This is a genomic window from Mycoplasma sp. E35C (genome assembly GCF_019873825.1).
In the GTDB taxonomy this organism is placed as follows: Bacteria; Bacillota_I; Bacilli_A; order Mycoplasmatales; family Mycoplasmoidaceae; genus Mycoplasmoides.
Genome location: NZ_CP068418.1, coordinates 807,401 through 922,743 on the forward strand (window position 1 = coordinate 807,401; position 115,343 = coordinate 922,743).

The window sequence follows — 115,343 nt, forward strand, 5'->3', positions numbered from 1 at the left end:
AAAAACCTTTTTTGTGGGCGTAATCGTCAATGAAAGCAAAGAAGTCTTCTGGCAATTGTGTTTGTTGATAGCAATTCAATAATTCATCCTGGTAGTGTTGATATAAATATTGATAGCCAAATTGCAGCACTTCTTGCATCGGAATTACTTCTAGATTGATTAAGTTTAATAAACTTAATTTAGCTCCTAGTTCAAATTCATCAATCTTTTTATACAACACTCCAGGGGTATCATATAAAGTAAAGTTTTTATTAAGTTTAACAAAGCTTTGGCGTTTGGTTACCCCTGCTTTGTTTTCAACTTTATGATGGTTTTTCTTAATTAAAGCGTTAATCAATGAAGATTTACCAATATTAGGCAAACCAATCACCATAATACTAAAATGAGGGGTAACTAACCCCTTATTTTGTAATTTTTTAATCTTGTCACTAACAATTTGATAAATACGGTTGATTACGACATTATTAAAGTTTTTATCTTTAATACTGGTGATAATCGTGTTTTTATCATACTCATAATTTAAATCAGCCCAATCTGATTTAAGAGCAATGTTAATGATTGTTTTGTTATTAAAAATCTGTAATAATTCAGGGTTAGATGTTAAATTAATGGCTCTAGCATCAAGCACTTGAATGACTAGATCAATCTGTTTTTTAACCTTATTGATGTCATCCAAGGTTTTTTTCATGTGCCCTGGAAACCAGTTAATTTTGGAATGGTTCATAAATTATTATTGAGTAATATTAATTATTCTTCAGTAATATACATCCAACCATCAATACCACGGATTTGCGTAATTGAGATTAAACAATCCTTATCAACTTCACGGATTAAACGGATGATTCTTGGAATTTCAACGAATAGTGTTGTTGTTGAAATCATCTCACGTTCTTCTTTTGAAAAACCACCAACAATTTTTGATATTGACATCGTATGTGGGTGATGGTCTGAAAGTAAAGTTTGGCGAATGCGTTCAGAATTGTTTGAATAAATTTCAATCTTAGCCATCTTATATCTTGGGAATAAAGCATCCAAGAACATTGAAACAACTAATGCTGCTAATATTGAACCAATAAAGTTTGGTGAGAATAATAATGATGGTGCTCAAGATAATGATTTGAAATAGTTTTCGCTATTCGGAATCTTTAAGCCATCTAGTTGTTGTAAAACATGAGAAGCAGGAACGTATGAACCAATAATTACAGCTATTAATAAGGTTGTAAAGTTGGTATAGAATAAGATCCCAGCAATTGATTTACGTTTAATTTTTGCAACATACTGAGAAACAAAATCCATTCCTCCAGTAGAAGCACCAATTACGAATAAAATTGTGTATAAAACTGATGAAATTGATCCAGCAATAAACGCATATAAGAACATTGATAAGATCTTATTTACTTCATTATTGTTTTCTCAAATCAACGGAATATATCCTAGTTGTTTACCTAGATCAGTTAATACAAAAGTGTTGGTTTGTGGATTGTAAGATTCAACCAATTTATTATAAAGTTCAGTTAATTGGTTATTGTTATGAGCCACATGAACTTCGTGAATGATTGAACTATTTCCTGCAGTATTAATCGTAAAAATCCCAACATCAGAAATCCCTGGAATAAATCCAAAAGTTAGCCCTACTAAGTTTGCCAAAACAACATAAATTGTTGTTAGGATCGTAAAGCGTTTACCAACTTTAAAATAAGAAAAGATGATGAGCGGGATATTAATAAGAATATATAAAACCCAGAAGGTTAAATTGAAAATTAAGTCCTTCGGTAAGTTTGCAGGCAAGAAAACAAAAAGTGTTCTTGCTAACCCTTGGGTTAATGAAGAAACACCTAAATTATATAAACCTGAGTTGCGAATGAAAAATAAACTAACTAAACCTTGGATTACTGAAATTACAACAATTAAGATAATTCTTGTTCATAATTTCTTTGGTCCATACAAACCAGCAAAATTTAATAAAGAAGATCGTAGTCTTGTACGACTGACCGTAACTTTATTTAGCGAATCAGCAAAATTAGCCAGTTTATCTTTTGAGCTCTTTAGAGACATAGAATCACTCTAAGGTTTTAACACCAATTATTTTTTAGTAACAACTTTTTCTTTAATACGAGCAGATTTACCAGAACGATCTCTCATGTATGAAATGTAAGCTCTTCTAACTTTACCTTTACGTTTTAATTCGATTTCAATGTTTGGGTTGTGAACATGGAAGTTTTTTTCCACACCAACACCACTAGATTCTTTACGAACGATGAAAGTTTCAGATAAACCTGAACCTTTTCTTCTTAAAACTAAACCATCGAATTTTTGAATTCTGGTTTTCTTTTCATCAGCAATCTTAATTGATACTGAAACCATATCACCTACTTGGAAGTTTGGAACGTTTTTCTTTAATTGTAGGTTATTAACGTAATTGATAATTGTGTGTTTGTTAATTTTGTTTGACATAGTAATTACTTCTTATTTGATATGTATTTTAGATACAGATCTGGTCGTTTTTTCATTGTATTACGAACGGCTTGAATTTGATTATACTTATTAATCAATTCATGATTGCCACTCATTAATACTTCAGGAACTTGATGACCTTCAAAGTTTGAAGGTTTGGTGTACATCGGATAGTCTAAGAGGTAATTATTAAATGATTCGTTGATTAAACTATCTTTATTAATTACATTAGGCAACAACCTGACGATGCTATCAATAATGATGAGTGCTCCCAATTCCCCGCCTGTTAAGACGAAGTCACCCACGGATAACGCTCCATCTACATAATGATATATGCGTTCGTCAAATCCTTCGTATCTTCCTGAAATTAAGATTAAATCATGATCAGATTGACTTAAAGCAACTGCTTTTTTTTGATCATATACTTCTCCTTGTGGTGAAAGTAAATATGATTTAATCTTTTCTGGGTTTTTGAATTTAGTTTTTTTAATATCTCGTAAGCAATTAACCAACGGTTCTAGTTTTAACAACATTCCAGCTGATCCACCATAAATCGTATCATCTACGGTTTTATGCTTGTCTGTTGCATAATCACGAAAGTTAATTACTTCAAGCTCTACAGCATTCTTGTTTAAGGCATTTTTGATAATTGAGTAATCAAAATAAGATCTTACAAATTGATCAAAAAGCGTTAAAACAACAATCTTCATAACCTAAGCTTTTTTAAGTTTAGCTTCTGTATATTGTTTTCAAATTCCTTCTTTTGAAAGAATTGATTTTGCTGTATCAGTAGGTTGTGCACCTTTTTTAAGTCATTCGATAGCTAATTGACCATTTAGTTTGTTAGTACCGTTAATTGGATCAACGTGACCAATTAATTCAATATAACTACCATCGCGTTTTACTCTAGAATCAACCACAACCATACGATATGATGGTAATTTGTGGCGTCCCAGACGCATTAATCTAATTTTTACCAAGTTTATATATCCTTAATTTTATTAACCAAAATATTATAACATATCGTTAAGTAAAATTACTTAACTGGTTGTTCAGCTTTTGCTTCAGTTGTTGGTTTAACTTCAACTTTTTTTACAGCTGCAGCTGGTTTTTTGGTTGCTTTTTTCTTTTTAGCACTATACTTAGGAACTTTATCAACGAATTGTAAAATTGCCATTTCAGTAGCATCACCCATTCTAGCACCTAATTTAAGCACACGAGTATAACCACCTGGACGGTCTTTGAATACTGGAGCTACTTTTTTAAACAAGTGATCAACTAGTTCATCTGCTGAACAAACTTGAGTGTTTAATAAAATTGCTTTTGCTTTTCTTCTGTTTGCGATTGTATCTTGTTTAGCAACCGTAATCAGTTTTTCTAAATGCTTTTGAGTTTCTTTTGCTTTAGTTAAAGTTGTTTGAATTTCGTTATAACTTAAGCAATCACTAACTTGTTGACGAATAATCATCAAACGAGTTGATGTAGTTTTACCTTTTTTATTAATGTATGACATAGCTAATTATTAGTTATTCTTAAGTTTTAAATCGTACAGTTCACTTAATTTCTTATTAATTTCACGAACTGATTTTTTACCTAAATTACGGATATTTTCAATTTCAGATTTAGAACGTGTTACTAATTCTTCAACTGTTTGAATCCCGTGACGTTTTAGACAATTGTATGAACGAACAGTTAAATCTAATTGTTCAATTGGAATTGAAAGTTTTTTGTTCTTTTCTTCAACATTCTTTTCGTTTAAAACTTGAATATCATGTAATGATTTATTGATATCAATTAATGGTTTTAAATGGTCAGAAAGAATTTTTGAAGCCATTCCGATTGCATCACCAGATTTAATTAAACCGTTAGTAGCAACTTCAATAATTAATTCATCAGTTAGTACATCTGAAGTTTTTTCTTCAACTTGGTAACCAACTTTAATAATTGGACTGAAGTTTGAGTCTACTGGAATGATCGATAATGAACCGATTTCAGCACGGTTATCAGCAGCAGGTTTAAAACCACGACCTCTAGTTGCGTAGATGTCAATGTTTAATTCTGCATCTTCTGATAAAGTACAGATTTCTAATTCTTTGTTAATAATTTCAAATCCAGGAGGACATTCAATGTCACCAGCTTTAATAATTCCAGCTTTTTTAGCACGGATTGTCATTACTGGTCATTTTTCAATTGGAGTATCGATTAAGTCTTGATCGCTAATCACGTTGTCGTTAATTCAAACAACTAAGTTTTTAACATTCAAAACGATTTCAGTAACGTCTTCTTTAACGCCTGGAATAAATCCAAATTCATGTGAAGCACCCTCAATTTTAAGAGCAAACACAGATGAACCTGGTAAATGGCTTAGCATTACTCTTCTTAAAGCGTTACCAATAGTTACACCAAAACCTCTTTCTAAAGGTTTGATGATGTATTTACCATAGTTTTTGTCGTTATCTTCTTTAATAACGTTGATGTTATATCGCAGAAATTGTTGCATGTTATTCCCTTTAATAATTAACGAGGTTTTTTAGGAGGACGGCAACCGTTGTGAGGAATTGGTGTTACATCGTGGATTTCAGTAATTGTTAATCCACAAGCAGCCAATGAACGAATTGCAGTTTCTTTACCTCTACCAACACCATTTACATAAACTTTAACAGTAGCTAGACCCATTGCCATAGCTTCTTTAGCAGCTTTTTCAGCAGCTACACCAGCTGAGTAAGGTGTTTTTTTCTTAGCACCTTTATACCCAATTGCACCTGAAGATGATCAAGTTAAAGCGTTACCATTAATGTCAGTGATGGTAATAATTGAGTTGTTTGAAGTTGCGTGAATGTGAGCAATCCCATTGCTGGCAACTGTTTTTTTCTTCTTAGCCATAATTTCTTATTACTTACTTTCAATTTTCTTGTTAGCAACGGTTTTTCTTGGACCTTTACGTGTTCTTGCGTTTGATTTAGTTCTTTGACCTCTTACAGGTAAACCTCTTCTGTGACGAAGTCCTGTATAAGAACCAATTTCCATTAAACGTTTAATGTTTAATGCTACTTCACGACGTAAATCACCTTCTAGCATGTAAGTGCTAGCAACAGAACGAATTAGAGCTAACTCTTCGTCAGTTAGGTCTTTAACTCTTTTGTTTGCGTCGATTTTTGCTTTTCTTAAGATTTCTTGAGCACGAGGTTTTCCAATTCCATAAATATAAGTTAATGAAATTTCCACGCGCTTATTGTTGGGAATATCGATTCCTAAAATACGTGCCATATTCTATCCTTGTCTTTGTTTGTGTTTAGGGGTTTTGCAGATAACTCTTACAACCCTTTGACGTCTAATAACTTTGCAATCCTTGCAAATTGGTTTTACTGATGATCTTACTTTCATAGTTATTGTTTTGATTAATGACGATAAGTAATTCGCCCTTTAGTTAGATCATAAGGGCTAAATTCAACTTCCACACTGTCACCAGGTAAAATACGAATTTTGTGCATTCTAATTTTGCCTGAAACATGTGCTTCAATTAAAAGATTATTTTCTAGTAATACTTTAAATTTGTCACCTTTAATAATCTCTTTCACAACACCTTTTATACTGAGGTTTGATTCTTTCATTATGCTATTTAGCTAAATTGTTCCTTTTATAAGGCTGCTTAAATAAGATGGTTTGGTTTATTTGGATATGATTAAGCAATCATTAGATTGACTAAACATTTTCAAATACATCATGTATATATAAAAAATACAATATTGATGAAGGTAATCAATATTTAAACAACCGTTATATATTTTACCACGAAATGTAGCTTTTTTAAGAGCTAAACCAAGAGCTAAGTTTATTTATTTTTTATTATTCTGGTTGGGTTAACATATATTTTTTAATTAACAATATTTATTGAAAATTTAATTACCTTTTTTGTTAATCAAAAGACAACCTATTTTTTTATAAATCAATAAAGTGTTTGAAGGTTATTATTAAAATAAACTATCCTTAGAAAAATTCAAATTTAATTAGATAAATAAGGATAAATTATGAAGGATGAAATGATTAAAATTGTTTGCTTACTTAAAGCAATACTTTAATATTTTCATTCCAACTAAGATTTTGATGTTTCATTTGAAAAACAAGGAAAAAGTTATTAAAGACTTTTTGATTTTAATGTTATTGTGAACACTTTTTAAAAGATGAATATGAATCCACAATTAACAAATAAGACTGTTCTTTTTAAAACTAAACAATTCTTGTTGCTAGTAATCACATATTTGATAGCAATAACTATTGGTACACTTGGTTTATTCTTTTATTGAAAACAGCATAGAACAGAATACTTATACACTTTTTATCGTCTTTTTCCTTGAGCTGTTATTTTAGCTTTTTCAATAGTTATTGGTTTAATTTTCTTTTTAACTAAAACTAAACATAAAATTTCATTGAAATTAATTGAAAGAAAAAAGAACTTTTATTTAGCATTTTCTGTTGTTGAAATAATTCATTTTTTATTATCATTTTTAGTCATTTTAACCGTTGTTTTATTAGAAAAATGAAAAAATAAATACGTTATTTACTGAACAGAAACAATACCAGCTGCATTAAGATATAGAGGACTTGATTCTGATATTCCCACAACAAATGATTGGTTTTTAACCATTCAATGATGAAGTTTTTATAACTATGGATGGTTAAGTGCTTATGGTTGAAATATTATCTGATTTTTTGTTGGTTTAATTTGGTTTTTTATTTATTTAAAATTGCCAATTCATACAAAACATAAATACTTATCAATATTTAGTTTTTTATCTTTAATAATAATTCATCTTGATTATGAAAATTTTTTAGAAAAAACAAAAGAAAGTTTTAGATTGTTTAATAAAAGTTATTAATTAAAAATTGTTGTTTTTTTCGTAAATAATTAATGAAAACACCTAAAAATATTTTTATAACAAAACAATTTTTGTTATTTGTACTAGTTTATTTTTTATCTATATTAATTGGTTCATTGGGAATATATTTTTATTGAGATAAACACAAAAGAGAATTCTTATTTGATTTCTACTGATTCTTTCCATTAGCTATTATGCTAGTCTTTTCTTTATTTTGTTTTGGAATTTTTTTCTTTACAAAAACCAAACATACATTACCTTTACACTTAATTGTTAATAAAGGTTTGTTGAATACCATATTGTTTATTTTTGAATTAATCCATTTAACAATAACTATTGTTATTTGTTTATTATTGTTATTATTAGCAAACCAAACTAAAACTTTTCCTTTTTGAAATTTATATATAAACGAAAATAATATTGATCAAGCTAATGATTGGTTCCAAGAAATTAATTTTAGATTGTTTCGCCTTTATGGTTTTTTAAGTGCTAAAGGATGAAATATAGTTTGATTTTTATTAGCTTTAATGTGAATATCGATTTATTTAAAACTTTTAGTTTATAAAAAGAAAAAAGCCTTATCACTAATTTGGTTTTCAAGCATTATTGTTGCTAATTATTCTTATGAAGAATTATTAAATATAAAAATTTAATTAATTAAATTCATTAAATATTTTTTATATTACAAATTAAAAAAAATTAAAAATACACGGTAATTTTGATATAAATTGAAATTAATAATTTATTTTTATTAATCAACTAAAATAAAAAAATTCATAAAAAATCCGCACTAATGAGTGCGGCTTTTTTTATTAAAATTTTAGTTTTGATAAATCTTTTTGTTTATAACTCAGGGAAACAAAATTAGTGGTATTGCTGATTTTTTATTTTTTAAATTTAATTTATCAACAATATTTTTAATCCTTACCAAATCATAAATAAAGATTATCATCTTGATAAGAATTGATAAGAGAAAAATAGCCAACATTATATAAGCAACCGCATTATATTCAGTTGTTAAATAATTTTTATAAAAAGAATCTTCATAAGTAGATAATATTAAAAATGAACCTAATAAAATTAATGTTCCAAATATTGTTTTTGTTAAATTTATTGAAAATAAAAAATGGAATTTTTGTTTGTTTCAATTTAAATCTCGATCCTTATTAAGATTATTAATTCTTTTGAAGATTAGACCATCGATAATTATTGATAACAACGGAATGAATGAAATAAAAGTTCAAAAAACATTAATTCTTGCTAGTTCATTAATGTTTTTACTTAATACAACTTTGTTTATTCAATAAACAAAGTTAGCACCAATAACAAAGGATAAAGTGAAATAGTTTACTAATCCAAATAAAAATAATCCTTTGATTAAATCTTCTTTATTGTTTAAATAAATTTGATCACTATTATTCATTAAATATCTAAACAATAATATTGATGTTAAAAATAAAATTAAAGTAGCAGCAAGAATACAATTAAGAATTAAACTGCGATAACTCATAAAGGTTAATGCACTTTTAATTGACTTCATTAATATTAACCTCTTTATTTGAGTTGTTTTCTTCTATATTCACAAAGAAACAATCATTTTCATACATTGATTTAGTTAAAATTCATGGAAAGAAAACAATTTTATAAAATTGATGCTTATTGTTGTTAAATTGATTTAAGAATGATTTTTGTTTGTTTGCAAAATCATCTGAAAAAAGAACTATTCCAATAATTAAACATAAAACTATTATTAACAAAGAACAGCTAATTATAAAAAGAAAAAGATTATATAAATCTTGATGAAAAGCAAATAATTCTTGTTGTCCTGATCAAAAAGCAAAAGACAATAAGATTGTTAAAATTGCTCCAAATATTGTGCTTGTAATATCTATTGATATCTTAAAATGAAAGTTTAAATCATTCTGATTAATTTTTCGATTTATCCTACTTTGTTCAAGAATTTTTAAAATTCTTATGAATTCATTTGATATAGTAACCGTAAACAATCAGTGTTCTTCACGTTTTGATAACTCATCGTTTTTAACAGAATTTTCAATAGAACGGTTGTAAATAAAACAATCGATTATAAATCCTATTAATGGAATAAATGATAATAAAACCCATGCAAAATTAATTCTTGTATGTTGCTTAATTAAGCTTCTTAAACTAATTTTATTGATATAAAAAACAAAAGCCATTCCATAAGAATAACTAGATGCAACAAAGAAAACAAAACCAACACTGGAAGTAAGATAACTAAAAACAATTGATGATAAATCGTTTGTATCATCTTTGGTTAGTTTTGCATCACCATTAAAGTAATTCAAATAAAACAACAAGAATATCAAAATGAATAATAATGCTAAAAACTGGCAAACACAACTTCGATAACTAATAAATCTTAATATTCTTCTTGTTCTAAATTCCATTATTAACCATATTTAATTTGACAACTTAAAATTAATGCTTAATTTTAAGGATTAAATCAATTTTATTAAGGGTTATTTACTTTGTCAATTTTTTAATCTGAAATTAATTAAAATTTGGTGAACATAAAAAAACGCAGGACATGTGTCCTACGCAAATTTTAAAGGGATAAATTATGAAATATTATTTTTATTTGAATGCCCCTTGATAACTGAATAGAATCTGACCAACAATGTTTAAGTTAATAAATTTGCTTTAATGGGTTTAACTATTTTGTTGGATTTTAATTTCACCGTTATTTTAGTAACAGGTGTATATCGTGTTTGTGTATTAATATACTCCATAGAAAGGAGGTAATCCACCCCCACGTTCTCGTAGGGGTACCTTGTTACGACTTAACTCCAATCACCGGCCCTACCCTAGACATGCGCTTCCTTGCGGTTAGCAACACGGTTTTAGATATTACCAGCTCTCATAGTTTGACGGGCGGTGTGTACAAGACCCGAGAACGTATTCACCGCGACATGGCTGATTCGCGATTACTAGTGATTCCGACTTCATGAGGGCGAATTGCAGCCCTCAATCCGAACTGAGACCAACTTTACAGATTAGCTCCACCTTACGGTTTGGCGACTGTTTGTATTGGCCATTGTAGCACGTTTGCAGCCCTAGACATAAGGGGCATGATGATTTGACGTCATCCCCACCTTCCTCCAACTTACGTTGGCAGTCTCGTTAGACAAAGTAACTAACGATAAGGGTTGCGCTCGTTGCGGGACTTAACCCAACATCTCACGACACGAGCTGACGACAACCATGCACCACCTGTCACTGGGTTAACCTCCATTATATTTCTATAACTTCGCCCAAGATGTCAAGTCTAGGTAAGGTTTTTCGTGTACCGTCGAATTAAGCAACATGCTCCACCACTTGTGCGGGTCCCCGTCAATTCCGTTTGAGTTTCATTCTTGCGAATGTACTACTCAGGCAGGATGTTTAATGTGTTAACTGCAGCACCGAAGTATTCGCTCCGACACTTAACATCCATCGTTTACAGTGTGGACTACTAGGGTATCTAATCCTATTTGCTCCCCACACTTTCAAGCCTAAGCGTCAGTATTGGCCCAAGTCCTCGCCTTCGCCTCTGGTGTTCTTCCATATATCTACGCATTTCACCGCTCCACATGGAGTTCCAGGACTCTCTACCAAACTCTAGACTAGAAGTTTCCAATGCATACAATCGTTAAGCAATTGCTTTTAACACCAGACTTTCTAATCCGCCTGCGCTTGTTTTACGCCCAATAAATCCGGATAACGCTTGCAACCTATGTATTACCGCGACTGCTGGCACATAGTTAGTCGTTACTTATTCAAATGGTACCGTCAGATCGTTAGCTTTCCACTCTAACGATTATTCTTCCCAAATAAAAGAACTTTACAATCTAAAAAGACCTTCATCGTTCACGCGGCATTGCTCCATCAGGCTTTCGCCCATTGTGAAAAATTCCCTACTGCTGCCTCCCGTAGGAGTATGGGCCGTGTCTCAGTCCCATTGTGGTTATTCTACCTCTCAGCATAACTACACGTCATCGCCTTGGTGGGCCATTACCCTCACCAACTAGCTGATATGCCGCACCCTCATCTTATAGCGAAGCAGTTGCTTCTTTAAAGTTATTCTCATGCGATAGTTAACTTGTTATGCGGTATTAGCTAATCTTTCGACTAGTTATCCCCCACTATAAGGCAGATTGGATACGTGTTACTCACCCGTTCGCCTCTAATGTATTGCTACATCCGATCGACTTGCATGTATTAGGCATGCCGCCAGCGTTAATCCTGAGCCAGGATCAAACTCTCAGAAAATGACAGATTCTATTCAGTTTTCAAGGAACATTCAGCTGCCAACAACTATTAAATTGACAACCTCATAAATAATAACATATTTTTTTAAAAATAACAACAATATTTTTATTATTGTCGTTTTTTAAACAATTAATTATCTAATTAATCTAATAAAGTTAATAAAACTTCTTTAGGAATAAATCCAATTTTTTTATTTTCTATTTCACCATTTTTAAAGGTGTATAGAGTTGGAATACTTGCTACTTGGTATTTAATTGATAATTCTTCTGCTTCATCAACATTTACTTTAATAAATGTTCAATCAGTTTTTTCTTTTGAAACTTGTTCAAAAACAGGACCAAACATCTTACAAGGTCCACATCAATCAGCATAAAAATCAACAACTACTTTTTTGTTATCTTTAATTAATTGTTCAAATTCAGCTTTACTTGTTACGTGTTTCATATTGAATATATTTAATTTTTAATTTGAACGAACAGTTCTATATTTACTGTAAATTAAAAATTAAATATTTGTTAAATCACTAAATAATCGATGAATCACGAATTGATTCGTCATCTTCTTCAGATTTTGGTTCTAAGCTCTTGGTAAATTTACAAGTTGGAAAGTTTGAACAGCCCAAGAATTCTGTGTTTTTGCTCTTGCGTTTAGATACTCTTCGCACTAATTTTGAATGACATAAATCACACTCAACACCATCTTCATAAATGATGATTTTAGGTTCTTTGTTAGGCTTGTCTATGTATTTACATTTTGGAAAATTCGAACAACCAACAAAAGCACCATATCGGCCTTGGCGTTGAACTAATCTAGAATCACAATTCGGGCAATTTCTACCTTCAATGTATTCAACTTTTTTAACAATTTTACTTTTTGCTTCTTCTAGATCATCTGAGAATTTAGTTCAAAAATCTTTTAGATAAATCACATCATTAGTTTGACCATGAGCAATTTCATCTAAGGTTGTTTCCATGTTTCTAGTGAAGGCTTTATCCATGATTGCAGGGAAATTTTTATCCAATTCACTAGCCACTTTTTGACCTAATTCAGTCATCTTATAATAACGACTGTTTAATAATTCAGCATAATTTCTTTTTAATACAACATTAAGAATTGTTGAATAAGTTGAAGGACGACCAATACCTTCAGTTTCAAGTGCTTCAATTAATGTTGCTTGAGTATATCTTGGTGGTGGAGTAGTTTGGTGCTCATTGATCATCACATCCTTAGCTTCAAACTCTTTACCAACACTGAATTGTTCTAATTTAATTTTTCTTAAATGATCTTGGTCATCAAAGTGAGAATAAATTTTCTTATAACCATCAAATTTAAGAATATTATTGACAGCATAAAATTTATTTTCGTTATTAATAAAACGAATATTTACTCGTTCATAGATGGCTGGTGCCATGTAGTGAGCAACAGTTCTAATTCAAATTAATTTATATAAACTGTATTGATCATTGCTAACCTTATCACGAATTGATTCTGGAGTAATTGTGATATCAATTGGATGAATCGCTTCGTGAGCATCTTGAACTTTAATCTTTTGTTTTTTCGCAGATTTTGGTTCTTTAGCTAATTGTTCAGCATTAGCTTGGTAATTTTCACCATAAGTTTTAGCAATATAGTTTAAAGTATATTCACCAAATTCTGGACTTAATCTTGTGCTATCAGTTCTTGGGTATGAAATCAATGCGATTTGTTCGTTATTAATTTCAACCCCTTCATATAATTCTTGAGCAACTGATGTGATTTTAGCTGATCTTCATTTTAATTTATTAATCGCATCTTGCTGTAATGTTGAAGTTTTATAAAGTTCTTTTGGATATGAATTTTTTAATTTTGGTGCATCGATTGCATACACCTTATATTTATCAGTTAAATTATCCTTAACAATTTGTGCGTCAGCTTCTGAATTAAAGTCAATACCACTAACTTCTTCTAGTTCTTTGAATGATAGTTTTTTGGCTAAATCATCGTTAATTTTTCTTAACATTAATTCTGTGCCATCTTTAAGCACAACATCTAACGTTCATCAAAATCTTGGAACAAATTTATTAATTAATTCTTCACGTTCAGTAATAAATTTTAATGCGATTGACTGCACTCTTCCAGCTGAATCAGCATTTAATTTTGATTTCATTAAACTTGATAATTTAAAACCAATTAAACGGTCAAGTCTTCTTCTTGTTACTTGTGATGAAACCCAATCATCTTGGATATCACGAGGGTTAGCTATCGCATTTTTAACTGCTTTTTCACTAATTTCATTAAAGACAATACGCTTACATTTTTGAACATCAACACCACGTTGTTTTAAGACATCATAAACGTGTCAAGAGATCGCTTCACCTTCACGGTCAGGGTCGGTAGCTAGATATACTTCATCAGCTTTTTTTGCTTTTTTAACTAAGTCTTCAATTAATTCTTCTTTAGTTAAAGTTTTTGGTTTTTTATCTTTATTAGCTTTTGTAGATTTAGCTGCTGACTTTTTTTCTTTAATAACTTCTCACTTTGGTGTGAAGTCTTCTAAATTAAAACCTAAAGTGTATTTAGGCAAATCACGAATATGACCCACCGTAGCCACAATATCATAATCATCACTCAAATATTTCTTTAAAGTCTTAATCTTATTGGGCGACTCGATTACTAAGATTTTTGAGTTTTCAACAGCCATGGTGTGTGTTCCTTATTTATTAGTGTCTTTGTTGGATTAATTTTATCTAAAAATCCAATGAAATTCTGAACTAAACTGTTTATATATTTATATATATAAATTTGTTAGCAAAAGTATAAAAATGATTAATTATGATCAGCTCTGATTGTTTGTAACATTGCTTGTTTTTGTTGATCATCTAGTTTGTAAAAATACGAACCTGAAACAAAATCAGAAACCAATCCTTTTAGTTCGATTGCTTTGTCAAGCGTGATCCCACCATCAATTTCAATCGGTAAATCTTTGTTGAATTTAATTAGTTTTGCAATATTACGATAAACCAAAGGTTCAAATGATTGTCCACCAGCTCCTGGTTCGACTGACATTAAAGTAACATAATCAACTAATTTAATGTATTCTAAATATTCGTTGATATCCGTATTAAATTTAAATGCCAAACCAACTTTTTTATTATTAGTTTTTAGATAAGCTAAATATTTAGCAATTAATGGTTTGTTGTTAGCTAATGGCTCAACATGAAATGACACAGCATCACATTTAGTTTTAGCGTATGTCAGAATGTTGTTTGCCACTTTATTGACCATTAAATGCACATTAACTTGATAACCAAGTTCATGCAATTTATCAACATAGCGTTCATCAAAAGCTGTGTTGTTTACAAATTCATCCATCACATCATAATGGATTTTATTAAGTCCCAAAGAACGATAATGAATTAGTTTAGCTTCATCAAAATTGTTAAGCATTGGTAAGATTGAAAACAACAAGTCGCTCATTACTTACCTAACATTTTGAACATTCTTTGTTTGTAATCTTCAACCCCAGGCTGGTCGTATGGATCGTGTCCTAGTAATAAACATGAAGCAGAAGTTGCTATACACATTCAGTAATAAACATAACCAAATGCATAAGCATTGTTTTGTTCAACATCAATTTCAATGATTGGAACATCAGCATTAGCATGAGCTAGTTTTGTCGCTTGACATGCAACGTAGTTTAATTCGTTAACTGATTTGTTAGCAATGTAATCTAATTGATCATCGTTATCAAATTGAGATTTAGCTAATTTTAAGCAGTTACTATTACCTTTTTCAAATGAAAATACTGTTTCAAAGAAAATCTTCTTACCTTGTTGGTATAGTTGTCCCATTGAGTGTAAATCAGTTGTATTTACTGAATAAGTTGGGAATAAAGAATTTAAACCTTTACCTTCACTTTCACCAAATAATTGACGATGTTGAAGCATTAAATATTCATGTTGTTCTTCATAAGTTACAGCAATTTCAACATCTTTTTTAAGTTCAGTGTAAAGATAATATCTTAGTGCTGCATAACAAAAAGCAGTGTTTTTGGTTAAATCACCAGTTTTAAATAAATCAGTTCTTGCTTGGTTAGCACCATTAATTAAATCTTTGTAATTAATACCTACTAATCCAGCTACTAACAACCCACTTGGTGTTAATGTTGAATAACGTCCACCAATACTTGAATAAATCGGGAACATTGCATATTTATTCTTAACAGCTAGATCGTGCAATACACCTTTTTCTGGATCAGTAATTGCCACAATTCGTTCTGGTGCTTTATCTTTGTATTGTTTGTATAATTCTTCTCTGAATAATTTAAATCCAACAGATGGTTCTAATGTTGTTCCTGATTTTGAAACAACAACAATACCTCAGTTTTTATCTTTAATTTGTTCAAAAACACTTACTAATGAATTTTCACTTAAACTACGAACAAAGTGAATTTTTCTTTTTTGTTGACTTGGTAGATAAGCAGCCATATCTAAAATAGCTTTAACACCAGTGAATGATCCACCAATACCAATTACAACAACATCAGTAATTTTTAATTCATCCCAAGCTTTAATTTGATCGTCAATTTTTTTGTATAAATCACTAAAATCTTGATTTACATAATCAATTCAACCTAGCATATTAGCACTAGGTGTTTTTTTATTAATTAATTGATCATAAATAACGTCTAATTTCTTTTGATATTTGCTTGTTAATTTAGCATGATCAACATCTTTTATCAGGTCAAATTTTAATTTAATCATTGTTCTCTCCCTTTTAATTGTATTGTTAGCTTTATTTTAAAATATCGTGCTGATTAGACTTAAATATATTTGATAGATTAATGTATTAATCTGTTTTTTAACAGCGCAATCAATGCTGTTTTCTAAATGTTGGCAATCCTTAAATTTACATAAAGTTTGTAAATTCTTAAAATCAATTAAGCCATAACTTAATTGTTCTTTGCTTAGTTCTAATTTAAAAATAGAAAACCCTGGTGAATCAACTAAATAACCATCTAAAAAACGATAAAGTTTTGTTGATGTTGTTGTATTTTTTCCCCGTTTAAGTTTAGTTGATACTTCTTGAGTTCAGATTTGAATCGAATTATCCAGGCGTTTAATTAAGGTTGATTTACCAACTCCACTATGACCACAAAATAATGTTGTTTTATCTTTAATTAAATTTTTTAATTGATCAAAATCTTGATCATTATTAAGTCTAAAAACTTGATAGTTGCTATCAATCAATGCTTGATAAATTTTGTTAAATTCTTCGTAGTTTTTTAACAAATCCAGTTTAGAAAAAGCAATCAGTGGTTTGAAGTTTAATTGCGATTCAAAATAGATCATAAACTTCATTAATTGTTTTAAATTTAATTCTGGATCTTTAAGTGAAAATACCAAAATTACATAGTCCAAATTAGCAACCTTTGGTCTATTTAAATAATTCTTACGATCAATTAATTTAATGATTTCATATGAATCATTAACTTCTAATAAGTCGTTAGCTACCAGTTTAATTTTTTGGTATTTTCACTTACCAGGAGCATGGAGTTTTATGATTTGATTATTGATCTCACAAAACAAATCATTGGCATTGATTTCAATAATCCGAGCAATCATTATTTAGTTCCTGTAAAGTTATAAATTAACAATCCAGTTGTTAATAAAATAATTAAAATTACCAACCCTGTGATTAATCAAAACGTTCAATATTTAAAAATAATTGGTTCAGATTCTACAGTGATTTCAGTTGGTTTGAATAATTCATCTTGTTGTAAAACCCGTTTTTCAATTGGCTTTAATAGTTCTTCGTCTTTATTAGCTTCAATATTATTAAGATCAATTAAAATTTCTTCACACGAATTATATCTAAACTTGCGATCTTCTTTTTTCGATGCCATACAGCGAAAAACAATGTTCTCAACACTGTTGGGAACATCAAAACCCATCGCTTTCATCAAAGGCACATCGTATTGTTTAGGTAAATTAATTACTTCTTGGCCTTTTTTATTTTGTTTGATGAACGGTTTTTGTCCTGTGATCATTTCAAACAAAATTACCCCAAAAGCATAAAAGTCATATTGAACAGTTGGTTTTTTTCTTTGGGTTAGTGGTCCGTTGGTTTTAGGATTGATAACTGGTTTTTTGTGTTCGTCAAAAACAATTTCTTTATCAAGCACATCAGGACACATATAATCTTCTGTTCCAAATAATGCTTGTTCGTTGGTTAAGATTTTTAAAGCAGCATCAGTCGTAATTGATGAAGCAATCCCGAAGTCAATAATCTTTAATTCACGATAGTCCTTTGATAACATTAAGTTTTCAGGCTTAAGGTCACGGTGAATGATTTTATGCGAATAGTTATGTAATTTTTGTATCCCTTCAACCATTCTTCTGAAGTAATACAGCGCTTCTTTAACTGACAGACTACCTTTGGTCGAGATATATTTTCTTAACGTCACACCTTGGACGTATTCCATCACGATAACAACAATATCTTCTAAACGAATAAAACGATTGTTACGTTCAACGATTAGTTCGTTATCTGAAATATCATATGTTGAAATCAAGTTGGGATGACTAATTCTTGAAGAAGTAATTAGTTCTTGGCGTAATTTAGTTCATTTATCTTCGCTGTCTTCTGGATTCTTCTTAACAATCTTAACAACAACAATGCTTTTTTTAGCACCATGAACTTTATTAGGCTCTGCCATGATGTTTCTGGCAGTATAAATGACAGAGTTCATCCCCCCTTCAGCAAGCTGTTTGATAATGACATATTGATTAAATAATTTGTCATTCGGGATTAGATAAACATTCGAACGGTTATTTTTTTTATTGGCTTTATTTGGCTTATTATTAGCCATTCACAACCTCAGTTAATTTAATTGCCACCACACTTAAATTGTCATTTGACATCGCATTCATTCCGTTTTCAATTAAGTTATCCGTAACTTTTTGCATATCGTCTGTAATGCTTAATAAATCGTGGAATTGTTCAGGCATTACGAAGTTATAAAAACCATCAGATGATAATAATAAATATTCATCATGGTCGTTTAGATAATCGATTGAAGTATCAAACTCAAGTTTGCTAGTATCTTTTGAAACGATGTTAGTTAAAGCTAATAATTCTTTTTCATTAGCTTTAAATGTAACTGGTGAAGCTTTGATTTTTTTCAGATAGTTATACAAGTTATGATCGTTGGTAATTTGGTTTACGTCTTTATTTTTAGCAATCAAATAAGCGCGAGAGTCACCAACTCAGAAAGTATAGATTTTTTTATTAGCAATAATTGACAACACGATTGTTGTTGCCATTTGTTTTAATGAAGCATTTTCATGTTCTTTTTTGAACTGTTCATCATTAGCTTGAATGTAGTCATAAATTTGTTGTTTACATCTAAACAATAATTTATGGAATCATTCTTCAACTTGTTCGTCTTTAAGGTTATTAAAATTGGTTGATAAAAAGGTTTCTTGGATTAGATCACGAGTTAATGAACTAGCAATCGCACCACCTTTATATCCACCTAAACCATCACAAACTAAGCCCATAATATTGTGATATTGATTTGTGCCAACAAAGACTGCATCTTGGTTTTCTTCACGCACGATCCCAACATGGGTTGAACTTGCATAAATCTTTTTCATTATTCAATACTTTCTTTAATTAACTTTTTGATTTTATCAATCGTTTTATCTAAATCATCATTAACAATAACATGATCATAGAACTCTTTATGTGCATATTCTTTGATCGCTTGTTCTAAACGCTTATTAATTGTTTCATCACTTTCTGTGCCACGTTTTTTTAAGCGATTAATTAATTCATCTTGTGATGGTGGTGTTATAAAAATACTTAATGTCCTAAAACCTTTATTTAAAACTTGCAACACGCCCTGGTATTCGATTTCTAAGATTAGATTTTCGTTTTTATTAACGATCTCTTTAACGGTTGATAAAGGGGTTCCATAAAAATTATTAACATAATTAGCATATTCTAATAATGCGTTATCATCAATCATTTTTTGAAACTCTTCTTTGGTTTTAAAGTGATAATGAACACCATCAATTTCATTTTCACGAATTTTTCTAGTGGTTGCTGAAATTGAAAGGTTTAATTTTAATTCTTTATCTAATAACAAATGATTAACAATTGTTCCCTTACCCACTCCACTTGGACCTGATATTAATATGATTAGACCTTGCTTGGAACTCATAATGATTGTTAAATTACAGTATAAACTAGCTGTTTAAAATTCAAAATTGCTTTTTAATATTTTAATATTTATATTTGATAAGAACATTATTAAAATGAAAACACCATTAAAGCCATCTAATGATTGACTAGTAACAGACGCTAATGAAAGAATGCGAGAAGTCTGTAAAACAGTAACATTTCCATTAAATCAAGAGGTGCTAGATACTATTGATAAGATGTTAGCTTATATTGATGAAAGCTTTTATGATCGAGCTGACCAATATAAGATTAGACCAGGTATCGGAATTGCAGCTAACCAATTAGGCTTATATCAAAGAATGTTTTATATTCATTTTACTGATTTTTGTAACCAAGAACATAAATATTTATTAATCAATCCAGAATGGATTGAAAAAAGTGCTAACAAGGCTTATTTAAGTGTTGGTGAAGGTTGTTTGTCAGTGCCTAAGGATAAAGACGGATATGTGATTCGTGCTGAAAAAGTTAAATTAAAAGGTTTTGATTATTTACAACAAAAAGAAGTAACAATTGAAGCACATGGATTGTTATCAATGTGCTTACAACATGAAATGGATCATTTAGAAGGTAAATTTTATTATGATTCAATCAACATGATGAAGCCTTATTTCACCAAACCTGAATGGGTTTGTTTAGAACAAAAACCTTGTGGTGATTGTAAAAAATAATTAGGTTATTAGATAAAAAAAGATTAGCGGATTGAACGCTAATCTTTTTTATTTTGTTTTAGTTTCTATTATTTGAAGATGTCACCTTTGTAGAAGTTAAATGACATGAACGGTCATTTATCTGTTAAAGGAGTTCATTCACCATTAATTACACGACCTGATTGAGGTAATTTAAGAGCGAATAATACAAATAAGAATGAAAGAACAACAAATAGAACGAATGCTGAAACGTGAGCAGGGTTTAATTGACCAGCGCTTGCGTCAAAGCTAACATTAGCTAATTCAGCACCTTGTGAAACGATTGATAACACAATGTCATATACTGTGTATAAGATATAACCAACACCTCAGATTACACCGAATTGAGTTCCAACCTTAGCAGGTGATGATCCTTTAAATTCGTGAGGAATTAATAAGATTGTTGATTGAATACCTCATAAGAATGCACCAGCAAAGAATGAACAGATGATTTGTAAAGCTGCTAATGCTGGATTGTTTGTTCTTCCAGAGTAACCAAAAGCAAATGAAGCAACAATGAAGATCATACCTAATGTATACATTGTTATTAAGTATCACTTACGTTGGTATCTGGTTTTGTTAAATGGATTTAATAAGAATAATCCAAGGAATAATCCTAATACAAACGCTGCACTAGTTAGACTGGTGTATGTTGCAGATAGTTGGGTAATTGCTTCATTTTTAGAGGCATCGAAATAATTGTGCGGAGAAGCATTAACAATACCAGCATATGTTCCAGATAAGAATCATACAACAGCTAATAATCAAGAACCAAACATTAAGAATAGTCTAATTACATTCTTATCTTTAATACATTGTTTTAATGTTAGGTTTGTTTCTAGTGTAGTGTGTTTTTCTTTTGGAAGAACTACTTCTTTACCAAAGAAGAAGTAACCTAATCAAGCAGCTACAATGAAACCAATAAAGATTGCACATACGATGTATCAATCTTTTGATGCATCTGCTTTAAATTTAAGACTGAAAGCAAATAATAAGAATGGGAATGCAGCACCCATGTTGAAACCAAATGGATTGATTTGGCTAATTTTAGCTTTCTTGTTAATTGTTGATAATTTAGCAATTACTGGTTGAGTGTAGCTGATTAAAGCTGTTCCACCAACTGCTAATAATGTTCTAAAAATAATAAATAAGCTGTATCCTAAGGCTGTTAAGGTAGTTAGTGAACCTTGTGCTTTAGAACCAATACCGTTGATTAGTGTTCCGTTATTTTCATAAAAAATATTTGATTCAGATAACACTAATGCATTATTACCACCAAATGGATATGCAACAACGATGAATGGGAATGAGAAGGCCATTAAACCAATCATTGTTAAAACGGTTTTTCTGTGTCCTAACTTACCAATGAATCATCCAGCAAAGAATGATCCAACACCACGGAATAGTGTGATTGATCAGTTGGTTGCCGCAGTTGCAATAGCCCCTGGGTTTTTAAAGAAGAAAGATTGTGATCAACCCAACCATTGTTTACCATCTTCATTATTATGGTATTGGTAATTACCAGCAAGATTATCAATTAAGTATCAGTTAACTATGAACAAGAAGTATGCAAATAAAATGATACCTCATGAAACAATTAGTTGACGATCTGTTAATTTGTTAATCTTCTCTAATTTTTGTTCACGACTTAGTCGCGAGGATTTAAAAAGATTTATCATATTGAATTCGTTAACTTAATTAAACTAACAAACTAGTTTATCACTTAAAACACATGGTGTTTGTCTATAAATAAAGCTATTTTGTTTAAAACATTTTGTTTATTATGGTTGCACTTTTAATATTTAATATTATTCGCACAGCTATAATAACCTGAGTTTATTTTATTAAATTGAATAATAAATATCATTATTTTCAATAAAAATTAAAAATTAATTGGTTTATTAAAATTAATATTTATTTATTATTATTCAGATAATAAATATGGCAAAAATAGTAGTAGTTGGAGCAGGACATGCTGGTTTAGAGGCTGCTTTTATCTTGGCAAAACTAAACAATCAGGTCTTGCTATGTGTGCTTGATGAAAATTATTTAGGGAATTGTCCTTGCAACCCTTCAGTAGGTGGTCCTGCTAAAGGGATTGTTACTAGAGAAATTGATGCATTAGGCGGAATGCAAGCGCTTGCTGCTGATAATACAGCTTTGCAAAGAAAGATTTTGAACTCTTCAAAAGGTCCTGGGGTTCAATGTTTAAGATTTCAAATTGACAAGGTTCGATATAAAAAATGATTTTTAAATGAAATTAAGAAAAATAAAAATATTGAGCTAATTCAAGGTGAAGTTACAGATCTAACAATCAACAATAATCAAGTTGTTGGAGTTGTTTTAAATAATGATCAAAAAATTGATTGTGATGCTGCAATAATTACTACTGGAACTTATTTAAAATCTTTAACATTTAACGGTAAAAACGTTAATAATGAAGGTCCTGAAGGTTTTAAAAATGCTAATAAATTATCTGATTGTTTTAAGCGTTTAGGTTTTGAATTAATTAGACTAAAAACAGGCACTCCACCAAGAATAAAAAAAGATTCAATTGATTATTCAAATTTACAACTAGAACCTGGTAATGGAATTGATCTTTATTTTTCACATTGATCAAAAAATCAGTTTATTAACTACGAATTACCATGTTATTTAATTCATACAAACGAAGCCATCCATAAAATTATTAATGAAAATCTAGAACTATCAGCCATGTATTCAGGAAATATTACAGGTGTTGGTCCTAGATATTGTCCAAGCATTGAAGATAAGATTGTTCGTTTTTCAGATAAATCACGTCATCAAGTATTTATTGAACCCGAATCATTAGAATTAGATACAGTTTATTTAAGTGGTTTTTCTAGTTCGTTAGATAGTAAGATTCAAGATCAAATCATTCGTTTATTACCTGGATTAAAAAACGCAGAAGTTATTAAATATGGTTATGCAATTGAATATGATGCAATTAATCCAATTCAGCTTTATCCAACATTAGAATCTAAGAAAATTAATAACTTGTATTTTGCAGGCCAAATTAACGGAACTAGCGGATATGAAGAAGCTGCAGGTCAAGGATTAATGGCTGGAATTAATGCTCATTTAAAATTGAGTAATAAAGAACCTTTGATTTTATCTCGTGATGAATCTTACATTGGTGTAATGATTGATGATATTGTCACCAAAGGCATAACTGATCCTTATCGTTTATTAACATCAAGAGCTGAATATCGTTTATTATTAAGAAACGATAACGCATTGGAACGTTTAATTAAAAAAGGATATGAAATTGGCACAATTTCTGAAGAGCAATATAATTCTTATTTAAATAAACATCAATTAAAAGAAGAATTAATTAATTTTTTAAAGCAAAAGAAAATTGGTATGTATCCAGTTTTAAGAACTGATACTAATAATACAAATTTCTCTTTATATGATTATTTAAAACGACCAGAAATCAAATTAGAACAGTTATTGAAAAATATTGAATTCGATTATTCTAAATACGATTTTGATTTATTAAAAAATATCGAAATTACCGTAAAATATGAAGGATATATCAATAAAGAAATTAGAATTGTTGAGTCTTTAAAGAATTTAGAAAAGATCAAAATTCCAAACGATATTATTTATGAAAAAGTTCAAAATTTATCAATTGAAGCAATTGATAAATTTAACAAAATCAGACCATTAGATTTAGCACAAGCTAAAAGAATTAGTGGTATTAATTTAGCTGATATTATTTCATTAAAAACTCATTTAGAACAAAATGCTTAACGAATTAAATAAACAACTAGAATTGTTAAAAATAGATTTATCTGATGATCAAAAAAACAAAATAAGTATTTTTTTAGAACAGATTGCAGTTAATAATCAATTATTTAACCTAACTGGCTATAAAACTAAGGAATTAATTGTTAGTATGCTTGGAATTAAAAGCATTTTATTGGCTAACAGTTTAAAAGATGAGTTTTTAAATCAGAATTTAAAAGTAATCGATATTGGAACTGGTGCTGGTATCCCTGGAATTATCATTAAAATCCTTTATCCAAATTTAGATATAACTTTATTAGATTCAAATAATAAAAAAATTAATTTTATTAACGAAGTGATTAAGTTATTAGATCTAAAAACAACAGAAGCAATTTCATTTAGAGTAGAAGATAAAGCGTTTTTAAATCAATATCAAAATAAATTCGATTTCGCTTTTTCACAAGCAGTTTCTAACATTGCTGTTTTAAATGAATTATCTGTAAAATTATTAAAAATACACGGTAAAATCATACATTTTAAGTCAAAGAATTTTCAAACAGAAATTGATTTTGCACAACCTTATTTAAATGACTTGGGTTTAACTTATAATAAGTTGGTTGAATTTGTATTTAATGATTATTTTTTAGTTAATGTTTTTTATAATAAAAATACGGAAACTTCAGATAAATATCCAAGAGAATGAAGCAAAATTAAAAAAGAATTAATTAAAGATGCAAAGCACTAAATTCATATCAGTAACATCTACAATTAAAAACTCAGGCAAAACTTCAACTGCTTTAGGTTTAGTTATTTCTTTAGTTACTGATGGATATAAGGTTTTATATTTATCTGTTGATAATAAATTTAACTTTTTACCACGAGAAAAAGAAGATCATAATCTAGTTAGAGACTATATCTTAAAAAAAGTTACATTAAAAAGAGCAACAAGACATTTTTATTCTTTTTATCCTTTTGATATTTTAGATATTGATGTTGAAAATGTTAAATGACTTTTACAATTAACAGAAAAACAACAAGCTACTTTAATATCTAAAACATTAAAAGAAATTGCATATGAGCGTTATCATTATGTAGTAATTGATATTAACTATAAAGACAAGCCGCTTCATAATGCAATTATTAATATGTCTGATCATGTGTTTTACACAATCAATGTTAAACGCTATGAAGAAAAAGTTACACAACACGAAATTAACTCTTTTTTCTCGTTAATTAATAAAAAAGATCATGTTAAATTATTAATTACTCAATTCAATAAATTTATGGTTGATCATCATAAATTCATTGAAAACTTAAAATACATTTATGATGGTTTTTTATTAGACCACCAAATAGAAACATCAAGAGCAATGCGAAATCGCATTGATCATGCATATAACTTTACAAGAGTTGATAAGTTGTGCAAGCCAATTAAGAATTTTTTATTAAAGAGTTAATCTTAACGATATAGACCTAATAAATATTTATTTTCAAAATAAAATTTCGGTTTTCAATAAATATTTAGAAAACTTTATTTTGATTTAATTATTGATATTTATTATTAGGATAATAATAATACTCTTGTTTATTAAGTCCCACTTTTTATTAAAAATATCTCTAAAAAAGTATCACCTACAATCAATGAAATAATATTAGGAAATAACGTTGAATTCATGCAAACACTGAAAGAGGGTTGCATTGATTTAATTTTGCAGACCTTCCTTATAATATGAATTTAGATAAACCTCTCATGAGATATGAAGGCACTAAATTCAGCGGTATGAATGATGAATGAGATAAATACAATTCATTAGAACAGTATGATAATGAAGTTAAAACATGGCTTAAAGAATGTTTAATAATCCTTAAGGATAATGGCTCATTATGTGTAATTGGTTCATTTCAAAACGTTCATAGACTTGGTTATATTCTTTAAGATATGAATGGTTGAATATGAAGCTAAAAAACTTACGCCAAATCAGCTTTGTAGATTAATTTATCAAAAACTAACAAATGCTTGGAGCACTTTAAAAATCAATATTAAAACTTTAGCTGAAATCAGGGACGAACATCATAAATCTAAGTTAAATAAATAATTAAGATAATTCTTGTTTAAGATTAATAGAATTGAAGAAATAATAATAAAAAAATCTAGACAATTCTTGTCTAGATTTCACACTAATTATAACGATAGATCTATTCTTTTTTAGTTGTTTTTTCTTCTTGATGCGGTGGTAGTTTTTCTACTGTTGGTTCTTTGTTATCTGGTTGAGTATCTTCAATTTTTTTGGTATTTTTGCGTTCTTTGATCTCTTTTTTATCTTTGATATTCATATCAATTTTTTCGCTACCAACTTTGATTTCGTCTTTCTTATTAACTAATGTTAATTCAAGTTCAATGTTTTTAACATTAGCTTTTTTTAATATCAATGAATAAGGAATAAAAGATAACAACGGAATGTATAAACCAACATATAATATCTTATTAGCTTTGGTTAAAAAATCACTGTAATGTTCGTGAATTTCTTTGTTTTTATTAATCGCTTTAATTGTTAATAATGCTTTGTTTAAGATTAAACAAATATTAATTAGCACCATGATTACTGCTATTAAAATAACAGTTCATTTATTATCATTTATTTCTAATTGTGGTTTGTGTTCTAAAAGTGATTTTTGATATTGAATAATAAAGATGGCTAATAATGCAGTTAAAACAGCATTTAATAAAATTCAAAATAAACTAAATCCCATTAAAAAGTTGGTTCTTCTTTTTAATGCTTTGATGCGTTTATGAACAACATCAAATTGTGTATCATTAATACTCATAACTAAAAACTATATTTAATCAATTAACTTAATTTGGCTTCTTGTTAATTTAACACTAACAAGTTTACCTAGAATTTGCACATCTACTAAGAATTCATCATTATCTAAAACTTTAGTAATTTGCCCAGTTAAACCTGAGTAATCACCTGAGTTGATGTCAACTGAATGACCAACTTTGAATTCAACTTGTTGTTCGAATGTTTCTCTTTCAGTATTTAAATCACCATACACTGTAGTTTGGTCTGAAACTTTTTTATGACTAATTGTTTTGTTATCAATTGAATCAATAATTAATTCACCGCGTTCGTTGAATAATTCACGACTCATTTCAATAACAGCATTTGGTGTAATTACAATTCTGAAATCAGGATTTTCGGTTTCACCATTTAATAAATCTAATTCTTCTGATGAAGAAATCGGAATTGGTTTAGCACCCTTACCAGATGAACCAACTAAACCTGTAATGTTAGGGGTGTTACGAACAACAAATCAAGCTGCGTCGTTCATTTCCATTTTTACATAAATATATCCTGGGTATTTATTAGAATCTGTGATCTTATATTTCTTATAAACACCATTATCAATCGTTACTCACTTAACATATGTGCTATTGCGCATTGTTGCTGGAACATCATGATTTGGATTGTTGGTATCAAAAATTGTTTCTTCAATACTACGATACTTAATCACCTTACAATCAAGAATTTGTTCTTCAAAGTGAAGCGCTCTAATTCTTGCTTTTAATGATTTGATAACAGAATCTTCATTACCATTTGTTGTGGTCGCAATATATCATTGTGCTGTCGATTTTTTAGCCATACTCTATTTACTTCTCTTAAATTATTTCAAGATTCCTACTGCATAAAAGATTTGATCAATTCCGAATAATAAACCAGTTAAAAAAGCAACTACAACAATAACAATTAAAAAGCTAATAATTAAATTCTTAGGAGTGCATCAAGAAATTCTTCTTGATTCTTTTTCCATCCCGAATCATCAACGCTTTAGTTTGTAAGAAAAAGACACTTTATTGGCTTTTTCTTTGGCTCTTTGTTCTTGATATTCTAATTCTTCTTGTTGTTCTTTTTTCTTTTTTTCTTCTAAAGCTTGTTCTTTAATCTTTTGTTGTTCTTTTTTAATGTCATCATTTTGATAACTTTCAAGAATAACTTTAGGTGCTTTTCTAAGATTAATATTTTTGTTGTTATTATCCATAATAATTAGTGTGATTCTTTATGAACGGTTTTTTGATTACATGTTGAACAATATTTATTAAGAACTAATCTTGTGGTTTCAAGTTTAGATCTTGTTGTTGTGTAGTTGCGATTCAAACATTGTTCACAAATCAAGATAATTTTCTTACGCATTAGGTGAGATATTAAAAAAATGCTTTTTATTCCAAAAGCACTTATATTGATTATATATTAATAATAATTAATGAAGACAAACAACTGATAATAAAATAAAGGTTGTTTATATAAATGTATTCTTATTAAATAAATTTAATACAAATAAAGATTATTTCTAATCTGATATTGCATTAATTTTATATCTTTTGGTTTATTCTTCTTATTTTGTTTTTTTTACATATCTTTAATGATATTAAAATCGTTAAACTTTATTTTATTGCTTTGGCTTTTAAAGATACAATAAAACCGCTAATAAAATTTATGAATAATAAAACTCATTCATTTAATGATTCGTTATTTATTTATCATGGTGATTGTTTAAATATAATGAAGAAATTAAAACAAAAATTTAATGTTGTTTTAACTTCTCCTCCTTACAACACCCAAAGAAATCTTAATGATCGAACATATGATTTATATCAGGACATGATTGATGATAAAGAATATTTAAATTTCAGTTTAAAGGTTTTTAAAGAATACGAAAAACTTTTAGAAAAGAATGGGGTTATTCTTTACAATTTATCTTATGGCAATGAAAATCCTGTTATGATGTTTGAAGTTATTAATACAATAACCAACAAAACTAAATTTATGATTGCAGATATTATTGTTTGAAAAAAGAAAAGTGCTATGCCAAACAATATGAGCCATAATAAATTAACAAGAATTGTGGAATTTATATTTGTTATTTGTCGTAAGAACGAATATAAAACATTTCAATCTAATCGTGAAGTAAGTTCGATAAGAAAAAGTGGTCAGAAAACTTACAAAATTGAATATAATTTTGTAGAAGCTAAAAATAATGATGGGAGTAATAATTTAAATAAATGTACTTATTCAACAGAATTATGCGAAAAACTGCTTAAGATTTATGCAAGACCTAATGACTGAATTTTAGATAATTTCTTAGGAACTGGCACAACTTTGTGTGCATGTTTTAACTTAAAACTAAATGGTGTGGGTATTGAATTAAGCGAACAGCAATATCAATATTCTATTAATCGGATTTCAAAAATTATCAATAACTAAAATTAATAAGAAAAATAAGTAAAAACAATTCAATAAAACTATCAAATGCTTGAAACTTATTAATTATTTTTCTCATTACTTCTTTTTTATAACAATTCTGGCATACTTCTTTTTACCTTTTACATAAGGATAACCAAAGCTATACTCATCAACTGTTGTAGAACTCATGCAGCCAAGGATCTCAAACTGATCAGGATTATATTTATCTAAAAATGTTATGGGTACACCAATAGCACCATCATAATCAATTGGTATATCTTTAACTTTATCAACATTTATTGCATCATAATTGTCATATTTTGGATATTCTTGTTTTGTGTATTTTTTATATAAAACAAGTTCAATATGACGATTGGAATGATCAACATTCGTAAATCAAAGAATGTTGCCAAATTTTTGGGTTTCAATTGGTTGAATATGACCATTTGAAATTTCATATTTAGTAATAAATTCGGTTGGTCTAGTCATTCCGTACCAAACTTTATTGTTTTTTAATAATTTAAATATCTCTTTGTAAGAAGTCGCATTTTGATTGCCAATTATTATGAACTTCTTCTTACTTTTGATTAATATATCAACGAATTCACGAAATAAACTAAACGGCGGGTTTGTTATGACGAAATCACATTTTTTTAACAAATCCAAACATTCTTGACTTCTAAAGTCACCATCGCCTTGCAAGGGTTTTTTTAGGGTTGTTAATTCATTCTTTTCATTCAAGAATGTTTCAAGCATATAAGTACCCCCCCCCCGCATTTTTGACATAATGAGTTGTTATTATTTTTTTGAGTTTAAAGTCAAAAAATTTTAATTCAAAATATTTATAAAAATTACTTCAATTAGGGTCGTCACAATTACAAAATATCACTTTGTCTTTAAGTTTATTTTTGTAATTAATAAGTTCTTTTTCTATATCTTGTAATCTTGTATAAAATTCATCGTTTTTTCTTATACTAGCTTTTATTAAGGAACTATTGCTCATTTTAAAAAACGCTATTTAAATATTAGACTTTGTTCTATTACAGTTTCTACATAATAACTGTAAGTTTGATAATTCAGTTTTCCCTTTTTTTGATCAAGGTTTGATATGATCAGCTTCTGTATCATCAACATCTTTAAATTCATAAGAACATTTAGCACATTTTTTAACCTTGAGTTGACCAAAGGCAATTTCTTTTTGTTTTTTACTAAAAGCTCTGATGTTTAAATGTGATTCTTTGTTAGTAAATAAATAGCTTACAATCCCTGATTTTTTCTCAACATCTTCATCTTCTAATAATCTATTTACTTCAGATTTTAAAAACTCAGGATCATAACTATTTTGATGATATTTGTTATAAAACAAACCTCATTCTTGGTTTAATAAAACTATCTTTTTAACTTTGCTATCAATTGAATCAAATAATTTTCTAGCTCATGTGATTACTTTTAAAAAGTAATCCCATAATTCTTTAGCATTCTCATCACATTGATGTTCGCTCATATATTTTTCAATATTTTCATTAGATATTCATTTAAGAGCGGTTTCTAATAATAATTGGCGATTAACAGTTTTTTCTAAATAACCATCAGCTGCATTTTGAGCTGCACAATTAGTTTTAGAAAAATATTTTTTAGCATCATTAACCCAAGTTCCACTATATACAGCGTTTCTTAATTCTTGATCCGTTAATTTTTCACCAGCAATATTAATAATTCTGAATCAATCTAGTTTTTCTCTTTCAGTCCCTTCACAAACATAAATCATTAATTTGTAATTTAATATTTGGTCTTTTTCTTCATCAGTTAAATTGTGAAAATATTGATAATCAATTGAAAAATCACCAGCAATATATTTACATATACTTAATGTTCTTTGTTGTCCATCTAAAAGTTCATATTCTTCATGATCATTGTTGTTTTTAGCCCAATACATTACATTTAGAGGAAAGTTTTTTCTTATTGTATTGATTACTTCTTGTTGTTGCTTATCTTTATAAATAAATTCACGTTGATATTTAGGGCGGATATTTAATTTACCACCATAACCTCTTACACCTTCTTCGTCATTATCTGTATATTTATCAAACAATTCTTTAACTTTAATTTCTCTTAGTCTGATTTCCATTATTTTCTCTCCTTATTATTGTTTTTTTCTTCTAATTACAATCCTTACATACTTACAAAGACCATTAACTGACCCTTCTTTATCTTTTATTAATCCGTGAGGTTTTTTTCTTAAACCATTTATTGATATATTGTTAGCATCTAATATTTCAAATTGATCTGGATTGTATTTATCTAAAAAAGTAATAGGAACACCCATTGGTTCGTAATAATCCATTGGTATTTCTTTTGTTTTATCGATATTTATCGCATTATAGTTATCAAATTTAGGATATTCTTCTGGATTATAAGGTTTGTAACTAATAAATTCTTCATGGCGTTTTTTATGATCTAGATTAGTAAACCACCTAACACCTTTAACCCTAATATATTTATTGCCTTGACTATCAGTTCTAGTTCCTATAGCATTTAATTCGTATGAATCAGGAACTCTAAATTCTCGATCACCTGAACTGATAGAAACTCCATATCAAACCTTATTTTCTTTAAAGTAATTAAATACTTCTATTGTTGATATTGCATTTTGATTACCAATAATTAAAAACTTCTTATCATGTTCTATTAATTGTGAAATATATTCTCTAAACAAACTAAATGGCGGGTTGGTAATTACAATATCTGCTTGTTTTAATAATTCAATTGATTCATCACTTCTAAAATCTCCATTGCATCTCAATGGAGATTTTTGAATGTTTTTACCATCATATTCCAGTTTATATGTTGGTTTTTTGTAATCAAAGTGAGTTGTTATTAGTTTCTTTAATTGAAAAAAATCGAAATTAAGTTTGAAGTAATTAAAAAAATTACTTCATTCTGGATCATCACAATTACAATAAATTACTTTGTCCTTAAAGAAATTTTTGTAATAAACCATTTCTTTCTCAATATCTGTTAATTGAGTATAGAATTCGTCTTTCTTATTTTTTCTTGCTGTGCTCAATTCTCTACTTTTAGACATATTATTGATGGTTAATATGATTTAGGTTTCAAAATAGAACAAGTAGCAAAGATGTATTAATGAAATTAAATTCAAAAATACTCAATAACGGTTCATAAGAAACCTTTTAGTTTCGTAAAAGAATTAAATCAATTTATTAAACTTAAATTTCCTTTTTAAATGAAAAGAAGTTCATAATTTAATAAATTAAAATTGTTTATTTTTACGCTGTTTTTTAGTAAAAATTGTTTTACAAGAAAGTTATTCGAATAGACAGTCGATTGTAAATCAACATTAATTGATGGAAAATATTATTTTGTGAACTAATGAAATCTTCATCTTTTTTAACAAATAAGAAATAAATTTTTTATCGTTACCAAACCAGTTATTTTCTCTGTCAAAATATTTTTACAGCTTTTTATTAACTGCTTTTTTTCCATCAATATAAATAATAACTTGTTTAAGCCGATTTTTTCATCAAAACCAAGTAAAATCAAGGGTTTTGATGAATAATCACCTAATTTAATCTGGATAAAAAAATGATTTTTTAGAGGCTTTAATCATTCAATTTAGTTAGTATAAATGAGAAATTAAAGGAAATATAAATTTTAAGAAAAAGTTTTATTTAAATTTTATGTATTAATTTATGCGTAAATTTTGATTGAAAAATCTTTTATTTTTTTCGATTTTTTTTAATTAAAAAAACCTGTTAATAATAAATATAATTGTCGTTTTAAACAAAATTTGGTGAATAAAAAAATACGGTTTTTACCGTATTTTTCAAATATTTTTAATATTATTTTTTCTTAGTAAAACTATGACCACCAAATTTATTTCTTAATGAAGCTAACAATTTATTAGCATATAAATCTGGTTGTTTTAATGATGTTTGTCTTGCAAATAATGCTGATGCAATTGCTGGAACTGGTGTACCTTGGTCTAGAGCGGTTTGTACGGTTCATAATCCTTCACCACTAGCATTAACTATTCCAGAGATGTCTTCTAATTCTTTTTTGTTCTTAAATACTTCACCCATTAATTCCATTAATCATGAGCGAATAACGCTTCCATTATTATAAAGTTTTGAAACAGCTAATAGATCAAATTCATATTCACTGTCATATAAAACTTGAAATCCTTCTGCAATTGATTGCATAATTCCATATTCAATACCATTATGAACCATCTTACAAAAATGACCACTACCAACTTCTCCTGTATGTAGATAACCATTTTTAACGCAAAGCTTCTTTAAAATCGGTCCAACAACATTAATTGCTGCTTGTTCAGCACCAACCATCATGCAAGCTCCATTAAGCGCACCGCTAGGACCACCGCTGGTTCCACAATCAACAAAATAAACATCTTTAGCTTTAGCTTTTTTATTATTTTCAAGTGTTTCTTTATAGAATGAGTTTCCAGTATCAACAATAATTGATTTAGGTGGTAACAATTTTAATAAGCTTTTAATAGTATCGTTTGTTGGTTTTCCACAAGGCACTGATACAAAAACAACGTTTTGTTTTTTATTAGATTTATCAATCAGATCTTCTAATTTGTCAGCTAATTTAAAACCTTCTTTTTTTAATGATTCATATTTAGATTTATCTAAATCAAAACCTGTTACTTCATAATTATTTCTTTTAAGGTTTTTAAATAAACCTTCACCCATTTTGCCTAAGCCAATAAGGCTTAAATTAAGTTGTTTTTCTTTCATATTCATTGCTCCTATTTTGTAGTTGTTTCTATTTCAAATTTAATCTCAGTAAATTTATCTAAATTATTATTTTTTGTTAGATTTTCCCGTGGATTTTCATTTTTTTCATCTACTAAATCATCAATTTTAGTTAGTTGTTTTTTAATACCATTACTAATGATTAATAAATAGATTTTAATTAAAATAACTAGCACTAAATAAGCAGATAGAGTTAATCCAATAAATTGATATAAATAATTGCTAGTTGGGTTGTAATACATTCCCTTAACTAATAAAGCAATTGATAATCCAAATGCAGCCAATGAAACTAAAACGATTAATGTTTTTAAGAAATTCTTTTTATTTTTAGAAATAAAGTTTTCATTATACTTATTAGTTTTAAATAAGATAGCTAGATAATAAATATTAAATGCAAGTAAAGCTGCAATAAATATTGTTAAACCAATCTGAGCAAACAAGAAATTTGATAAAGCTCCACTTGTTGATTTAATATCTGCTGTAATATTAATTCCATTTTCAGTAGGTGTGTAACTTAGAATTGTGTTGTATTTTAATGTGTTTCTATCAAATAACACAGCATCAACAATTAAAATGATTGCTCCTAAAATTAACATTACAAACAATCATGTTTGTGTTTTAGTTAAAATTGAAAGATTATTAAATCATTTTTTAGTTTGAGGTTTTAATTCTTTTTTAGTAACTTTAACTTCTTCTTTATTATTGCTTGGCTGATCAATTATTATTTCACTAACAGGTTTATCTTTAAGGTTTGTATATAGTTGATCATAAGCACCTTTATCTAAGAATTTAGCCACAGGATAAACAAAAGCATTAGGAACTTTATCTTTGGCAAATTTCTCAAACACATTTGTTGTTACAACAACATCAGCATCATTCGGTAAATCTTTTAGTGCGCAGTTGGATACTTGAACTTCAACATTGTTGTTTTTAACTCATTTTTTAATAATACCAGCAGCCATCGCACTAGATCCCATACCAGCATCACAAGCAACAACTAATTTTTTAACATTAGCTCAACTAAACTTTTTAGTTGCAGCTGATGAAATATCAGTTTTAGTAGTAAAACTCATACCTTCATCACTAAAGTTAATTTGTTGTTGTTCTACTGAACCCATTTTATTTTTTTGAATTCAATGAATAATTGAAGCAGATAAGAAAGTAACAACAGCACCAGTTAAAACCCCTGCAACATTAATTCCGATCAGTTTTGGTGTTGGTGATGTTGAAATCACTGAAATAATACTTCCAGGAGAAACAATTGTTGAAGCACCACCATCAGCAAAACTAAACACAGCCATACTACTAGCAGCACCTAGAATAGTGCTAATAATAAAGATTGGTCTTTGCACTACATAAACATAATAAACTTCGTGAATTCCACCAACAAATTGAACTAATGAAGCACCAGAAGCATTAGCTCTTTCTGCTCCTTTTTTCCAAATAACAAATGATAGCAACAACCCTAAACCAGGACCACCATTACCTGCATATAAATAATAAATTGAATGCGGATTTTCTATGCCTGCAATTTGTTGTTGAGAAATATCATTTAAACCCAATGGGGCCATTACCCCATAGTTTAAAGCGTTATTTAAGAAGATTGTTCTTAAAGGTTCAGTGAAAATTGTTAAAACTGGATATATGTATTTATTTTGACCAAAACCTTGAATAATTAAGGTAATTAATAAGGTAATTCCATACATAATCCATGGTCATGCATAAAATAATATTAAGCCTAATAAAATTCCGATGATTGCTAATGAAAAATTACGAATTAGCATCTCAAAACCAGGCTTAACACTATCAATATAGTTTTCTTCGATTGTTTTAAAAATCTTAGTTCCTAATGGACCTACAATCATTGCTCCAATAATTTGGTTGGGATCTCTTCCAGCAAAACCATTGAAAACTTCTCTATTAATTAAAGCATTATATGTTGTAGTTCCCATTACTCTGAAACCATTAGTTTGAACAATAAAATATTGTTTAGCATTAGTTCCAGTTATCAATTCTTGACCTTGGTAGAATTTATAATTTTCAGCAGTATATTCATAAACAACATCCCCAGCACCATATTGGTTTCAAATGGTTGTTGTTCCAACAATAATAACGATGGTTAAAAATGCAGATAATGCCGCTCCCCGAATTCCGTATATCATCTTACCTGCATTAATGGCTATTAATAAAGGTAATAACCATTTAATTCCAACACCTACCAATTGACCTAATTCAGGGGCAATAAACCAACCATGACTATTGGCATTGTTATATAAAAAAGCAGAAGCCCATAAACCTCAGGCAATAAAAACACCGATTGTTGGCATAATCATTCCGCCCATGAATGATCCAAATTTTTGGATCTTCTGGCGAACTCCAGAATCAGCTTTTCTTTTAAAAACACGCTGGGAATCATCTTCTTTTTTCTGATAAATTCAACCATGTGTTTTTAAATAATTTATGAATTTAATTTTCAGATTAGACATATATTTCTATAAATTTATTTAGTTAATTGAATTAGGTTATTGCTTAATATAAGCAATAAGTTTATTCATCATGACTTATTAATCAGTCTAAAACTTTTTGAGTTGTTAAATCGTTTTGATAATAAAAATCTTTAACTTCATCTTCATCAGAAAAAGCCACACCAATATTACCAATTACATCCATTGCTTCATCACCAATGAATGCTAATCCCAAGACAACTTTAACCTCATTACCATCTCATTGAATTGGATTCTTTAAAACTAAAAAGCACATGCCATTGTTTTTAATTAAATCTTTGGTTTCAACAGTGCCATGAGCAATAGCAATATAGTTACCAATCGCAACACTAGCATGCTGATCTCTTTGAATCATTGAATCAAGATATTTGTCATCAACACACCCTTGATTTTTTAGTGAATTAAAGACTTCTTGAAACACTTCATTCTTAGATTTAGCATCAACATTGATAAAGATATTTTTGTCGTTTAAGTAATTTTTAATCATATGTTATTTTTAAAATGATAAGCCAAGGCCATCATTCTCATTTTCTCATAGATATTTTTATTTAAAAATAAACCTAGAAAAATAAACTAATAATTGGTTATTAAATTCTTAATCATTTTTATTAATATGGATTGATAAAACATGAATATTAGTTTTGATATTTTTGATGAAAAATAATGAGAAAATTTATAAGATAAAAATTGATTTTTAACGATAAAAGCAAAATAAAAATGCATCATGTGATGCATTTAATTAAATTGATTTTTTTTCAATAAATTTGATTGTAAAATTTTGTATATTTTAAGAATGTTTTAAAAACTTATTATGCGATCTTTGATTAAGATTGTGATGGATTGTTTAATGGTGTTGAATTTTGATTATTAACAAAATTACTTTGCATATATTGAATGTTTAGTAGTTCGTTTTGTTTATCTTTAATTAATTTTTTGAAATTTGAAGAAGCAATACTTAAACCGATGGGTGTTAAAATGATAGTTAATATAAATATTCCTAAGATAATCAGCACTGTTGGAGTAGAACTGATTTGGCCATAAATTCTTCCATATTTCGTTGGAATTATAATACTAAGAATTAAAGCGGCTAATCCTCCTGCCAATATAAATATTAAAGGCAAAATACTAGTCAGTACAATGCTACCAAAGGTAGATGAATTTGAATATGATGTTTTCAACACATCAAGAACTTCTTTAATTATTAAAAAAATAATTCCAAGATGCGCAATTATTATATTACCTATGAGAGCATTACTTTTTTTCTTAAATTTTTTATAAGCTCTTTCTATATCATCAATTTCATTACGTAATTCTAACTGTTTATCCATCATATTAAATTTGTTATTTTGTTTTTTTGTTAATTTTCTTTATTCTTTCAAAAAAAAAAAAAACAAGGACACTGGATTAGTTTGCTAAATTTGTTATTAAATTTAAGTGATAAATCGTTTAAAAGTTTTCTTTAAATCAACAATTTAATAAGTTAAATTTAGCAATAAAACTTATAGAAATAACTACTTATATAAACATCTTCATTTTAGGGTTTTATTATCAAACTGAAATAAATAAAAATCACTTAAAATAAAGCAACGCTTCGTTTTAAGTGATCTTTCATTAAAAATAATCTAATGTTTTTGAAAAATTAAATCCAAGCAATTAACTATTACTGATTTTGTCAGTATTTATTAAATATATCGTTTACTGCTTGAATTTTACAACTACAAGATAACGGTGTTTTCTTGTTTAGTTCAAGATATTTATTCTTTCAATATAAATATCTTTCTTTAAATTCATCTCATGCAACAGGTTCTGATCCTACTAAATCAAATCTATCTTTTATGTCATCCAAACTAGTAGTACGGTTTCAGACCTGGAAGTTTTTGTTTTTATGGTTTTTTAATAAAAAATAATCTTTTCCATCAAATTTATAAATCTTTACATCAATATTGAATTTATTGGATTCATAACCTTGTATATAAAGATTTTTAGCAACCAAACCAACGATTACATCTTCGGTTTTGATTTTTGCTTCTGGCAATTCAGTTGCCAAGATTTCATCAAGAAGTTGTCTAACTAAAGCTTTTAATTCTTGACTATTCCTAGTTTTTTCAACAACTAGTGGCCTAAGGATTTCTATGTGGAAATCATAATCAAATGATTCTTCATTAATTTTATTGGCTAAACGTTCTTTTGTTTCACCAAAAATATGCACCTTAGTATCAATAGAATGTTTTTCTAAACTAGCTTGCAACTGTTTTATAACCTTGTTGGCAAACTCAAAAGCTATGTCTGCCAACTTTGTGTCAGTTAAAAATTTAAACATAAGCTATATTTACAAATGATACATTTTATCTCCGTATTATAAAATATTTTTTTGGTTTTGTCTTGAATTTCTTTAAATTATCTTATGTAATTTAAGAAATTTATATAAAAATAACACCTTGTAATAGCGTTATTCAAATAGAGATAAAATATCTTTTACATTCAACCAACTTAAACTATTATCTGTTTCTTGAATTAATTTGCTGGCTAATTCTTTTTTACGTTCTTGAATTGCAACAATTCGTTCTTCGATTGTATTAGCAGCAATAATTCGATAAACATGAACATGGTTTTTTTGCCCAATTCGGTGAGCACGGTCTGTTGCTTGATTTTGCAATGCCAAGTTTCATCATAAATCATAATGAATCACGATCTCAGCACCTGTTAGGTTTAATCCAACACCACCAGCTTTTAATGAAGCAATAAACACTGCTGGTTTGTTTAAATTATTAAACTCATTAACATATTGCAATCTGACTTCTTTGGGTGTATCACCTGTTAATACGAAGTAATTAATTCCTTTTGCTGATAATTCTTTTTTGAACTGATCAATAACACCTAAATATTGACTAAATAACAAGATTTTCTTGTTATTTTTCATCGCATTATTGACAATATCCATTACAGCATTAAATTTGATATTTTCACAACTAACATTTGGATCAATTAGTCTTGGAGAACAACATATTTGGCGTAATTCATTTAATAATTTTGCCAATAAAATTCCTAGACCTTTTTTAGAATTACCATCTGATTTAATAATCTCTAAAATTTGTTCTTTTATTATCGATTCTCGCTGACGATAAAAATTCATGTGTTCGTCAGATAATTCAACCAATAAATCCGTTTGTGTTTTTGGTGGTAAATCTTTTAATACTTTTTCTTTGGTTCTTCTTAAAATGAACGGACGGATCTTCTTTTTTAATCGATCAATTGCTTCTTGATTCATTCTTTCATCACGTTCAATTGAACTAGTATAGTTCATATTAAAATCTGAAATCGAACCAAAAAAACCAGGTAAAACGAAATCAAAAATTGATCACAATTCAGATAAACGGTTTTCAATAACTGTTCCAGTTAAAGCAATCTTATAAGCACCTTTTAAGCCTTTAATTTCTTTGGATAAAATTGATGAAGCATTTTTAATGCTTTGAGCTTCGTCTAATACGATGAATGCATAATCTTTTTTAACATGGAAAGCTTTATCTCTTCTAAAAGAAGAATAAGTAGTGATCTCAACTAAATGATCGTTAGAATTAATAATTTCTTTACGATTAACACCCTTACCTGTGATGATTGAGATGTTTAAATTAGGAGCAAATTTTTTAAATTCATTCGCTCAATTTAATAATAAAGAAGTTGGAGCAACAATTAAACTTTGTTTGGTTTCTTTAGGATTATCTTGATAATATTGCGAAATAACTGAGATTGTTTGGATCGTTTTACCCAACCCCATATCATCAGCCATAATTGCACCAAAACCAAACTTTTGCATGGTGCGTAATCACTTATGACCTTCTTGTTGATAAGGTCATAAGATTTTATTAAATGGCTCGTTAATTTTAATGTTTTTATTAAAAGTATTATTGAACACACCATCAATTAATTCGATGATGTCTTTGTCTGCAATTTGATGGAAATAAGCATCATAATTTTTAAAAGCATTATACAAATCTAACAAACGATATTTGTTAAATATCAATGTTTTGTTATTGATTTTCTTAATTCCATAAAAATCAAATTTAGATCAAAATTGCAAGAATTCTTGGTTATCTGGATCTTGTAAATTGTAATAACCATTACTACTTACATAAACTTCTTTGGATAATAAATAAGAACTTACAATATCCTTAATAAAAGCAAGATCGTAATTAAAATCTTCTAAACTTAATTTAATAAGATGATCATTGGATTCAATTTTCTTAAAGTTTTTAATGTTAAATATAAGTTTTTGTTCTTTAACAAAACTATCTAACAACTTAATTTGGAAATGATCATTCTTAGAAAACTTATCACTTAAATTCTTTAATTCATTTAAATCATCATAAGAAACTAAATTCTTTTTTAGTCTTGATAAAAGTTTTTTATCAACCACTTTTTTAAAGAAGAAATCATAAATGTTTTCTTCGTATAAAAACATTCTTTGATTATTTAAATTATTCTTTTCACCATAATAAACAATGTGATTTTTCTTATCACGTTTGTAATTAAAAACAAGGTTAATGATGGCTGCATTTTTTTTATTATCAAAACCCAAAAATAAAACAGCTCTAGGTAAATAATTAACCAATTCAACACTTTCTTTTTGGTTATCTAAATAGATTTTTTCAAACCCAAGTTTGGTTAAACTAATATAAAGATCTAAGAATTCTTTAGATGTAATTGATACCTTTTTTAAATCATCATGATTAAGTTGTTTATCATCCAAAACACTATTAAAAGTATTAAGAATTAACTTATGATCTTTTGATAAATAATGACTTAAATAATCAACTCATTTTTTATCAACAAATGTTTGTAAACTTAGTTGATAAACATCACCTTTAATGTTGGTTAAAACAATTTTATTGTCACTTTTTTTCGCAGAATTGATAAAAGTGCATTCATTAAAACAAGATAGTATTTCATCAACTAAATCTTCATCAGGACTATAGTTTGATTGGTCATATCTTAATAAGAATTCTTTAAAACTATCAACATTATTTAACCCATACATATTGGGGTTGCTAATCCTGATGTCACTATTTAAATAAGAACCTTCTTTTAAGAATGGTTCATCATTTAATGAAGTTAAATTGCTTAGATAAATTAAATACCAAAACATGTATAGATCTTGGTATTTAAAAAGATCACTATCCAGTTTTAATTTAATTAATTTAACTGGTGTTTTAACTTTTTCATATGAAACATAAAAACTAACTTCGTTTTTATTCATTCAATCTTGTTTTAATAAGAAATAGTTTTCATTAACAAGTTTGAATTTATAATCATCAACATTTAAAAAGATTGCAAGCCTAGTGCTATTAAAAGATTTTTTTAATGATTCAATACTAAACCAAGCTTTTGTTGCATTATTAATTCTAGTTTCACGAATCTTATTGTTTAATAAGATTTCTTGTTTTTTATTATTCTTTTCTTCTTGATCAAAAGTTTCTTTTAACTTTAAATAAGCAGCAAATAAAGTCCCTGCAATATGGCGACAGTATTCAGCATAATCACACGAACATTGTAAGTCATATAATTTCTCAGTTTTTAAATCTAAACTAACTGATGCTGCTATTTGTTGTTCGTCATCTTGGATCAATGATTTCAAGATTAAATCATTATCTTTTTGCACATACTTTAGATTAACCGTTTTGCGGTTAACTAAGTTTTTACCGCGCACTAATTCACTATCTTGAAAGTAATATTCCAGGATTTTATTGATCATTTAATAACAAAATTAAAAAATGTTAATATCTTAAATTATATCTTATCTATTTCTAAGAATAAAGCAGATAAAGGTTTTGATCATGATTAAAAAAATATATTTAGCTGGTGGTTGTTTTTGGGGAGTTCAAGAATATTTCAGAAGAACACAAAGAATTATTAGTTCATCAGTTGGTTATGCAAATGCTAAACCTGAATGAAAAAATCCTAGCTACAAAGAAGTATGTAGTGGTCTAACTGGTGCTGTTGAAACTGTTGAAATAACTTATGATGATCAAATTATTTCCCTTGAAGAAATTGTTGATTTATTCTTAAAGGTTGTTGATCCAACAACATTAAATTACCAAGCAAACGATGTTGGCACACAATATCGCAGCGGTTTTTATTTTGTTGATAATGACGATGAAACAATCTTAAAATCTAAGTTAGCTCAAGCTCAAGGTCGTTATAAAAAACCAATTGTTACCGAAGTTTTAAGATTGCGAAACTATTTTGTTGCAGAAGAATATCACCAAGATTATTTATTAAAAAATCCATCTGGATATTGTCATATTAAATTTGATTAATTTAATTGTGTTAAAATATATCAGAACTTAATGCAGATGTAGTTCAATGGTAGAACGAGACCTTGCCAAGGTTTAGACGCGAGTTCGATTCTCGTCATCTGCTCCATTAAAACCTCATTTAATAAATATTTCATATTTAATTTACTTAGTTAAGAGTGCGTATTGTTTTAGCACTCTTTTTTTATTTATTAAGCAATAATAAATAACTGAATTGTTATGAACCAAGATAATAAAATTTATGAAACAATTGTTGATTTAGTTAAAAAATTAACTAAATGAGAACATGAATACTATGTATTATCAAACCCAAGTGTCCCTGATGAAGTGTATGATAATGCATACAGAACTTTATTAGAATACGAAAAACAATATCCCCAATATGTTTTAAGTTATTCTCCAACCCAAAGAGTTGGTTCATCGATTAATAATAAGTTTATTAAAGTTAAGCACGATTATTTGATGTTGTCATTAAATAATTGTTTTAATTTAGAAGAACTTCTTAACTTTAATGAAAATATTGCCAAGATTAGCAAAACCCTTGATAATGCTTATGTTTTAGAACCTAAGATTGATGGTTTATCAATTTCATTAATATATGAAAAAGGTTTATTAGTTGATGCATTAACACGAGGTGATGGTGTTGTTGGTGAAAGCGTGATTGCTAACATTAAAACCATTAAAACTATTCCCTTAAAAATTGATTGTGATTTTGATAAGATCGTGATCCGTGGTGAGGTGTTTGTTTCTAACAAAGATTTTGAAGCAATCAACGCTGATCGTGAAGAAGATAAGAAGTTTGCCAACTCTAGAAACTATGCTTCTGGTAGTTTAAGAAATCTGGATGTTTCTGAGGTGGCAAAACGTAAACTTAATGCTTTTTTCTACTATGTTCCTAATGCTTATGAACTTGGTTTTAAAACTCAATATGAAGTAATTGAACAATTAAAAAAATGAGGTTTTAATGTTGCTAATGAAATTAAATTATTTAACAACATTAACAATTTACATGATCAAATTAAATGATTAGAAGCTAATAAAAATAACTTAGATTATCGCATTGACGGTGCTGTTGTTAAATATAATGAGTTTAGCAATTACGAAGCCATTGGTTATACTTCTAAGTTTCCTAAATGAGCAATTGCTTATAAATTTGCAGCCACTCAAGTGCAAACCAAATTAGAAAACATTATTCTTAATGTTGGTAGAACAGGTAAATTAACATTTGTTGCTCAACTATCACCTGTTGAATTAGAAGGTTCAATTATTACTTATGCGACCTTGCATAATTATGATTATATCAACGAACTTGACATCAGAATTAATGACTATGTTTATTTAATTAAAGCTGCTGAAATTATTCCCAAAGTTATTGGTGTTGATTTTAAAAAACGACCAAATAATGCAATTAAATTTAGCTATGATTTCACATGTCCAAGTTGTCAATCACAATTAGTTAAAAAACCAGAAGAGGTTGATTGGTATTGCATCAATGATGATTGTAAGCAAAAACGCTTGCAATACTTAATTTATTATTGTTCTAAATCAATCATGAACATCGAAGGATTAAGTCAACAAACATTAGAATTATTCTTTAATACCAAAGTCAATGATGTGATTAAAGAATACAACGAATTAATTGATCAAGGATATGCTGACAATAACCCTGATAAGTTGGAATTATTAGCTGATGATAACCAAACATTTATTAATAATGTTTTAGATATTTATAAACTTTATCAATATGAAAATTTAATCATTAAACCATGATTAAAAAAAGGATTCCAAAAATCAAATCTGAAATATAATTTCAGATTTCAAAAGAAATCATTTGATAAGTTAATTAATAGTATTAATGATTCTAAAAATCGGGAAGTTTATCGATTATTAGCAGGATTAAACATTAAATTTATTGGTATTGCCACAGCCAAATCAATAACTAATACTTATAATGATATTTATCAATTAAAAACACTAACAATTGATGATTACATAAAATTACCTGATATTAGCAATGTGACAGCTCAATCAATTTATAGTTATTTTTCAAACCCAGATAATTGGCATTTAATCGATCAATTAAAAAACATCGGCATTAATACCAAGGAAGAAATCAATCATGATCTGATTGATACGAACTCAATTTATTATGATAAAAAGTTCGTGATTACTGGTAGTTTTAATATTCCTCGCAATGAAATTATTAAAAAATTATCTTTAAAATATAAAATTAAATTTGTTAGTAGCGTGTCCAAAAATGTTGATTATCTTTTAGTTGGAAGCAAGCCAACAATCAAGAAAGTCAACCAAGCAAAAGAACTAAATATTCTTATTATTAATGAAGAAATTTGAAACGAATAAATACCGTGAAACTTTATGATACTTTAACTAAAACAAACATAAATATTGAAGATGACACAATCAATATTTATGTTTGTGGACCGACTGTTTATGACCACATCCATATTGGTAATTTAAGACCGATTGTTACCTTTGATGTGATTCGTAAATTATTAGAACATTCGAATAAAACCGTTAATTTTGTTCATAATATTACTGATATTGATGACAAAATTATTAACCAATCTTTAAAAGAAAACGTTACTGAAACTGAAATATCTAAACGTTATATGCAAGCTTATTTTGAAATCTTACAAAAGCTTGACATCAAGATGCCAACCATCATTAAAGTAACTGATCATATTGAAGGAATAGCTAAATATATTGATCAATTATATATGCAAGGTTATGCTTATAAATTGGATAATGATATTTATTTCAATACTTCAAAAATTCAAGATTACGGAATTTTATCTAAACGTAAATTAGAAGAACAAATTAGTGGTCATCGCGTTAAGAGCAATGAAAATAAAACTAGTCCAAATGACTTTGTTTTATGAAAACAAACTAATGAAGGCATTAAATGAAATTCAGTATTTGGACTAGGTCGTCCTGGTTGACACACTGAATGTTCTTATATTATTGATCAAGCATTTCATCAAAAAGGCTTTATTATCCACGGTGGAGGGATTGATTTATTATTCCCACACCATGAGAATGAAAATGCTCAAAATTTAGCATTATATAAGAGAAATTTAGCCGATTGTTGAGTTCATGTTGGTCATCTTTTGATTGAAAATCAAAAGATGTCAAAATCTCTTAACAACTTTATTTATGTAAAACATTTAATTGAATCTTATGACTATCGTGCCATTAGATGGGTGTTTTATAATACAGCTCACACACAACCATTAAACTTTGATGGTAATGTGATTAAATCAGCTCAAAAAGATATTGAAAAAATTATTAGCACAGTAAATCGTTTTCGCACTTATATTGTGGTTAATAAGTTAGCAATTCCTACCACAGCATTATTATGTAAAGAATTTAAGGATTCATTGAATGATAATTTAAATTTTGCTAACGCAACAAAAACGATCTGAGATCTAATCAAAACAATGAACGAAGCAATTGCTCATAAAAATGTCACTGAAAACATTTGAGCATACCAACAACTAATGTGATGTCTGGAAATCTATGGCATTGTTCCTGATATGATTCACAACGAACATTTAAATGAACAAATTAATCATTGAGCTGAATTAATGAACAATAAAGATTATGAAAAAGCTGATGAAATCCGTCAGAAACTAATTAATCGCAAATTACTGTAATTTAAAGATAGAAATATATGAAAGAACAATTTAAACCTCAAAACAATAATAAACATAAAACCAAAAAAGAACGCTTATGTTTATTTGGTTATAACACTGTTTATGAAGGTTTAAAAAATGACTTAAAGATTAATAAGATCTTCTTACATAAAGAAGATCCTATAATCCTAAAACTAATTAAACAAAAAAACATTGAGTATCAGCTTCATTCATTAAAATGATTTGATAACCAATACCGTGATCAACTTAACCATCAAGGGTTTGTCGCAGAATTAGATAACAACAGCTTAACTATCTCATTTAACGAACTTTGTCATAAACTTAAAGATAAACAACAAAGCATCATTGTTGTCTTAGATCAGATCCAAGATCCTGGAAATTTCGGGGGAATACTAAGAACTTGTCTAGCTGCTAATGTCGATGGTGTTATCTTTAAAAAAGACAACCAAGCAAGAATCAATAACACCGTCATTAAAACTTCATTAGGTGCTTGTTTTTATCTTAATTTAGTTGAAGTCGCAAACCTATCTTATGCAATCAAAGATCTTCAAGATAAGTATGGTTATTGATCTTATGTATCTAATTTAAGTGACCAAGCTGAGGACTATAATCAAGAATATGCTAATAAAGCAATTTTAGTAATTGGTAACGAACAAAAAGGTGTTTCAGCACAATTAATTAAGAATGCTGATTACCAAGTAAAGATCCCAATGTATACTGATAAAATTCAATCACTTAATGTGTCAGTGGCTACTGGAATCTTATTATTTAACATGAAGAATAAACAATAATTATTGTTTATTTAATAAGTTTAAAAAAATTGATGTCTAAAAATTATTTTAGATAATATATTACTTATAAATATAATAACTATATGAAGGCTTTATTTAAAGATAAGAAGTTTTTAGTTCTATTTTGCAGTTGCATCATTTTTTGTTTAGCAGGAACTGCTGCTAATATTTGATTTCGCAATTTCGGAATGCAAACTTCTTTAAATTTAGTTAATTGGTTTTATTGACCAATTTCATCATTAATATTCATTGCACTTATAATCATTGGTTTTATAACTGTATTTGCTAACAAGAAAGCTAATATTATTTCTAATGATCTATTGATTAAGAAAACAAGACCATTAAATGCTTATATTCATATTGAATCATGACATTTAATTTTGGTGTTAATGATTCTGTTTTTATTTTTTCCTGCAGTGACTTTGCAAAATATGGGAAAAGTTGTAAATGCAAGAGTATATACAAAAGAAGAAGAATGATGAATGGACTTTTTTGATCTTCTTAATTTTGTTCAAATCATAGTTATGTGAAATATTATCTGGATTAATATATCAATTATTTTTATGCTTATTTATTTAAAAATATCGTTAAATATGCCTAAAAAAATTAAAACATTATTCCCTTTTGCATCACTTAAAGAGTTTAAAGTTCTTATTGCTGATTTAGTTCAAGCACCAACATTATTAGATTTAGGAAATAAAGTTATTTAGTGTTTAAAAAATCATCAGTCCAATTTGGATTGATGATTTTTATTTAGTGAATATGTTTATTTGTTTTGTAAGTTTAGATAAAAAATAAGCAGCAAAAAAGCTGCTTATTTTTCTGATTTGATGGTTAATTATTTCTTGTTATAGAATACTTCATTAATGTAATCATTAATGCTTTCATCATCAGCAGCATAAGCAGTTAAAATTGTTTCGCTTCACTTGTTGTGTTTTTTATTAACTGATCGGCTGTCATAGTATGCCAACATGTCAGTGTCGTATTTTTCAATTTCTGCTTTTAATTGTTTTAAATCATATTTACCTTGATAAATGTGATTCACTTTTGGTTTTTTCTCTAATTGAGTATCAATATAACCAACAGTTAATCCAATGATCGGAATAATTTTTCCATCTAAATTTAAGTGTTCTTGGATTTCTTTCATGTGGTGTCTAACAAACCCGATATAACAACAACCTAAACCCATTGATAATGCTGCTGCGTGAGTAAATGTTGCAGCAATAAAAGCATCGCCAGCTGATGTAATTAAATTGTTATGTGTATCAGTAACAATCTTGGCATCATTAAGTTTTGCCATATGTTCCATACGGTTTCAGTCAGCACAGAACAATAAGAACAATGGCGCTTCAATAATGTGACTTTGTTGAGTTAATTTTTGCCCTGCTTTGTTTTGAGTTATCTTTTCACGTAATTCTTTGTCTTCAACAACGATTACTGAAAAGTCTTGAGAGTTTCTAGAAGTGGGTGAATTATTAATTACTTCAAATAACTTTTGAATCTTTTCTTGTTCAATTGGTTTATCTGAATATTTACGTTCTGAACGACGATCTAATAATTTTTCAATCATATATGCATTAAAATTAATGGTTTAATTTTAGAACAATAAAAACATATTTGTTAATTAAATTCCTTTAATTAAACAAAAAATAAAAACCCTAATTAATCAAAGAAAAATTGGTGTAAATTGATTAATAATTTGTTGTTATTAATCTTATATGAAACTTGATTAATTAAGGGTTTTCACAATTTATTTAATTAACATTTTTAAAAAATTTTTATTGGTTATTGCTTCATTATTATCAAATAATGGCTAATGCTTATTTTGCTAAACAAAAGCACATATAGTGAATCATTCAACATTTCTTATTACGCTAATACTAAGGTTTAGAATGTTTTTTTATGAATAAAATCCATGTTTATTCTTTAAATCATTCTAGACAACTTCAAATATATTAATTATGAAATTTGGCACATTAAGCAACAAAGAAATTGATGATGACATCAAGCGTTACAAAGAACTAATTGCTTCAAATGAACTTGTAGAAAAACAAGTTCCTGAAGAATGAGTTGTATCTAAAAATTCTCCCAAGCGTTATAAAGTTAATTTATTGTTAAGTATTTTTGGTTTTTTATTTGCTTTGGATCGTTGGTATTTAAAGAAATGAATATCAGCACCAACTAAAATGTTATTTGTTCTGGTTGGAATCCCCTTATCATTATGGGGAATAATTGATGGTAAGATTGCAGAATTTGATCCAGTAACAGCGTATGTTTTTTTACCAATCATTATCTTAGCAGGCGTTACTTTTATTATTGTTGATATTATTTTAGCCATCATTAATCCACGTGATGCAAAATTCAGGGGATTAAAGCATGGCTAAACAAACAACAATTAATTCTGATAAAAAATCAATTTGAATTAAATTAAAAGAATTTGGTTGAAAGAAAACTTTTGCATTATTTATTTTAGGTGCAATTGATGTGTTGGTAATTGCTGCACCATATTACATTAAGAATTTTGTTCCCAACATTCAATTATATTTAGGCGTTGAAGAAAAACATATTAGTTATATGACTTCAATTGTTGGAGCAGTAACATTAGTCACTCAATTACCTGGTGGATATTTAGCTGATAAAATTAGTTCAAAAAAGTTGTTATTTATCGGTGGAATACTAACTGCTTTAATGACAATTTGATATGGATCATTGGTATTTATAAATAGCAATACAAAACTAGAAATTAATCAATTATTACCGCAATATTACACAATTTTTGCAATCTACGGATTAAGTTCTACGCCATTCTTTTGAACACCATTATGAAAATTAGTATCACAACAAGCTGATAAAAAAGATCAAGGTTTTGCTTATGGATTGCAAGGTTCATTAAACGGATTATTCGGTTTTATTTTTGTCTTTTTAGGCGGCATAGCAATCACAGCAGTTGCTGAAAAATTTCCAATTAAAGCAATGCAAACTTCAAGCGAAGTTGTAAGTCATATTTCAGCAACTGCTTTTGGTTCATATATTATTGCTTTTGCTGTTTTATTAATCTTAGCTTCATTTGGCGTATTGTTTTATGTCAAAGAATATGAAACACATGAAAAGTTCGCTTTATCACCTAGAAAATTATTCACAGCATTAACTGAATGAAAAATATGAGCATTAGCTTTCTTTGTTATGGGAATGTATATGTTCCAATCAGTATTGGCATATTATTTATTCCAAATGATTACTAATGTAACAACAATTAGCACAATCGTAATATCAGTGATTGCTGGTATTCGGTTATACGGAATGCGGTTTTTAGTATCAACATTAATAGGTAAGTTTTCTGATAAGTTAAAATCTTTGATTTTATTCTTATTAATTATGTTGGTTGTTGGCATTATCACATCAATAGTAATCATCTTATTACCTGGTATTTCATTAAGTGCGAGAACTAATCTATTTGATACCATGAGTGATGGATATAAATTAACAGCAACAATCTTAATGGTGTTATTATTCTTATTGACATCTGTGTTTGCGTGGATCATGGTAACTTTAAGATTTGTTATTATCAACGAAGTAGTAGTTCCCAAAAAATCTAGCGGAGCAGCAATCGCAACATTAAGTTTTATTGGATTTAGTTCAGATGCATGGTTTTATGCGATTGCTGGTGCTGTGCAAAATAAATACACAATAACTAATGCTGATAATATTTCATATACTAGTCAAACTGGTTATCAGATTATTGCAATTATGGCGATTGTTACTGCATTAGTTGGATTGGTTGCTGGTATTGCTGTGTATATTTCAAATTACAAATTCTTATCAAAATACAACATTCGTTATATGCGCGTTCGCGCTGAAAAATAAACTATGAAAAAACAATTATTATTAGCCCACAGAGGGTATTGTGCTATTGCTCCTGAAAACACTAAATTAGCATTTGATACAGCCTTACTTTTTGGCTTTGATGGCGTTGAATTTGATGTGCATCAAACTAAGGATTATGAATTAGTTATTATTCATGATGAAAATACAAAAAGAACGGCAAAAATGGATAAAATTATTGCTAATACTAACTATCATGATTTAGTTAATTTAGATTATTCATCATGCTTTAAAATATCAACTCCAGCACAAAAATTATTAACATTAAAAGACTTCTTAGATCTGTATGCAAATCAAGATGGTTTTAAAGTAATTAACATCGAAATCAAAACCGATGTAATCCAATATGAAAACATCGAACAAAGAATTAATGATCTATGTATTCAATATCCTGGTTTAGAACAAAAAGTTATATTTAGTTCATTTAACTTTAATAGTTTAAAAAGATTAAAAGCAATTAATCCAAAATGGAAATTAGGATTCTTATTCTGAACCAAAACGCAATTATTATCTGTATCTAAAAAAGAAGTATTATCAACTGTTGATTACTTACACCCATGAACTAAGATATATTATCAACATAAAGATTTAATTAATAGTTACAATCTTTTATTAAATTTATGAACCATTAAATCCGAAAAAGAATATCGTTCTTTTTTAAATGATCAGAATGTTTATAGTCAAATTAGCAACTATAAATTCAAATAATATCATTATTAAAATACAAAACCCCTAAGAAAATCTTAGGGGTTAATTTTTTATTAATTGCTCTTATTTAGTTACATAAGAAACTAAACACTTAATTGATCCATCAATAATTAGATCTTGGTTATGAGCTACTAAAAATGAATCATATTGTTGGGCTGATAAATCATTAATATAACCAGATCCTTCAATGATTGTGACTTGTAATCACTCAGCATCATTAAATTTATATTTAGTTTTGTTCTTATTATTAATTTCTTTTAAATGAAATAAATCATTAGCCACTAAATAATCACTTTTATTTGATACTTGATGTTGATCAATAATAACATCAGGACATTTAACTAGATTATAAACATGATCTAAATGCAGTTCACGCTTCTTACCTTTATCCAAACGGTCATAGTCATAAACCCGATAAGTAATGTCAGATGATTGTTGTAATTCAAAGATTAAACTACCACCTTTAATTGCGTGAATTTTAGTTGATTCCACATAAATAAAATCATTTTTATTAATTGGTTTTTGTTTTAATAAATCTGATCATTGATTGTTTTCAACCATCTGTTTAAATTCAGCTAACGACTTAGCATTATGACCTAAAACAATACTATTATTTGGCTTGGTATTTAAGATGTATCAACACTCAGTTTTACCTAGTGAATTAAACTGTTTAGCATAAGCATTATCTGGATGAATTTGAACGGATAAATCTGCATTAGCATCAATAATTTTAGATAACAACGGATAAGGATTATTTAAGTTGTAATTATTAAAAAAATAAGCATTATCCTTATTGTTATAAAAATCTAATAAGCTCTGTTTATTAAGATTTTGTATTGTTGAAGATTTATCTTTTAATGCTGAGATAATTCATGCTTCACCAATACTATTTTCTTCTAGATTAAAATGTTGTTTAATCTGATCTCCAGCCCATACACGGTATTCAAAATGTGGAGTGATTTTAAGGGTTTTTAATTTCATAAACTAATTAACTAATTGTTTTGTTGGTTTTGGTATTTTTTGTTAAAGATACTGTTACCAAATAATCAAGTTCCAATACCTGTAATTACACCCATAACTGTTAAGAAAATTCCATAAGCAAACAAAGGAACATCAACTTCTTTTATTAGTTTTTGATCTGTAATAATTTCTTGAATTTTGTTTTCAAATCAAGGTTGTAATTCTTGTTGATTATTTGATGGGTATGAACTTAATTCAGTTTGTCATTTACCAAGATTGACACCATCAGGGTTTCAATTATTTTCTTGAAGTGCAGATTTGATGCTATTGATGTTTAAATAATCTTTTGTGCGACTAACTTGATCAGTGTATTCTTTTGATGAACTAACTAAGAAGGCAATTCCGATTACTAAACAAATAATAGTTAAACAAGCAATAAACACAAATAAGAAACGATTCTTTTGTTTTTTAGTTTTGAAGATTTGTTTTTTCATAACTATCATTACGCTCCTTTAACTTGTGTGTTTGATTTTTCTTTCTTAAAGAAAGAAAATCAATTTTTAGGTAATGTTTTAGTTGTTTCTTTTTGTTCAACTTTTCTTAATAAACCATACATGAAACAAGTTACTAATGTTCCAGCAATGATTGCTACAAAGAAGAATGGTAACCCTCAAGCTAAACCTTGTTCGTGGTTTGAAGATACAGCTAATAAGAAACCAACAATTGGTCCACCATGTGCAGCAGTATTAGTTACACCTAATCCACCAGCAATTGCACCAGCAACTGCAGAACCTACAACGTTTGAAGCTATTGCTTTTTTAGGATCAGATACAGCAAACGGAATTGCACCTTCTGAGATACCAATAATCCCCATAATGAAAGCACTCACACCCATGGTTTTTTCATTTTCATTGAATTTCTTTTTGAAAATCATTGTGCATAATCCCATACCCAGTGGAGCCACAGGAATGGCAGCAGCCATCATCCCCATTGGTTCATACACTTTAGAAGTAATTAATGCTGAACATGTTAAGAATGCAACCTTATTGATTGGACCACCCATATCAAATCCAGCCATAGCACCAATTAGAATTCCTAATCCAATACCTAAACCAACACCAATATTACCATCAGTAAATGCTGTTTTTAAAGCATTTATGAATTTATCCATTAACCAACCAACAGGCGCACCAACTACGAAGATTGCTAATAATCCATAGAACAATCCAACACCTAATGGAATAACAAAGATCGGCATGATAGCTGAAATAGTTTTATTAATATTCCAACTATTAATTCATTTAACTGTATAACCAATTGCTAACCCAAAGAAAATTGATCCAACAAATCCCATGGCAGTTGCTACTTTAATGCCTGCAATCGGGAAAATTGCATCAACTGTATTTGCCAATACCGAAACAATAAATGCGGGAGCGATTGCTGCTCTTCCACCAATCGAATTAGCTATATAAGCACCAAGTGCCCCGATCATTAATGTGAAAGCAACAGCTCCAACTTTTTCTAAGTAATAGAAGAAATCACCAGGCACAGCACTGTATGATTGACCGTAAATCAATTTACCAAGACCAATGGCAATCGCAATACAAATACCACCAAGAATAACAAAAGGAACCATGTATGAAACACCAGCTAAAATATGCTTCATTACTCCAGTTTTTTCACCTAATGTTTTTTGGTTAAAACTAGTAGATTTTATTTCTTCAATTTTAGCTTCATTTAAAGCTTTATTAATTAAATTTTCTGGTTCATGAATTGCAGGTTTGATTGCTGTTTTATATACTTTTTTACCGTTAAATCTGCTTAAATCTAATCCGATGTCAGCAGCAACTAATATAACATCTGCTTTATCAATTTCTTCTTGAGTTAAATCATTTTTTACACCAGCTGAACCATGAGTTTCAACCTTAATTTGATAACCTAATTTTTTAGCAGTTTCATTTAGTTTTTCTGCAGCTAGATATGTATGAGCAACACCAACTGGACAAGCAGTTAGAGCAACAATAAATTTCTCATTTTTTTGATTATTATCATTTGCTTGTGGTTGATCGTTTTTCATCTTATCTTCAAGAGTAACAACAATAAGATTACTAATTTCTACTGGATCATTTAAGCTTTTTAATTTAGCAACTAAAGTTTGATCCATCATCATTACTGCAACTTTAGATAAGATTTCTAAATGCTCATTATTAGCATTATCAGGCACTAAGATAACAAATAAATATTTTGTTGGTTTGTTATCAATTGCTTGTCAATCTACACCTTCTTGTAATCTAACAAATAACAAAGCAGGTTTATCAACTGCCTTAGTTCTTGCATGAGGAATTGCAAATTCATCTTGCAATCCTGTTGATGATTCTTTTTCTCTTTCTAAAAAAGCATGATAAAGATCATCAACATTAGTTGAAAGCTTTAATGCGAATGCCTTTTCAGAAATCTCTTTTAGAATTGAGTCTTTTGTTTTAGCTTGTATATCAAGTAAAACATACTCAGGTTTATTGATTTCCATATTATTTTTTTCCAAATCACAAGAAAAAATCTACTTATTTCTTGCTTATTGTTTATTTCAACAGGATATATTTTAATCCTTAATATGGCAACAAATTATTTTTTCAAGAGTTTAAGTGCGAAAGTTATTACCCAGTTATTGCTTAATGATCTTCAAAAAGCTACCACTTTTTATTAAAAAGAGGTTGGCTTTTAAGCGATAACGTTTATTATTCTTCTTTTTTATGAATTCTAGAATTGCTTTTGCTTTATTTTGTGAATAATTAATATTGTTTTTTGACAATCAATAATAAATTACATGTTGGTTATCATCAAAATCAATTAGGTCTGAATAGTTATAATTTCAGTTATCTAAAAATGTTTGAACTTGTTGGTATTTATGATGATTTTCTTGATTTTTATTAATAAAAAAATTAATTTTATCTAATAATTCATCAGCATTTAATTTACTTAATTCCAAGCGTATTTTATTACGTTCATAAGTTGGTGTAAAATTGCTTTCATCAATCCCATAAGCAATATTATTTTGTTCTAAAAAACTGATAATTTCTTTTTTAGATATACCTAACAAAGGTCGATGAATCTTAAGATTTTTGTAATTAGAAAACTCGTGCAATCCATAGAATAATAAATCTTTATTCCTTGAATATTGCATTATTGCTGATTCTAAAAAATCATCTTGTTGGTGAGCAATTAAGCAATCATTAATTTGGTATTTTTTACTTATTTCTATAAAAAAATCATACCTAAGTTTTCTTGCTTGGGCTTGGAAGTTTTCTGTGTAATTAAAATTCTTATCCAAACTAAGAATTTCTAATTTAATGTTGTGTTTATTGCAATAATTTTTAACAATTATTTCATCCCTTAATGATGATGCTCTTTTGTTGTAATTAACATGACAAACAACAAGAATCTGATCTTTGTATTGATTTAATAAATACATCGAATCAGGACCGCCAGAGACACCAATTAAGTATTTCTTGTTATTACTTGTTGTATTCATTCATTAGTTGGCTAAATGATTTATTATTCTTAATAAATTCATAAGCAATTACACTAGCAGTTGCTATGCTGGTTTGTAATAATGATGCTTCAGTTGGACTAAATTTAGATAAAACAAAATCAGCAATATTTTTCATATACTGATTTTTAATGCCAACCCTGATGCGTTTAAATTCTTGTGTGCCTAGTTGGTTAATGATATTCTTAACGCCGTTCTGGCCGTTAGCTGAACCATTTTGTTTTAATTTAACAGCACCTAGATCAAAAGCAATTTCATCATGAATAATTAAAATATCTTCGATTTTAATTTTGAAAAAATTAACAATCTCACGAACAAAGTTACCAGATAAATTCATGTATGTTAATGGCTTGGCAATAATGAAATTATCTTGCTTAACATAAATACCATTAAACTGGTTTTTGTTTAGTTCTAAATGCAACACATCAAGCAGTTGATCAATTACTTTAAAACCAACATTATGACGGGTATTTTCGTATTCAAAACCAGGGTTGCCCAATCCAACAACAAGTTTCATAACTTATAAAAAAATTAATTAGGTTTTAACCTAATTAATTTTAACTTTAACTCCTGGACCCATTGTTGAAGACACTGAGATGTTTTGGATATATACACCTTTAACAGCACTTGGTCTTCTTGATTTAATTAAATCAATTAAGCTATTAACGTTTTCAACAATTTTGTTAGTATCAGTTGATTGTTTACCAACTGTCATGTGGATGTTACCAAATGAGTCAGTGCGGTATTCTTTTTTACCTTTACGATATTCTGCAATTGCAGTTGCGATGTCTTGAGTAACTGTTCCAGTTTTAGGGTTAGGCATTAAACCTCTTGGACCTAAGATCTTACCTAATTTACCCAATTCGATCATGAATTTAGGGTTAGTAATAATTACATCAAAATCCATTCAACCAGCTTTAATTTCATTGATCTTATCAATTTCACCAACGAAATCAGCACCTGCTTGTTTAGCTTCAGCTTGTTGGTCAGTAATTGCTAAAATTCTTACTGGTTTTGAAACGTTGTGAGGTAATGAAATTGCACCTCTTAATTGTTGATCAGCTTTTGTTGTATCTAAGTTTAATTTGATAGCAACATCAATTGAGCTTTCGAACTTAGTAATTGAAGTCTTTTTAGCAATTTCAACTGCTTGTTCTAAATCATAAATTTGTTTAGGATCAAAAGAAGCTAGAGCAGCTTTAGTTTTTTTAGTTAATTTCTTAGCCATTATTTAGCTCCTTTCTTGTTAGGAGTAGGATCAACACCTTCAATTTCTAATCCCATTTGTTTTGCAGTTCCTGCGATCATTCTTAAAGCAGCTTGAGCATCATAAGCATTTAAGTCTGCCATCTTGTATTCTGCAATTTTTAAAGCAGCTTCTTTTGAAATCTTAGCTACTTTTTCAGTTTTAGGGTTCTTAGCACCTTTTTCAATCTTAGCTGCTTTCTTTAATAAAACAGTTACAGGAGTTGTTTTAAGTTCGAATAAGAAACTCTTATCATTGAACGCAGTAATAATAACTGGAACAACATCTCCCATACGATCTTTAGTTTTATCGTTGAATTGTTTGGTGAATTCACCCATATTAATACCAACTGAAGCTAATGCTGGACCAGGCTTTGCTTGTCCTCCGATTAGTTCTAGCTTGGCAATTCTTGTGATTTCTTTTTTAGCCACAAGCAACACCTTTCTATATAAAAATTTAAATGTTCTTTATGCAGTATTAACGAATGTTGATCAACAACATTCTCCCGCACTAAATTAGAATTTCACAATCTTTAATCTGTTGAAGATTGCTTATGTATTTTAACAAAACTATTTTTTATTTGTTGTTTAAATTCTTTAGTTCGTTCATTAATTGGTCGATTTGGCACCTTATGATGGTGTCTGCATCTTGGTGAATACGATTCATTATCGCCAATTAAAATGGTGTCTGAATAATAATCAGCTGGCTCATTGTTTATTAAACGTTGACTTCTACTAGCTTCTGCACCACACTCAGAACAGATTGCTGTTAAACGAATAATTGATTCAGCAATCCCCATAATTTGGGGGATTGGTTCAAATGGTTCACCACGATAATCACGATCTAATCCTGCCACAATTACATTAATTTGGTTATCAGCTAATGTCTGAATCACTTCAACTAAGGAATCATCAAAAAACTGCGCTTCATCAATGCCAACTAATTGTGGTTCATGTTTTAAAACATAATCGTATATTTCAAATGGCTTTTTGATCTTGATTGATTCAATTTTTCTACCATCTCTTGAATTAATCAAATCATCTAGCGATCTAGTATCTGTTGCTGGCGAAAATACTAATGACTTCACATCTGCATATTGATAACGCTTAATCTTACGAATCAATTCATCAGTCTTTCCAGCAAACATCGGACCACAAATAACTTCAATTCAGCCATTCAATGTGGTCATCGCATTCTTTTTAGCCATAATTATACATAAGCCCCTTTGATATCTAATTATTGGTTTTTTAATTATATGTTAAATAATTAAATAATTTTAAGCAGATTGTTTTTATCAAAAACTTAATAAATTATTTTTTTGTTTTTTGTGAGAAAGTGCTACATTTTTAAAATATTCTTGCAACCCAATATTCAAGTAAATTGTCATTTTTCTAATTGTTTAATGTTGTTTTCTATATTAAAAATAATTTCTATACATATTTTTAAGATTTAGGAGGGTCAACATGAGAATCAATAAAAAAAATATTAATAGGTTTATATCTTTATTATCATTATCATCATTATCTTTTTCTTTCATTCCGCTAGGAAATATAAATATTTCTAAAAACATTGACACTAAGCAACAATTATTGAATAAAAAATTGAAAGCAGAGGGAAGGTTTGTTAATACTAGTTTTATTAAGAAAAATGAAAAAATAAATAAAATTCAATCAAATTTTTCTGAATTCAATAAACATGATGAAACTAAAAAAAGTTATTTTTTCTTAATTGAAGTAAAAAGAGATGTTAACGCACTGGATTTGACAAGCATTACTGAATTAATAAAGAATAGAAAAAGTATTCAAAGTGCTAAAAAAAGTTTAGCAGTTAAAAACCTCATATTTGTTTCTGCAGAATTTGAAAGAGATAATGAATTTAGTGAATTTAAAAATTTTTTAGATAATAGTTCATTTGTTGAAAATTATGAATTACATGAAACTAAATTAGAAGTTTCAAATAATTTTGTTAGCACATCAGATTCTGATTATTATGGGTACGAAAATCCTTCTAATTATGCTGACTATAGTAAAAATTTTTTAAGTAATAACTATACTAAGAAAGATAGGGATGAAGCTATACAAGTTGCAAAATGAAAATCAGCAACAAAATTTCCTATAGGTGTTGCTATTTTAGAAACAGGAGATGGAGGTTACGGAGATCCTCATGCTTTAATAGATAATACAAATACTTATTATTTTGATTCTTCAAATAAAGTTATAAATAACTTTAGCAATTATTGAGAACCTCTTAGTTTACCTCAACCCCCTAAATTTGGTGATCACTCTACAAAAGTAGCATCTATTGTTGGCGGTAAATCTGGAGTTAATCCAATGCTGGAATTGTACGGTATAAAATACAGCCAAACATTTGGATTCAATGATATTACTGGTCTAGATAATGAAATAGGTTATATACTTAAAAATAAGAATATTAGAGTTGTTAATGCTTCTCTTGCTACTAAATACGGAAGAGGTTGATACGAATATAATATCTATTCTAGATATATAGATCTCGTTGCTAAAGATAATTCAGGGGTAATATTTGTTTTCGCTGCAGGTAATGATGGCGATAAAAGCAATAAAAAGTTAACTGACTTACAGTTATCATATAATAGCATTATTGTCGGTGCTAATGATTTCGATAAAAATAGAACAGATTTTTCATCATACGGCTCAGATACTCCTGTTTCACCTTTATTGCTAGCTAATGGTTATGGTTACAATTTTAAAGACCAAGTAGCTCAAGGAACTAGTTTCGCCGCTCCATTTGTATCTGGTGTTGTAGCGAATTCTTTCCTTTTAGCTAGTGAAAAATATAATTTGGGGTACGCTTCATTAATTGCTAAATCTGTTTTAGGAGTTTCTACAACTAATATAAATGGGGATAAATCTAATCAATTTGGTTTGAATAGCGAGTATGGGGCTGGTGTTTTAGATTATTCAAAGATAAATGAAGCACTGAAAAATGTTACAAAAGTAGAATGGAATAAAAATCAAGCTAAATCAGACATTTATAATAATGTGCCTACTGCTTATCATGATGTTAAAAATAATGAAGCTTCTATTAAGGATGTGGATTTAAAGAAAGGTAATATTTTAAGAACTAGTTTATCTTGATTTTTTGATGGCCGAACTTTTTATAATTCTAGCGGCGGTACCACAGAATTACAACAAGTTTCATTAAATTTTAATACTATTACTCGCCCTGCAGTTAAGAATTTTGATCTAATCATTAAAAATAGTAAGGGAGAAATTGTTTCTTCTTCAAAATCATATAATAATTATGAATTTATAAGATGAGAGGTTCCAGAAGACGATAAATATAGCTTTGTCATAAAAAGAGATGATGGCATAAAACCAGATGAAGTTGAACAATTAGTTTTAACTCACACAGTCGAATAATATGAAAACATTTTTTAAGAATAAAAAGTTAGTTACTTTATTTATTATTTATTTAGTAATAGCAATATCTACTTCAATTGCTTTTGCGCTTGTTGTTACAAAATATCCTAATGAATATAAATTTAATTATAACTTCATGTTAATTACACCATTAATAACATTTGTTGTTTTATTAATAATTTATTTAGCTGTAATTTTCTCTGATAAATCTGATGGTTTTATTGATTTAGATCCAAAACTGTATGTTAATAATAAGAAAGTTTTAAAGTCTGTGGAAATTACTCACTTTATTACATCATTATTAATTGGCTTGTCTGTTATTACGATGTTAGTTTTCTTATTTACTTTTAACCCAAGAAGCGCTGATAAAATTAATACTTCAACAAATACAAAAATCAACGAAGACCTATTAATTTCATTATCAGTACATTTAGCTTGATGAAATCTTTTCTTCTTTGTTGTGATGATTAATTTAAGCCTTACTTATTTAAAAGCAACACTGTATAGCAAACGCAAGAAGTCATTATCTTTATTATCATTTAGCACTTGATCATTGATCAAAGAAGCAAAGCAAGTGATTAATGTTAATTTAGTTTCATAAAGATTAAGTATTGATAAAAAAATAAGGATCACGGTTGTGGTCCTTATTTTTTGTTATCTAAACATTAAATTTGAAATTAATGACATCTCCGTCTTGAACGACGTATTGTTTACCTTCTAAACGCAGCTTGCCAGCTTCTTTGGCTTTTTGTTCTGATTTGTATTCAATCAAGTCAGTTCAATGGATCACTTCGGCTTTAATAAAGCCACGTTCAAAGTCTGAATGGATGATCCCAGCACATTGTGGGGCTAAACTGTTCTTTTTAAATGTTCAGGCTCTGGTTTCGGTTTTTCCGTATGTGAAATAAGTGCATAAACCTAAGATTTCATACGCTTTGAAAGCAATCTTGTTTAAACCAGATTCATTCATATTGAATGAAGCCATTAATTCTTTTTTATCAGCTTCTTCTAGTGATGATAGTTCTTCTTCTAGTTTGGCTGAGATTGTTAAGTATTGTTCGTTGTTTTGTTTACAAAAACTATCAAGCGCCATTACATGTTGGTTTTTTTGATTAGTTGATAAATCGGCTTCAGAGATATTACCAACATAAATTCTTGGTTTGGCTGTTAATAGATTGAAGTTTTTAATGATGGCTAATTCTTCTTGTGAATATTTAGATAAATCTAACATTTGGTTGTTCTCAAGTTTAACCTGAATGTCTTTTAATAATTCATATTCAACAAGAACTGATTTATCACCACTTTCTGCTTTTCTTTTAATCTTGTTAATACGGTTAGTAACAACTTCAAGATCAGCAATCATTAATTCTAAATTGATTGTTTCAATATCATTAATTGGATCAACAGCATTATGCACGTGGGTGATGTTATTATCATCAAAACAACGCACAACATGGATTAAACAATCAACTTCACGAATGTTACTTAAGAACTTGTTACCTAAACCTTCACCTTGTGAAGCACCCTTAACAAGTCCTGCAATATCAACAAACATAATTGTGGCATATACCACTTTGTTAGGTAAGATTTGTGCAGCTAACTGATTTAAACGATCATCAATTAATTCAACAATACCAACATTAGGTTCAATTGTTGCAAAAGGGTAGTTTGCAGCTTCAATTTGCGAGTTAGTGATAGCATTAAATAATGTTGATTTCCCAACATTAGGTAAGCCAATGATTCCAGCTTTTAGCATATTTATGCTTTGTTATTTGAACCGAATAAGTTGATTTTTTCAATACACTTAGCTTTGATTGCTTCGAATCCAGGTTTTAATAACTTTCTAGGGTCATAACCTTTTTTGTGTTCATCTAAGTCTTTTTCTTCTAAGATGTATTGTCTTGTTGCAGCAGCGAATGCTAATTGACATTCAGTATTTACATTAACTTTAGCGATACCTAATTCGATTGCTTTTTTAACTTGTTCATCAGGAATACCACTACCACCGTGTAATACTAATGAAGCACCACTTGCTTTTTTAAGTGATTGTAAAACTTCAAAGTTTAAAGATTTTCAAGAAGCTGGATAAATACCGTGGATATTACCAATACCAGCAGCTAACATATCACAACCTAGATCTTGCATCTTCTTGCATTCTTCTGGGTTAGCTAACTCACCGTTACCAACAATGCCGTCTTCTTCACCACCAATGGTTCCTACTTCAAGTTCAACTGAAGCATTGTATTTTTTAGCTGCTTCAATTACTTTAATAGATTTTTCATAGTTTTCATCAAATGGTAAGTGAGAACCATCAAACATTACAGATGTAAATCCAGCTTCAAGAGCTTTAAACACACCATCATAACTACCGTGGTCTAAGTGTAAAGCAACTGGCACAGTAATATTTAATGAATCAACTGCATCATTTACTAAGTTATAAACATTCTTATAACCACCCATGTATTTAATTGCACCTTCACTTGCAGCAATAATTAAAGGTGAGTTTGCTTCTTGAGCAGCTAATAAAATAGCTTTAGTTCATTCTAAATTGTTTGTATTAATATGAGGGATCGCAAAGCCTTGTTCAGTAGCTTTTTTGATCATTGCTTTTGCATTTGTTAATTTAGACATAATTAATTCTCATCCTCTGTTGAATCAACAATAATATTGTCATCAATTGATGATGAACCTTCATCTTCGTTACTAATTTCAGGAGCAGATTCATCAACTTCTACTTCTACTTTAATGTGTTCATAACCTTCTTCTAAGTATTCTTGACGGTTATATAAAGTATCTAATGCTTTATCTCTTTCTTCATGAAGCATCATTGATTTGATTAATCATTTGTAATCACCGATATATAAGAATCTAGTGTCTTGAATCAAATCAGTATAAAATGCTCCCATTAAATCTTGAGAATCTTTTTTGTTTAAGTTTTCTTCTTTAGCAACTAATTTTCATAAGTCGTTAAAACTAAAACCTTTTTGTTTAAAGTTTTTCTGGGCAACTTCGTAAGCCTTATCAATCAATGAAGCCATATATTTATAAAAATTATCTTATTAATTATAAATTTGAATAAAAAAATATGAGCCTGTGTATCTCATATTTCTTATTTTTATTATTATATCTTATTTGTTTGCTTATTTTAAAGGTTAGTTTTTAAAAGCGTATTCAGGGTTAGATCCTTTTTCAAAACCTTCAGGGAATAAGTATGTTTTAGTTTTTGGTTGTCTTATCTTCATTTCATTAAAGTAAGAATCTTTTTGATCTTTACCACCACCATAAATTAAATCGTATTGTGGTAAGTTATATTTTCCATAAAGACCTTGGTAGTCCATACCTTCACTTCTGATTGCAGTAGCATAACCAGTTGTTGCAGTTCTAGCTGCACCAAATAGAATGGCTTGAATACGGTTATGTGAGTCAATAATTCTAGTTCCAGAAGCACCACCAGCAGGAACATAGTTATCAATTAAATAACCAAGTCCAACGTTAGCAAAAGGCATTCTTGAATAGTTTAATGCTTGACCATTGAATGAAGGGAAGCTTAATAATAAGTCTGTTAATCCTGGTTTGTTTACAAAAGTTCTACTATTAGATCAGTTTAAATCACCACCAACATTTTTCTTCTTTTCGAAGTAATCACCAGCGTTTGATGTTCCGTAATAATTTCCTTCTTTATTAGTTCAGTAAGAAACAAAGTTTTCGTTAGCTTGAATAGTTTCTCCGTCAACACTGTTATATCTGATCTTGTAATCATCATATGAGTTTGGGAAACCAATAGCATATAAGCTATTTTCTTCTAAACTTTCGTAAGTTTTATCTTCTAATAATGAACTTTTTGCAAAAGTGTATTTATCTTTTTGATCTCAATTAGCATAACCACCAGTTACTCATTCAGCAATTTTTGGACTATCAAAAGTAACTTCTACAACAGCAAAGTCAATTGAAGATTGAGCACCTTTATAATCATTAGGTAAAGTAGGTAGCGAACTATCTTTTAAGAAGTCATTCCCTAAGAAAATTGGTCTAATTTTCTTAACATCAAGATTTACTGAAATATAAGGGGTTGTAATCTTGTTAAATTGATCGTCAGTTTTAACTTTATCATTATCGTTAAGAAGAGTTACGGCCCCACCTTGAGTTGTAGCAAATCTAGATCCGTTAGGTACAGCGTCTTTGTTGTTAGTATTAACAAATGTTAATTGGAAGTATTCGGTTTCACCCTTAAATTGTCTATTCTCAAATCCTCTGAAATCGTTTTTAGTACCTTTAATTTTTGGTAATAATAAATTATCAAAAACGTGGAAGTTACTTGCTAAATATCAAGTTGTTGGATATTCACCTTTTTTCTCAGGTAATTTGTAATCAAAAATTCAAGTTGTTCCTAAATTTGAGACGATCTTTTCGCTTTCTTTTTGTTTTTTATCTAATTTAGACGCAGCATTATCACCATCTTCATGTTTATTTGAAATATAAACTGAGTAAGTTGTTTTTGAAAATTTACGATAATTATCGTTAAGAATTGTTCTAGGTAAACCTAAAAAATTAGTTACTGATTCTTTTAAGTTTCCAAAACCAAACGTTTCACCAATTGAATCGTAGTAATATTTAGGTATCAATTGTGTTGTTGGAAGATCTTTTCTTTGAACTAAACCGTCAGAAACATCACCCTTTTTATTAATATTAGGTAATAAAAAACCATACCCAAAAGCATCTTTATAAGTTGGTAGACCTAACTGCTTGGCTTTTGCATCATATTCAGCTAATTTAGCTTTATCAATTTGATTTGGATTAGTAACTTTAGCATCTGGCGTTCTTTTTTCATCATCAAAACGTTCGCCTCTAGTAACTGCTACATTTTTTAAATTTAAATAAGCATCATAGTTACCATATTGGTCACTAACTACTCTTTTGCCGTCTTTAAATTGATTAGAAACCTGTTCATTTGGTAATGATAATTCTGGTCTAGATTGATAAATAGGCCCGCTTCCATCACCTTGGAAGCCATCTAATCCACCGTTCCCATCATCAGGGTTATTACCTTCTCCTTTATCACCACCTTGTTCTCCACCATCTCCGTTTGATGGATTTGCATTTTGCGTACAACTAGCCACGATAATAGATGTGGCACCAAATAGTGACAATAGGGCTTTAAATTTATTAATTCTTGCTTTAGCCATGTTAGTTTTTACAAATAAAAATTATTTATAAAAATCAATCTACCTAAATAAAATAGGTTTGTTATCTTAACATTAATTATATAACAATATCTGGTTCAAGAGAACAATCGTGAATTAATGGAATAATCACGTGTTCACGTTAGTGCCTTTATGAATAGCTTTTAATCCTAAGCTATATGATTTAGTTTGTGATCCATCTGATCCATAAATTAAATCATATTTTGGCAGGTTGTAACTACCATAATATTTTTGATAATCAAAACCTTCTGAGTGAAGTGCTAAACCAATTCCAGAGCTTACTTCGCTATCACCAGCAAAGATAACACCAACAATTTCATTATTAGAATTAATAATCGGCGAACCACTACCACCTGGTGGAACTGCGTAATTATCAAGAACATATCCTAGACCGCTGTGAGCAAATTTTTGATGATTAATTTCATAAAAACTGTTGTTGCCACCATTTCTTGGAATAGTTAAGAAAATATCTGAAATACCAGGTTTATTAACAAACGATCTTAGGCTTGGTGATCAAGAAAAATCGCCACCCTTTTCAGTTTTTGAATTAGTATCTGATGGTTTATTAACTCAAGGACTTCTTAAGTTTTCAATATTACCATAAAAACCAGCACTAATGCCTGGATCATTTTTTGATGGAGGTAATCCATAAACATAGAAATCATCAGCAGGTAATGATTTATATTTTTCATCATTTAAATATGAAAATTTAGCTGGTTTGAATTTTTTATTTTCATCTCAAGAAGCATAATCATTAGTTACTTTTTTAGCTTCATTTTCATCTTTAAATTTAACTTGAATAACACCAAAATCTAATAATGTTTTTGCTTGTAAATATTCTTGATTATTAGTAAATTTATCAATGCTTTGAGTTAAAGCATCATTACCTAAAAATACAGTTTTAACATTATTTGTATCAATTTCAGTAACTGTTAAATAAGGGTCTTTAAATTCTGTTCCTTTTGATCTTTCAGGAACAATTTCTTCACCAATCTTAACTTTACTTTGATCTAATTGAAATAATTCGATTTTATTCGTAGCAACTTTGTTGTTACGAATAATTGCTTCAGAATCATTTTTTAATTGTAAGTGTTGTAAAACATGAAAGTTACTTGCTAAATATCAAGTAGTTGGGTATTTGCTATTATCGGTCGGTAAATCATAGTCAAGTAAGAATGCCGTTCCACTAAAGTTACCTACATTTGGAGCATCTTCTTTAGATTCACTTGAATTATTTTGTTTAACTTGTTCACTTGTATTCGCGTTAGTTATACGAATTGAATAAGTAATTTTTGAAAGATCTTGATATTTCTCATTAGGAATCATCCAGCTTAATCCACGATCTGATTCTTGTAAATCATCACCATCTTTGTTAAAAGCTGGAACGTTAACAATACTACTAGTATCATCAATTGCTTCAAAACTTTCATTTAAAGTTTTTGAAGTTTTATCCACACCCGGTAATCCAATTGCATAAGCATAAGCATCTTGATAATAAGGTTGGTCAATTGCTTTAGCTTTTTGATTAATTGCATCTAATTGCTCTTGGGTTAAATCATAAGGACTAACATGTGATTTTGATGCTCTATCTTTTAATCAAAAAGATGGCTTTTGCGTATTTCTATTTTTGAAATTATATAAATTTATATAACCCGTTTGTGCTGAGTAATTATCATACTGATCTGATACTACTCTAACTCCATTTTCAACCTTATTAGTTCATTGAACCTTTGGTGCAACGAACTCTTTATTATCAATATCTTCACCAATTTTTCATAAAGAATCATCGCCACCATTTTCTTTTTGTCCTCCTGGTGGAGGGTTTTTTGGGTCGGTTGAACCTTTTGATGGGGTTGTTGCACATGAACTAACAATAAACGCACAACCCATGAATAATGAGAAATATTTAACTAACTTTTTCATACTTATGCTTTATTACATTTCTACTTTATTTAAATTTAATTCTTCGTCAGTTGGAATATCTAAATTAGATCCAACAAATGAGAAGATTTCAGGTGATTGGTTAATGTATTTACCTTCAATAATTCTGATTACTGATTCTAAAGTATCTTTTAGTGGCACATAAACTCCTTTGGCTTTAGTAAACGCTTCAGCCACGAAGAAGTTTTGGGTAAAGAAGTTTTGTAATTGTAATGCCTTACGCACAATAATTTTATTATCTTTATCTAGTTCATCAATTCCTAAGATTAAGATTACGTCTTCTAATTCATGGTATTTTTGTAAAATACTTTTTACTTCAATGATCGCATCATAGTGACGTTGACCAATAATATCTGGCGATACTGATGAAGAAGATGAAGCTAGCGGGTCAAACGCTGGGAAGATGTTTTTAGATGTTTGTTCACGAGATAATACCAACGAACCATCTAAGTTACTAAAGATAGATACAGCTGATGGGTCAGCTAAATCATCCATTGGTAAGAATAATGTTTGGAATGAAGTAATTGATCCATCTTCGGTCGCATATAATCGATCTTCAACATTTGATACTTCAGTATCTAATGTTGCTTGATAACCACCCGTGATTGGTTTTTTATTTAAAGCTGGGGCAACTTCATTTCCTGCTTGGATAAATCTAAAGATATTATCAATGAATAATAATACATCTTCTTTTTCAACGTCTCTTAAATATTCAGCTGCTGTAATCCCGTAAGGCACGATTGACATTCTGGCACCTGGTGATTCGTCCATTTTAGAAATAAACATCATTGAATCTTTCATCAAATTAGATTGTTCTAATTCTTCATAAAGTTCAATTCCTTCACGAGAACGTTCACCAGAACCGATGAAGATTGATGAGTTTTTCTTAGCTTTATTTGATTTTGATGAGTTAAAAATAATTTCTTTCATCAAGACCGTTTTACCAACCCCTGCACCTCCAAGAATACCCAAGTTGTGACCTTTTAGAATTGGCATAAAGAAGTCAATTGCCTTGATTCCTGTTTCTAAAATTTCATGCTTAGAATAGATCTTCTTTTCTTTTTTAATCGTTGAATTCATTTGGATATATCTAATATCCTTGGCACGATCTTTTAATAATGGCACACCTGAAATATCATAGATATTATTCTTGGCATTTTGACCAACTGGCACCATCATTGTGTTGTTGGTATTAATTACTTCATCATTGATTTTGATGTTGTGTTTTTGATAAATCACGATTGCTCTAACACTTGTATCATCAATGATTCTTTTAACCAACAATACGCATGTATTGTTGTGTAATGTTAATACGTAATCAACTTTTGGTAATTCTTCTTTTTTAAATGTTGCTTCAACAACGTTATTTCAAATCTTTGTAATACGACCCTTCATTAGTTCATACCTTTCATGTTAGAAATAATTGTTTCTAATTCATCTTGTTTAAAATCAATAAACTTCTTATCAGTTTGGATTTCAAATTCATAACCTTTGTATTTGAAATACTGATTTAATGAATATTCAAAGAAGTTCTTCATTAAATCTTCATTAAATGGTTGACCTGCTTCTAGGTGTTGATAGATCCAACCAGCAATTGGATCAGTATCAATTAAAGCATTGATGAATGATAATGCTTCTTGTTGGTGGTTGTTAATTTTACGTAATGTTCCCCAGATGATTAATTTGGTAATCAACAACATGAAGCGTTCAGTATAAGGTGAGAATCCTTTTTGAATGAACAGTTGTTCAATTGCTTTACCCTTATGAATTAAATCAGCTGTTTCTTCGTTTAAATCATATTTAAGGGTTCATAGTTTACTTTGACGTTTGTAAGCACGGTATTTTTTATTAATTTCAGAAGCAACTTTGGCAATAACTTTAGATTGCACGGCACTTCCTGTCCGTGATACTGATAGATCGATGTTAATCGCTGGTAAAATCCCGTTAGCAAACAGATCAGTATTGGTTACAATCTGACCGTCAGTAATCGAAATTAAGTTAGATGAAATTAATGAAGTAATATCATTATTTACCGTTTTAACGATTGGTAAACAAGTAATTGATTTACGATTAGCAAATCTACCAGCACGTTCTAATACAGAAGCATGGCTGAAGAAAATATCACCAGGGAATGCTTCTTTACCAACTGGACGGTTAACTAATAATGACATTTCACGATAAATATTGGCATGTTTTGATAAGTCATCAAAGATTACTAAAACATCTTGGAAGTGTGAAATGTTTTCAGCATGAGCCATCGCAACATAAGGAGCCAAATATTGGTGGTATGAGTTAGTTGCAGGAGCATCAATAATAATAGTGTTTTCTAATGCTTTGTGTTTTTTTAATGTTTCATAAACATTAGCCACATTCTGACGTTTTTGACCAATTGAAACATAAATACATTTAACCCCGCTATTACGGATCGTTTGGTTAATAATTGTATTTAGTGCAATATGAGTTTTGCCCGTTCCTCTATCACCGATAATTAATTCTCTTTGACCTTTACCAATCGGAATTAATAAGTCAATTGCCATAATCCCTGTGTATAGTTGTTCGTTTAAACGATTAACTTCTAATAAGTTTCTTGATGTAGCAAACGCATTAGATGATAAGGTATTAGGAGCAAACTCGGGTTTGTGTTTTTTAGGATATAAGATGTTGCCATCAATATCAATGATGTTACCAAAGTATTGTTTGGTTGTTCTTATGTTGGTATCAAATGATGTTGGTATTAATTCATCACCAATTTCAAAGTTAGCATTATTAACATCAACAATTAAGAACGCAGTGTCATTAGTAGCACTAATAACCATGGCTCTGAAGTTTGGTTTGTTTTTAATGGTAAATACTTGGTTTTGTTGGTAATCAAATTTGCCATCAACTTGAATTACGTAATCTAAAGCAGCAATAATTTTAGGATTCATAATGTTATTTTTTATTTATTAAAATACTCCGACAATTAATAAAGCAACAAGTGCTGTTGCAATTAAAGCAATAGTTGCAATTGTTAAAACAGTAACACTTAAAGAACGATTAATCTTATTAGTTTGTCTTGTTTTATTCATTAATAATTGCATGAAATAAAAACCATACAGTGACAATGAGATTAATGCTAAGAAGAAAGTTAAAACAATTAAGAATGGATCAGTTTTTGATTTTGATTGTTCAATAATGTTATCAATTGTTGATGATAAGTTTCTTAAAGCGTTCTCTAGTTCTCTTTGGTCTTGTGGACTGGTTGCATCAGATTGTTTGTTTAGCACTTTATCACGAATTAAGTTAAATGGTTTTAGTGCTTCATTTAGTTCATCAACTTGTTTTAATAAACTGTTGTAATGATTGATTGGCGAACCACTTACTTGTCTGGTGGTAGCTTGTAATCTTAGTTGTAATTTTTTAACTTCAGCAAAGGCTAGATTAAATCTTTGTTTTGAAATTTTATTTTCTTTTAAAAAAGCGTTTAGCGCTTCACTGCCTGCTGCTTGTTGTTGGTTGTTTGCAGCTTTTGGTTTATTGTTGGTTTGGGTATTTAAATTAAGATCTCGTTCTAAAATCAAGATAGTTCTAGCATACATCTGACTTAGTTTGTTTCAATAAAAGTTACTTGTTCCGTTGGTGTTTTTAACAGTTAAATTACGGATATAATTTAAGAAATAACTAGCAGCTGAATTTTCACTATAACCAATTGACTCATTAACTTGGCCTAGTTCATTTTTAAATTTATTTTGGTTAATTGCTTTAACAGCTAAATAAACCATTTGGAAAATATCATTCGAACTTAAATGTAATTTAGTTGCATCGTTATAATTTAGTTTTTCATCTAAACCAACTGATTTATAGAATCTTAAGAATTCTTTTTGGATTGCTTCATAACTTCTTTGGTTATGTTCGTTTTTAGTTTGAGCAGAACCACTTAATCCTGTTGTGTTAATAGCTGCAGCATACTGACGAGTTACACCTTCTTGTAAGCTGTCTGTAATTTTAATTGAAGCAACTAATGCAACTCTGTTGGTTCTGCCGATACTGCTTTTAGTTAAACCTGTAACTTCGTATTTAAATCTGGTATTGATCGGGTTTTCAAAATAAAAGAAATGGTTTGATTTATTATCTTTACCATTATAACGAGTAAAATTAGTTAAAAGTGTGTCATCTTTTTGTGTTGAAAAACCATATCTAACTCTTGGAATCAAGTTAGGAATATTTTCAATTACATCACGTGAATCTGTTGATACTTGTTCACCTTCAATTGGTATATCTGGTGATAATGTATTATCAACATTTTGTTGTTGTTCTTGTTCGTCTTCTTGAGCTGGATCTTTGTTTTGTTCTAAGTCAAAATCAATAAATCTAGGTCTGATTTTTGAAATAATGTATTCATCTCAAGTTTCAAAATTCTTAGGAGCTTCACTGATAATTCCAGCAAAACCTTGAACAACCTTACTGCCAATTTCATAGTCAGTATTAACTTTTGGCATATCTTCTTCATTTAAGAAGATTTTTTCAAAATCACCTTTTAGTGACTGGAAGTAATTCGTTAGAATTTCTGCCCCTTCTTCATCACTTGTTTGGTTTTCTTTTTTAGGTTTATCCTTATCTGGAGTTATGCTATTACCTTGACCATTAACTTGTTTTTTGTAATCAGTTTTAGCTGAGTTACCCCAGATCTTATCTTCATAAGTTTTGTTATTAAAAACGATTGTTCCTTTGTTGAATTGGCTTTCATTTGAAACAACGTAAGGATAAACAATTTCTATTCCGTATTTTGATGGATCACTAACAATCTCATCAGCATGGTTAGTAAAAAAACTTTCAACTAATGAAAAGTAAAGTGTCTTGTTAAAGCGATCTTCAAAACTAAGTTCTTTTTCATTTTTAATCGAACTGATTTTTTGATTAATTAAACTCTGAACTTGTTTAACAAACTCTCTAAGAGATGCTTGCATCTTATTATCGATGCTCTTTTTTAATTCATCTAAATTTGCTGGTTTTCGTTCTGGCTTATTTTCTTTTTTATCACCACTTCCTTCAATCTTCGTATCAGGATCAGGGATTGTTGGTGTGTCTGGATCTAATTCTTCACCAGCTTGGTTAATCAACTTAACTTCATGTTGGCTAGAGTGATGCACCACACCCCCAAATGATGAAAGTAATAAAGTTGGGGCTAATAAACCAAATTTGTAACAAATCAATCTACTGAATTTATTTTTGCTTTTCATATTTATTAACCTTTTTCTCAACTAAATTAAAGTTGCGAATTAATGAATAAAAAAACTTCTCTTTTTTTATTGCATTGTAATCAATCAATTCTTTAAAGTTCAAACCTAAATTAATCTTAGATTCATAATATGATAACTTGTTATTAAACTCTTGGAGCTTATCATCATATTGCTTAACTTTGAATTTGTAATTAACATCATAGACCTTTAATTTTTCATCACTGTATATTGTTACTTTGTTGTCTGTGATCTTAATAAATGAGTTTTTTAAAATGTAATAATCTTCTTCATCTTTGTAAGGATCATAGATTTTAAAAAAGACATTTTCAATGCTGATTAATGAATCATCTTGGATTAGTTCTCATTCATCAATCTGGTTAACATTTAATAAAAAATAAGCTTGGTGATAATGTAAGAACCGATCGTTAAAACGAATGAATTCAATTTCAGAAGGAAGAGTTTTAAAATTGTATTTTGCCATAACTAATCCATGTCTCCATCTTTTTTAGAATCCATTTTAACCAATGACTCATTGCTTCTTGTTAGCATTTGTAGTTCTTGGATTTCAATCTCACGTTTTTGTTTTAAGATTTCACGCCGTAGATTGATTAAAGTTTCATCAAGATCACTAATTGTTTTGTTGTATTTAACCAGGTTGTTTTTAGCAATAATTAATGATGATTCAACCAATAAAGAAGTAACAACATTTCTTAAATAAGAACTGATTTCATTAACAATAAATTCTTGTAAGTTCTTATAAAGTTTATAACGATCAATATCTTGAATAATATTAATTTTGTTTTCGTAATATGATGTGTCTAATTCAAATTCTTTGATTGGTAAGATTTTTAAGAATTTGTTTTTAATCTTATTGGAATTAATTACGAAATTAACATGTCCAATGTCGCCAGCTTCAATCTTTAAACGAATGATTTCAGGAATGGTTTGACTTAATTCTTTGAAATTATTCTCAGGATAATAAGCCACTACTTGCAGCTTGTTTTTATCACAGAATTTCTTAGCATGTTCTCCGATAACAATGAACTGATCTTCATGAACATTTTCTTGTTTTAAGATTGCACGATCATAACGTGAGTAGTTATCAGCTGCTGCGTTTTGGGTTTCGGTTACATAAATTCATAACCGTTTTTTGGCTTCAAAAAAAACATTTTCAACTTTATCTAAAGTTAAGTTAATTAATTTGTTTTTTGAGGGTTCGTATTCTTCATAAAACGAGTTATTCAGATTATATTTTTGGTGCAAAATATCTAGTAAATATTTTGATTCAATACCTCTGGTATAAAAATATTCAAATCGTTTTGATAACTTAAAAATCTTAATTAAAGTAACGTCACGCTTAGATTCAACTAAGGTGTGAATATTTTTTAAACTAGATTGTTTGCGTTCGAGTTTTTTAATATCCATGTTGAACTAAGCGTTGATGATTCCTTGAGAAAATACCACTTTTAATTGGTTAGTTTCTTTAGAAATATAAACTACAATTCCATCAATAACTTCTACTATCTTATGTTCTTCGAATAACTGGTTGTTTAACAATAAATTAAAACGTTCAGTTAGTTTTTTTAATTCAGGATTGTCACTAACTTTTGATGTTAGATTAATACTATCTGTTTGCGATGATTCAGCACTAACGACAACTGGCACTAATTTGTTTCAAGAAAAACGCACATTACGAGTTCATGAGATTACTAAATCATCAAAAATGATTTGGTATCGATTCATGATTGCTACTTTCATTTTTTCTAAAAACTCAACAGCTTCTGGTGATTCTTCTGGAGTATTAGTTTGTAATAAAGTCGTATTAAATAATTGTGCAAATTCCACGAAGTCAGGACTTTGAACGATCGAAATATAATCTTTATTAACAATTTCTGGTTGTAAGTTATCTAACTGTTTCTTTTTCATAATTAATTAGCTCCTGGTTGGTTATTAAGATCATTATTATCACTTGTTTGGTTTTGGTTGATATTGTTTTTCTTCTTCTTAAAGAACACGTTTTTATTGATAACTAAATAAATGAAGTAAATGCTAATGATTACATAAATAAAGTTAACACTTAATACGACAATCAATAAAGCATATAAGATTTGGTTAATTGATAAATCTGAATTAATTGAATATAGTTCGTTATTATTATTAACTAACAAGATGTTGTTAAAAATAATCAAGAACACACTAGCCACAATCACGATTGAAGTGATGCTAAATCCAATCATTAAACCAGCTGATTGTTTATTGGCACTAATAATATAGATCAAACTAACAAACAAGGTAATTAAGCTGATGATTAATAAACTAATGTAGTTATCTGATGTGTTAAAGTTGAATTTCTTAAATTCTGATACTAAGAACAACGCCCACATTAATAACAAACTACCAGAGTGATAAATATTATTAATTACAGGAGTTTTATGTCTTCTTACTAAAAAGAAATAAATTAATCCATAAGCAACAAATAATAACACGCCAACAATTCAGAATCAGTTTTCAGCAACACCAGTTTCAACATTAACTAAACCATTGCTTGGGTATTCATTAGCTGCTAATAATTTAATAATGCCAATGATTAAAGTGATTAATATAATAAAACAAAAACTCATGGCACCATAAGCTTTGTTTTTCAAATCATCATTAATTAATTTAACAAAAACAAGTCTTAGATTTAAGATCGTATATAGGTTAGATAAGATGAATAATGTAATTGTTAAAGTCACATAAACAAATAGTAACACTGCATTATCAATTGATAATCCTGATGTTAATGAATGGATGTAATTAACAACACTATTGTTATTAAATATATATGTTTCTTGTAACTTGGTTTTATCTGGTTGATCACCACTCTTGATTAGTTGATCTAAAAAGATAAACAAGATAATTCAAGCTAATAATTTAAATGAATAACTAATTAAAATGTAAGTTAGATCTTTCTTAGATACTGGTTGAATTTTCTTGTTTAAGAAATATCCAACTAATCAATAAGCATAGTTCAAGATTACCAATAAAACATTTAATGAAACCAAGCCTAATACGGTTGATATACTTGGTGTTTTATCGACCCATCCTAATAATAAAATGCCACTAATTAAAGTTAATGACATGTATAAACTAAATCAAATCCAATAACGCTTAATTCGGTGGTTGATATTAGATACATTTTGATAATTCCATCATAATGAACTAATAAACACTAAGTATAAGCCAATTAATCTTAATAAGATATAAAAGTTAATTCCCGTGACAGTAGAATTAAAAAATTGGAACAGATTGGTAATTAAATAACGATGACTATCTTTATTATAGTCTTTGAGATAATCAACTAAAAATAAGCGATCAACTAACAATATGAAGCTGATGCTAAAGCTAAATAGAACCAAAAAGATTATTAACCGATAAAGAAAAACTAACTTGGTGTTTTGCTTAATCGAAACAACCTCTGATTTTAATGAATAAAAGGTGTTATTGTTTTGAACTTTAAATAATCTTTTAAATTTATCTAGCTTTAATGAGATTTTTTTATCAGACATTTAATATCAACTAAGAAACCAAACGCGATCAATCTACACATTAAAAACAAAGGTTTGGATCTTACTCAAACCTTATCCTATATGAGAATCTTAGAGATCTTTTATTAATCTTAATTATAAGCAATTAATTTAAATAAGACAAATATTTATAATTGCTATGTTGGTTTTTTAACTTCTTTATTTCTTATTATTAAACTTAATATATGACCAAGATTTTAATAACAGACAGCCCAGATGTTGATGAATTAAAACAACAAGAACTTGTAGATCTTGTTGTTATTGAATTCAACCAGGATTGTTTAAATAAGATTAATCAATTAAAAGATAATATTGATCAGATTTATATTTCATTAGCCCATTTTGATAACAAGATGGCTAAGTATGATGATTATGAAGAATTATGAAATGACTTAGGTAATTTCATTGATTTTCATAATCAGTTATTAAAAATCTTTGATGATAATCAAGAGATTTCTTTTATCAATCTATTAAATTACGATAAGCAAGATATTAACTTTAATTATATTTATAACAATGCTTGTTTAAGTATTTATCAATCCTTGAATCTTGAATATTTTCATAAGAATAAATACTTTCATACCAGCTTTTATGATGTGGATAGTAAATACATGGGTCCAATTATTCATAATAGCTTTATTAAGTCTTCTAGAAGTTATTATTATTTTTTAGATAAAAACTTAAAACATTCAAGAATTTTAAAAACTAGATCAAAACAAATCAATAAGGTTGATCACAGTTTAATGGTTGATGATCGCAAGAAAGTTGCGATCATCACTGGAGCTAGTGGTGGTATTGGTTATATGGTGGCTAAGAAGTTGATAAGTAATAACTGAAGGGTTTATTCTTTATCACGCCAAGCTAAAGAAGATAAAGATATTATTTATGTTGAGTGTGATTTAAAAACACCAGCTGATATTAAGAAGAAAGTTAAAGAAATTATTAACAACGAACCATTTATTGATTTGTTAGTTAATAATGCAGGCATTGGGCAATTAAGTTCAATGAATGAAGCTAATTTAGCTGCATTTAAGGATGTTTATAAATTAAATGTGGTGGCTCCAATTGTTTTAAGTAAGTTGCTGTCTGATAAGTTGTCTATTTCTAAGGGTAGTATTATTAATTTAAACTCAATCGCTTCATTCATTAACTTACCTTATGAAGGATTGTATTGTTTATCTAAGCAGTTGTTGTTAAGTTATTTTGATTCTTATTTAGATAATTTTAATAAGAAGGGGATATCGATTGGTAATATTGTGGTTGGGCCTGTTAGATCTAATTTTGAGAAAAACAAACTAACTGCTAATGTTGATGATCGCGCTTTAAAACTTAATGGGTTCTTAGAATGAGAACGTCAAAGGTTTGCAATTCCAACTAAGTGGGTAGCAAATAGTGTTTGTCGTTGGATTAAGAAGAGTAAGAAGAAAACGATTATTATTCCTGACCCTTTAACTCATATATTAAAGTTTGTTAGCAAGATTTCTACTAACAAATCAATGAATCGAACTCTGTATTACAAATACTTATTTAAGTGAAATAAGAAAACTAAAAAATAGATTGTTTAAATGATGAAGCTGCTGCTTTATCAATTATTAAAGTAATATTTTCATTGTTTTTAAGATAACTGGCAGGACAGTCGCTAGTTATCTTATTTTTTACCATGTCATGAATAGCTTGCGCTTTGAGTTAATTTTATTTGTCTAGTTCTACTATCAACTGATGATCCTGGTTGATTAAAAACAACATGTCCATTAGTCCCTAACCTAAAATCATAAAATTAATTCCACCAGCAGCTTTAATTTTGTTTTCGTAATCTAAACAGTTTTAGCAATATCACCATTATCATTTGGATAAGTTTAATTTGTTTTTATTTACATCGATATGATTAAACAAATTATCAAACATAAAGTGATAATAAAACAATTATTAGTTTTATCTATACCAACACATTCATCTAAATTAAATAAATTAACTTTTTTAAATGAAACTTATTATGATCTTTTTTAATAATAATTTACATAAAAAATAGCTATTTTTACCGTGTTTTTTTAATTATTTTATTTTTTTTAACATCAATAAAAACATTAATAATATTATTATTTTATCTAGTTGAACTATGCCTGCTAAATAGCCTTATTTTATACAACCAATATTATTTATTTTTAAATGCTGAGCTGAATCATAAGAAGCCATTTTAATTGCATCGTTTTCTCTATAACCTAGCTTAATTAAATATTTATAAGCATCATGGATTATTATTCTACTTCCAGCTATTGTATTAGTTCCTTTGAGATATAAGTGTGTAAATCAACAATTAATTGATCATAAACATCTTTATTGGTTAATAAAGCTTGAACAATTATGGGTTTTCTAATATCAACACTTACATCGAATTTCATAAACCATAAACTATAGCATCTGTTATTAAAAAAATTATTACTAATTATCAAATAGTTGTTTTACATTTTCTTTTGTTGGTTTAACTAAATATCTGGTTTATCTGCTTCTTTTTTTCTAATTATAAAAAGTTCTTGTATGTTAATTTATGTCAAATTTACCGTATATTTTTGTTTTTTTTATTTTCTTTATTTAGTTAAATATCTTATTATTTTGTTGATAAGTTATGGCTGTTAACATAAATGACATAGTCCTTTTTTTTTTTTTTTAGCTAAATTGTGTGAAATGATTTCTAAAGCTTTTGAACTTTCCATCAAATAATATCCAACAACCTATCATTATCTAATCTACCTAATAAAGCTAAATTAATTATTAAGCTTATGGTGGTTGAGGTAATATTGTTGATTATAAGAACCCTTTAACTCGTTTAAGATATATTGTTAAAAATGCTTCAAAAGTTAATAAAAAAGATCTTAAGAAAGCTGGCGTTTTTGGTGTAGTAAGAGTTTAAACACTTCAGCCAAAATAATTGTTGATCCTGAAAGAGAATCATAAAATTCTGAAATAACATCTAATATAAAGGTGGATTTAACTTCATAAAATTCAAGAAAAATATTACAGATATTAATAACTTTTTCATATAAAAAATGCTATTTTTAACGTAGAATTTATAAAAAATAGCTCAAAAGCAATAAAAAAACTAGGTTATTAAAACATCTTTTGTTTTAAGTATCCTAGTTTTTTAGTATTAGCTTATGAATTTTAATTAATCAATCACTTAGAACGGGATAAAAGTATATGAATTTAGTTTATCAATTGAAACTTCTTTTTTAACTTTTTTATTTAATACAAACAGTGAACTAAAAGGCAATAAAATTAATAATCTTTTTTCATTAATAATAACTGCTTTCAACTGAAGTGTGAACAAGTAAAGAACTGCTAAGAATCAAATAATATTTCAACCCATTCAACTAAGTAATCCAGTTCATACAAAAAGCTCTACATTTATTTCCAGCATTCAAGTTCTTTCTTTAAAAGTTTCAAATAAAGGGTTAATGTATGACTCAGAATAATTAAATCTATTTGATCTAGCATAAACGTTGTTAACATCTTTAGGAGCAATATTACCTTCAGTTCCTAATATAACGAAAAATATTACTAAAATAAGAGTTAATAATAAAACAAACTCTAAAACTTCAATAAAAGTAAAGAAGCCAATTTTTTTAGATTGTTCTAGTCTATTTAATTTTTTAAAATGGTTTTCATTTTTTGGAAGAAAAATAAATAAGAAACCAAAAATTATTATTAGTATTGTTGTGCCTAATGGAGCATATCGAAAAATGCTGTTTTCATAATGATCATTTCCAATTTCTCAATCTCAAACATTGTAAATAAAAAATGAAGCAGTTATACACAAGGCTATGTATATTAAAACGAAGTAAAGATACTTGCTTTTAAAAAGTTTGAACATATTTATCTATTTTCTATTGTATATAAGTGAAACTTAAAACTTCTAAATTCCATCTCATAGTTCTTAAATTATCTATTGCTATTTCAAAATTATAATAACCATATTTAGGAATTTTTATTTTAATAAAATTGATTAATTTTGCGTTAATTTTAAGTAGGAATACTTAGAATAACTCTAACAATATTATTATGTTTTTCATGGTTTTAAAAAACCTGAAAAGTTAAAACAGACCCTTTTAAAAAAATAAAAAAAGGATATAATGGCATTTAGATTATTAATGTTGTTATATATAAGTTTATTAAAAAAGTTATTAAATTATAGTTCATGAAAAAATCTAGAATTTTAAAGCTAGCTAGCCTTTTCTCTGTATTAGGCGTTTCTTCTCTAGTTGTAGCTTCATGTGCAAAAGCATCAGATAGATCTAATGCTCCATATAGACAAATTCAAGGTGGTGAAAATGATCAAAAAGATAATTCTAAACCAGCTACTGATGTTGAAAAGTTAGAACAATTAATCAAATCATTATCACCTGAATCATTTAAGTTGATTGATACTTCAAACAATAATGCTAATGTTGAATTTAGCAGTATTGAAGCTGATACTGTTAAAGCTGAAACTAAATATAGTTTTCAATTAAAAGATGTTAGTGAAATTCCACAAGGTTGAACTCCTGTAATCCAAATTAAAGATTCAGATAATAAAAAAGGTGTAGTTCAAGTTCAAATACAATTTACAAAAGGTAATGAAAAAACATCTGATAGACTTGTTGAAATTAATGGTTTCAAATCACTTTCAACAGCTATTATGACTGCTTTGTTCTCAGATGCAGCAATTCCAACTGAATACAAAGGAGTTAATAAAAAAGCTTTAAATATTGGTGATATTAAGTTTGTTAAATTATCTGAAATTAACAAACAAAAAGAATTAGCTGCTACTCCAGCTGAATCAGTTGAATCAACTGATAGTCAATCATCATCAACTGATACAAGTTCACAACAAAGTCCTGAAACTAAGCCAGAAGGTGAAACTCAAACCCAAGGTGAAAATCAAACTCAAGCTGAAAACCAAACTCAAGGTAATGATGAAACTGAAGGAGCTACTTTACGTGAAGAAGCTCAACCAGCTATCATGACTAATGGGTTCCAAGAAACTTTTGCTCAAACATTTGGTGAACAAGGCATTAACAAAGATGCAGTTACTAAGATCAAAGAATACAAATCTGATTTCAAAGCAGAAGATCTATACTTAACAGGTGCTGCAGCTGTTGATAGTTTATGACAAAATCAAGATGATAAATCAGTAAGTTTTTACTTAACATCTAAAGATGAGCAAAACCCATTAAAAATTAAATCTAAAACTGCTCCAGAAGTAGATGTAGTAATTCCTGGTATTGTTGTTAAAAACATTATGCCTGATGATGTAAAAATCTCAGTTAGCAAAATTGATCTTCCTGATGTTAATTACAATCCAGAAAATGCTTCAAACTTAGAAGCTTATAAAACAGTTATTGCTAGCCAACAAGAAGGTGATGCTGATAAATACAAACTTGAAAACGATCAATTATTTGCAACTGTAAGTGGTAAGGATTACAAGATCAACCCAATTCAAATTCCTTATATCCCTCAAAAGAGTAACCACAAAGTTTTATTCAAAGCTAGATATATTTTTGATGGAAAAGTTGTTAACAACGACTTCTGAACAACAAAAATTGCATTTAAGAAAATCGTTGGAAACGGAAGTTTAACTTCTGATGCAGTTAGCATTAAAGAATTAGCTGATGAAACTAACAATAAAATTAGCTACTTCAACAATTTAAAAGAAAACATTCCATCAGGAGAAAATATTACTGACAGATTCTTCTGAATGGGTGTTGGTAACAATGGTGTAACTGATCCTGAAACTCAGAGTCCAGATATCGACATTACAGGCGATGCTAACTCAGATAGTGGTGAAGGTGTTGCTCAGTTAGTTAACTGAAAAGAAACTTCAGAAAAGAAAAATGAAGAAGAATTATTAGATTCAAATAAAAACGACGCAACCAACTACATCTTATACACAAGAATTAAATATAATACTGATAAAGATAATTATGGTTATAGTTGATCTAACCAAGTAACTTTATTACACATCAACGCACCAATTAAAAAGTAATTTAAAAATTACTTAAGAACATAAAACATATTCGTTTATCTAACATAGATAGGATTGAATATGTTTTTTATTTTAAAATTTATATAAATAGGGTTTTGTAACCTAAACCCTTTTTAAAAGGGATATATTGTCCTTATAAAGTTATTAATCTTATTATTTTGTTTTCATGAAAAAGAATAGAATTTTAAAACTTGCAAGCGTTTTTTCAGTGCTTGGTATTTCTTCTTTGATAATAGCTTCTTGTTCACAAAATGTTCAACGCAACCCAGGATATAAAAACCCTAACCCACCAGATTTAAGAGATCCATCAGATCAACCTGGTTTAGTTGACTCATCAAACCCAATCAATGAAACTCAAATGTTACAAGAATTAATTAAGGGTTTAGATGCTTCTTCATTTAAATTAGTTAATACTCAAAACAACAATGAAGATGTTGAACTAGAATCACTTGAAGCAGAAACCGTAAGAAATGATGCTCATAAATATAATTTCTTATTAAGAGATACATCTAATATTCCCGCTGAATGAACTTATGAAGTTAATATTACAAATACTAATACCAGAAAAGGGTTAGTATTTGTAGACATTCAATTTAATAAAGAAAACTTAGATCCTGTTAAATCAGAAAATTCAATTGAAATTGATGGGTTTAAGTCGTTGGCTACAACTATTAAGAAGAATTTATTTAGCAAAATTGATCTTGGTGAAGAATATAAGTTATCTAATAAAACTGCTTTAAATGTCGGTGATGCTAAGTTTGCTAAATTAGGAGCTATCAATCAACAAAATAATGAAAACGGCAATGGGTTGCAATCTGCTTTTGCTGAAACTTTAAAAGATAGTGGTTTAAACAAAGAAGGTATTGATAAGATTAAAACCACAGAAACCACATTTAACGGTGATGATTTATTCATTACAGGTGAAGCTGTTGTTGATTCGATTTGAAAAAACGAAACTGATAAGTCAGTTAATTTCTATCTAACTTCTAAATACAATGTTGATCCATTAAAACTTAGATCAAAAACTTCTGATGATGTTGATATAACTATCCCTGGTATTGTTGTCAAAAACATTATGCCTGATGATATAAAGATCAGCGTAAGTAAGATTAATGTAGAAGGTGTTGAGTTTGATCCAACTAACCAATCAAATCTAGAAGCATATAAGAAAATTGTTGAAGGTGATCAACAAGGAAATGATAAGTATAAGATTGAAAATGATCAATTATATGCTACTGTAAGTAACAAAGATTATAAGATTAATCCGATCCATATTCCTTATATTCCTCAGAAGAGTAATCATAAGATTTTATTTAAGGCTAGATACATTTTTGATGATAAAGAAATGTATACTGATGCGTTTAGCACTAAGATTGCCTTTAAGAAGATTATTAATGAGAGCTTAACATCTGATGCAGTTATGATCAAAGAGCTTTCAGATACTGAAAATAACAAAATTAATTATTTCGGTAATTTAGCGATTGATTATCCAACTGGAAGTAACATTTCTGATAGATTCTTCTGAATGGGTGTTGGCGGCAATGGTGTAACTGAACCAGGTCAACAAAGCCCTGATATTGAAATCGTTGGACCTGATAATTCAGATGAAGGTGATGGCGTTGTTCAAATGGTTAACTGAAAAGATAAATCAAACACAAACAACGCTAGAGAATTAGTTGACTCAAATAATGGTGAAGCAAGTAACTACATCATATATGCAAGACTTAAATACAATAAAAATGCTAGTGATTTAGGTTATAACTGAGCCAACCAAGTAACCATCTTACACATTGATGCACCGATTGAAAAATAATTAAAATCTAAGAAAAAAGCAAAAACATATTCACCTATTTTTTACCAATAGTTTGAATATGTTTTTTTCTGTTTATGTTCTTTATTTTTGCTATTTATTTTCATTATTTTTCCATTTTTCTTTCAATTTGCTCTTGCAAAAAAAAAAAAAAAGGATATACTGCCTTTTAGTTATTAATGTTATTAAATGTTATTAAATTTTTAAATGAAAAAGAATAAGATTTTTAGATTCGCAAGTGCTTTATCTGTGCTTGGAATCTCTTCTTTAGTTATATCTTCGTGTTCACAAGCACAAGATAGCAAAAAACCTGAACCAAAACCAGCGCCTGGTGGCGGAAATAATCAATCAGATCAAGGTAATCCTGGTGGTGGAACTAATCCAGACAACGGAACTAACCCAGGTAATCAAACTAAACCACAAAACGAAGCTGATCAAGTTAAAAGCTTAATCGATGGTTTAAATGCTTCATCATTTAAGTTAGTTGATACAACTAATTCAAATCAAGATGTTGAATTAGACACTGTTGAAGCCCAAACAGTTAAGAATGATACTAAATACTCTTTCTTATTAAGAGATGTTAGCCAAATTCCATCTGGTTGAAAATATGTAGTTAAAGCAACGGATGCTGATACTAAAAAAGGTGTAGTTCAAGTAGATGTAGAATTTACTAAAGATGGCGTAGATCCAGTTAAATCTACTAAATCTATTGAAGTTGATGGTTTCAAATCACTTCCTACAACTGTTAAAAACAGTTTCTTTACCAAAGTTGATCTTGGTGAACAATACAAGGGAGCTAACAAAACTGCATTAAATGTTGGTGATGTTAAGTTCGCTAAACTATCTGAAATTAATAAAGAAAAAGCATTAGAAGAAAAAACTCAAACTGAAGCTCCTGCTGCTGAAAGCACAGAAGGAACTTCATTACGTGAAGAAGCTCAAGTTACTATAACAACTAACGGTTTCCAAACTGCTTTCATGGAAACATTACAAGACAGTGGTTCAAACAAAGCTGCAGCTGACAAGATTAAAGAAACTGAACCTACCTTCAAAGCTGAAGATCTATACATCACAGGCCAAGCTACTGTTGATAGCATTTGACAAAATACAGATGAAAAAACTGCTAACTTCTATTTAACATCTAAAGATCCAGCTCACCCATTAAAACTTAAATCTAAAACATCACCAGAAATCGATATTACAATTCCTGGAATCGTTGTTAAAAACATTCTTCCAGATGATGTAAAAATTTCTGTAAGCAAAGTTAATGTTGAAGGTGTAAGCTTTGATCCCGCAAACCAATCAAACTTAGAAGCTTATAAAAAAGTAGCTGAAGGTGAACAAGAAGGAATTGATAAATATAAGTTTGAAAACGATCAATTATTTGCAACTGTAAGTAATAAAGATTACAAAATCAACCCTATTCACATTCCTTACATTGCTCAAAAGAACAATCACAATATTTTCTTCAAAGCTAGATATATCTTTGATGATAAAGATATGTTCACTGATGCATTCACAACAAAAATTGCTTTCAAGAAAATTACTCAAAATGATAGTTTATCTTCAGAAGTAGTTAGCATCAAAGAATTAGCTGATCAAAATAATAACAAACTTGAATACTTCAGCACATTAGTTAACGAAAAACCAGATGGTGGAAATATCGTTGATAGATTCTTCTGAACAGGTGTTGGTCCAAACGGTGTAGTTGCTGACGGTCAACAAAGCACTGATACAGAAATTTCAGGTGACCAAAATAAAGATGATGGTGAAGGTGTTGCTCAAATGGTTAACTGAAAATCAGAATCAAATGCTAATAACCAAGAAGAGTTACTAGACTCAAACAAAAACGCTGCAACTAACTACATCATTTACACAAGAATTAAATACGCTAAAGATGAAAGTAATTATGGTTACAGCTGATCTAACCAAGTAACTATCTTACACATCGACGCTCCAACTTCTACTTCTGATGCTGCTGCTACAACTACAACAGACACAGCATCATCAGAAGAAAAATAAGCTTAATAAAACTTATTAAATAACAACATATAAAAAACATATTCATCTATTCTTTTTAGATAGTTTGAATATGTTTTTTTCTATTTATTTTCGTTATTTTTCCTATATATTTTTATAGTTTTTACTTTATATTTCAAATATTTTTTCTATCTTTTTTCATTATTTTTTTCTTATATGTTTTTTTAGTTTTTCTTATATATTCCATCTGTTTTTTCTATTTATTTTCATTATCTTTCTTCTTTTTCGCCAAGATGGTTCCTTGAAAAAAAAAAAAAAAACTATAAACTTGCTTTTAGTTATTAATGTTATTAAATGTTATTAAATTTTTAAATGAAAAAGAATAAATTATTTAGATTAGCAAGCGCTTTATCAGTGCTTGGTATTTCTTCATTAGTAATATCTTCATGTTCACAAGGTGTAGATAAAAAAGAAAATCCTACTAAACCTATTGTGACAAATCCATCAGATCAACCTAATCCAAATGGTGGAACTAATCCAGGGAATAGTAACCAACCATCTAAACCTAATACTGAATCTGATAAGTTAAAAGAATTAATTAAAACATTAAATGCCTCATCATTTAAATTAATTGATACAACTAACAATTCAGAAGTTGATCTAAGCACTGTTGAAGCACAAGCTGTTAAAGATAGTGGTGCTAAATACAAATTTGAATTAAAAGAAACTAGTGGAATTCCTTCAGGTTGAACTACTAAGATTAGAATTGGTGATGCTGATACTAAAAAAGGAAGATTAGAAGTAAATGTTGAATTTACTAAGGATGCTAATACTTCAGTAAAATCAGAAAGTTCTATCGTTATTGATGGCTTTAAATCACTTTCAACATCTGTTAAATCTGCATTGATTACTAGCACACAAATTGGTGGTGCTGAAAATCAAACTAATAAAATGGCATTAAATGTTGGTGATGTTAAGTTTGCTAAATTAACAGACATCAACAAACCAACTGCATTACAAACTCAAGAATCACAACCTGCTGTTGAAACTAGAAGTTCTTCAAGATTACTTGAAGATGATCAAGCTAGCAGCATAATGACTAATGGTTTTCAATCTGCTTTTGCTGAAACATTTAAAGAAGGTGGAGTTAATAAAACTGCTGCTGATAAGATTAAAGAATCTGAATCTAGCTTCAATGCTGATGACTTATATTTAACTGGATCAGCAACAATTGATAGCTTATGACAAAATGATGATAAATCTGTAAGCTTTTATTTAACTTCTAAAGAAGCAAATAATCCATTGAAATTAAAATCTAAATCTTCAGAAGATCTAGAAGTAATCATTCCAGGTATTGTTGTTAAAAACATTATTCCTGATGATGTAGAAATTTCTATTAGTAAAGTTGATGTTGAAAACGTAAAATTCAACCCACAAAACCAATCAAACCTAGAAGCATATAATCAAATTATTGCTAAACAAGAAGGTGATGGTGATAAATATAAAGTAGTGGATAATCAATTATTTGCAACTGTAAATAATAAAGATTACAAAATCAACCCAATTCACATTCCTTATATTCCTCAAAAGAGCAATCACAAAATCTTATTTAAAGCTAGATACATCTTTGATGGCAAAGTTGTTAATAATGATTTCTGAACAGCAAAAATTGCTTTCAAGAAAATCACTCAAAACAGCAACTTATATTCATCAGCAGTTCAAATCAGTGAATTATCTGATGAAAAAAATAAACTTACTTACTTCAATAGCTTAACTGATGAAAATCCATCAGGTCAAGATGTTTCAGATAGATTCTTCTGAATGGGTGCACCAAACAGTGTAACTGAAACAAATATGTATACTGAAAATAAAGAAATTGAAGGTCAAGAAAACTCAGATTCTGGTAATGGTGTAGCTCAAATGGTTAACTGAAAAGAAAATTCTAATTCAGATAACTCACAGGAATTATTAGACTCAAACAAAGATATTGGAAGTAACTATATCTTATACACAAGAGTTAAATACACTAAAGCTAGTGAACAATATGGTTATAGTTGATCTAACCAAGTAACTTTATTACACATAGATACACCTGATCCTGAAGGTGCTGAGGAATAAATAAAACAGGTTAATAATCTAAACATATTCAACTATCATTCAGATAGATTTGAATATGTTTTTTTATGCTTATGAGCGTATAAAAATACATATTATTTTAGATAAGAAAATAATATGGATAAAATCATTAATTTAGTTGTTTTTTACGATTATTTTGATAATTCTTCTTATTTTATGTAAGGCTTTTAATTATTAATTAAAACGATTTTTAATAACTTAATTAATGCGTTATTTTAGTTAGAAATATCAACTACTTTAAAGCTATAAAAAAGAACAATCATTTTTAGAAGTTCGATTAATAACATAAAGATATAGAGCAAAAAAATATCAGGCATTAAATGCCTGATATTTTTAATTAAGAAGAAATTTTACTTCCTTTTTTAGGTTCACCAATTGCATTAAATCTGTTATCTATTTCAAAGATATTAGGTTTTTCTGTTTCTGCTGCTTTTTTACCCAATTTTTTAACTGAAACACCTTGAGCAACTTGTGATGAAGATAATGAACCAATTAATTTATCATCTTCAACATAAATGCCTTGTCTGAATGAACCACCCTTAATTGCATATTTAATAAATGTTTGTAAGTCTCTTAAACCACTTTGACTTAATTTAGCTTCTTGTATAGTTCCTTTAATAATTAAAGTTGGAGGTTGATCACCTGATTTACCAAAGTTAATAAATTTACCACGTTCTGGTTGATAACTCATTGCCTTAGTTCATTGTGAGTTATTAAATTCTGATAAATCATAAACAACTCTAGATCCTGATTCATCTTTTGTAATTAAATCAGTAGATAATCTTACAACTTGTAATTCAGCATCTCGTAAGTTTAGACCTTTGAATGAACGAATAATTGGGGCATTACTAAAGTCTCAAACAACTGGTTTACCACCTTTACCTTGGTGGTTACCTTGGAAGATTCTTTCTGTTCTTCTATTGAACGCAATATCAATACCTTCTTGAACACGTTTATAGTCATCATTACGGTCAAATCTAAGAGCTGAGAAGATTGGTGTTGATGCTACTTTTGTTCCAGGAGCAAAATCACGAACATTGTAAGCATCAAGTGATGGTATAAAGTTAATGTGTTTGATTGCTAAAGGATTAATTCCTCATAGACCACCAACAACACTGTTACCACCAGCTGATGTATAAATATTTAATTCTTTAATATGTTTATCTTCTAGACCTAATAAAGAGCGAGTGTCGGCATTATCAATAAATAATGTTAATGATTTAACATTTGTAGGTAAACTCTTTAAGATGTCATAAACATCTCTTGTCGTATTTTTACCAATATTTTCTAATACAACACCAACATCATCTGATGTTTTAGCTGCTTTTTTAACAAATTCAATAAACTTGTCATAACCACTAGTATTAATTACATCTAATACGAAGTAGTTAACTGGTTTTCTGTCTTTGTATAGTGGTAATGAAGGATCTTCTGGTGTGTATTGGCGAACTGTAATACCATCATCAGCAGTAATGCCGTATTCTTTATTACCAATAAATTCTTTGGTAACATCAGTCTTCTTCCAACCCTTAAAGTTTCCTTTAAGAATTTCTTCAGGCGACTTGTTAGCATGATAATCACTTGTTGATAACAAGCGTTTTTCATTAGACTTCTTGTAGTATTGATAGTAAGGGTTTTCATCATCACTTTGGAACCCTCAAGTGATTGTTGTATTTGGTGGATCTAGTTTTAAATAACGGTTTGTTTTAGCTGAATCAATAATGTCTTGTTCAGTAATTCTATTTAAATCATTAATTAATTCTTCAATTGGATATTTAGTTCTTCCGTCTTCGTTACGTTCTTTAAATAAGAATTCTCAATAATCATTAAAGTGTTCAGGGTTTTTATAACCTGTCAGTTTTAAAAGAACTTGTTTATTAGCTTCAGTATTTAAGCTTTGAATGTTTCCACCCTTAAAGATGTTTTTTAATGTATTTAGTTTGCTTCTAGAAGCTGAAATAACTGCAGAAAGCTTATCCCCACTAATTGTTTGAGCATTTGGATCATAAGGTAAAACTGGAGTATCAGCATCTAATCCATAATCAGATGATTGATAAACAACTGTTTCAGGTGCTACTTCTGGAGACAATTCAATAGTTGGATCTAATGGTGGTAGATCTGGTTCAAATTGTGGTCTTGGTTCTTCTTGGTTAGGTTGTTCTGGACGATCTACAACTGGTCTGAAGTCTGGTTTTGGTTGTTTAGGGATATTTTCAGTATTAAAATCACGGTTAGAATCATACTGGCTACCAGTGTTTTCTAACTGTTTTAATTCAATATTTTTATCACTTCGATTAACAAGACTGGCTTGTTCTGAACCAATTCTTTGGGAATAAATAACTCCAGTTGTAACAACACCACCAGCTGCAATAGCTGATGTGCTAAGTGAAATTATTTTTATAAGCTTTCTTTTTTTAGAACTTAACATTATTAATATTAATGATTAAACATCAAAAGCTCATTAAATAACACAAATCTATTTTTAATATCTATTATTAAACCTTATTATAACTTAATATTTTGATTAAAACAATTGATTAGGACTTCTTGATAGCTTTACCAATTGAGTTTAAGTTAGGATCTTTTTTGAAAATATTACTTTCGTATTTATTAAGTTTATCTTCTGGTAACACAGTCACATTTACTGTATTTCTTTCAGAAGCTGCTGCTTCTCTAATCTTCTTAGCTATAAATTCAGAAGAAACATAAATTGTTCTGAATGCTGCACCATTTGTTGTGTATTTAACAAATGTTAATAGATCTTGTAATGATCCAGCTTCTAAGGTGTTTTCTGCACCTTTAAGGATTAATATTTGTGGAGCAGCATCATGTTCACGATCACGGCCAAAATAAATATAACGTTTTTGGTAAGATGGTTGATATTGCATTGCAGCTGTTCATTGTGAGTGATTAAATTCACTTAAATCATAAACAACAGCTGAGTTACCATCGATGCTACTAATTAAATCCTTAGATAAGATTACTTCTCTTAATTCTGCATTTTTAACATCTAGGTTTTGTAAGCTTCTAATAATTGGAGCATCAGCAAAGTCTCACTTAACTGGTTTAGCACCTTCACCTTGATGAGTTCCTTGGAAGATTCTTTCATCTCTTCTAGCAAACGCAACATCTAAACCTTCTTGAACACGTTTGTAATCATCATTACGGTCAAATTTTAAAGCCGTAAAGATTGGTGTTGAAGCTACTTTTGTTCCAGCAGCATAACTTGAACTTACATTATATCCAGTAGCTAATGAAGGGATAAAGTTAGTGCGTTTGAATGCTAATGGGTTAATTGATCAACCTTCAGATATTGCATTTCCAGTTGTATAGATATTAAGTTCTCTTAGATTTCTATCTTCTAAAGCTAATAATGATGTTGTGTTTCCATTTTCAATGAAAACAGTTAATGTTTTAACATTCTTAGGTAATGACTTAATAATGTCATAAACATCACGGTCTTGGTGTTTCTTACCAATGTTTTTTAAAACAACACCCATTTCTTTGTTTTCATCTTCTGCAGCAACTTTTTTGATGAAATCAATGAATTTCTCATAACCTGTTGTTGTATCAACATCTAATACAAAGACATTTAGATCACTCTTACCTTTGTAGTAAGGATCGTTCTTATCTGTTGGGGTATAGCTTCTTACAGTAATACCATCACTAGCATTAATTCCGTATTTAGAACCAAAATATTTTGCACTGGTATCTGTCTTAGTTCAACCTTGGAAATCACCCTTTAAAATATCATCTGGGCTGTCGTAGTTAGTTCTATTACTTGTTCCCAATACACGGTGAGAGTTTACTTTCTTGTAGTAATTCATAATTGGGTTCTTGCTATCATCTTCATAACCAAATGTTACTGTTGTATTATCTGGAGCATCTAGTTTTAGAATTCTACCAGTATACGCTTCACTCTTTAACATTCGATTAGCCACTTGAATAGAAGTTAATAAATCTTCGTAAGCATGAGCAGTTCTTCCATACAAATTACGTTCTTTGAATAAATCTTCATATCAAACATTGAAGATTTCAGCAGTCCCTTTGTAATTAAGAAGTTTTCTTAGTGCTTCACGATTGGCATCTGACTTACCAGCTTTAATATTAGATTCAATTCCTTCAATTCTCTTCTTAGAACGATTATATAAAGCTGTAGCCTCAGCTTCAGACAAAACTGGTTTATCCAAATTATTTGGCATCTTTGGCACTTCTTTATCTAAATTGTAATCTTCATGTTCGTAAGTTACATATTTAATTGCCGTAGTTTTAGCCAAATTATTTGGTTCATCAATTACTAATGGTTCAATCGGTTTTGGAGTTTCTGGTTTTGGTTGTTCAGGAGTAACATTAACTGGTAAATCTTCTTGCTGTTTATCTAATTTATCAGTATTAACATCATTATTAGAATTATAGCGATCTTCTGCCTTCACGCCATTTTCTAATCTTTGTGTATCACTTCTTTGAACTAAAGTTTCATCAGAAGAGCCAATGTTATTGGCATATAAAATTCCTACAGTGGCAGTAGCACCAGCTATAACTGATGTTGTGCTGAGTGCTACTAATTTAATGATTTTTCTTTTTTTAGAACTTAACATCTATTTAAAATGATTAATCACTAAATAACAAATAATATTTAAATATCTTTTTCAAGATTATTTACTAGCTTTTATTATAAGCATTATTTTTAAATATTCAACCTTATAAGTAATAATGATTTTAAAAATAATCTGATTATGCTTATAAATAATCAAAATCTGGTTAACCTGATTTTGATTAAACCAAAGCATACTATGTTGATCAAATCTAGGCCTTTAATTAAACATTCAACAAAAAATACCAATTCATCAAAAATTGGTATTTTTTAACAAACTTTCTTTACATAAATTATCAACCAACAACTAAGCTAATTTAGCATCATTATTATTTCTTATGATCTTAAATAAATCAGTATTTTCTTTTTTAAGATTATTAATTTGATTATTGTAATTAATAAGACTAATCACTCAAGCTAACATAAGCATAAGAATATTAAAAACAACCAAACCCATTAAGATAATAAAAAATGTATTTATTGAAATATCAATTAGTTCCATTCAATGAACAGTTAAATATAACTGTCCAAAGATCATTAATGAAATTATTGAAATGCTAAATACTAAGTAATGAACAATTCAATAAAAATATAATCAGCGATTATATTTGTTAATAATTTTTTGATCTAACAGGTTTTCTAAATACTTAATAAAACCAATAAAGATGTATGAACTAAATTTGATTTCATTATTAAAACTTAATAATGCGTTTGATAGCCCCATATAATCTAAGAAAATTGCGCTAACAAAAACATTCTCGCTATCTTTATTATCTAGATTATTAATTCTTTGTTTTTGATAAGAATTATTAATTAAAAATGTATCTAGTTTATATCTTGATCGTTTACATAAAGAATAAATCAGATTTTGTTTATATTGATTTAGTTCTTTAATGTTAATTAAGGATTGATCAACAGAAGCATAAATGGAATTTTTAATAATCAAATGCTTAACTAAATAAATTAAAGTTATTGATATGATTAAGAATCCATAAAATCAAAAAGTAGCTCAGATGATGATTAATAAATAAAATGTAGAAATGTTTTCAAAATCAAATTCTTTACCTGATAAAACTGCACCAAGTATAATCCAAATTACATAACCAAATGACATAACGATAACTGGTGCTAATGAATATTTCTTAAATATTTCTTTAAGATGTTTAGCATTAATTAATCCGCTTCATGCTTTGCAAACATCATAAAACAGCAAAGTATTTAAATAAGGGATAAGAACAAAAATCCATGGGATTTTTGTTTGTTTAAATTTATATACAAATCAACTATCTTTAGATTGGTTCATGTTTGAATTTTAAAACATTGTTTTTAATGTTTAAAAACAAATTTAAGGATAATGATCTTATTTGTTAAAAATAAAAGATGCTTAATTATTTAGTTTGTTATATTGGTTTTGGATTTGTCTAAACTCTTTGTGTTTTTTATTTGCTTGAGTTCAATCAAAAATAATTAAGTGGTTAAATGATTCTGGATTGTTGATATTTAAGATCTTAGAGAACTTGGTAATTGGATAAAATTTCTTAAGATTGTTATCAATAATATTAATTCCCAAAGAATTAGATGATTGGTTGTAAAAATTCTTATCTTTATAACTTTGTTTAACAACAAAGTATTGTGGATGATCAATGATTTTTTTAAGTTGGTTGTAAATATCTTCACGTTTTAATTGATCATCAAATGATCAGATCACAAACTTATTGTCTTCAAAATAATTACTTAATAAACTCTTAAGGATTCAATCGTTTGTTTGTCGTCATTGAACAAATAAGAAGGTATTGAAATAATCATCAGTTAAGTATTTATATAAGCTTAAATCAACCTTATCATGTTGGTTGTTGATTAGTAATGCTTCAAATAATTGTTTGATGATGTCAAATGAACCAAAGTCAAATTGATCTTCTTTAATTAGATCAATAATACGACGAATTGATAAGGTAATTGATCGTTCTAAACCAACGCTTTTGTGGTTGTAATAAACCGACTTATACATGTGATAACGACCAATTAATAAGCTTTCAATTGTTGTGATTGCTTTCTTTTCATACCCAACTTGTTTAGACTTGGGATCATAAACAATTCAACGATCTAATAGTTTAGAATCAATGGTTCCATACGTTGCGCCTGTGTGGTAAGAATCACGCATCAAATAATCAATGCGGTCAGCGTCAAGTTCTGATGAAATTAGTTGTTGCATCCACACTGGTCGTTTTTTAAGTGAAGAATTTTTCTTATCAATTAATGCAGCAACGTCATGTGGATCAACATTATTTTCTTTTAAGATGTTGTAGATTTCACCATGTTTATTAAGGATCAATCTGGCAGTCATTTCTTCATGGTTAAAACGTTCTTGATCATCATCAAGACACTTGTTCATGTAGAATTCAAAACCATGAGAATGCGGTCCGTGACCTAGATCGTGCAACAACCCAGCACACATTAAAGTTTGTTTGTCATAGTCACTAACTTTTTTAAAAGTTGGGTTACTTAACATTCTTCTTAATAACTCATAAACACCCAAACAGTGCGAGTATCTTGTGTGCGAAGCCCCAGGAAAAAGGTTACTAGATAACCCTAGTTGTTGTAATCGTTTTAAACGCAAAAACTCAGTTGTTTTTGTCAGTTCATACATCCATGCTGTTTCATTGTTAAAAACAATTTCATTATGGATTGGATCTTTAATATAAAAAGGACGATTAGTTTTATTTTGCATCACTTAAATATTTGATGGCATCATCAAGGTTCTTGATGATGTTTTGTTTACTATATAAAGCAATTACTTTATTTAGTTCTGGACCGTGTTGTTTGTTTGATATCACCATTCTTAATGGCATATATAAATTCTTACCAGTTAATGGTTTATCCAAATTAACATCTTCTAATGTTGTTTGTTTTGATAACCAACTAATAATATCTTTAATAGCATGTTCATCAATTTCATTTAAAGCTAAAATTTTAGCTTTAAATGCTGATAGTAATGTTTTGAAATGAACATTAGATTTTAAGAAAGTTAATTCTTCTTGATTTAGGTTTTTTAAATCAACAGTGGGAACAAAACTTTCTTTAATTAAATCATTAATTTGATATCCATACTGCAGTTGTTTTTTAAACATCAAACAGATTTCATTAATGTGGTTTTTGATTTCAGAATATTCGTTTAAATCAACGTATGGTTTGATGAAGGCTAAGTATAAAACATCATCCATATTTTTGATGTATTCTGAAGATATTCAGTTTAGTTTTTTAATGTCAAAAAATGACGGTGCAGCACTTAGGTTTTTGATTGTAAACGCTTTAATTAAACTTGGTAAATCTAAGACTTCAACATTATCTGGATGTGATCATCCTAATAAAGCAATAAAGTTTACCAATGCTTCTGGTAAATAACCTTTTTTTCTAAAACCTTCAACGAATTGTTCAACAGCTAGATTACGCTTAGATAACTTCTTACCTGTTTCATCAACAATAATTGATAAGTGACCATAAACAAATTCATCATTAAAACCTAATGCTTCTTTGATGGCTAATTGGTATGGTGTATTTGATATGTGCTCTTCTCCACGTAAGATGTGTGAAATTTTCATATCATGATCATCGATTACCACGGCAAAATTATATGTGGCAATCCCGTTAGATTTTAAGATCACGGGATCACTCATTGAACTGGTATTAAAAATTAAATCACCACGGATTAAATCAGTTCAAGAATATTCTTTATTATCTTTTAGAGCTAAACGAATGGTAAATGGAATATTGGCATCCATTTTTTGTTTAATTTCATATTCAGATAATCTAAAGCATTTTCTTGAATAAACAGGTGTCTTGTGTTGTTTTAATAAATCTTCACGGTTTTTTTGTAATTCTTCTGAAGTGCAAAAACAACGGTATGCTTTTTTTTGTTCTAAAAGTTCATAAGCATATTTTTTATATACTTCAAACTTTTCAGACTGACGATACGGACCGCTTTGAGTGGGATTTCATATTGATTCGTCTGCAAAAATATTTAGTCACTTTAAATTATAAAGTTGGTTTTCAGCACCGTCTTCAACGTTTCTTTCAACGTCGGTATCTTCAATTCTAACAATAAATTCACCATTGTGATGCTTGGCAAATAAATAATTAAATAATGCTGTTCTAGCACCACCAATGTGGAAATAACCAGTAGGTGATGGAGCGTATCTAGTTCTAATTTTTGACATAATTAAACAATATAATTTTAATAAAAACCATTTTATTTGTTATGGAACATTAAAAATAAATTAACTAGGTTTTTAGTTAAAGAATAAATAGTAAGTGGTCCAATTCCTCCAGGAGTTGGTGTTCCGTATGAAGCAATTTTACTAGCTTGATCAAAATCAAAATCACCACAAACAATTTCTTTGTTTTGATCTTGATCAAAAATCTTATCAATTCCGATGTCAAAAAAGATGAAACCTTTTTTGAACTCATACTGTGATAAAAATCTGGCTTTACCAACAGCTGATATAACAATATCTGCTTCTTTGGTTTTGTTAATTAACTCTTCTTGGTTTTGTTTAGTAACTAAATCAAAAGCAATATTATGATCATTTAAATAATCAATAATTGGTTGGTTTGATGTAATGCCGTTACCAATCAATAAGATTTTTTTATTATCAAAACTAATGTGATATTCACGCATTAGTTCCAACACAGCATTTAATACGCATGGTAAAACTTTTTGTTTTTGTTCAGCACTATATCTATGATACAAGAATCCATCAACATCTAATTCAATTGGAATTGCATCAATAATTTTTTTAGTATCTAATACTGGTTTGATTGGTAATTGAACTAATACTCCAGATGGATTGTAAGAATTAATCTTTTCATGCATCTTGATGATGAAATTATTCGTATCATCAATATCACTTAAATCATATACTTCAGCTTTTATGTTTAAGGATTCACAAAACTTAATTTTGTTTCTTACATAAATTTGTGAAGCTGGTGATGGATCACTAACAATAATTAATAATTTAATTTCATTGTTAGTGATCTTTTCTTTTAGTTTTATTTTTAATTTTTTTGATAATTCACTTCCATCTAATCTAATAAACATAACTAATCTTTTTTAATGGCTAAATCATAATCATCAGCATAAAAGAACATTTCAGAAAAATTCTTATTGTAAATATCTTTTGTTGGTTCAATTTCTTTTCTGATTTCAGCTTTTGTTAAGTTTTTAGCATTATTTGAATAATATCTTTTTTGCACAGCAAAGAAGATTCTGATGTTGTTTCAGATGTAGAAATAATTTTTCTTGTTTCTAAATCTTGGGAAAATTCATTGCGTAAAGATAAAACCAATAATTCCACCAACTAAGAATAAAATTGATGTAACAATTGATGTGGCAAAATAGAATCTGTTATCTCTTTGGGTTTCAATGATTAAACGAATAATTCCAGTAGAAGCAAAATACAACATACATCTACCACCAGTTTTAAGATCTCTAACAAAGTCTAGAGCATAAACAATAATAATAAAACTGATGATGTTAAAGAATGATTCAATCAAGAAGATTGGCACTCTAAACATTGTTCCACCAGAACCTTGAATAAACATGTGATCAAATACAGCAGGAGCTAGTGTTTTTAAGAACCCTCATTGAGCTAGCGCTTGTTCATCACTTAGTCCTAAACCATATACTTCGTGGTTAAAGAAATTACCCCAACGACCAATAGCTTGACCTAATAAGATTGTTGGAACAATTGCATCAGCATAAATTCACATGCTGGCTTGTTTGTAATATGTTTTAGTTACCAGGTTGTGATTTTCATAAACAAGATAATTCTTCTTCACATAATACTTAGGTTTTCTTAACATGAAATAAAAGAAAATAAGCCCGGTTGTCATAGTAAAGATTACCCCACCCTGAACGGCTAAACCACCATTGTGAATGTCGAAGAATCCTGTTTCACCAATCTTAGAATCCCCAATAACAAATGATCAAATTCTTGCTCCTAGAACAATCGAAATAATCCCGACAAATACGTAATAAAAATAAACATTATCATCTACTTTGTATTTGTATTTAAGACGAAAAATTCCTGCTAAAATTGCAATTAAAATTCCAAGTGCATAGAAAACTCCGTAATATCTTACTTCAAAGCTTCCTAGCATAAAAGCTGTTCCAAACGAATCGTTAGTTGCATGCGATCCGTGATCATAAGCTTGCATAATTAAGTCTTGCATAGTTATTTAATTTTATTATTTATTCTTTTCTTTCATTATTTCATCAAATCTTGCCACGAAATCTTCACCAGAATTATATTGTCAATCTCGTTTTAGCTTTAAATCAATCACAGCACTTTCAATTAATTCAGATATTTTTCGACCTGAACTGATGGGTAATACATAATAAGGAATCTTTAAGTTCTCAATAACCTTATAATGGGTTTTTTGACCGATGCGTTCGAAATTATAGTTTTCACTATTATTAATATTAATTAAATCAATAATAACCGAAATATTCGTTGATGGTTTGATTTTTTCAATCCCATACATTTTGGTTACATTTAAAATCCCGATCCCTCTAACTTCAATAAAATGTTTATTAACAGCCGTTGGGCGTCCAATTAAATGATCACCAATCCGTGCAATATCCACAGCATCGTCTGCAATAAACAAACAATTCTTACGCACCATTTCCATGGCTACTTCGGATTTTCCAATCCCCGATTCACCTGTAATCAGCACCCCTTCACCATAGATTTCTACCAACACACCATGGTATGTTTTAAACCGTGCTAATTGTTCAGATATAAACAAACCAACTGAAATCGAAATTTCAGTTGAAAACATATCTGATGTAAAAATCGGAATTTGGTGCATCACATTACATTCAGATAAAATGTCATGATCTAAGAATGATTTGGTTAATAAAATCATTGGTGGTTTTAGATCAAAGATACTGGTAATGCGTTTTCTTCTCTCATCAACTGATAAAGAAGTTAAATACTGGTATTCACGATTACCAAACACGACAACATTATTAATATGATCTGAATCAATAATGTTAACTAATTCGAATGTAGCTCTTGATAAACCTGGCTTGGTAATCTTATTACCTAGGTTTTTTTCACCATCAACAAGTTTAACTAAGACTTCGAATTGTTCGTATAATTTTTTGACTGTGAAACTCAAAATATCAACCTTGTTATTTATAAATTATATTAAGAAACAGAAAAATTAATCAATTTGTAATTTTTATAATTGTAGCTACTAATATTAAAATATATATTGATATGTTCGCATGTAGTTTTGATTTTAATGCGTGAAAGTCCTGAGAATACCAAAGGAAATATTCAGCATTAGATTTTGTTTTTAATTTAGTATCTTTATTTGCATTTTTCTTTTTTGCATGTTTTCATTTAATTCTTAGAAAACCAGATGGATCACCTAATAATGATTTTGATTCACCAATTTTTTGAATCGGTTTAATCATGGCATTGTTATTTGCTGGTGTGATTATTAGTAACTACGTATTTGGCGTATTAAATTTATCCAAGGTTAATAAAGAATACATTAAAACCAAACGGATTGATATTGAAAATAGTAAGAAATTAAGATTCTTCTTTAACTTTATTCAATATGGATGACCGATCTTTTTCATCTTTATTCATTACAGCAAACGCTATAAAGAAATTTATCTAAACATGTTGATTTGATCTGTTATCCGTTCAGAAGATTGATACATGACTCAGATCGAAGAAAAGTATATTGTAAGAAATGACTATAAGAAAAAATATCTTGAAATGAAAGCACAAAAACGCAGAACTGAAGATATTATCAACAATGTGCGAAATGAATTAAAAAAACTTGGTAAGATTCCTGAAATTGATAAAGTTAGGGTTTATAAACTAGAACAAAAAACTAATAAGAATATTAATGCTCTAGCTCCTGTTGTTAAAAAAACTACTAAGATAACTAAAACAAAATCAGAACAAGATTATTTTGATAGCGACAAACCTAAAAAAGGTTATAAACACAAACCTTGAGTTAACTTAATGAAGAAAAAACAATCAACTAACGAATTTTAGGTTTAAACAAATTATAAGCATTATTGAATGTAAGTGTTTCAATCTCTTGAACACTTACATTTTTTAATTCAGCAATTTTAGCAATCGTGTATTTTAAATACAACGAATTATTTTCTTTACCACGGAATGGGTGGGGTGTAAGATATGGTGCATCAGTTTCAACTAGTAATTGGTGATCTTTGATTTTGGGAACAACTGCTTGAAGATTGGCTGCATTTTTAAACGTAACTACACCAGGGATTGAATAATAAAGATCAATCTTAGAACTTAAACTATCAATTAAATTAAAGACATCAATTCCTTGGGTAAAACAATGAAAGATTACTGGAACTTTAATTTCGTGAGTGCTTAAAAAATCAACAGCTTCTTGGTATGCTTCTCTAATATGTAACATTAATGGCACTTTGTATTTGTTGGCCAATTCTAAATGCATTTCTAAGAATTTTAGTTGTAAGTCTTTGTATTCATCTGTGTAATAGAAATCTAAACCGCATTCACCAATAGCAACAATTTTATTATCTGGATCAGATAATAGTTTTTCAAACTCAACTTTTACTTCATTTAAATCGTGATCTTTAACATCATTAGGATGGACTGCAATACATGCAGAACAATTGTTGTGTGCTTTGGCAATTCTTGCTGCATCAATACTGTCTTTTAAGGTTGTGCCAACCGTATTCACATAAATATTTTCTTGATCAAAAGCTTTTAATAGTTCGTCTGATCTATCAATTAATTCGTAAGTATTAACATGGCAGTGAGTATCGTATTGTTTGTATTTCATAGATTATTTACCTAAACAGAAATTTTTAAATATTTCATCAATTAAATTATAGTCTTCGTATTCTGATAATACTTTTAATAAAGCATTATTTGCTTCATTTAAGTGTTGGATTACGATGTCATGATATTGGTTTGGATCTTGTAATATTAAATTAATATTGTGAAGTGAGGTTTTTAATAAATTAATCTGTCATTCTTGTTGGAATAAACTATCTTGTTTATTTTCATCATTAAAGATTGATAAATATTTTTTCTCTAAATATTTAATTAAATCGTTAATTTCATTATTTTTAGCACTAATTTTAAGTTTAATATCACCTGTGTTTTCAGTTGGATCAAATTGATCCACTTTATTACCAACTAAAACAAAGTCTTTTTTGTTTTTAATTAAATATTTATAAATATCTGATTTGTAATATTGTTCGTGTTTGTTTAAATCAACAATATATATAACAAAATCAGATTTATCAACCATTTGATAACTTTTAGTTATCCCAATTTGTTCAATTACATCGTTACTTTCACGAATACCAGCTGTATCAATTAAATTAATGATTAAATTTTCATTAAGAATAATTTGACCTTCAACAATATCACGAGTTGTTCCTGGGATGTTGGTTACGATTGCTTTTTGTTCGTTTAAAAAAGCATTAAGTAAAGATGATTTACCAGCATTAGGTTCTCCAACGATTGCAACATTAATTCCTTCGGTGATCTTTTTTAAACCTAATGATTTGTTAATAATTCTTTGTAGTTTATCTCTAGTGTTAGTTAATGTTTTAAATTGTTCAACTAATCGATTTTGTTCATCTTCGTATTCTGGATAGTCAATGGCAATTTCAACTAATCCAATTAGTTGGAATAATTCTTGTTGGATCTCTTTAATTTGTTTTGATAATTTACCATCTAGTGCGTTAATACTAGCAGAATGGCTTAGGTTGTTTTTAGAAAAAATTAAATCATGAATTGCTGTTGCTTGGTTTAAATCAATTTTCTTATTTAGATAACTGCGTTTAGAAAACTCACCACGGTTGGCTAAATTAAGTCCATTTTTATTTAGCAATTCCATGATCTTATTAACAACTAAAATTCCACCGTGACAGTTAATCTCAATCGAATCCTCACCTGTAAAACTTCTAGGAGCAACAAACTTCATTAATAAAACATTATCAATAATCTGTCCATTGTCAACAATATTAGCGTGTTGGATCTTATATCCTTCTTTAATAATTTCTTTGTCACTAATCTTATTAATGACATCAAAAGTATCAGGTCCTGATATTCGGATTACATGAATTGCACTGTTATATGGAGCTGTTGCAAGAGCATAAATTGTTTCGTGTTTTTTCATGGAAGATTTAATCTAAAATATTTATTAAAATTGCGTTCTTAGATAGGTTAAGATTTAAGTTATCTAAAATAGGTAATAATTTTTGTTTTTTCTTAAAATCTGCGGTAAAAATAAGATAATTTAATACCAAACTAATTTCATAATATGACAATTTTTCAAAGATATTTTTAATTGACATAATATGATCAAATTTCTTAGTTTTAAGATCTAATAAATTAATTAAAGTTAATAAAGATTTAACATCGTTTTCTTCTTCATAATTTAAAAAATCATCATAACTATAAAACATCATTTTAATGATTTTTAATTCAGTTGGTTTGTATTTTTCTTTAAAACTAACCTTGTCTTCATAAATACCTGTTGATTGTTTAACACAACGACTACTAATGGTTTCAAGAACACCATAAGGTTTTCTTGTGGTTAGAATACCAATCGTATTGTCTTTTGGTTCTTCTAAGAACTTTAATAAAGAGTTTAACGATTCTTTATTGGCTTTTTCAATCTGATGAATGATATAAAACTTTAAGCCTCTAGTTTCAAGAGCAGTGTTGGTAAATTTATTTTGAATATCTATGATGCTTTGTTTTTTAATTACATTATTTGTTGGATTAACATGTATTAAATCATAATAACCATTGTTAATGATTTTTTGGCATCATTTACACTTTTTACACGGTTTTTTTGATTGTTCACAAACAATATTAATTAAATATTGTTCTAAATATTTTTGTAAATAACAACCTTTATTTTCGAACAACAATACTGGTGTATATTTATTAGTTAAGTCCATGATTTTTAACAAATGAGGTTATGATTGCTATAACTTCATTATATACACTATCAACATCTTTTGACGCATCAATTATTTTAGCTTTGTTGTTATCTTTGAAAATCTTTAAATATAAATCTCTTACTTTATCAACACGCTTTTGGGTATAAACATCTAAATGATTCATAGTATCACGTTGGTTGATGCGTGCTGCTGCAATTTCTGGTTTAACATCAAATAATAATGTTAAATCTGGTTCTAGACCGTTAGTTGCATATTCATTAATTTTTTTAACAACATCAAAGCCTGCACCCTTAACTTCACCTTGATAAATTCAAGAAGAAGTAACAAAGCGATCACAAATAACAATTTTATCAGCATCTAGTGCTGGTAAAATCTTCTTTTTAATATGTTCATTACGTGAAGCTGTAAATAATAATGCTTCGGTCAAAGGGTCTGTGTCAGATAGTTTCATAATTAATTCTCTGATTGGTTCAGAAGCATCACAGCCACCTGGTTCTCGAGAATAAACTACTTCTTGATTATTGATTAAAGGATGTTCTTGCATCATTCGTTTTAAAAACGAACTTTTACCAGAACCATCAACGCCTTCAATAACAATAAAAACCCCTTTGTTTTTCATATCTATCTTATGTATTCTTTGTTATTAAAATATTTTAATAAAGCTTTTGGTATCTTAATTGAACCATCTTTTTGTTGGTAGTTTTCCACGATTGCAACAAATAAACGGTCATGAGCTAATGCACTTGCATTTAATGTATGCACGTATCGATTTTTCTTAGATATTGCATCTTTAAATTTGATGTTAGCTCTACGTGCTTGGAAATCACCACAGTTTGAAATTGAAGAGATTTCACGGTATTTATTTTCAGAAGGAATTCAAACTTCTAAATCATAAGTTTTAGTTGCACTAAAGCCCATATCACCTGTGCATAAAACAATACGGCGATAAGGTAATTCTAATAATTCTAAAATGCGTTCAGCATCTTTTGCCATTTCTTCATGTTCTTGTTTTGAAGCAGATGGATGAACGATTTTAACTAATTCAGTTTTATAAAACTGGTGTTGGCGAATTAAACCCTTTGTATCTTTACCAGCACTGCCAGCTTCTGATCTAAAACAAGCAGTTGAAGCAGTGTAGTATTTAGGTAAATCTGATTCATTTAAGATTTCATTACGGTGTAAATTTACCAATTGAACTTCGGCTGTTGAAGCTAAAAAGTAGTTGGTATTTTCTAGTTTGAAAACATCTTCAACGAATTTTGGAAACTGACCAGAACCATAATAAGAATCCTTATTAACAATAACTGGTGGCAAGTATTCTTCATATTTATCAGCATTAACATCCAAACAAAATTGTTGGATTGCACGCATTAATCTAGCACCATCTTTTTTATAGATTGAAAATCTAGAACCTGTAATTTTAGCAGCAGTATCTAATGCGATAATATCAAGTTTAGTTGCTAATTCATAGTGAGGCAATGGTTTAAAATCAAAAACTGTTGGTTTTCTTGATTTAAACATTTCCACATTTTCAGATTCATCCTTACCAATTGGAACATCATCAGTTGGTAAGTTAGGAATACGTTCATAAATATAATCAAATTGTTCTTTAATTTCATTATATTTTGCTTCGTTTTTTTCTAATTCAGAACGTAAATCACTACCTTCTTTAATTAGTTTTTTACGTTCAGTATCTGATTGAGCAGTAGCAACTTTTTTGGCATTAATGTTTTTTTGTTCATTAATTTTTTCAATTGTTTTTAGTGTGCTACTTAATTGTTTTTCTAAACGTAAAAATTCGTCGTATCAATCCAAATTAAAAGCTCTGCTTTTAAGTTGTTCTCTAATTTCTTTTGAATTAGTTTTTAACAGATTTTTGTCTAACATTATTCTTGACCTGTTGGATTATCTTCTGAATTATTAGAATTATCTGATGTTTGAGAATCTTGTTGTTCTACTTGATTATTAGTTGATTGTTCAGATGAAGTTGAATTAGATGAAGTTGTTTGTTGATCATTGTTTTGATCTTGATTGTTTTGTTCATCTTGGTTGTCTGAAGCGTTGTTGTCATTTTGAACATCAAAGATGGCAACTGATTGTAAGCTTTCTTTTTCTTGTAATGAAATCAACTTAACACCTGAGGTGTTGCGGCCTAATTCTGATACTTCACTTAAAGGCACACGCACGATGTTACCTGTTGATGAAATCATTAATAAATCTTCATGACCATTAACTAGTTGGCTGGTAATTAAATCACCAGTTTTTGGTGTAACTTTAATTGTTAAAACACCCTTAGAACCTCTGTTGGTCATACGGTATTCTTGACGATCAGTCATCTTACCAAGACCCTTAGCTGATACAGCCAACAATAAGTTACCTTCATTAGATGAAGATAAACCAACAACTTCGTCTTTTGGATTCTTGAATTTAACCCCAATTACCCCACGAGCTGTGCGGCCCATTGAACGGACAGTATCTTCTTTAAAACGAACTAATAAACCAGATGAAACACCTAAATAGATTTCTTCATCACCTGTGGTTTTAATTACTTTAAATAAAGCATCACCTTCATTTAGTTGGATAGCGATCTTACCATTGCTTTGAATTCTGCTAAATTCAGAAGCTTGGGTTCTTTTCACTGTTCCTTTTTTAGTTGAGAAGAAGAAATAACCACTGTCATAGTCATTAGTTGATAATAATGACATTAGTTTTTCATCTTTTTCAATACTAATTAAATTGATTGCTGGAATACCTTTTGATGTTCTAGAACCAACTGGCACTTGGTGAGCACGGATACGATATACCTTACCATAATTAGTAAAGAATAATAAATCAGAGTGGGTTGAACATACGATTAATGATTCAACATCATCATCTTCATAAGTATTCATTCCTCTAACACCAACACCACCACGGTGTTGTAATTTATATGTGTTGATTGGAATACGTTTTAAATAACCCTTAGATGATCTAGTAATAACAACTGTTTCAACAGGAATTAATTGTTCGTTGTCAATTGTTGAATTTAAACCATAACAAATCTTAGTTCTTCTTTCATCACCAAACTTACGATCAATTTCATCAAGTTGTTCTGTGATGATTTTAATTCTTCTTTCTTTACTTACTAAGATTTCTTCTAAGTCTTTAATTAATTCTCTTAGTTTGTCTAATTCTTTTTGTAAATTATCACGTTCAAGACCACTTAAACTTCTTAAACGCATATCTAGAATCGCTTTTGCTTGAAGTTCACTTAGTTGATACTTAGCCATTAAAGTATTCATGGCATCAGTATTATCCTTAGCATTCTTAATGATGTTAATTACATCATCAATGTTTTGAGTAGCAATTACTAACCCTTCAACAATGTGAGCTGAAGCTTTAGCTTTTTTTAGTTCGAAGTTGGTTTTTCTTAATAAGATTTCAAACTGGTGATCAATGTAGATTTGTAACGCTTCTTTTAGATTTAAAACCTTAGGTTCGTTGTTTACTAAAGCCAACATTGCAACAGAGAAGTTGGTTTGTAATTGAGTTGATTTGTATAGTTGGTTTAATAAAACTTCAGGAATAATATCACGTTTAGTTTCGATTACAATACGAATTCCATCACGGTTTGATTCATCTCTTAAATCAGCAATTCCTTGGATTTGTTCAGTCTTAACAAGTTCTGCAATCTTATTAATCAGATTAGCCTTATTAACCATATAAGGAATCTCAGTAATAATAATATTGTGCTTGTTATTTGATAGTTCTTCGATTTCAGATTTAGCACGAACTGAAACTGATCCACGACCAGTAGTGAAGTATTCGTTGATTCCAGATTCACCTAAGATTTCAGCAGCTGTTGGAAAGTCTGGACCCTTAACGAATTGTTTTAAGTCTTCAATTGTTGCTTCTTCATTAGTTAATAAACATTTAATCCCACCAATTAATTCACTTAAGTTATGTGGTGGAATATTGGTCGCCATCCCTACGGCAATCCCACTTGAACCATTAGCTAATAAGTTTGGAAATAACGAAGGTAATACAACTGGTTCTTTTTCACTAGCATCATAGTTATCAACAAAATCAACTGTATCTTTGTCAATGTTACGTAACATTTCAGCTGAAATTTTTGACAATCTAGCTTCTGTATAACGCATCGCAGCAGCGCTATCACCATCGATCGAACCGAAGTTACCATGACCATCAATTAGCATATAACGTAGCGAGAATGGTTGAGCCATCCGCACCATAGTTTCATAAATTGCACTGTCACCGTGAGGGTGGTATTTCCCCATAACGTGACCGACAATTTGAGCTGACTTACGGTATGGTTTATCGTGTGTTAAACCAGATGTATATGCCCCGTATAAAACACGACGGTGCACTGGTTTTAATCCATCACGTGAATCAGGTAAAGCTCTTGCCACAATAACAGACATGGCATATTCCATGAATGATGTTTCAAGTTCTTTGGTAATTGACGCTTCTTTAACGACTGTTTTATCTAACAGTTCTTTTATATTATTTTTGTCGTTGGGATTCATTGATTATCCTTCTTATATCTGATATTAGAAGTCAATATTTTTAACTAACTTAGCATTCTTTTCGATAAATTCTCGACGTGGTGAAACTTCATCACCCATTAGTAATGAGAATGTTTTATCAGCAATTGCAGCATCATTAATTGATACTTTTAATAATGTTCTGCGTTCAGGATCCATGGTTGTTTCTCATAGTTGAATATCATCCATTTCTCCAAGCCCTTTGTATCGTTGTAATTCATAACGAGCATCTGGGTTTTCTTTTTTTCATTGCTCTAATTGAGCATCTGAATAAATGTATTTATTTTGCTTACCATGACTGATACGATACAGCGGAGGTTGAGCGATATACACATGACCTTGTTCAATCAATGGATACATATGTCTGAAGAAGAATGTTAATAACAAGATACGAATATGAGCACCGTCTACGTCAGCATCGGTCATGATGATAATCTTGTTATAACGAACTTTTTCGATTGAAAATTCTGGACTAACCCCAGCACCAATTGCTGTAATTAATGTTCTAATTTCTTCGTTTTTAAAGATCTTTTCATGGTTGGCTTTTTCAACATTTAAAACCTTTCCACGAAGTGGTAAGATTGCTTGATAAAAACGGTCACGACCAGATTTGGCTGAACCACCAGCTGAGTCCCCTTCGACGATGTATAGTTCAGATATTTCCATATCCTTAGTTGTGCAGTCAGCTAATTTACCTGGTAATGATGCTGATTCAAATGGAGATTTACGAGCAGACTCTAATGCAGCTTCTGAACGTTTTCTAGAAAACATTGCAGATACTGCTTTTGATGTAATAATTGAAGCTTCTTCTGGGTTTTCTAAAAAGAATCTTTCTAATACTTCTGATACTACAGTATTAGTAAATTCACGAACTTCTGTATTACCTAAACGATCTTTAGTTTGACCTTGGTATTGTGGTTCTGAGTGCTTGATTGAAATGATCGCTGTTAGACCTTCAACGATGTCTTCTCTTGAAATCTTACCATCAGTTTCTTTAATAAATTTCTTTTCAAGAGCATAACGATTAATGATCTTATATAAAGCGTTTCTAAACCCTTCTTCGTGAGTTCCACCTTGGTTGGTGTGAATATTGTTACAGAACGAATATGTTGAGTTGAAATAACCACTAGTGTATTGGAAAGCAACTTCTAATAACATTGTCACTTCTAGATTTCTCTTTGGAAGTGTTACTTTGGTTTTTTGTTCACCATAAATGATTTGGGGAATAATTGGTTCTTTTGAAGTGTTTAAATATTCAACATATTCCTTAATTCCACCTTCATATAATCATTCTTGTTTATTTTTCTTACCAGTTCTTTGGTCATCAAAAATAAACTTAATACCTTTGTTTAAGAAGGCTAGTTGCTGCATTCTTGAAGCAATGACATTTTCATCATATTCAAATTGCTCCATAACACTAAAATCAGGAACAAATTGAATTCTTGTTCCTTGTTTTTTATCATCAGTTCCAATCACTTTCAAAGCTTCAATTGGCATTCCACCATCTTTGAATTCCATGAAGTGAATATTGTGCTCACGGTTAACCCAAACTTTGAATGAAGAACTTAGAGCGTTTACTACTGAAGCACCAACCCCGTGAAGCCCCCCTGACATTGAGTAAGAATCACTATTGAACTTACCACCTGCGTGTAGGATTGTTAAAACTGTTTCTACTGTAGATTTGTTAGTCTTTTCATGAATATCAATCGGGATACCACGACCATCATCTTCAACTTCAACTAAATAATCATCACTTAGTTTTAATCTTACAGTAGTCCCATGACCAGCCATCATTTCATCAACTGAGTTATCAATAATTTCTCAGATCATGTGATGTAACCCTTTTTGGTCAGTAGAACCGATATACATACCAGGTCTTTTTCTTACAGCTTCAAGACCTTCAAGTATCGTAATATTTTCCGAGCTATATCCTTCTTTTTTTTCGTCGCTCATTACTGCTATCTCCTAGCGTAAAAACATTAAAATATAAGACATTAAAATAAGATATTACTTTTAAGCGAAAACGAGGTTCATTTAAAAGTAATTCTTCATATTGTTATCCGTCTTATTTTAACGATAAAAATATTATATAACGAACTAAAAATATGCTTAGTTAAATAATCGTTATATAACGCAGTTATATTATATCATACAAGGGTTTTAATTATTGAACTGGTAAGTCTTATAATTAAAGATTTTGGTGTTAGGATTTTTGTTTGTTTCGCTTGGTACTAAAAACCACAAACTAACCTTTTCATTGTTCAGAATACTTGAAAAGATTTTTAAGCGTTTTTCTACCTTTTTAACAACTTTAAAATGAATGATTAAATCACCCTGTCAACCTAGCGCAACATTACCTTTACCAAAGAACTCTGAAACATCGCCAGTTTTGGTATTTTGAGGAATCATGAAAGCATAGTTTCTTAATTCTTCATGTCAGATTTCAAAGCTACGATTTCGATTGATAACTTTGATCTTGATCGGAATATTAATAACTTTTTGTGTATCAATTTCTTCTTGGCTTACTTCTAGGATTGCTTCAATGTTGAAATATTTTTTAAGTGCCAATCATGAAGAAAAATCATAACGATATTTTAAGTAGTCAATTAATTCGTTTTTAGAAATATCATACTTAACAACATCACTTCGTTGCATCAATCTGGTTACTAAATTATTAGGCAAACTAAAGCTATTATCTAGTTCAAAAAAAGCACAAGAAATATCGTAATCTAAAAATGCTCCTAATCCATCAATTGAGATATTTTCAAACTTCTTAAATTTGTAATAATCGTCGTAGTAATAATTTGATGGATTAAAGTCTCATTGCTGAGTTAAGCTTACATTTTTAGTAAAGTTTTCATGTCAAATCTCAGCCCCTGAATATTCATAAGTCATTCCATCAGAATAAAACTCAAAAGTTTTAGAGTTTTCATTTTGAAGCATTAAATCGTATTTTAAGCGTTGTTCTTCGTCTGAAAGAATTGAATAAGCGTTGTTGATTTGAACGAATTTGTCATGACCATCTTTATTAACGTCTGGATGGTATTTCTTAGCCAACTTTTTATATGAAGCTTTAATTTCACTTAATGTTGCGTTTTCACTAACTTCCAACAATTCGTATAGTGTCATATTCTAGTTTGTTTTCTAGTTTGTTGATGAAGGTGCTAAAACCTGTATAAACTTAAGTTTAAATTTTTCATTATTTTTTTCAAAGACTTTAAGAATACAACCTGAAATAGCAGATTGAATTAAAAGTTCAAAAACAATGTCCTTAGCTTCAAAAGATTTAATATGTTCTTGAAGATAAAACGGATTAAGGTTAATGTCTTTGTTTTCACCCTCAAATTCATTAATATCCATTTCTGAATTATATGAAGCAATTTCAATTGAGTTACTGCTAATCTTTAATGAGTTCTTTAAAATTTCAAAATTAGCATCAGCATTGTTCTTACCTTGATCAGATAATGAAAGCACACCTGTTAGTGAATGAAGATTGTTAATCAACAATTCTCGATCAACTACAAAGCTACAAGCAATCTCATTGATGTTAAGAATTTTTTGGAACTCTGGGAATGGTTCATTTTCAACTCTTAGATAAAGAGTGAATCTATCGTTGGTTAAAACAACCTTATCACTTTTGCTATTAATCTTTAAAAGCAATTGATCTTTTTCTTTCAAGAATGAAGCCACATAAGAAAGTGATGAAGCATTAATAGAAAAATTAAATTTAGTATCTAATGCATCTTCTGTTTCACCAACTTCGTAATAACAGCTTGATAATTTGATTGCATCAGATCCTGTTATTCAAATATTCTTGTCACCAGCTTCTTTTTGAAAGTTAATAGAAGAACTAATTGAATTTTTAACAGTTTGGATTGAAGTTGAGTGAATCACTTTTTTAATACTTTTAGCAAATAAGAAGCTATTCACATCAACTACACTGAAATTACTATCATCAATTTCAATATCAGGATACATAACCCCTTCTTCTAGGTTTAATGAAGTTTGCATCTTGCCAGCTTTAATAACTAACAGATTATCAACTTTCATGAAGGTAATGTTTTCAGAAATAATTGATTGAACGATTGTTGTTAGTTTTTTAGCATTAACAATGAACTCGCCATCTTCTTCAACATCAATGTCGTCTTTGATTCTGTAAATCGAAGACACCTGGCCATTACTAGAATAAATCTTGCAACCTTCGTTATCTACTTTGATCAGTAAATTCTTAAGCACGAAATCTAAATTGTTCTCTGATGAGAAGTTACTTGAGAATTTAATTGCTTCTAAAAAAGAATTTTTGTTTGTAAAAAATTTCATTAGTTTTTGTTCTATCTTTTAAATTGTAATTATTTGAACTGTGAATTGTGGATAAAATTGCGAATAAGTTAATTAATTTTAATCCTTTGAAAATCTACATTAAAATATTTATATTTTAATGTAATTATACTAGCATTTTTTTGAAAAATCAAGTATTATATATAAGGACTTTAAGAGATTATTTAACTATATTACTATGTAATATAGTTATACACTAATTTTTAGTAAAAGTTAATAAAAAATGTGGAAAACTTTAACTAAATTTCACAAAATCAAGCATTTTTCAAGTTTATAAAACTTAAATTTACTAGTTTTAAAGGTTTTTAAAGCTTGACAGTTTCTTTTTAACTAAAATTACTAAAACAATATCAATATTGTAATAATATTGTTAATATTAATATTTATTTAATATTTTTTTAATATTGTTTATTTTTACGGTAGTTAATTTAAAAATTAACGAAAATTAAGATTAAAAATAATTAGTTATTTAACATAAAAAAATATATCTAAAAATATATCATCAAACATATTAATAACTATACAATTGAATATAAAATTGTTTATTAAGAAGAATTAACAATCAAACAATATTATTACAATATTGTTATTTAGCTGTTCTAAATAAGAAAAAGAAAATAATAGTTTAATCAATGAGTATTAATAATCGTTAAACTCTTTAAATTAATTTAACAGCTATTAAGTAAAAAAGCTATGTGGCTTATATGATTACAATATTAATTTAATATTGTTTATTTTCCTTTATTTAAAAGCAATATCATTACAATATTAATATATTTAAAAGATATTTAGCACAATAATATTGTTAATAATATTACTATAATATTAATTTAATATTGCTTATAAAATAAACAATATTGTTATGAAAAGATAAATCATTTGTTTTGAACAATATAGCTTAAATTAAGCATATTACACTATATAAGCAATTAAAGCCCTATGAGGCTAATAAATCGTAAGAATAATAGAAAGTATTGTTTGATTTAATGATAAGCCTTAAAACAGGTATTAAACTAGTTCCTATCATTTATAAGGAACAATATTGTTGTAATTAAATAACAATATTGTTTGAATAGTGTTAAACAAAGAATAATATTATTCTTAATATCAATACAATATTATTTTAATATTACTTATTTAAAATAGATTAAATGCTTTGTTATTAAACAATATTGTAGCAATATTATCTTATTAATCATTGATGTAATTAATGACAATTAAATAATGTTTCTTATTAATAATTAGTTAACAATATTATTAAAGTATTATTTGATTTATAAGAATATAAAAATAATATTATGAACAATATCATTACAATATTATTTAAATATTGTTTTAGTATTCATATTAGATTAAAAGCTTCAATATTAATTAGTAATAAACAATATTGTAATAATATTGTTAATGACATTTATATGAATTCGTTAGATATTGATATTTAAATAATATTATTACAATATTGTTTAAGTTTTAAGTATAAAGGACATATTTATTAACAATATTATTGAAACATCATAAGTTCTTAATACTAAGACAATATTATTTGAATAACAACAATATTAGAACAATATTAGATCTATTTTTTAATAATATTATTTTAATATTGCTTTAAAATAAAGAGTTTGCTTAATATATCTATTA

Annotated in this window: 100 protein-coding genes, 1 tRNA gene and 1 rRNA gene (1 of these 102 cut by a window edge); 25 read left to right on the plus strand and 77 right to left on the minus strand. The window is 28.7% G+C overall.

The genetic code is table 4. The annotated features are described in order from the left end of the window. The 11 genes in view from ylqF to infA are tightly spaced (at most 56 nt apart) and all read right to left on the minus strand, a layout consistent with a single transcriptional unit that may run on beyond the window. Positions 1-724: the 5' portion of a ribosome biogenesis GTPase YlqF gene (gene ylqF / locus JJE79_RS03300; protein WP_222926237.1), read on the minus strand. 101 nt of this gene lie to the left of the window's left edge; 724 of the gene's 825 nt are visible here — the first part of the coding sequence; the start codon lies at positions 722-724; its stop codon lies off the left edge, out of view. A 23-nt stretch (positions 725-747) separates the two neighbouring features. Then, the gene (locus JJE79_RS03305) at positions 748-2,055 is read right to left on the minus strand and encodes a YitT family protein (protein ID WP_222926239.1); all 1,308 of its coding nucleotides are present in this window, start codon (positions 2,053-2,055) and stop codon (positions 748-750) included. Positions 2,056-2,082: 27 nt separating this feature from the next. Then, the gene (rplS, locus tag JJE79_RS03310) at positions 2,083-2,454 is read right to left on the minus strand and encodes a 50S ribosomal protein L19 (RefSeq protein ID WP_222926241.1); all 372 of its coding nucleotides are present in this window, start codon (positions 2,452-2,454) and stop codon (positions 2,083-2,085) included. Positions 2,455-2,459: 5 nt separating this feature from the next. Then, positions 2,460-3,164 carry a tRNA (guanosine(37)-N1)-methyltransferase TrmD gene (gene trmD / locus JJE79_RS03315; protein ID WP_222926243.1) on the minus strand — a complete coding sequence of 235 codons (705 nt, stop codon included), beginning with the start codon at positions 3,162-3,164 and terminating at the stop codon, positions 2,460-2,462. A gap of 3 nt (positions 3,165-3,167) precedes the next feature. Then, positions 3,168-3,434, minus strand: a complete 267-nt coding sequence (rpsP, locus tag JJE79_RS03320; RefSeq protein WP_304618329.1) for a 30S ribosomal protein S16 — start codon at positions 3,432-3,434, stop codon at positions 3,168-3,170. Between the two features lie 56 nt (positions 3,435-3,490). Then, the gene (gene rplQ / locus JJE79_RS03325; protein WP_222926247.1) at positions 3,491-3,967 is read right to left on the minus strand and encodes a 50S ribosomal protein L17; all 477 of its coding nucleotides are present in this window, start codon (positions 3,965-3,967) and stop codon (positions 3,491-3,493) included. A 9-nt stretch (positions 3,968-3,976) separates the two neighbouring features. Further along, complete coding sequence (locus JJE79_RS03330; protein WP_222926248.1) at positions 3,977-4,954, minus strand: DNA-directed RNA polymerase subunit alpha; 978 nt, start codon at positions 4,952-4,954, stop codon at positions 3,977-3,979. A 17-nt stretch (positions 4,955-4,971) separates the two neighbouring features. After that, positions 4,972-5,337 (minus strand): 30S ribosomal protein S11, encoded by a 366-nt coding sequence (gene rpsK, locus JJE79_RS03335; RefSeq protein WP_222926249.1) that lies wholly within the window; start codon positions 5,335-5,337, stop codon positions 4,972-4,974. Positions 5,338-5,346: 9 nt separating this feature from the next. Continuing rightward, positions 5,347-5,721 (minus strand): 30S ribosomal protein S13, encoded by a 375-nt coding sequence (rpsM, locus tag JJE79_RS03340; protein ID WP_222926250.1) that lies wholly within the window; start codon positions 5,719-5,721, stop codon positions 5,347-5,349. Between the two features lie 3 nt (positions 5,722-5,724). Continuing rightward, positions 5,725-5,838, minus strand: a complete 114-nt coding sequence (rpmJ, locus tag JJE79_RS03345; RefSeq protein ID WP_011113890.1) for a 50S ribosomal protein L36 — start codon at positions 5,836-5,838, stop codon at positions 5,725-5,727. 14 nt (positions 5,839-5,852) lie between these two features. Further along, a complete protein-coding gene (gene infA, locus JJE79_RS03350) occupies positions 5,853-6,065 on the minus strand; it encodes a translation initiation factor IF-1 (RefSeq protein ID WP_222926251.1) in 213 nt (70 codons plus the stop codon). 570 nt (positions 6,066-6,635) lie between these two features. Between infA and JJE79_RS03355 the strand changes: the two genes are divergently transcribed. Further along, on the plus strand, positions 6,636-7,331 hold the full coding sequence (locus JJE79_RS03355; protein WP_222926252.1) for a hypothetical protein: 696 nt from the start codon (positions 6,636-6,638) through the stop codon (positions 7,329-7,331). A gap of 194 nt (positions 7,332-7,525) precedes the next feature. Beyond that, a complete protein-coding gene (locus JJE79_RS03360) occupies positions 7,526-7,984 on the plus strand; it encodes a hypothetical protein (RefSeq protein WP_222926253.1) in 459 nt (152 codons plus the stop codon). Between the two features lie 167 nt (positions 7,985-8,151). Here JJE79_RS03360 and JJE79_RS03365 read toward each other — a convergent pair whose 3' ends face one another. The 11 genes from JJE79_RS03365 to gmk all read right to left on the minus strand — a co-directional run bounded on the left by JJE79_RS03365 (position 8,152) and on the right by gmk (position 19,827). Further along, positions 8,152-8,871 (minus strand): hypothetical protein, encoded by a 720-nt coding sequence (locus tag JJE79_RS03365; protein ID WP_222926255.1) that lies wholly within the window; start codon positions 8,869-8,871, stop codon positions 8,152-8,154. Beyond that, positions 8,858-9,760: a hypothetical protein gene (locus tag JJE79_RS03370; protein WP_222926257.1), complete on the minus strand. Its 903-nt coding sequence runs from the start codon at positions 9,758-9,760 to the stop codon at positions 8,858-8,860. The genes JJE79_RS03365 and JJE79_RS03370 overlap by 14 nt, the downstream gene beginning before the upstream one ends. Before the next feature lie 344 nt (positions 9,761-10,104). Next, positions 10,105-11,621 (minus strand): 16S ribosomal RNA (locus tag JJE79_RS03375). 141 nt (positions 11,622-11,762) lie between these two features. Next, positions 11,763-12,065: a thioredoxin gene (trxA, locus tag JJE79_RS03380; RefSeq protein WP_222926259.1), complete on the minus strand. Its 303-nt coding sequence runs from the start codon at positions 12,063-12,065 to the stop codon at positions 11,763-11,765. A 79-nt stretch (positions 12,066-12,144) separates the two neighbouring features. Next, entirely contained in the window at positions 12,145-14,301 is a 2,157-nt protein-coding gene (topA, locus tag JJE79_RS03385; RefSeq protein ID WP_222926261.1) for a type I DNA topoisomerase, read from the minus strand. A 125-nt stretch (positions 14,302-14,426) separates the two neighbouring features. Continuing rightward, on the minus strand, positions 14,427-15,077 hold the full coding sequence (locus JJE79_RS03390; RefSeq protein WP_222926263.1) for a ribulose-phosphate 3-epimerase: 651 nt from the start codon (positions 15,075-15,077) through the stop codon (positions 14,427-14,429). Next, the gene (locus JJE79_RS03395) at positions 15,077-16,363 is read right to left on the minus strand and encodes a glucose-6-phosphate isomerase (RefSeq protein ID WP_222926264.1); all 1,287 of its coding nucleotides are present in this window, start codon (positions 16,361-16,363) and stop codon (positions 15,077-15,079) included. Before JJE79_RS03395 ends, JJE79_RS03390 begins: the two co-directional genes overlap by 1 nt. A gap of 36 nt (positions 16,364-16,399) precedes the next feature. After that, positions 16,400-17,224 carry a ribosome small subunit-dependent GTPase A gene (gene rsgA, locus JJE79_RS03400; protein ID WP_222926265.1) on the minus strand — a complete coding sequence of 275 codons (825 nt, stop codon included), beginning with the start codon at positions 17,222-17,224 and terminating at the stop codon, positions 16,400-16,402. Continuing rightward, on the minus strand, positions 17,224-18,471 hold the full coding sequence (locus JJE79_RS03405) for a serine/threonine-protein kinase (RefSeq protein WP_222926267.1): 1,248 nt from the start codon (positions 18,469-18,471) through the stop codon (positions 17,224-17,226). Before JJE79_RS03405 ends, rsgA begins: the two co-directional genes overlap by 1 nt. After that, positions 18,464-19,258, minus strand: a complete 795-nt coding sequence (locus JJE79_RS03410; protein ID WP_222926269.1) for a PP2C family serine/threonine-protein phosphatase — start codon at positions 19,256-19,258, stop codon at positions 18,464-18,466. Before JJE79_RS03410 ends, JJE79_RS03405 begins: the two co-directional genes overlap by 8 nt. After that, positions 19,258-19,827 carry a guanylate kinase gene (gmk, locus tag JJE79_RS03415; RefSeq protein WP_222926271.1) on the minus strand — a complete coding sequence of 190 codons (570 nt, stop codon included), beginning with the start codon at positions 19,825-19,827 and terminating at the stop codon, positions 19,258-19,260. Before gmk ends, JJE79_RS03410 begins: the two co-directional genes overlap by 1 nt. A 94-nt stretch (positions 19,828-19,921) precedes the next feature. Between gmk and def the strand changes: the two genes are divergently transcribed. Continuing rightward, positions 19,922-20,515: a peptide deformylase gene (gene def, locus JJE79_RS03420; RefSeq protein WP_222926273.1), complete on the plus strand. Its 594-nt coding sequence runs from the start codon at positions 19,922-19,924 to the stop codon at positions 20,513-20,515. 68 nt (positions 20,516-20,583) lie between these two features. Here def and JJE79_RS03425 read toward each other — a convergent pair whose 3' ends face one another. Continuing rightward, positions 20,584-22,212 (minus strand): MFS transporter, encoded by a 1,629-nt coding sequence (locus JJE79_RS03425; RefSeq protein WP_222926275.1) that lies wholly within the window; start codon positions 22,210-22,212, stop codon positions 20,584-20,586. Positions 22,213-22,474: 262 nt separating this feature from the next. Between JJE79_RS03425 and mnmG the strand changes: the two genes are divergently transcribed. The 4 genes from mnmG (at position 22,475) to JJE79_RS03445 (ending at position 26,222) form a co-directional block, all read left to right on the plus strand. Beyond that, positions 22,475-24,310: a tRNA uridine-5-carboxymethylaminomethyl(34) synthesis enzyme MnmG gene (mnmG, locus tag JJE79_RS03430; protein ID WP_222926276.1), complete on the plus strand. Its 1,836-nt coding sequence runs from the start codon at positions 22,475-22,477 to the stop codon at positions 24,308-24,310. Beyond that, on the plus strand, positions 24,303-25,031 hold the full coding sequence (gene rsmG, locus JJE79_RS03435) for a 16S rRNA (guanine(527)-N(7))-methyltransferase RsmG (RefSeq protein WP_222926277.1): 729 nt from the start codon (positions 24,303-24,305) through the stop codon (positions 25,029-25,031). The genes mnmG and rsmG overlap by 8 nt, the downstream gene beginning before the upstream one ends. Continuing rightward, complete coding sequence (locus JJE79_RS03440) at positions 25,018-25,743, plus strand: AAA family ATPase (protein ID WP_222926279.1); 726 nt, start codon at positions 25,018-25,020, stop codon at positions 25,741-25,743. The genes rsmG and JJE79_RS03440 overlap by 14 nt, the downstream gene beginning before the upstream one ends. Positions 25,744-25,979: 236 nt before the next feature. After that, complete coding sequence (locus tag JJE79_RS03445; RefSeq protein ID WP_370630551.1) at positions 25,980-26,222, plus strand: DNA methyltransferase; 243 nt, start codon at positions 25,980-25,982, stop codon at positions 26,220-26,222. A 260-nt stretch (positions 26,223-26,482) separates the two neighbouring features. On the opposite strand, the gene JJE79_RS03450 is transcribed toward JJE79_RS03445, so the two are convergent. From JJE79_RS03450 to rpmG, 4 genes are read right to left on the minus strand one after another with little or no spacing between them, the layout of a single operon-like run. Next, complete coding sequence (locus JJE79_RS03450; RefSeq protein WP_222926283.1) at positions 26,483-27,112, minus strand: hypothetical protein; 630 nt, start codon at positions 27,110-27,112, stop codon at positions 26,483-26,485. Positions 27,113-27,127: 15 nt separating this feature from the next. Beyond that, on the minus strand, positions 27,128-27,931 hold the full coding sequence (nusG, locus tag JJE79_RS03455) for a transcription termination/antitermination protein NusG (RefSeq protein WP_222926284.1): 804 nt from the start codon (positions 27,929-27,931) through the stop codon (positions 27,128-27,130). A gap of 21 nt (positions 27,932-27,952) precedes the next feature. Next, positions 27,953-28,327 (minus strand): preprotein translocase subunit SecE, encoded by a 375-nt coding sequence (secE, locus tag JJE79_RS03460; protein WP_222926286.1) that lies wholly within the window; start codon positions 28,325-28,327, stop codon positions 27,953-27,955. A 5-nt stretch (positions 28,328-28,332) separates the two neighbouring features. Continuing rightward, positions 28,333-28,479 carry a 50S ribosomal protein L33 gene (gene rpmG, locus JJE79_RS03465; protein WP_222926288.1) on the minus strand — a complete coding sequence of 49 codons (147 nt, stop codon included), beginning with the start codon at positions 28,477-28,479 and terminating at the stop codon, positions 28,333-28,335. Positions 28,480-28,782: 303 nt separating this feature from the next. Here rpmG and JJE79_RS03470 point away from each other — a divergent pair, with 303 nt between their 5' ends. Continuing rightward, entirely contained in the window at positions 28,783-29,550 is a 768-nt protein-coding gene (locus JJE79_RS03470) for a site-specific DNA-methyltransferase (protein WP_222926290.1), read from the plus strand. Positions 29,551-29,625: 75 nt separating this feature from the next. Here JJE79_RS03470 and JJE79_RS03475 read toward each other — a convergent pair whose 3' ends face one another. The 10 genes from JJE79_RS03475 to JJE79_RS03515 form a co-directional block, all read right to left on the minus strand. Next, on the minus strand, positions 29,626-30,315 hold the full coding sequence (locus JJE79_RS03475) for an adenine-specific methyltransferase EcoRI family protein (protein ID WP_255565835.1): 690 nt from the start codon (positions 30,313-30,315) through the stop codon (positions 29,626-29,628). Further along, complete coding sequence (locus tag JJE79_RS03840; RefSeq protein WP_255565836.1) at positions 30,209-30,532, minus strand: adenine-specific methyltransferase EcoRI family protein; 324 nt, start codon at positions 30,530-30,532, stop codon at positions 30,209-30,211. The genes JJE79_RS03475 and JJE79_RS03840 overlap by 107 nt, the downstream gene beginning before the upstream one ends. A gap of 15 nt (positions 30,533-30,547) precedes the next feature. Further along, entirely contained in the window at positions 30,548-31,657 is a 1,110-nt protein-coding gene (locus JJE79_RS03480) for a DUF262 domain-containing protein (protein ID WP_222926292.1), read from the minus strand. Between the two features lie 15 nt (positions 31,658-31,672). Next, a complete protein-coding gene (locus JJE79_RS03485; RefSeq protein ID WP_255565837.1) occupies positions 31,673-32,614 on the minus strand; it encodes an adenine-specific methyltransferase EcoRI family protein in 942 nt (313 codons plus the stop codon). 775 nt (positions 32,615-33,389) lie between these two features. Then, the gene (gene gnd / locus JJE79_RS03490; RefSeq protein WP_222926294.1) at positions 33,390-34,310 is read right to left on the minus strand and encodes a phosphogluconate dehydrogenase (NAD(+)-dependent, decarboxylating); all 921 of its coding nucleotides are present in this window, start codon (positions 34,308-34,310) and stop codon (positions 33,390-33,392) included. 11 nt (positions 34,311-34,321) lie between these two features. Continuing rightward, positions 34,322-36,814: a PTS transporter subunit EIIC gene (locus tag JJE79_RS03495; protein ID WP_222926296.1), complete on the minus strand. Its 2,493-nt coding sequence runs from the start codon at positions 36,812-36,814 to the stop codon at positions 34,322-34,324. Positions 36,815-36,875: 61 nt separating this feature from the next. After that, positions 36,876-37,319, minus strand: a complete 444-nt coding sequence (locus JJE79_RS03500; RefSeq protein ID WP_222926298.1) for a PTS sugar transporter subunit IIA — start codon at positions 37,317-37,319, stop codon at positions 36,876-36,878. Positions 37,320-37,656: 337 nt separating this feature from the next. Next, positions 37,657-38,160, minus strand: a complete 504-nt coding sequence (locus JJE79_RS03505; RefSeq protein WP_222926301.1) for a hypothetical protein — start codon at positions 38,158-38,160, stop codon at positions 37,657-37,659. Between the two features lie 332 nt (positions 38,161-38,492). Then, on the minus strand, positions 38,493-39,152 hold the full coding sequence (locus JJE79_RS03510) for a hypothetical protein (RefSeq protein ID WP_222926302.1): 660 nt from the start codon (positions 39,150-39,152) through the stop codon (positions 38,493-38,495). Positions 39,153-39,281: 129 nt separating this feature from the next. Continuing rightward, positions 39,282-42,581, minus strand: coding sequence for a DEAD/DEAH box helicase (locus JJE79_RS03515; protein ID WP_222926304.1), 3,300 nt, complete (start codon positions 42,579-42,581; stop codon positions 39,282-39,284). 82 nt (positions 42,582-42,663) lie between these two features. Between JJE79_RS03515 and msrA the strand changes: the two genes are divergently transcribed. The 6 genes from msrA (at position 42,664) to JJE79_RS03545 (ending at position 48,318) form a co-directional block, all read left to right on the plus strand. Then, complete coding sequence (gene msrA, locus JJE79_RS03520; protein WP_304618330.1) at positions 42,664-43,146, plus strand: peptide-methionine (S)-S-oxide reductase MsrA; 483 nt, start codon at positions 42,664-42,666, stop codon at positions 43,144-43,146. A 32-nt stretch (positions 43,147-43,178) separates the two neighbouring features. Further along, positions 43,179-43,252, plus strand: a tRNA-Gly gene (locus JJE79_RS03525). Positions 43,253-43,362: 110 nt separating this feature from the next. After that, on the plus strand, positions 43,363-45,504 hold the full coding sequence (gene ligA, locus JJE79_RS03530) for an NAD-dependent DNA ligase LigA (protein WP_222926306.1): 2,142 nt from the start codon (positions 43,363-43,365) through the stop codon (positions 45,502-45,504). Further along, the gene (cysS, locus tag JJE79_RS03535) at positions 45,492-46,817 is read left to right on the plus strand and encodes a cysteine--tRNA ligase (protein ID WP_255565838.1); all 1,326 of its coding nucleotides are present in this window, start codon (positions 45,492-45,494) and stop codon (positions 46,815-46,817) included. Before ligA ends, cysS begins: the two co-directional genes overlap by 13 nt. A 17-nt stretch (positions 46,818-46,834) precedes the next feature. Next, the gene (gene rlmB / locus JJE79_RS03540) at positions 46,835-47,608 is read left to right on the plus strand and encodes a 23S rRNA (guanosine(2251)-2'-O)-methyltransferase RlmB (protein WP_222926308.1); all 774 of its coding nucleotides are present in this window, start codon (positions 46,835-46,837) and stop codon (positions 47,606-47,608) included. Positions 47,609-47,691: 83 nt separating this feature from the next. After that, complete coding sequence (locus JJE79_RS03545) at positions 47,692-48,318, plus strand: hypothetical protein (RefSeq protein WP_222926310.1); 627 nt, start codon at positions 47,692-47,694, stop codon at positions 48,316-48,318. A gap of 128 nt (positions 48,319-48,446) precedes the next feature. Here the strand turns inward: JJE79_RS03545 and JJE79_RS03550 are convergent, their stop codons facing one another. Continuing rightward, the gene (locus JJE79_RS03550; protein ID WP_222926312.1) at positions 48,447-49,178 is read right to left on the minus strand and encodes a nitroreductase family protein; all 732 of its coding nucleotides are present in this window, start codon (positions 49,176-49,178) and stop codon (positions 48,447-48,449) included. Positions 49,179-49,569: 391 nt separating this feature from the next. Here JJE79_RS03550 and JJE79_RS03555 point away from each other — a divergent pair, with 391 nt between their 5' ends. Genes JJE79_RS03555 through JJE79_RS03565 form a run of 3 tightly spaced genes read left to right on the plus strand, consistent with a single transcriptional unit; the run spans position 49,570 to position 52,198 of the window. Further along, on the plus strand, positions 49,570-49,992 hold the full coding sequence (locus JJE79_RS03555) for an NINE protein (RefSeq protein WP_222926313.1): 423 nt from the start codon (positions 49,570-49,572) through the stop codon (positions 49,990-49,992). Then, positions 49,985-51,472 (plus strand): MFS transporter, encoded by a 1,488-nt coding sequence (locus JJE79_RS03560; RefSeq protein WP_222926314.1) that lies wholly within the window; start codon positions 49,985-49,987, stop codon positions 51,470-51,472. Before JJE79_RS03555 ends, JJE79_RS03560 begins: the two co-directional genes overlap by 8 nt. A gap of 3 nt (positions 51,473-51,475) precedes the next feature. Beyond that, positions 51,476-52,198, plus strand: a complete 723-nt coding sequence (locus JJE79_RS03565) for a glycerophosphodiester phosphodiesterase family protein (RefSeq protein WP_222926316.1) — start codon at positions 51,476-51,478, stop codon at positions 52,196-52,198. 63 nt (positions 52,199-52,261) lie between these two features. Here the strand turns inward: JJE79_RS03565 and JJE79_RS03570 are convergent, their stop codons facing one another. From JJE79_RS03570 to JJE79_RS03605, 8 genes are all read right to left on the minus strand, one after another. Beyond that, positions 52,262-53,179, minus strand: coding sequence for a type I phosphomannose isomerase catalytic subunit (locus JJE79_RS03570; protein WP_222926318.1), 918 nt, complete (start codon positions 53,177-53,179; stop codon positions 52,262-52,264). 11 nt (positions 53,180-53,190) lie between these two features. Then, positions 53,191-53,652 carry a hypothetical protein gene (locus JJE79_RS03575; protein WP_222926320.1) on the minus strand — a complete coding sequence of 154 codons (462 nt, stop codon included), beginning with the start codon at positions 53,650-53,652 and terminating at the stop codon, positions 53,191-53,193. 8 nt (positions 53,653-53,660) lie between these two features. Continuing rightward, positions 53,661-55,685: a fructose-specific PTS transporter subunit EIIC gene (locus JJE79_RS03580; RefSeq protein WP_222926322.1), complete on the minus strand. Its 2,025-nt coding sequence runs from the start codon at positions 55,683-55,685 to the stop codon at positions 53,661-53,663. Between the two features lie 135 nt (positions 55,686-55,820). After that, complete coding sequence (gene tilS, locus JJE79_RS03585; RefSeq protein WP_222926324.1) at positions 55,821-56,687, minus strand: tRNA lysidine(34) synthetase TilS; 867 nt, start codon at positions 56,685-56,687, stop codon at positions 55,821-55,823. Then, the gene (gene pth / locus JJE79_RS03590; RefSeq protein WP_222926325.1) at positions 56,671-57,222 is read right to left on the minus strand and encodes an aminoacyl-tRNA hydrolase; all 552 of its coding nucleotides are present in this window, start codon (positions 57,220-57,222) and stop codon (positions 56,671-56,673) included. The genes tilS and pth overlap by 17 nt, the downstream gene beginning before the upstream one ends. 30 nt (positions 57,223-57,252) lie before the next feature. Further along, a complete protein-coding gene (gene rplA / locus JJE79_RS03595; RefSeq protein ID WP_222926327.1) occupies positions 57,253-57,933 on the minus strand; it encodes a 50S ribosomal protein L1 in 681 nt (226 codons plus the stop codon). Further along, positions 57,933-58,382: a 50S ribosomal protein L11 gene (gene rplK, locus JJE79_RS03600; protein ID WP_222926328.1), complete on the minus strand. Its 450-nt coding sequence runs from the start codon at positions 58,380-58,382 to the stop codon at positions 57,933-57,935. Before rplK ends, rplA begins: the two co-directional genes overlap by 1 nt. A gap of 101 nt (positions 58,383-58,483) precedes the next feature. After that, positions 58,484-59,158: a thymidine kinase gene (locus JJE79_RS03605; RefSeq protein ID WP_222926330.1), complete on the minus strand. Its 675-nt coding sequence runs from the start codon at positions 59,156-59,158 to the stop codon at positions 58,484-58,486. 256 nt (positions 59,159-59,414) lie between these two features. Here JJE79_RS03605 and JJE79_RS03610 point away from each other — a divergent pair, with 256 nt between their 5' ends. Both JJE79_RS03610 and JJE79_RS03615 read left to right on the plus strand, forming a co-directional pair. Beyond that, complete coding sequence (locus JJE79_RS03610) at positions 59,415-61,352, plus strand: S8 family serine peptidase (RefSeq protein WP_222926332.1); 1,938 nt, start codon at positions 59,415-59,417, stop codon at positions 61,350-61,352. A 1-nt stretch (position 61,353) separates the two neighbouring features. Next, entirely contained in the window at positions 61,354-61,953 is a 600-nt protein-coding gene (locus JJE79_RS03615) for a hypothetical protein (protein ID WP_222926333.1), read from the plus strand. Positions 61,954-62,010: 57 nt separating this feature from the next. Here JJE79_RS03615 and ychF read toward each other — a convergent pair whose 3' ends face one another. The 12 genes from ychF to JJE79_RS03675 form a co-directional block, all read right to left on the minus strand. After that, positions 62,011-63,108 carry a redox-regulated ATPase YchF gene (gene ychF / locus JJE79_RS03620; protein ID WP_222926335.1) on the minus strand — a complete coding sequence of 366 codons (1,098 nt, stop codon included), beginning with the start codon at positions 63,106-63,108 and terminating at the stop codon, positions 62,011-62,013. A gap of 2 nt (positions 63,109-63,110) precedes the next feature. Then, the gene (gene fba / locus JJE79_RS03625) at positions 63,111-63,983 is read right to left on the minus strand and encodes a class II fructose-1,6-bisphosphate aldolase (protein ID WP_222926337.1); all 873 of its coding nucleotides are present in this window, start codon (positions 63,981-63,983) and stop codon (positions 63,111-63,113) included. A 2-nt stretch (positions 63,984-63,985) separates the two neighbouring features. Beyond that, positions 63,986-64,390 carry a DNA-directed RNA polymerase subunit delta gene (rpoE, locus tag JJE79_RS03630; RefSeq protein WP_222926339.1) on the minus strand — a complete coding sequence of 135 codons (405 nt, stop codon included), beginning with the start codon at positions 64,388-64,390 and terminating at the stop codon, positions 63,986-63,988. A gap of 114 nt (positions 64,391-64,504) precedes the next feature. Continuing rightward, on the minus strand, positions 64,505-66,535 hold the full coding sequence (gene mip / locus JJE79_RS03635) for an Ig-specific serine endopeptidase MIP (protein WP_222926341.1): 2,031 nt from the start codon (positions 66,533-66,535) through the stop codon (positions 64,505-64,507). A 114-nt stretch (positions 66,536-66,649) separates the two neighbouring features. After that, positions 66,650-68,476 (minus strand): Ig-specific serine endopeptidase MIP, encoded by a 1,827-nt coding sequence (mip, locus tag JJE79_RS03640; RefSeq protein WP_222926342.1) that lies wholly within the window; start codon positions 68,474-68,476, stop codon positions 66,650-66,652. Positions 68,477-68,488: 12 nt separating this feature from the next. Further along, positions 68,489-69,889 carry an MSC_0618 family F1-like ATPase beta subunit gene (locus JJE79_RS03645; protein ID WP_222926344.1) on the minus strand — a complete coding sequence of 467 codons (1,401 nt, stop codon included), beginning with the start codon at positions 69,887-69,889 and terminating at the stop codon, positions 68,489-68,491. Next, complete coding sequence (locus tag JJE79_RS03650; RefSeq protein ID WP_222926346.1) at positions 69,889-71,421, minus strand: MSC_0619 family F1-like ATPase alpha subunit; 1,533 nt, start codon at positions 71,419-71,421, stop codon at positions 69,889-69,891. Before JJE79_RS03650 ends, JJE79_RS03645 begins: the two co-directional genes overlap by 1 nt. 18 nt (positions 71,422-71,439) lie before the next feature. Beyond that, complete coding sequence (locus tag JJE79_RS03655) at positions 71,440-73,713, minus strand: MSC_0620 family F1-like ATPase-associated subunit (protein WP_222926348.1); 2,274 nt, start codon at positions 73,711-73,713, stop codon at positions 71,440-71,442. Further along, entirely contained in the window at positions 73,697-74,194 is a 498-nt protein-coding gene (locus tag JJE79_RS03660) for an MSC_0621 family F1-like ATPase epsilon subunit (protein ID WP_222926349.1), read from the minus strand. Before JJE79_RS03660 ends, JJE79_RS03655 begins: the two co-directional genes overlap by 17 nt. A 2-nt stretch (positions 74,195-74,196) precedes the next feature. Continuing rightward, positions 74,197-75,138, minus strand: coding sequence for an MSC_0622 family F1-like ATPase gamma subunit (locus JJE79_RS03665; protein ID WP_222926351.1), 942 nt, complete (start codon positions 75,136-75,138; stop codon positions 74,197-74,199). 6 nt (positions 75,139-75,144) lie between these two features. Further along, positions 75,145-75,639 carry a DUF2714 domain-containing protein gene (locus JJE79_RS03670; protein WP_222926353.1) on the minus strand — a complete coding sequence of 165 codons (495 nt, stop codon included), beginning with the start codon at positions 75,637-75,639 and terminating at the stop codon, positions 75,145-75,147. Positions 75,640-75,641: 2 nt separating this feature from the next. Further along, positions 75,642-77,261 (minus strand): MSC_0624 family F1-like ATPase-associated membrane protein, encoded by a 1,620-nt coding sequence (locus JJE79_RS03675; protein ID WP_222926355.1) that lies wholly within the window; start codon positions 77,259-77,261, stop codon positions 75,642-75,644. Between the two features lie 203 nt (positions 77,262-77,464). Here JJE79_RS03675 and JJE79_RS03680 point away from each other — a divergent pair, with 203 nt between their 5' ends. Next, positions 77,465-78,835: an SDR family NAD(P)-dependent oxidoreductase gene (locus tag JJE79_RS03680; protein WP_222926357.1), complete on the plus strand. Its 1,371-nt coding sequence runs from the start codon at positions 77,465-77,467 to the stop codon at positions 78,833-78,835. Between the two features lie 714 nt (positions 78,836-79,549). Here the strand turns inward: JJE79_RS03680 and JJE79_RS03845 are convergent. Both JJE79_RS03845 and JJE79_RS03690 read right to left on the minus strand, forming a co-directional pair. Continuing rightward, a complete protein-coding gene (locus JJE79_RS03845; protein ID WP_255565839.1) occupies positions 79,550-79,678 on the minus strand; it encodes a hypothetical protein in 129 nt (42 codons plus the stop codon). 776 nt (positions 79,679-80,454) lie between these two features. Beyond that, positions 80,455-81,147 (minus strand): hypothetical protein, encoded by a 693-nt coding sequence (locus JJE79_RS03690; protein ID WP_222926358.1) that lies wholly within the window; start codon positions 81,145-81,147, stop codon positions 80,455-80,457. A gap of 324 nt (positions 81,148-81,471) precedes the next feature. On the opposite strand from JJE79_RS03690, the gene JJE79_RS03695 reads away from it, so the two are divergent. The 4 genes from JJE79_RS03695 (at position 81,472) to JJE79_RS03710 (ending at position 89,206) form a co-directional block, all read left to right on the plus strand. After that, the gene (locus JJE79_RS03695) at positions 81,472-83,298 is read left to right on the plus strand and encodes a hypothetical protein (RefSeq protein WP_222926360.1); all 1,827 of its coding nucleotides are present in this window, start codon (positions 81,472-81,474) and stop codon (positions 83,296-83,298) included. A 166-nt stretch (positions 83,299-83,464) separates the two neighbouring features. Beyond that, positions 83,465-85,111, plus strand: coding sequence for a hypothetical protein (locus JJE79_RS03700; RefSeq protein ID WP_222926362.1), 1,647 nt, complete (start codon positions 83,465-83,467; stop codon positions 85,109-85,111). A 204-nt stretch (positions 85,112-85,315) separates the two neighbouring features. Further along, a complete protein-coding gene (locus JJE79_RS03705; RefSeq protein ID WP_222926364.1) occupies positions 85,316-87,130 on the plus strand; it encodes a hypothetical protein in 1,815 nt (604 codons plus the stop codon). Positions 87,131-87,460: 330 nt separating this feature from the next. Next, the gene (locus JJE79_RS03710; protein WP_222926366.1) at positions 87,461-89,206 is read left to right on the plus strand and encodes a hypothetical protein; all 1,746 of its coding nucleotides are present in this window, start codon (positions 87,461-87,463) and stop codon (positions 89,204-89,206) included. Between the two features lie 355 nt (positions 89,207-89,561). Here the strand turns inward: JJE79_RS03710 and JJE79_RS03715 are convergent, their stop codons facing one another. The 8 genes from JJE79_RS03715 to hprK all read right to left on the minus strand — a co-directional run bounded on the left by JJE79_RS03715 (position 89,562) and on the right by hprK (position 100,997). Continuing rightward, positions 89,562-91,652, minus strand: a complete 2,091-nt coding sequence (locus tag JJE79_RS03715; RefSeq protein WP_222926368.1) for a putative immunoglobulin-blocking virulence protein — start codon at positions 91,650-91,652, stop codon at positions 89,562-89,564. Between the two features lie 109 nt (positions 91,653-91,761). Then, complete coding sequence (locus JJE79_RS03720; RefSeq protein ID WP_222926369.1) at positions 91,762-93,822, minus strand: putative immunoglobulin-blocking virulence protein; 2,061 nt, start codon at positions 93,820-93,822, stop codon at positions 91,762-91,764. 303 nt (positions 93,823-94,125) lie between these two features. Beyond that, positions 94,126-95,121, minus strand: a complete 996-nt coding sequence (locus tag JJE79_RS03725; RefSeq protein WP_222926371.1) for a hypothetical protein — start codon at positions 95,119-95,121, stop codon at positions 94,126-94,128. Positions 95,122-95,202: 81 nt separating this feature from the next. Next, positions 95,203-96,546, minus strand: coding sequence for an HD domain-containing protein (locus JJE79_RS03730; protein ID WP_222926373.1), 1,344 nt, complete (start codon positions 96,544-96,546; stop codon positions 95,203-95,205). Further along, positions 96,536-98,032 carry a glutamate--tRNA ligase gene (gltX, locus tag JJE79_RS03735; protein WP_222926375.1) on the minus strand — a complete coding sequence of 499 codons (1,497 nt, stop codon included), beginning with the start codon at positions 98,030-98,032 and terminating at the stop codon, positions 96,536-96,538. The genes JJE79_RS03730 and gltX overlap by 11 nt, the downstream gene beginning before the upstream one ends. 32 nt (positions 98,033-98,064) lie before the next feature. Then, positions 98,065-98,913, minus strand: a complete 849-nt coding sequence (locus JJE79_RS03740) for a bifunctional methylenetetrahydrofolate dehydrogenase/methenyltetrahydrofolate cyclohydrolase (RefSeq protein ID WP_222926377.1) — start codon at positions 98,911-98,913, stop codon at positions 98,065-98,067. 2 nt (positions 98,914-98,915) lie between these two features. Further along, a complete protein-coding gene (gene lgt / locus JJE79_RS03745) occupies positions 98,916-100,046 on the minus strand; it encodes a prolipoprotein diacylglyceryl transferase (RefSeq protein WP_255565840.1) in 1,131 nt (376 codons plus the stop codon). Positions 100,047-100,061: 15 nt separating this feature from the next. Continuing rightward, on the minus strand, positions 100,062-100,997 hold the full coding sequence (gene hprK / locus JJE79_RS03750) for an HPr(Ser) kinase/phosphatase (protein ID WP_222926379.1): 936 nt from the start codon (positions 100,995-100,997) through the stop codon (positions 100,062-100,064). A 101-nt stretch (positions 100,998-101,098) separates the two neighbouring features. Here hprK and JJE79_RS03755 point away from each other — a divergent pair, with 101 nt between their 5' ends. Further along, on the plus strand, positions 101,099-101,893 hold the full coding sequence (locus tag JJE79_RS03755) for a hypothetical protein (RefSeq protein WP_222926381.1): 795 nt from the start codon (positions 101,099-101,101) through the stop codon (positions 101,891-101,893). Here the strand turns inward: JJE79_RS03755 and JJE79_RS03760 are convergent. The 9 genes from JJE79_RS03760 to JJE79_RS03800 all read right to left on the minus strand — a co-directional run bounded on the left by JJE79_RS03760 (position 101,880) and on the right by JJE79_RS03800 (position 113,684). Beyond that, entirely contained in the window at positions 101,880-102,677 is a 798-nt protein-coding gene (locus tag JJE79_RS03760) for a TatD family hydrolase (protein WP_222926383.1), read from the minus strand. The genes JJE79_RS03755 and JJE79_RS03760 overlap by 14 nt on opposite strands. A gap of 3 nt (positions 102,678-102,680) precedes the next feature. After that, positions 102,681-104,027 carry a tRNA uridine-5-carboxymethylaminomethyl(34) synthesis GTPase MnmE gene (mnmE, locus tag JJE79_RS03765; RefSeq protein WP_222926385.1) on the minus strand — a complete coding sequence of 449 codons (1,347 nt, stop codon included), beginning with the start codon at positions 104,025-104,027 and terminating at the stop codon, positions 102,681-102,683. 7 nt (positions 104,028-104,034) lie between these two features. Next, positions 104,035-104,817, minus strand: a complete 783-nt coding sequence (locus tag JJE79_RS03770; RefSeq protein WP_222926386.1) for a DNA polymerase III subunit delta' — start codon at positions 104,815-104,817, stop codon at positions 104,035-104,037. Further along, the gene (tmk, locus tag JJE79_RS03775) at positions 104,804-105,439 is read right to left on the minus strand and encodes a dTMP kinase (RefSeq protein ID WP_222926388.1); all 636 of its coding nucleotides are present in this window, start codon (positions 105,437-105,439) and stop codon (positions 104,804-104,806) included. Before tmk ends, JJE79_RS03770 begins: the two co-directional genes overlap by 14 nt. A 2-nt stretch (positions 105,440-105,441) precedes the next feature. Then, positions 105,442-106,707 carry a serine--tRNA ligase gene (gene serS / locus JJE79_RS03780; protein WP_222926390.1) on the minus strand — a complete coding sequence of 422 codons (1,266 nt, stop codon included), beginning with the start codon at positions 106,705-106,707 and terminating at the stop codon, positions 105,442-105,444. Further along, positions 106,707-109,346 carry a DNA topoisomerase (ATP-hydrolyzing) subunit A gene (gene gyrA / locus JJE79_RS03785; RefSeq protein WP_222926392.1) on the minus strand — a complete coding sequence of 880 codons (2,640 nt, stop codon included), beginning with the start codon at positions 109,344-109,346 and terminating at the stop codon, positions 106,707-106,709. The genes serS and gyrA overlap by 1 nt, the downstream gene beginning before the upstream one ends. Positions 109,347-109,370: 24 nt before the next feature. After that, positions 109,371-111,317 carry a DNA topoisomerase (ATP-hydrolyzing) subunit B gene (gene gyrB / locus JJE79_RS03790; protein ID WP_222926394.1) on the minus strand — a complete coding sequence of 649 codons (1,947 nt, stop codon included), beginning with the start codon at positions 111,315-111,317 and terminating at the stop codon, positions 109,371-109,373. A 207-nt stretch (positions 111,318-111,524) separates the two neighbouring features. Next, positions 111,525-112,493: a J domain-containing protein gene (locus JJE79_RS03795; RefSeq protein ID WP_222926396.1), complete on the minus strand. Its 969-nt coding sequence runs from the start codon at positions 112,491-112,493 to the stop codon at positions 111,525-111,527. Between the two features lie 15 nt (positions 112,494-112,508). After that, entirely contained in the window at positions 112,509-113,684 is a 1,176-nt protein-coding gene (locus JJE79_RS03800; RefSeq protein WP_222926397.1) for a DNA polymerase III subunit beta, read from the minus strand. Positions 113,685-115,343: the final 1,659 nt, after the last annotated feature.